The sequence below is a fragment of the Pseudomonas sp. NPDC077649 genome (assembly GCF_044542855.1).
Taxonomy (GTDB): domain Bacteria; phylum Pseudomonadota; class Gammaproteobacteria; order Pseudomonadales; family Pseudomonadaceae; genus Aquipseudomonas.
In genome coordinates this window covers 824335-936982 of record NZ_JBITVF010000001.1, presented here as the reverse complement: position 1 = coordinate 936982, position 112648 = coordinate 824335, and the positions used below count along the sequence as shown (strand labels likewise).

100 protein-coding genes, 1 other RNA gene and 3 pseudogenes (1 of these 104 cut by a window edge) are annotated in these 112648 nt (G+C 64.8%); 55 read left to right on the top strand and 49 right to left on the bottom strand.

What is annotated here, in order from left to right; genetic code table 11:
• Positions 1-1185 carry the 5' portion of an ATP-binding protein gene (locus tag ACIGFL_RS04190; protein WP_397496240.1) on the bottom strand. The gene continues 1731 nt to the left of window position 1, outside the view, so the window shows 1185 of its 2916 coding nt (coding positions 1-1185); the start codon lies at positions 1183-1185; its stop codon lies off the left edge, out of view.
• Between the two features lie 131 nt (positions 1186-1316).
• Here ACIGFL_RS04190 and ssrA point away from each other — a divergent pair.
• Positions 1317-1673: a transfer-messenger RNA gene (gene ssrA / locus ACIGFL_RS04185) on the top strand.
• 184 nt (positions 1674-1857) lie between these two features.
• A complete protein-coding gene (locus ACIGFL_RS04180) occupies positions 1858-3141 on the top strand; it encodes an integrase domain-containing protein (protein WP_397496239.1) in 1284 nt (427 codons plus the stop codon).
• A gap of 156 nt (positions 3142-3297) precedes the next feature.
• On the opposite strand, the gene ACIGFL_RS04175 is transcribed toward ACIGFL_RS04180, so the two are convergent.
• Complete coding sequence (locus ACIGFL_RS04175; RefSeq protein ID WP_397496238.1) at positions 3298-6606, bottom strand: DEAD/DEAH box helicase; 3309 nt, start codon at positions 6604-6606, stop codon at positions 3298-3300.
• On the bottom strand, positions 6599-7399 hold the full coding sequence (locus ACIGFL_RS04170) for a hypothetical protein (protein WP_397496237.1): 801 nt from the start codon (positions 7397-7399) through the stop codon (positions 6599-6601). The genes ACIGFL_RS04175 and ACIGFL_RS04170 overlap by 8 nt, the downstream gene beginning before the upstream one ends.
• Before the next feature lie 189 nt (positions 7400-7588).
• On the opposite strand from ACIGFL_RS04170, the gene ACIGFL_RS04165 reads away from it, so the two are divergent.
• The 5 genes from ACIGFL_RS04165 (at position 7589) to ACIGFL_RS04145 (ending at position 11272) form a co-directional block, all read left to right on the top strand.
• Complete coding sequence (locus tag ACIGFL_RS04165; RefSeq protein ID WP_397496623.1) at positions 7589-7918, top strand: hypothetical protein; 330 nt, start codon at positions 7589-7591, stop codon at positions 7916-7918.
• A gap of 86 nt (positions 7919-8004) precedes the next feature.
• Entirely contained in the window at positions 8005-8973 is a 969-nt protein-coding gene (locus tag ACIGFL_RS04160; protein WP_397496236.1) for a DUF932 domain-containing protein, read from the top strand.
• A gap of 75 nt (positions 8974-9048) precedes the next feature.
• The gene (locus tag ACIGFL_RS04155; protein WP_397496235.1) at positions 9049-10053 is read left to right on the top strand and encodes a YqaJ viral recombinase family protein; all 1005 of its coding nucleotides are present in this window, start codon (positions 9049-9051) and stop codon (positions 10051-10053) included.
• Positions 10054-10144: 91 nt separating this feature from the next.
• Positions 10145-11038: a hydrolase or metal-binding protein gene (locus ACIGFL_RS04150; RefSeq protein WP_397496234.1), complete on the top strand. Its 894-nt coding sequence runs from the start codon at positions 10145-10147 to the stop codon at positions 11036-11038.
• A 54-nt stretch (positions 11039-11092) separates the two neighbouring features.
• The gene (locus tag ACIGFL_RS04145; protein ID WP_397496233.1) at positions 11093-11272 is read left to right on the top strand and encodes a hypothetical protein; all 180 of its coding nucleotides are present in this window, start codon (positions 11093-11095) and stop codon (positions 11270-11272) included.
• A gap of 112 nt (positions 11273-11384) precedes the next feature.
• Here ACIGFL_RS04145 and ACIGFL_RS04140 read toward each other — a convergent pair whose 3' ends face one another.
• The 19 genes and pseudogenes from ACIGFL_RS04140 to ACIGFL_RS04050 form a co-directional block, all read right to left on the bottom strand.
• The gene (locus ACIGFL_RS04140; protein ID WP_397496232.1) at positions 11385-14678 is read right to left on the bottom strand and encodes a type I restriction endonuclease subunit R; all 3294 of its coding nucleotides are present in this window, start codon (positions 14676-14678) and stop codon (positions 11385-11387) included.
• A gap of 148 nt (positions 14679-14826) precedes the next feature.
• Positions 14827-15093 (bottom strand): helix-turn-helix domain-containing protein, encoded by a 267-nt coding sequence (locus tag ACIGFL_RS04135; RefSeq protein WP_397496231.1) that lies wholly within the window; start codon positions 15091-15093, stop codon positions 14827-14829.
• Positions 15090-16277: a restriction endonuclease subunit S gene (locus ACIGFL_RS04130; RefSeq protein ID WP_397496230.1), complete on the bottom strand. Its 1188-nt coding sequence runs from the start codon at positions 16275-16277 to the stop codon at positions 15090-15092. Before ACIGFL_RS04130 ends, ACIGFL_RS04135 begins: the two co-directional genes overlap by 4 nt.
• The gene (locus ACIGFL_RS04125) at positions 16274-18475 is read right to left on the bottom strand and encodes an N-6 DNA methylase (RefSeq protein WP_397496229.1); all 2202 of its coding nucleotides are present in this window, start codon (positions 18473-18475) and stop codon (positions 16274-16276) included. Before ACIGFL_RS04125 ends, ACIGFL_RS04130 begins: the two co-directional genes overlap by 4 nt.
• Complete coding sequence (locus ACIGFL_RS04120; protein WP_397496228.1) at positions 18475-18699, bottom strand: helix-turn-helix domain-containing protein; 225 nt, start codon at positions 18697-18699, stop codon at positions 18475-18477. The genes ACIGFL_RS04125 and ACIGFL_RS04120 overlap by 1 nt, the downstream gene beginning before the upstream one ends.
• 192 nt (positions 18700-18891) lie before the next feature.
• The gene (locus ACIGFL_RS04115) at positions 18892-20484 is read right to left on the bottom strand and encodes a hypothetical protein (RefSeq protein WP_397496227.1); all 1593 of its coding nucleotides are present in this window, start codon (positions 20482-20484) and stop codon (positions 18892-18894) included.
• Between the two features lie 48 nt (positions 20485-20532).
• A complete protein-coding gene (locus ACIGFL_RS04110) occupies positions 20533-20688 on the bottom strand; it encodes a hypothetical protein (protein ID WP_397496226.1) in 156 nt (51 codons plus the stop codon).
• A gap of 133 nt (positions 20689-20821) precedes the next feature.
• Positions 20822-22972, bottom strand: a complete 2151-nt coding sequence (locus tag ACIGFL_RS04105; RefSeq protein ID WP_397496225.1) for an NERD domain-containing protein — start codon at positions 22970-22972, stop codon at positions 20822-20824.
• A gap of 102 nt (positions 22973-23074) precedes the next feature.
• Positions 23075-23350 carry a hypothetical protein gene (locus ACIGFL_RS04100; RefSeq protein ID WP_397496224.1) on the bottom strand — a complete coding sequence of 92 codons (276 nt, stop codon included), beginning with the start codon at positions 23348-23350 and terminating at the stop codon, positions 23075-23077.
• Between the two features lie 165 nt (positions 23351-23515).
• A complete protein-coding gene (locus ACIGFL_RS04095; RefSeq protein ID WP_397496223.1) occupies positions 23516-24562 on the bottom strand; it encodes a glycosaminoglycan attachment site in 1047 nt (348 codons plus the stop codon).
• Positions 24563-24770: 208 nt separating this feature from the next.
• Complete coding sequence (locus tag ACIGFL_RS04090) at positions 24771-25301, bottom strand: hypothetical protein (RefSeq protein WP_397496222.1); 531 nt, start codon at positions 25299-25301, stop codon at positions 24771-24773.
• Positions 25302-25561: 260 nt separating this feature from the next.
• Complete coding sequence (locus ACIGFL_RS04085; protein WP_397496221.1) at positions 25562-25888, bottom strand: hypothetical protein; 327 nt, start codon at positions 25886-25888, stop codon at positions 25562-25564.
• Between the two features lie 32 nt (positions 25889-25920).
• Positions 25921-26346: pseudogene (locus ACIGFL_RS04080) on the bottom strand (hypothetical protein); the annotation flags it as partial.
• A 143-nt stretch (positions 26347-26489) separates the two neighbouring features.
• Positions 26490-27476 (bottom strand): hypothetical protein, encoded by a 987-nt coding sequence (locus tag ACIGFL_RS04075; RefSeq protein ID WP_397496220.1) that lies wholly within the window; start codon positions 27474-27476, stop codon positions 26490-26492.
• The gene (locus ACIGFL_RS04070) at positions 27473-30244 is read right to left on the bottom strand and encodes a hypothetical protein (protein ID WP_397496219.1); all 2772 of its coding nucleotides are present in this window, start codon (positions 30242-30244) and stop codon (positions 27473-27475) included. The genes ACIGFL_RS04075 and ACIGFL_RS04070 overlap by 4 nt, the downstream gene beginning before the upstream one ends.
• Positions 30244-30843 (bottom strand): condensin complex protein MksE, encoded by a 600-nt coding sequence (locus tag ACIGFL_RS04065; protein ID WP_397496218.1) that lies wholly within the window; start codon positions 30841-30843, stop codon positions 30244-30246. Before ACIGFL_RS04065 ends, ACIGFL_RS04070 begins: the two co-directional genes overlap by 1 nt.
• Positions 30840-32084, bottom strand: coding sequence for a hypothetical protein (locus ACIGFL_RS04060; protein WP_397496217.1), 1245 nt, complete (start codon positions 32082-32084; stop codon positions 30840-30842). The genes ACIGFL_RS04065 and ACIGFL_RS04060 overlap by 4 nt, the downstream gene beginning before the upstream one ends.
• A gap of 382 nt (positions 32085-32466) precedes the next feature.
• The gene (locus tag ACIGFL_RS04055; RefSeq protein ID WP_397496216.1) at positions 32467-33141 is read right to left on the bottom strand and encodes an inovirus Gp2 family protein; all 675 of its coding nucleotides are present in this window, start codon (positions 33139-33141) and stop codon (positions 32467-32469) included.
• 480 nt (positions 33142-33621) lie between these two features.
• Positions 33622-33843 (bottom strand): helix-turn-helix transcriptional regulator, encoded by a 222-nt coding sequence (locus ACIGFL_RS04050; RefSeq protein WP_397496215.1) that lies wholly within the window; start codon positions 33841-33843, stop codon positions 33622-33624.
• Positions 33844-34488: 645 nt separating this feature from the next.
• On the opposite strand from ACIGFL_RS04050, the gene ACIGFL_RS04045 reads away from it, so the two are divergent.
• From ACIGFL_RS04045 to hhe, 4 genes and pseudogenes are all read left to right on the top strand, one after another.
• A complete protein-coding gene (locus tag ACIGFL_RS04045) occupies positions 34489-35031 on the top strand; it encodes a ribbon-helix-helix protein, CopG family (RefSeq protein ID WP_397496214.1) in 543 nt (180 codons plus the stop codon).
• Between the two features lie 415 nt (positions 35032-35446).
• Positions 35447-35521, top strand: a pseudogene (locus ACIGFL_RS04040) (hypothetical protein); the annotation flags it as partial.
• A 69-nt stretch (positions 35522-35590) separates the two neighbouring features.
• Complete coding sequence (locus tag ACIGFL_RS04035) at positions 35591-35956, top strand: hypothetical protein (protein WP_397496638.1); 366 nt, start codon at positions 35591-35593, stop codon at positions 35954-35956.
• 403 nt (positions 35957-36359) lie between these two features.
• A complete protein-coding gene (gene hhe, locus ACIGFL_RS04030; RefSeq protein WP_397496213.1) occupies positions 36360-42089 on the top strand; it encodes a DUF4011 domain-containing anti-phage protein Hhe in 5730 nt (1909 codons plus the stop codon).
• A 283-nt stretch (positions 42090-42372) separates the two neighbouring features.
• On the opposite strand, the gene ACIGFL_RS04025 is transcribed toward hhe, so the two are convergent.
• The 3 genes from ACIGFL_RS04025 to ACIGFL_RS04015 all read right to left on the bottom strand — a co-directional run bounded on the left by ACIGFL_RS04025 (position 42373) and on the right by ACIGFL_RS04015 (position 45054).
• The gene (locus ACIGFL_RS04025) at positions 42373-42927 is read right to left on the bottom strand and encodes a cysteine hydrolase family protein (protein ID WP_397496212.1); all 555 of its coding nucleotides are present in this window, start codon (positions 42925-42927) and stop codon (positions 42373-42375) included.
• Positions 42928-42965: 38 nt separating this feature from the next.
• A complete protein-coding gene (locus ACIGFL_RS04020; protein ID WP_397496622.1) occupies positions 42966-43790 on the bottom strand; it encodes an alpha/beta fold hydrolase in 825 nt (274 codons plus the stop codon).
• Between the two features lie 145 nt (positions 43791-43935).
• A complete protein-coding gene (locus tag ACIGFL_RS04015; RefSeq protein WP_397496211.1) occupies positions 43936-45054 on the bottom strand; it encodes an SMP-30/gluconolactonase/LRE family protein in 1119 nt (372 codons plus the stop codon).
• 229 nt (positions 45055-45283) lie between these two features.
• Between ACIGFL_RS04015 and ACIGFL_RS04010 the strand changes: the two genes are divergently transcribed.
• A complete protein-coding gene (locus ACIGFL_RS04010) occupies positions 45284-45667 on the top strand; it encodes a helix-turn-helix domain-containing protein (RefSeq protein ID WP_021442926.1) in 384 nt (127 codons plus the stop codon).
• On the opposite strand, the gene ACIGFL_RS04005 is transcribed toward ACIGFL_RS04010, so the two are convergent.
• Both ACIGFL_RS04005 and ACIGFL_RS04000 read right to left on the bottom strand, forming a co-directional pair.
• On the bottom strand, positions 45654-46616 hold the full coding sequence (locus tag ACIGFL_RS04005) for a helix-turn-helix domain-containing protein (protein ID WP_397496210.1): 963 nt from the start codon (positions 46614-46616) through the stop codon (positions 45654-45656). The genes ACIGFL_RS04010 and ACIGFL_RS04005 overlap by 14 nt on opposite strands.
• Before the next feature lie 117 nt (positions 46617-46733).
• Positions 46734-47050 (bottom strand): annotated as a pseudogene (locus ACIGFL_RS04000) (3-alpha domain-containing protein); the annotation flags it as partial.
• A 189-nt stretch (positions 47051-47239) separates the two neighbouring features.
• Here ACIGFL_RS04000 and ACIGFL_RS03995 point away from each other — a divergent pair.
• Together ACIGFL_RS03995 and ACIGFL_RS03990 are read left to right on the top strand one after the other, a co-directional pair.
• Entirely contained in the window at positions 47240-47479 is a 240-nt protein-coding gene (locus ACIGFL_RS03995) for a hypothetical protein (RefSeq protein ID WP_031302844.1), read from the top strand.
• Between the two features lie 111 nt (positions 47480-47590).
• Entirely contained in the window at positions 47591-48184 is a 594-nt protein-coding gene (locus tag ACIGFL_RS03990) for an NTP transferase domain-containing protein (protein WP_397496209.1), read from the top strand.
• Here the strand turns inward: ACIGFL_RS03990 and ACIGFL_RS03985 are convergent.
• Positions 48181-49071, bottom strand: coding sequence for a LysR family transcriptional regulator (locus tag ACIGFL_RS03985; RefSeq protein ID WP_021443593.1), 891 nt, complete (start codon positions 49069-49071; stop codon positions 48181-48183). The two genes, ACIGFL_RS03990 and ACIGFL_RS03985, sit on opposite strands and share 4 nt — an antisense overlap.
• 104 nt (positions 49072-49175) lie before the next feature.
• Between ACIGFL_RS03985 and ACIGFL_RS03980 the strand changes: the two genes are divergently transcribed.
• The 4 genes from ACIGFL_RS03980 to ACIGFL_RS03965 all read left to right on the top strand — a co-directional run bounded on the left by ACIGFL_RS03980 (position 49176) and on the right by ACIGFL_RS03965 (position 53421).
• The gene (locus ACIGFL_RS03980) at positions 49176-49874 is read left to right on the top strand and encodes a CoA transferase subunit A (RefSeq protein ID WP_021443594.1); all 699 of its coding nucleotides are present in this window, start codon (positions 49176-49178) and stop codon (positions 49872-49874) included.
• A gap of 12 nt (positions 49875-49886) precedes the next feature.
• Positions 49887-50543 (top strand): CoA transferase subunit B, encoded by a 657-nt coding sequence (locus ACIGFL_RS03975; RefSeq protein WP_397496208.1) that lies wholly within the window; start codon positions 49887-49889, stop codon positions 50541-50543.
• A gap of 180 nt (positions 50544-50723) precedes the next feature.
• Complete coding sequence (locus ACIGFL_RS03970; protein ID WP_397496207.1) at positions 50724-51902, top strand: acetyl-CoA C-acetyltransferase; 1179 nt, start codon at positions 50724-50726, stop codon at positions 51900-51902.
• 175 nt (positions 51903-52077) lie between these two features.
• Positions 52078-53421, top strand: a complete 1344-nt coding sequence (locus ACIGFL_RS03965; protein WP_397496206.1) for a short-chain fatty acid transporter — start codon at positions 52078-52080, stop codon at positions 53419-53421.
• A 35-nt stretch (positions 53422-53456) separates the two neighbouring features.
• On the opposite strand, the gene ACIGFL_RS03960 is transcribed toward ACIGFL_RS03965, so the two are convergent.
• The 9 genes from ACIGFL_RS03960 to ACIGFL_RS03920 all read right to left on the bottom strand — a co-directional run bounded on the left by ACIGFL_RS03960 (position 53457) and on the right by ACIGFL_RS03920 (position 64731).
• Entirely contained in the window at positions 53457-55979 is a 2523-nt protein-coding gene (locus ACIGFL_RS03960) for a LuxR C-terminal-related transcriptional regulator (RefSeq protein ID WP_397496205.1), read from the bottom strand.
• Between the two features lie 152 nt (positions 55980-56131).
• Positions 56132-57502, bottom strand: a complete 1371-nt coding sequence (locus ACIGFL_RS03955) for a DUF1329 domain-containing protein (protein ID WP_397496204.1) — start codon at positions 57500-57502, stop codon at positions 56132-56134.
• Between the two features lie 28 nt (positions 57503-57530).
• Positions 57531-59297 (bottom strand): DUF1302 domain-containing protein, encoded by a 1767-nt coding sequence (locus ACIGFL_RS03950; RefSeq protein WP_397496203.1) that lies wholly within the window; start codon positions 59295-59297, stop codon positions 57531-57533.
• Positions 59298-59509: 212 nt separating this feature from the next.
• On the bottom strand, positions 59510-60667 hold the full coding sequence (locus tag ACIGFL_RS03945) for a phosphatidylserine/phosphatidylglycerophosphate/cardiolipin synthase family protein (RefSeq protein ID WP_397496202.1): 1158 nt from the start codon (positions 60665-60667) through the stop codon (positions 59510-59512).
• A complete protein-coding gene (locus ACIGFL_RS03940; protein ID WP_397496201.1) occupies positions 60667-61239 on the bottom strand; it encodes a YceI family protein in 573 nt (190 codons plus the stop codon). The genes ACIGFL_RS03945 and ACIGFL_RS03940 overlap by 1 nt, the downstream gene beginning before the upstream one ends.
• 142 nt (positions 61240-61381) lie before the next feature.
• Positions 61382-61702 (bottom strand): amidase, encoded by a 321-nt coding sequence (locus ACIGFL_RS03935; protein WP_397496200.1) that lies wholly within the window; start codon positions 61700-61702, stop codon positions 61382-61384.
• Positions 61699-62817 (bottom strand): serine hydrolase domain-containing protein, encoded by a 1119-nt coding sequence (locus ACIGFL_RS03930; RefSeq protein ID WP_397496199.1) that lies wholly within the window; start codon positions 62815-62817, stop codon positions 61699-61701. Before ACIGFL_RS03930 ends, ACIGFL_RS03935 begins: the two co-directional genes overlap by 4 nt.
• A gap of 174 nt (positions 62818-62991) precedes the next feature.
• The gene (locus ACIGFL_RS03925) at positions 62992-63777 is read right to left on the bottom strand and encodes an MBL fold metallo-hydrolase (RefSeq protein WP_021445675.1); all 786 of its coding nucleotides are present in this window, start codon (positions 63775-63777) and stop codon (positions 62992-62994) included.
• 66 nt (positions 63778-63843) lie between these two features.
• Positions 63844-64731, bottom strand: a complete 888-nt coding sequence (locus ACIGFL_RS03920) for an acyl-CoA dehydrogenase (RefSeq protein WP_397496198.1) — start codon at positions 64729-64731, stop codon at positions 63844-63846.
• 149 nt (positions 64732-64880) lie between these two features.
• Between ACIGFL_RS03920 and olsB the strand changes: the two genes are divergently transcribed.
• From olsB to ACIGFL_RS03905, 3 genes are all read left to right on the top strand, one after another.
• Complete coding sequence (gene olsB, locus ACIGFL_RS03915; RefSeq protein WP_397496197.1) at positions 64881-65624, top strand: L-ornithine N(alpha)-acyltransferase; 744 nt, start codon at positions 64881-64883, stop codon at positions 65622-65624.
• A 175-nt stretch (positions 65625-65799) separates the two neighbouring features.
• The gene (locus ACIGFL_RS03910; RefSeq protein ID WP_397496196.1) at positions 65800-66570 is read left to right on the top strand and encodes a lysophospholipid acyltransferase family protein; all 771 of its coding nucleotides are present in this window, start codon (positions 65800-65802) and stop codon (positions 66568-66570) included.
• 81 nt (positions 66571-66651) lie between these two features.
• Positions 66652-69366: a cation-transporting P-type ATPase gene (locus tag ACIGFL_RS03905; RefSeq protein ID WP_397496195.1), complete on the top strand. Its 2715-nt coding sequence runs from the start codon at positions 66652-66654 to the stop codon at positions 69364-69366.
• Positions 69367-69399: 33 nt separating this feature from the next.
• On the opposite strand, the gene ACIGFL_RS03900 is transcribed toward ACIGFL_RS03905, so the two are convergent.
• Positions 69400-69975, bottom strand: coding sequence for an ACP phosphodiesterase (locus ACIGFL_RS03900; protein WP_122108334.1), 576 nt, complete (start codon positions 69973-69975; stop codon positions 69400-69402).
• Between the two features lie 102 nt (positions 69976-70077).
• On the opposite strand from ACIGFL_RS03900, the gene ACIGFL_RS03895 reads away from it, so the two are divergent.
• Positions 70078-70398, top strand: coding sequence for a helix-turn-helix transcriptional regulator (locus tag ACIGFL_RS03895; RefSeq protein ID WP_031303395.1), 321 nt, complete (start codon positions 70078-70080; stop codon positions 70396-70398).
• A gap of 38 nt (positions 70399-70436) precedes the next feature.
• On the top strand, positions 70437-71486 hold the full coding sequence (locus ACIGFL_RS03890; RefSeq protein WP_021444903.1) for an alkene reductase: 1050 nt from the start codon (positions 70437-70439) through the stop codon (positions 71484-71486).
• Between the two features lie 122 nt (positions 71487-71608).
• Here ACIGFL_RS03890 and ACIGFL_RS03885 read toward each other — a convergent pair whose 3' ends face one another.
• Positions 71609-72454, bottom strand: a complete 846-nt coding sequence (locus ACIGFL_RS03885) for an ATPase (protein WP_397496194.1) — start codon at positions 72452-72454, stop codon at positions 71609-71611.
• Positions 72455-72798: 344 nt separating this feature from the next.
• Here ACIGFL_RS03885 and ACIGFL_RS03880 point away from each other — a divergent pair, with 344 nt between their 5' ends.
• Entirely contained in the window at positions 72799-73089 is a 291-nt protein-coding gene (locus tag ACIGFL_RS03880) for a hypothetical protein (RefSeq protein ID WP_021445244.1), read from the top strand.
• A 103-nt stretch (positions 73090-73192) separates the two neighbouring features.
• On the opposite strand, the gene ACIGFL_RS03875 is transcribed toward ACIGFL_RS03880, so the two are convergent.
• The gene (locus ACIGFL_RS03875; protein WP_397496193.1) at positions 73193-74185 is read right to left on the bottom strand and encodes an NAD-dependent epimerase/dehydratase family protein; all 993 of its coding nucleotides are present in this window, start codon (positions 74183-74185) and stop codon (positions 73193-73195) included.
• Positions 74186-74362: 177 nt separating this feature from the next.
• On the opposite strand from ACIGFL_RS03875, the gene ACIGFL_RS03870 reads away from it, so the two are divergent.
• Positions 74363-75424: a saccharopine dehydrogenase family protein gene (locus ACIGFL_RS03870; protein ID WP_397496192.1), complete on the top strand. Its 1062-nt coding sequence runs from the start codon at positions 74363-74365 to the stop codon at positions 75422-75424.
• A 63-nt stretch (positions 75425-75487) separates the two neighbouring features.
• Here ACIGFL_RS03870 and ACIGFL_RS03865 read toward each other — a convergent pair whose 3' ends face one another.
• Positions 75488-76381: a LysR family transcriptional regulator ArgP gene (locus ACIGFL_RS03865; RefSeq protein ID WP_397496191.1), complete on the bottom strand. Its 894-nt coding sequence runs from the start codon at positions 76379-76381 to the stop codon at positions 75488-75490.
• 95 nt (positions 76382-76476) lie between these two features.
• Between ACIGFL_RS03865 and ACIGFL_RS03860 the strand changes: the two genes are divergently transcribed.
• From ACIGFL_RS03860 to ACIGFL_RS03805, 12 genes are all read left to right on the top strand, one after another.
• The gene (locus tag ACIGFL_RS03860; protein ID WP_397496190.1) at positions 76477-76890 is read left to right on the top strand and encodes an ACT domain-containing protein; all 414 of its coding nucleotides are present in this window, start codon (positions 76477-76479) and stop codon (positions 76888-76890) included.
• Positions 76890-77492 carry a LysE/ArgO family amino acid transporter gene (locus ACIGFL_RS03855; protein WP_397496189.1) on the top strand — a complete coding sequence of 201 codons (603 nt, stop codon included), beginning with the start codon at positions 76890-76892 and terminating at the stop codon, positions 77490-77492. Before ACIGFL_RS03860 ends, ACIGFL_RS03855 begins: the two co-directional genes overlap by 1 nt.
• 39 nt (positions 77493-77531) lie before the next feature.
• Entirely contained in the window at positions 77532-78488 is a 957-nt protein-coding gene (locus tag ACIGFL_RS03850; RefSeq protein ID WP_021444120.1) for a LysR family transcriptional regulator, read from the top strand.
• A 90-nt stretch (positions 78489-78578) separates the two neighbouring features.
• Positions 78579-78755, top strand: coding sequence for a hypothetical protein (locus tag ACIGFL_RS03845; RefSeq protein WP_021444121.1), 177 nt, complete (start codon positions 78579-78581; stop codon positions 78753-78755).
• Positions 78756-78869: 114 nt separating this feature from the next.
• Positions 78870-79097 carry a DUF2790 domain-containing protein gene (locus tag ACIGFL_RS03840; RefSeq protein WP_122108323.1) on the top strand — a complete coding sequence of 76 codons (228 nt, stop codon included), beginning with the start codon at positions 78870-78872 and terminating at the stop codon, positions 79095-79097.
• 375 nt (positions 79098-79472) lie between these two features.
• Positions 79473-83408 carry a trifunctional transcriptional regulator/proline dehydrogenase/L-glutamate gamma-semialdehyde dehydrogenase gene (putA, locus tag ACIGFL_RS03835; protein ID WP_397496188.1) on the top strand — a complete coding sequence of 1312 codons (3936 nt, stop codon included), beginning with the start codon at positions 79473-79475 and terminating at the stop codon, positions 83406-83408.
• Between the two features lie 115 nt (positions 83409-83523).
• Positions 83524-84315, top strand: coding sequence for a pyrroline-5-carboxylate reductase (gene proC, locus ACIGFL_RS03830; protein WP_397496187.1), 792 nt, complete (start codon positions 83524-83526; stop codon positions 84313-84315).
• 424 nt (positions 84316-84739) lie between these two features.
• Positions 84740-86167, top strand: a complete 1428-nt coding sequence (gene arcD / locus ACIGFL_RS03825; protein ID WP_397496186.1) for an arginine-ornithine antiporter — start codon at positions 84740-84742, stop codon at positions 86165-86167.
• 16 nt (positions 86168-86183) lie between these two features.
• Complete coding sequence (gene arcA / locus ACIGFL_RS03820; protein ID WP_397496185.1) at positions 86184-87434, top strand: arginine deiminase; 1251 nt, start codon at positions 86184-86186, stop codon at positions 87432-87434.
• A 67-nt stretch (positions 87435-87501) separates the two neighbouring features.
• Positions 87502-88512, top strand: coding sequence for an ornithine carbamoyltransferase (locus ACIGFL_RS03815; protein ID WP_021443087.1), 1011 nt, complete (start codon positions 87502-87504; stop codon positions 88510-88512).
• A 59-nt stretch (positions 88513-88571) separates the two neighbouring features.
• Positions 88572-89498, top strand: coding sequence for a carbamate kinase (gene arcC, locus ACIGFL_RS03810; protein ID WP_122108318.1), 927 nt, complete (start codon positions 88572-88574; stop codon positions 89496-89498).
• Between the two features lie 50 nt (positions 89499-89548).
• On the top strand, positions 89549-89914 hold the full coding sequence (locus tag ACIGFL_RS03805) for a DUF5064 family protein (RefSeq protein WP_021443085.1): 366 nt from the start codon (positions 89549-89551) through the stop codon (positions 89912-89914).
• A 94-nt stretch (positions 89915-90008) separates the two neighbouring features.
• Here ACIGFL_RS03805 and lpdA read toward each other — a convergent pair whose 3' ends face one another.
• Both lpdA and ACIGFL_RS03795 read right to left on the bottom strand, forming a co-directional pair.
• Positions 90009-91409, bottom strand: a complete 1401-nt coding sequence (lpdA, locus tag ACIGFL_RS03800; protein WP_397496184.1) for a dihydrolipoyl dehydrogenase — start codon at positions 91407-91409, stop codon at positions 90009-90011.
• Entirely contained in the window at positions 91406-92611 is a 1206-nt protein-coding gene (locus ACIGFL_RS03795) for an MFS transporter (protein ID WP_397496183.1), read from the bottom strand. Before ACIGFL_RS03795 ends, lpdA begins: the two co-directional genes overlap by 4 nt.
• 84 nt (positions 92612-92695) lie before the next feature.
• On the opposite strand from ACIGFL_RS03795, the gene ACIGFL_RS03790 reads away from it, so the two are divergent.
• Both ACIGFL_RS03790 and ACIGFL_RS03785 read left to right on the top strand, forming a co-directional pair.
• Positions 92696-93244 (top strand): PaaI family thioesterase, encoded by a 549-nt coding sequence (locus ACIGFL_RS03790; protein ID WP_122108315.1) that lies wholly within the window; start codon positions 92696-92698, stop codon positions 93242-93244.
• 77 nt (positions 93245-93321) lie between these two features.
• Entirely contained in the window at positions 93322-93897 is a 576-nt protein-coding gene (locus ACIGFL_RS03785; protein WP_397496182.1) for a TetR/AcrR family transcriptional regulator, read from the top strand.
• 26 nt (positions 93898-93923) lie between these two features.
• Here ACIGFL_RS03785 and ACIGFL_RS03780 read toward each other — a convergent pair whose 3' ends face one another.
• The gene (locus ACIGFL_RS03780; RefSeq protein WP_397496181.1) at positions 93924-94718 is read right to left on the bottom strand and encodes an SDR family NAD(P)-dependent oxidoreductase; all 795 of its coding nucleotides are present in this window, start codon (positions 94716-94718) and stop codon (positions 93924-93926) included.
• Positions 94719-95058: 340 nt separating this feature from the next.
• On the opposite strand from ACIGFL_RS03780, the gene ACIGFL_RS03775 reads away from it, so the two are divergent.
• The 4 genes from ACIGFL_RS03775 to ACIGFL_RS03760 all read left to right on the top strand — a co-directional run bounded on the left by ACIGFL_RS03775 (position 95059) and on the right by ACIGFL_RS03760 (position 98305).
• The gene (locus ACIGFL_RS03775; RefSeq protein WP_397496180.1) at positions 95059-95865 is read left to right on the top strand and encodes an outer membrane protein OmpK; all 807 of its coding nucleotides are present in this window, start codon (positions 95059-95061) and stop codon (positions 95863-95865) included.
• Positions 95866-95935: 70 nt separating this feature from the next.
• Entirely contained in the window at positions 95936-96700 is a 765-nt protein-coding gene (locus ACIGFL_RS03770; protein ID WP_122108311.1) for a phytanoyl-CoA dioxygenase family protein, read from the top strand.
• A 228-nt stretch (positions 96701-96928) separates the two neighbouring features.
• Positions 96929-97777: an EamA family transporter gene (locus ACIGFL_RS03765; protein WP_397496179.1), complete on the top strand. Its 849-nt coding sequence runs from the start codon at positions 96929-96931 to the stop codon at positions 97775-97777.
• Between the two features lie 54 nt (positions 97778-97831).
• Positions 97832-98305, top strand: a complete 474-nt coding sequence (locus ACIGFL_RS03760; RefSeq protein WP_397496178.1) for an LEA type 2 family protein — start codon at positions 97832-97834, stop codon at positions 98303-98305.
• A 70-nt stretch (positions 98306-98375) separates the two neighbouring features.
• On the opposite strand, the gene ACIGFL_RS03755 is transcribed toward ACIGFL_RS03760, so the two are convergent.
• Entirely contained in the window at positions 98376-98792 is a 417-nt protein-coding gene (locus ACIGFL_RS03755) for a CBS domain-containing protein (protein ID WP_021443489.1), read from the bottom strand.
• Between the two features lie 128 nt (positions 98793-98920).
• A complete protein-coding gene (locus tag ACIGFL_RS03750) occupies positions 98921-99700 on the bottom strand; it encodes a gamma-glutamyl-gamma-aminobutyrate hydrolase family protein (protein ID WP_397496177.1) in 780 nt (259 codons plus the stop codon).
• Positions 99701-100156: 456 nt separating this feature from the next.
• Between ACIGFL_RS03750 and ACIGFL_RS03745 the strand changes: the two genes are divergently transcribed.
• The 4 genes from ACIGFL_RS03745 (at position 100157) to ACIGFL_RS03730 (ending at position 102666) form a co-directional block, all read left to right on the top strand.
• Complete coding sequence (locus ACIGFL_RS03745; RefSeq protein WP_122108308.1) at positions 100157-100498, top strand: zinc ribbon domain-containing protein YjdM; 342 nt, start codon at positions 100157-100159, stop codon at positions 100496-100498.
• Positions 100499-100563: 65 nt separating this feature from the next.
• Positions 100564-101286, top strand: a complete 723-nt coding sequence (locus ACIGFL_RS03740) for a substrate-binding periplasmic protein (RefSeq protein ID WP_397496176.1) — start codon at positions 100564-100566, stop codon at positions 101284-101286.
• Between the two features lie 166 nt (positions 101287-101452).
• Positions 101453-102193: a hypothetical protein gene (locus ACIGFL_RS03735; protein ID WP_397496175.1), complete on the top strand. Its 741-nt coding sequence runs from the start codon at positions 101453-101455 to the stop codon at positions 102191-102193.
• A 116-nt stretch (positions 102194-102309) separates the two neighbouring features.
• Entirely contained in the window at positions 102310-102666 is a 357-nt protein-coding gene (locus tag ACIGFL_RS03730; protein WP_397496174.1) for a hypothetical protein, read from the top strand.
• Between the two features lie 74 nt (positions 102667-102740).
• Here the strand turns inward: ACIGFL_RS03730 and ACIGFL_RS03725 are convergent, their stop codons facing one another.
• From ACIGFL_RS03725 to ACIGFL_RS03715, 3 genes are all read right to left on the bottom strand, one after another.
• Positions 102741-104072 (bottom strand): spinster family MFS transporter, encoded by a 1332-nt coding sequence (locus ACIGFL_RS03725; RefSeq protein ID WP_397496173.1) that lies wholly within the window; start codon positions 104070-104072, stop codon positions 102741-102743.
• Positions 104073-104223: 151 nt separating this feature from the next.
• A complete protein-coding gene (gene hemH, locus ACIGFL_RS03720; protein ID WP_397496172.1) occupies positions 104224-105246 on the bottom strand; it encodes a ferrochelatase in 1023 nt (340 codons plus the stop codon).
• A gap of 12 nt (positions 105247-105258) precedes the next feature.
• Entirely contained in the window at positions 105259-106161 is a 903-nt protein-coding gene (locus tag ACIGFL_RS03715) for a TIGR01777 family oxidoreductase (RefSeq protein WP_397496171.1), read from the bottom strand.
• Between the two features lie 203 nt (positions 106162-106364).
• Between ACIGFL_RS03715 and ACIGFL_RS03710 the strand changes: the two genes are divergently transcribed.
• The 8 genes from ACIGFL_RS03710 to ACIGFL_RS03675 form a co-directional block, all read left to right on the top strand.
• Positions 106365-107351: an NAD(P)/FAD-dependent oxidoreductase gene (locus ACIGFL_RS03710; RefSeq protein WP_122108304.1), complete on the top strand. Its 987-nt coding sequence runs from the start codon at positions 106365-106367 to the stop codon at positions 107349-107351.
• Positions 107348-107572: a TIGR02450 family Trp-rich protein gene (locus ACIGFL_RS03705; RefSeq protein WP_021444930.1), complete on the top strand. Its 225-nt coding sequence runs from the start codon at positions 107348-107350 to the stop codon at positions 107570-107572. Before ACIGFL_RS03710 ends, ACIGFL_RS03705 begins: the two co-directional genes overlap by 4 nt.
• 173 nt (positions 107573-107745) lie before the next feature.
• Positions 107746-108696, top strand: a complete 951-nt coding sequence (locus ACIGFL_RS03700; RefSeq protein WP_122108303.1) for a DUF523 and DUF1722 domain-containing protein — start codon at positions 107746-107748, stop codon at positions 108694-108696.
• On the top strand, positions 108686-109651 hold the full coding sequence (locus ACIGFL_RS03695) for a MerR family transcriptional regulator (protein ID WP_397496170.1): 966 nt from the start codon (positions 108686-108688) through the stop codon (positions 109649-109651). The genes ACIGFL_RS03700 and ACIGFL_RS03695 overlap by 11 nt, the downstream gene beginning before the upstream one ends.
• Positions 109639-111075 (top strand): deoxyribodipyrimidine photo-lyase, encoded by a 1437-nt coding sequence (gene phrB, locus ACIGFL_RS03690; RefSeq protein ID WP_397496169.1) that lies wholly within the window; start codon positions 109639-109641, stop codon positions 111073-111075. The genes ACIGFL_RS03695 and phrB overlap by 13 nt, the downstream gene beginning before the upstream one ends.
• Positions 111072-111494, top strand: coding sequence for a nuclear transport factor 2 family protein (locus ACIGFL_RS03685; protein WP_397496168.1), 423 nt, complete (start codon positions 111072-111074; stop codon positions 111492-111494). The genes phrB and ACIGFL_RS03685 overlap by 4 nt, the downstream gene beginning before the upstream one ends.
• Positions 111491-112258 (top strand): SDR family NAD(P)-dependent oxidoreductase, encoded by a 768-nt coding sequence (locus ACIGFL_RS03680; protein ID WP_397496167.1) that lies wholly within the window; start codon positions 111491-111493, stop codon positions 112256-112258. Before ACIGFL_RS03685 ends, ACIGFL_RS03680 begins: the two co-directional genes overlap by 4 nt.
• Positions 112255-112648, top strand: a 394-nt coding sequence (locus ACIGFL_RS03675) for an NAD(P)-binding protein (RefSeq protein WP_397496166.1), incomplete at its 3' end; no start/stop codon positions are given. The genes ACIGFL_RS03680 and ACIGFL_RS03675, both read left to right, overlap by 4 nt.

Below are 112648 nucleotides of genomic sequence, written 5' to 3'. Positions count from 1 at the left end.
GAACAGCAGATAGAAGGCCAGCAGGCCGGCGATCAGCAGGTAGCCGATCTGCTGGTAGCGCTCGGCCAGCTGATTGGTGTCGTGGAAGATCTGCTCCTCGTCCACCACCAGCAACAGGCGCCAGCCGGTCTGCGGAATCTCGCTCCAGGCCACCAGTTGCTTGCGCCCGCCGAGCAGCACCTCCTGGACGTTGCCGCGGCCTTCGTTCATCGCCTGCAGCAACGGCTCCATACCCTCGCGCTTGGCCAGATTGAAGTCCTCGGGCTTGAGCACCTCGCGGCGTACCGCCTCGTCGTAGGAGTAATGAGTCAGCTCGCGCAGGCCAAAATCCAGCTCGCCGGCGGCGGGCAGCGCCATGATGTTGTGGTCGTGACTGACCAGCATGGCGTAGCCCTGCCAGGGCACGTTGAGCTCGGCGATCTCGCCGAGTACCTGGCCGACGGTGATGTCCAGGCCCACCACGCCCTCGAGGAAATCGCCGCGGTAGACCGGAGCGATGGCCGACATCATCCAGCCGAGGCCGGCCGGATCGAGGTAGACCTCGGTCCACACGGTCTTGCGCTCGGGGTTGTGCTGGGCGTCGGCGAGGTAATAGAAGTTGTAATCCGGGATCACCATGTCATGGGGATACTGCGCCGGCGTGTCGAACCAGGGATAGATGCGGTTGTAGCTGTCCCAGCTGTTGAAATACAGCGCCGCCACCAGCGGGTTGGCCTGCTGGATCGAGCGCATCAGCGGGTCGACCTGCGACAGGCGCATGACCTTGGCATGATCCTGCTGCACCGGCGGCGTACTGTTGGCGTAGAAGGAGGCGGCGCGACCGTCGTCGCTACGGGTATAGAACACCCCGCTGTCGGTGCTGGCATGGCGCTGACGCTCCAGCTCGTCGGCCTGATAGCCGGTATCGAGCAGCGCGCGCTGAGTCGCGTCGCGGTACACCTGGACCAAGGACTCGATCGAACGCAGGCGGCCGTCGACGATCTGCCCCTCGCGCAGCGCGGCACTGGCCAGGTCCTTCACCGCTGCCTCCTGCAGATGGCCGACCTGGGCGTCGCGAATCGCCTGGTTGCTCAGCAGGTACACCGCGATCAGCACCGACTCCACCAGAATCAACGGGATCAGCGCGCTCTGCACGAAGGCCCGCCAGATCCACTGACGCAGGGGGTAGCGGCTAGAACTCGGCATGACGACTCCTTTCCTTAGGGCGCGCAGAGGGACGCAAGGCGCCATCATAGCCTCCCGCGCTGGAATCCGCAGTCGACGTTGTGGAACCTTTGCCGTACACTCCGCGTCCTAGCTGTAACCACGAAGGTTTTGGGGCCGATTAGGATTCGACGCCGGTAACGAAACTTGAGGGGCATGCCGAGTAGGTGACAGTTCTCGTAAATCCGCTGCCACAACTTCATAGTTGCCAACGACGACAACTACGCTCTGGCCGCCTAAGGGCGCCAGCTGACCCTAGGGGATGCCTGTAAACCCGAAGATTTGGTCAGTCATATAGAACAGGATCGCCGCCAAGTTCGCTGTAGACGTAACGGCTAAAACTCATACAGCTCGCTCCAAGCGCCCTGCCACTCGGGCCGCGCGGAGTTAACTCAGTAGAGATGGCTAAGCATGTAGAACCGATAGCGGAGAGCTGGCGGACGGGGGTTCAAATCCCCCCGGCTCCACCATTACAACATCTAAAGACGTCCACGGACGTCTTTTTTTGTGCCTGAAATTCAGTAAATACGGGGCTTTCAGCGTCATCACGATCCGATAGCGTCCAGCAACATCTACGTTTTCGTGTATTCCACGTGGTATTCCAAGCACTCTGCTGATATTTTTTGGAATACACAAACAGCTCTGGAATACATCATGGGTGCCCAAGCCACGCGCCTTTCAGACCTCAAAGTCAAAGCTGCCAAGCCTAAGGAAAAGGACTACACGCTGACTGATGGTAACGGCCTTCAGATGCGAGTGAGAATCAATGGCTCTAAGCTGTGGAACTTCAACTATATCCATCCCGTAACGAAGAAACGGATCAACATGGGGCTAGGTACCTTCCCAGAGGTGAGCCTGGCTCAGGCACGCAAGCGAACCGTGGAAGCAAGGGAGCTTGTCGCTCAAGGGATAGATCCGAAGGAGCGGCGCAACGCAGATCGGCAAGCGAGAAAAGCGGCCACCGAACACACTTTCCAGAATGTCGCGACGTCTTGGTATGAGTTAAAAAAGGACTCAGTGACACAGGCCTACGCCGAGGACATTTGGCGCTCCCTTACGCTGCACATCTTCCCTGACTTGGGTACCACTCCGATCTCGGCCATCACCGCCCCTCAGGTCATCAACCTGCTTCGGCCGCTCGAAACCAAGGGAAGCCTTGAAACCGTTAAACGGCTGACGCAGCGACTCAACGAGATCATGACCTACGGGGTCAACTCAGGGCTGATTCATGCAAACCCGCTCAGCGGGATCCGTTCCGTCTTCAAGAAACCTAAGAAGAAGAACATGGCAGCACTGCCCCCTGATGAGCTGAAAGAGCTCATGGTTGCAATAGCCAATGCCAGCATAAAAAGAACGACCCGCTGTCTGATCGAGTGGCAGCTTCACACCATGACCCGGCCAGCCGAGGCAGCGACCACCCGCTGGGCGGACATCGACATCGAGAAGAAGATCTGGACGATCCCTGCGGAGCGTATGAAGAAGCGCCGCACGCACATTGTCCCGCTCACGGAGCAAGCGCTGGCACTGCTGGAGGCGATCAAGCCCTACAGTGGACATCGTGAGTACGTCTTCCCCGCGGACCGGAACCCTCGCACCCACTGTAACAGCCAGACCGCCAACATGGCCCTGAAGCGAATGGGCTTCGAAGGCCGCCTAGTCAGCCATGGCATGCGATCGATGGCCAGCACCACCCTCAACGAACATGGCTGGGATCGTGAATTGGTTGAGGTAGCACTTGCCCACGTCGACAAGGACGAGGTCCGCAGCGCTTACAACCGGGCGGACTATATCGAACGCAGGCGTCCGATGATGGCTTGGTGGAGCGAACACATCCAGGAAGCAGCAACCGGCAACCTGTCGATGTCAGCATCCTGTCACAATCATGACCGAAAGGTCATTCGATACGCTGACCCAAGCACGGCTGTTGAGCAAGCATAGGACCTAACCAGCGGGTGATTATTGAACAGAGATCCATCAGATGCTGAATCTCTGTTAACTACAGACTATCCGCTGCTCACCGATGCCTATGAAATCAGGGGGGGCTCAAAAGTCCGAGAAAGCTTGCCGACGAGTATTTTAGACGTAGTACTGGGCCTATTGCTCATTGAACAGTGCCATGATGTGCGCCTGCCGCACCCGCGCCAGCAAGCCTTCGAAACTCTCGTATGCGTTCCCCGGCTGGATATAAGGCTGAATCTGCACGAACACATCTCGAGCAGCTGGGCGAGAGATGCCCTTGAGATGAACCGCATTCGCGAGCAGCTCAGGGCTTGAACATCCTTTGCGAACAACACCGCTCAAGGTGAGTAGGGTAATCGGAATCTGTGGCTCATCCCCAATTGCAATTGTTTTTGCCGCCAAGATACGAGCAGGGAGACCTGCAACGAAGGCAAGATCAGGTACTAAGCGCACTGCAAAATGACGTGCCGTCTCGCAGGTTTTGATCGCATTAGCCTTCGTCCCGATAGCGCGCTCCAGATCGCAGAGTGGCTTTCCCTCCATCCATGCGTAAAGGAGCGTTTTGATTACAGGGAGGGCTTTCTTCGCCTTTTCCTCATCGCGTTGAAGAGCGCGATAGTCGCCCCCGAAAAGACCTTCGAGATCGGTTGGCCTGATCAATTGAAGGAGCCATTTAGGGTTCTTCTCGATCCAATTGAATAGCACCTGCAAGCAATCCGAAGAACCTCCCACAAATGCCCCGCTTTCCAAGAGGGCAGCCAGGCTCGCCACAATCTCATAAGGAAGACCGGACGACGAAGCCACGCGCTCCAGCCAGGTGAGTTCCTGCTTCGGAGAAAGTTTTGCTCGCCGCTCGAGTGCTGACTGGATGCGACTTTCGACCCAGTCGATTTTATTCTCTTGGCGCATGCGATATGCAGCGAAGGATCTACTGATCATCGACTTGGCAGGCTCGTCCGAGGCGTCCACCTCACCTACGGGCAACCGGGAAAGGAAGTAGTCTTCATTACCGTCGTAAATACCAGCGTGAATGTGATCGAGCAGGGCTGTTAGCGGATCATCAATTTTCAGGCATTGGTCTGATTGCGAGAAGATTGCCTGCAGGGTCATCCAGTGCTGGCCAATGTTGTTCTTCTTATCATCGAAGCTGATGATCTTGCTAGGCACGACTAGTACGAAACCCTGCCCCCCCTCACCCGCGCGCCCCGCCCTCCCTGCAGCGTTTAGTAGTTCATGAGCATCAAGTTGCTTCATCTTATCGCCGTCTACGTCCCACCGGCTGTCGCCCGCGATGAGGACGATGTCACTCGGAAGATTCATCCCTTGGGCGAGCGTCGAAGTAGCGAAGAGCGCATTGATACCGTCGCGGCGCTTGAACAACGACTCATGTAAGAGACGCTCATTCTTGATGAGTTGCGAGTGATGACTGGCGGCACCGCCTTCAACGCATCCATTGTCGTCAAGTTGCAGATAGCAATATTCTGGACCGCCAAGCTCTTCCTCAACTAGCTTGCGCCAAACTCGCTCTTCATCGCTGAGTTGAACTCGGTGATTGGGGAGCAATCCTCGAAAATGTCGGGCAGAGGACTCAGCCATGATGGTGCTTTGCACGAACGTCAGCGTCTTCAAGCCAACTTCGGCGGCTGCAACGGCGATGGTCCCTGCGACCTGGTTACCATTTGGTGTGAGATACCACCTCTTGGTCTGCTTATGTTTTCCGGTTGCGAATAAGACTGGCTTGTCGAGTAACGCCATTAGCGCATAGTCACTGCGATTTCGGGTGGCCCAGGTCTGCTTCAGACAGAAGAAAGCAAGCGGATACGCATCAAGCTTGGATTTCAGTTTTACTGGAACGTTCTGAGTGGTGGCGGTCGCTTGCTCAGTGCGAAGTAGCGCTTCAAGCTCTGTAATTCGGTCAGCGCTGAAGGCAACACACCCACGAGCTTGTCGAGTCGGCTTCCACGCGAGATCCAGTGCCAAGCAAGGCCTACCGGTCAGATCTGTAACCCACCCTGCAATCTCTTCTGCGTTCTGCATCATTGCAGATATCAGCAAAAGATCGGCATCTGGTGCCGACTGAGTAAGGTTTAGAATGCATAGCATCGAGTCGATGCTGCGACGGCTCCGCTCTGCATCTCTTGGATGCAATAGGTGACATTCGTCAAACATTACCAGCCCAACATCACTGAATGCATCCGGCTGCAAAGATTGCAGCATGAGACATCGCTCCGGCGTGGTCACGACGATTTCCGGCAACTCGACCACATCAGAGAAAGTAATCTCCTCGTCGAGATCGCCGAAGACGCTGAAGTCACTGAACGCGTTCTGAAGTGTTGATGCGGTTTGATCGACAAGCGCCAGAGTCGGCGCCAGAACAACTACCTTACCGCCGCGAAGTAGCGCGGCAGCGATTTTGAGCTCCGCGAGGGTAGACTTTCCACCACCGGTTGGAAAACTAACCGCTGCGGAGAGCCCCTTGTCGAGATAACCTTCGTCTAGCGCCGCACGATGATTACGCCACAAATATGGGCGCCTGCTAGCGGCTCGACGAATAACACTCCACCATTGACTTTCATCAACACCTAGAGGCGCACGAACGCGACAAAGGCTGGTAGCTACTAGGCTCCCTGAAACGGTTAATAGCAACTTTGCAACATGTAGGGGACCAGGAAAAACGCTGACAGCGCTTGGCCCATCAGCATCAAAGACGTCATCGATGGGTGCCACGCACAAATCTATGACCTCTTTAAAAATCATCTGAGCGCGAGAGGGCTCGACCGCTTCCAGATCATTTTTCGGCCGGGAGAGCAACTCGTGCATGAGCTCGAGTACACCTTCGTGCAACCGCCTAAGTAAAGCATCTACAGCACGATCCGGTCCGTTTTCCTCAGCAGGAAGGTCACACACCTGCTCCGCTTCTCGGTTAATCAGCGCCTCAAAACGACCAACAGCCAGATCACCGATGGCCTTAATCAGTTGGGCCTCAGCTGATTGATCACCTTCCAGCGGGCTCAGTCGCTTCGCCATCTCGGCGGCATCACTTTGTGAGTCCGCGATCAAAAAAAGCAGGGTGCTACAGATCTCAGGCGCCACACGAATAGCATCGATGAAAGAGCTGCGCTTATCGCCGACCTCGGATAGTACTTCGGCCATAAGACAAAGCTGGTGCGCTGTTCCTGCTACAAAAGCTGCTGCAGCGCGATCGGCACGCTCTGGCGAGGTAGTAACCAGCAGCTCCTGCGTGGCAGCCAAGCGGCTCATCTGGTCGAGGAGTTCGCCGAGGACGTTACTATGACCCGCAGTATCGACAGCGCCACGCAGCCGGACACGCGCGGCGACGATCTCCGCAAACGCATTGGTGAACTGTCGAGGTAGCTCCTCGAGGTCAAGCGAGCTAAGTGGTGGCGCAGCGTTTATAAGATCAATCGTAACGGGATCAAACATTGTCTCTCCATGCTTCGACGTGCTTGATTGCCTTGGCCGCAAACTGGCTCATCCACTCCCGCAGATCCGGGATGGAAATAGTTTCAGCCTGACGCCGCGAAAGATCACCGGGGGCCACCTTATCAAACCCTTTGAATAGCGCCTCACGCCGAGGGTCCTTATCGTGTTCTGCATCAGCAGTGATAGCAACGCGATAGTGTCGAGCTTGTTCCCAGATAATGGTTTCGACTGCTGAATCTATGTCCAACTCAGGGAAGCGATTTTGATATGCCTCCAAGATCCCGCCGGTTTCCTGGATCAGCTCAGGCATCCTCTCGCCATTCTCCAATGCCCTGATGCCTGGCCATACATCCTCTCTAACCGTCTTCCGCTGAAGAGTCGTAGCCTTGTCCTCGAAGATTACGACGGCGGTCACTCTCTCGTTTTCTGCATCCAATTTGAGCTGCATGCCGTCGAAGCCTTTGTGGGCAACGATGTTGTGGGGAGCGCGAACAACAGCTCCAGCTTCGTTTCGATGAGCTGCGATCCAGGAGATCGCCTGGAAGACCCATCCATCACGGTGATAAGGATCTGCCCCACTCGGTACGGTTAGCAATTTAATTGCACCCTCAGCTGTATCTGCTCGGGTGCCAGGAGCTTTTTTATCAATGTGAGCGAGGATTGCTGCCACATGACGTGACTGCCCGAGCGCAAGGCGTCCCACCATACGAGCGAGGTCATTCTCATCTGCTATAACCCAACGGGAACCATGACAAAGCTTGCCATGCGTCACGGGTGTCAATGTCAATGGCATCCGTTCCTACCTCCATCCCGTTCAGACACGCATCCAATTCGATAAAAATGCTAACCCAGATTGTCACTTGCAAGCAGCACTTTAAATAAGCAGGCGCTCGGGCAAATTGTTCACGACAATGCCGCTCGATTCAAAAAAATCTCAGCCACACATTACCGCAATGACATCACCACCAAGGAGGTTCGCCCCATGTCATTGCAATGCCCTCGCTGTCACTCCCCCAAAGTCGCTTCCTTCCATCACGCCATGAAAGTCGGCGCCGCCATCGGCACCGTGGGCGGTGTTGCGCGTGGCGTTAGCGCCGCCCTGGCGGGCGGTCAGGCTGGCGCGGCGCTTGGTGCTCTCGCCGGGCCGGTCGGTATCACCCTCGGCTCCGTGTCAGGTGCCATCCTCGGTGGTCTGGCCGGTGGAGTTAGCGGTTGCGCGCTCGGCGCTCAGCTCGGTGAAACGCTCGACCGCCACGTTCTGGCCCACAACCTCTGCCTGCTCTGCGGTCATCGCTTCAACCTGCCGGCCTGATCCGGCACTACTACCCTTCACTCATCCAGTCGGTGCTGCGCAGTGTGCAGCGCTTTATGCCGGCTCGCATCTAAAGGAATCTTCAGATGGCTCATCTCGTGGAAACAATGGCCTATGCCGGAGCCGCTCCCTGGCACGGTCTCGGCAATCAGCTTACCCAGAAGCAACCTATCGAAGTCTGGCAACGCGAAGCCGGCATGGACTGGCAGATCCTCGAAAGCCCCGTGCATTTCAAGTCGGATGCCGTCGGCCACCTGGGCACCATCCACTCCTTCCCCGAACAGAAGGTGCTCTACCGTTCGGACACCAAGGCCCCGCTGTCAGTGGTCTCCCAGCGCTATCACACCGTGCAACCTCGGGAAGTGCTGGAGTTCTACCGCGACCTGACCGAGGTCTCTGGCTACGAGCTGGAAACGGCCGGCGTGCTCAAGGGCGGGCGCAAGTTCTGGGCGCTGGCGCGTACCGGGCAGGGGGCTGCACTGAAGGGCAACGACCAGGTCAATGGCTATCTGCTGCTGGCCACCTCCTGCGACGGCACCCTGGCCACCACAGCAACACCCACCACTGTGCGCGTGGTGTGCAACAACACCCTGACCATCGCCCTGGACGGCACCAGCCGGGCGATCAAGGTGCCGCACAACACCCGCTTCGATCCGAAGGCGGTGAAGAAGCAGCTCGGTATCGCCGTTTCGCAGTGGGAGGACTTCATGTACGGCATGCGCGTGCTGGCTGAGCGCAAAGTGCAATGGCATGAAGCACTGGGCTTCTTCATGAACGTGCTGTGTGAAACCACGCCCACTGCAGCCTTGCCGGAAGTACTGCCCAACGAGCGAGCGCTGCGCAAGGTCCAGGAGCTGTACGAAGGCCGCGGCCGCGGTAGCCAGCTGGACTCGGCACGCGGTACCGCCTGGGGCCTGCTCAATGCCGTGACCGAGTACGTCGATCACGAGCGCCGTGCCCGCAGCAACGAATACCGCATGGACTCGGCCTGGTTCGGCCAGGGCGCACAGATCAAGCAACGCGCCCTGGATGCCGCGCTGCAACTCGCCGCTTAATCCTCAATTACATCAACCCTCGCGCCCGGTCAGCCTTGTGCTGGTCGGGCGTTTTTCTGTCTGCAGGTGAATACCATGAAAGCAACGTCATTGAACGGCAGCACCCGCAAGAAACGCCCTGCCCTGCGCCTGGTCAGCACCAAGGAGCTGCCACGCGAGGACTGGCTGCAGATCCGTAAACAAGGCATCGGCAGTTCGGATGCCGCCGCTGCGGTTGGCCTCAATCCCTACAAGTCGCAGCTGGAGTTGTGGCTGGAGAAGACCGGTCGCGACGCTGGGCTGCCGAAGGTCGATCCCCACGATGAGGAAAGCCCGATGTACTGGGGCAATGTCCTAGAGCCCATCGTGGCCTGGCACTACAGCAAGCGTACGAAGAACAAGGTACGTCGCATCAACGCCGTGCTGCAGCATCCGGATCCAGAGTTGCCCTGGATGCTGGCCAACATCGACCGCGAGGTGATCGGGGCCGACGATGTGCAGATCTTGGAGTGCAAGACCGCCGGCATAAACGGGGCACGCCTCTGGAAAGAAGGCGTCCCCGAGTATGTACAGCTGCAGGTGATGCACCAGCTCGCCGTGACCGGCAAGCAGGCTGCGGATGTGGCGGTCCTGCTCGGTGGCCAGACGCTTGAGATCCATCGCATCGAACGCGACGAGCAAATGATCGCGCGACTGATCGAGCTGGAGCACAAGTTCTGGCAGTACGTAGAAACCGACACACCACCGCCGGCCGATGGCACCGCTTCCGCCGAAGCGGCCCTGCGCTGCCTCTACCCGGAGGACAACGGTCAGGTCGTCGACTTCAGCAGCCATGCCGGACTGGCCGCTGCCTTCATCGAGCTCAAGGCGGTACGGCAGTCGATTGCCGACAAGGAAAAACGCGAGGCCGAGCTCAAGCAGATGCTGCAACAGGCCATGGGCGATGCCAGCCGGGCGGAGTTCTCCAGCGGCTACGTCAGCTGGCGCAAGGCCAAGGACAGCATCGGCCTCGATGTCGCTCAATTGCTCCAGGACAAGCCCTACCTGCAGGTCAAGTACCCGCTGCTGAAACCCGGTGCGCGGCGTTTCCTGGTCGGCTGATTTCCGTATCCATCAACGCTTCCCTCCCCTTGGCCAGTCCATGCAGTTCGCGCTGCATGGCTGGCCTTTTTTCATTTCCAGGAGAACCACCATGCTCAAAGGTCTGGCTATCACCCCGCCGGTGCTCGGACGCATCTCCATCGGCAAGGTCGTCGAGAAGAACGGCAAGCGCCTACCGGAGAAGGATGACCAATTCACCATCACCTCCCAGGTACAAGGCAAGGATGGCTGGCTGCTGCATCCGCTCAATGACGAGCTGCGCCAGGGCAAGGACGACAAGCTTCGCAGCATCCCGGTGCACCTGCTGTTCAACGAACCGGAGCTGAATTTCCGCGCCGACTACACGCTGTTCGACCGCCAGTCCGGACGCCCGCTGTGCGTGGGCAATGGCGAGACCTGCAAGCGTGTCACTCAGGACGGCATGCAGTCGCTGCCCTGCCCTTCGCCGGACGCCTGCTCGTTGGCCAAAGGCAATGCCTGCAAGCCTTACGGCCGACTGAACGTGGTCATTGGCGACGACGACCCGTTGGGCAGCTTCGTGTTCCGTACCACCGGCTTCAACAGCATCCGCACCCTCGCCGCCCGGCTGCACTACTTCCAGGCCATTTCCGGCAACCGCCTGGCGTGCCTGCCGCTGGAGCTGCGCCTGCGCGGAAAGTCCACCCGGCAAAGCCATGGGACGCCGATCTTCTATGTCGACCTCACAGTCCGCAGCGGTATGGACATGACGGAGGCGGTGCTGGCCGCCAATGAACTCGATGCGCAGCGGCAAGCAGCTGGCTTCGATCAGGCCGCCCTGGATGAAGCGGCGCAGCGTGGTTTCGGCAATGGCGCCTTCGAGGACAGCGAGGAGGACGCCGGCGCCATCGCCGAGGAGTTCTTCACTTCCCCAGAACCTGCCAGCTCGGCGGACCCGATTGATTCACCGCCGGCGCCCAAATCCCTCGCGGGCAAGCTGGAAGCCCTCGCCTCGCAGCCCCACTGAATCCCCTGCCTGCGCTGCAGGCATCAGCCAGACCGGAATCCCCGGAGACACACCATGCCCCTACTTCGATTCCTACTCCACCTGCTCCTCTTTATTGGCGCACTCGCCGCTGCTGGAGCGCTGGTCATCAGCGTTCTGCTGATGCTGCGATTCCCACCGCTGCTGGTCGCCGTGGTCCTGGCCTGCTGGATCTTCTGCCGATTGATAAAGACCACAAAGGGGGAACATCCATAACTGAACGGCAGACGCAGAGAGAGCAGCATTCAGCTGCTCTCTCTGGCCAAGCCTGCAGTTTATTTTTTACTCGGACCGATTTCGCCGGGTCTTCAAGTCAGCAAATGAGCCCTCAGTGATACACCGGAGCAGCGCCCCCGATACCCGCAGTGTAGATATGCGTAAACACCACATCCGCCTTAAGGTTGATCTCGTCCGGGGCATAGAGGCCGGAAGGCAGGTGGGTGTAAAGGTGCTTGATGATCTCGGCCTTAACCTGCGCCTGGGCGGTGGCTTTCTCGCGCCAGTGATCGATCTGCAACTTGCCGCTGATCAGTTTTTCCAGCAGTTCCTTGGCGACCTGTTTGATGGCGTCGCGATCCTTCTTGGCCAGGCTGTCCTTCTGCAAGAGATCGAACACCGCCAGTTGGTCCTCACTTTCTAGCCCTTCACGCACATAGCGCTTTTCTTCCGCATTGAGGCTGTCGTTGAAGGCGAACAGATCGTCCATCACCTTCTGGATCTCGCTGGCGTCCTTGTCCTTGTTGTACTCCTGCACGATCTGCTGATAACGCTCGTAGAGATCCACTCGTGTCGGATTGCGCGCCACCATCATCGCCAGGCGCTGCTCGATCCTCTCCTTGAGGTTCAACGTAGCGATGCTTTTGAGCGGCGTTTTCTCGAACTCAGCCCGCAAGCGCGTGAAGTCGATCTTCGACAGGTTGTAGAGGGCTGGCTTCTCCTTAGTGCCAACCGGAGCGCCGCCGTCCGCAGCCAGTGCGGTATCAACAACCTCATAGAAGGATTGCAGCAAGGCCGTGATATCCGGGGTCGAGCGCGCGTCCTGCAGCTTGTTGTAGATCGCGACTACGGCGCTTTCTTCGGCGTCGTAGTCGAACAGTCCTGGATGCGGAAAAAGTCCACGATGGCGAGCCTCTACGTCCTCGACGATCACCTCATAGGTCTTGCGCCGCTCATCGCTTTCGCACAGCTGATTCACCGCCGAGAGGATCAGCCCCTGCTTGTCAAAGCCCTGAGCCGCGATCAGAGCATCCAGATTCACACCCAGCCCAGTCAGATAGTCGCGCGCCTGCTGCAGGCTCTGCGCATACTCGGCAAGCGCCTCGACATCGTCACGCACCGTGTCCTGCTCGCCTTCACCCTTGCCGGTGCCCTCTCGGTCGCCTTGGGCGAAAGTGGCCAAGGCACGGCGCAGGCTTTTCAGCATGCCGTTGTAGTCGATGATCAAGCCATGCTTCTTGCCACCACCCACTCGATTGACGCGAGCGATGGCCTGCATCAGCGTGTGCCCCTGCATCGGTTTGTCGAGGTACAGAGTGGCCAGGCACTTCACGTCGAAACCGGTCAGCCACATCGCACAGACAATGGCGATGCGGAACGGGTGCTCGGCCTTCTTGAATTCCTTCTCCAGATCACGCTTGACCATCTTTTCCCGATGCGGGGTGATGTCCAGCTCTTCATCAAGGAAGTTTTTCCATTTCTTGAACTCGGCAACCTCGCCCTGCTCCTGGGAGACCACCACACAGGTTTCGGTGGCCTTCATCCACTCGACCTGCTCACGGCGCTGCTTGAGTAGGGACGTCGGCGCCTTGCCCTTGGCGGCGAACAGCGCCTCCTCGGCAGTCACCTCGGCATTCAGCTGCGCGGCCTTCTCCTGCCACTTGGCGACGATCAGATCATGCATCTTCACGCAGGTGATCTTGTCCAGGCAGACCATCATCGCCTTGCCGCCACCGTTTTCAACCACCCGCCAACGCTGATGGAAGTGCTCGACGAAGTCTTGCGCAACGCGCTCCAGACGCGTAGGGGAGGTCAGCACTGCGTAATCGCTCTTCAAGTGCCTATACAGCTTCTCTTCTTTTTCGTCAGTCCAGGGGTCATCCAGCGTCGCAGCCTGGCGTGCAGCCTCGATATGCTTGGCAACACGGTCATTGATCGTAGCGTCAACGACCTTGAGCTTTTCCCCGCGGTTCTCGTAGAACAGCGGCAAGGTGGCGCCATCGGCCACGGCGCGCTGGAAGTCATAGATCGAGACGTAGTCGCCGAACACCTCTCGGGTCAGCTGCTTCTCGCCACCATCGATCAGTGGCGTGCCAGTGAAGCCCAGGAATTTCGCACGCGGCAAGCCCTTGCGCATGTTCAATGCCAGCCGGCCGTACTGGGAGCGGTGAGCCTCGTCGGAAATGACGATGATGTCGTCGCGCTCGGAGTACGCCTCGACAACTCGCTCGCGGTACTTCTGGATTAGCCCGAACACGTAGCGACGGTTCTGATCGCGCAGCATACGCCGCAAGGCCTCGCCACTACTGGCCTGGTCAGTCTTGCTATTGGCCCGGCCACAGTTGCTGTAGGTTCCGGCAATCTGATCATCCAGCTCAGAGCGATCGGTGATCACCACAAAGGAATAGCTGGCCGACAGCTTGCGGTGGATCTTCTCGGTGAGAAACACCATCGAGTACGACTTACCCGAGCCCTGGGTATGCCAGAACACCCCCAACTGACCTGCCGCGACCTCGGCACGCACCTGCGAATCCTCAGAGGTCAGCCGCTCAATAACCCGGTTGACGCCCAGATACTGGTGGTTGCGCGCGACGATTTTGTGCGTGGTGCCATCGCTGGAGTCGAACAGCACGAAGTTTTCCACGATATCCAGCAGGCGCCGACGATCCAGCATGCCCTCCAGAAGAATGGGCAGGAGCGGCTGATCCTTGCTGGGCTCAGGGTCATCCTCATCCAAGCGCTTCCAGCGATAGAAGTGATCCTTGCTGGAGGTGATGGAGCCGTACTGGGCGTCATGGCCATTGGAAATGACCACCAGTGCGTTCCAGTGGAACAGATGCGGAATGGTATCCAGGTAGTCGCTGTAGTTCTGCTTGTAGGCGCTGTCGACATGCACCTCGAAGCGCTTCAGCTCAATGAACACCAGCGGCAGGCCGTTCACATAGCCGATCACATCGGGCCGCCGCAGCCAGAACTTGCCGCGCACCCAAAGCTCGCGCACCGCCAGGTAACGGTTCTGTTTCGGGTCATCGAAATGAATCAAGCGCAACCGCCGGTCGACCAGGCGGCCACTTGCGTCCCGGTACTGCACCGGGACGCCATCGCGCAGCAGCCGGTACTTTTCCTCGTTCAGTTGCAGAAGCGTCTTGGTGATGTCGTCCTGCACCACCTGCGCCAGCGCCTGGCTGTAGGCGTCTTCGGGCAAGCCAGGATTCAGGCGCCTGAGCGCGGCCAGCACCTCGCGGGTGAGTACGACCTCGCCGTCGTCCTTCCGCCCCAGCAGTCCCGAGTCGCCGAAGTCCTCTTCGTCCTGGGCGAAAAGGCTCGTCCAGCCCAGCTTCGATTCCAGAAAGTCGACGGTGGGCTCCTGGATCAGCCGATCCTCGGAATAATCCTTTTTGGCCATTGCTCCCCCTGCATTTGGCCGCTGCTGCAGAGCCCGGCCAATAAATCCTTCGTCTTAGCGCCTTTTCAGACGCCTTATGGACGACTATTTGGACGCAATGGTCAAATAACCGGCCAGTCCGTCCAAAAACCTAGCTCTCCAGGAAATATCACTTACCGTCCATTCGCACGGCATTTTCTTCAACCAGATGCCCCTGCATCGATCTCAGCCCACAGCACAAGACACCAGGAAAATTCGCTGGGACGCGCTGTTCGGCCGGTGGCAATACATCGCCATCTACAATGCCGATTAGCAACCGTCCACCCAATGCATTGGCGAAGGCCACGCAGTCCTTAGCTAGCTCGGGCCAGTCGGCCGTCTTGCCGGTAACGCTGCGCAGCGACTTGCGATCCAGCAGCTGGCCTTCCAGGCTCATGCAGCCACCTCATCAGGCAGTGGAATACCGGAGACATCCAGCTGGCCGGACATCAGCTTGGGGAGAAGTAGGTCGCGGGCGCGAGCTGTACTTTCATTGCTCTTTCGCAAGATGTGAACCTGATCGAAAAGCGGCTGGACTCTTTCATCGAACGCAGAAACCACATTGCGCTCAGGAATCAGAACTGGGATCTGGTGAGCAACCTTTCGATCAAGCGTGGGCACAGATGCGCCTGAGTTGAACTGTTCCAAACCAAGCTCGGCCATCAGGAAGTAAGCGACAAGCGGGGAAACTGCTCGGAACTCCTTAACCCACAACGAAGTGTTCAGAGGCCAGAAATCTTGCGCAACGTAGTGCACTGCTCCCAATGTCCCGCTTCGGCCAGTAACCACACCCGGACCATCTACCTTAGCCTCGTTGTGGTACCCATTAACGCCGGTAGAGGCATACACCGGCACGTCCCCGGGCACTCTATTACCGTTTGGCAAGTCAAAGCCACGCTGAAGGAACAGCGCTTGGTCTAATGTGTCTCGCCGCCACCCCTCCGGCACCCCATCTCGTAACAGCACAGACTCATGGCCGGGAAAGCGCAACTGCACGAACCATTCGCGGTATAGGCGGCGAGCGGCGTCTTCGAGCAGGGTGATACGTCGCTGATTGGTAGCGATCAGGTCGTCGTAGGCCGACACAAGCTGACGAATCGCGACCTGCTCATTAATAGGTGGCAGGTGCACCTTAATCAGTTTCAGATCGCTGCCGCGAATACCCTTGACTGTTGCGCCACCGACAATGGCTCTAACTCTCGATCTTCCGATTGGGGATCGGAAGTAATTAAAGAAAAACTCAGGGTCTGCTACAGACTGATCGAGACGAACCCGGATGATTGACGACTCAAAAGTCATAGGCCTACTCGGTCTGTACACCATCGAGCACTTACCCGCCCCAGCCTCTATAAGTGAACGGCGGCCGAAAAGTAGATCGCCATCAATCAATCCACTTTTGACCAGTTCAGCATCGCTCATCTGTAACAGGGACGCTGGCTGCTCTCCAATTCGATCAAATGCAAACAGCTCTCCCATATTGACAATAGGTACGCCACTGCCGTGATGCTCTTTACTTTTGTAAACGCCGTTTCGACTCGGCTCAGCGAAAATCGACTCGAACACAACTTCAGGCCAACTCATCCCAACAACTCCGCAAAGTTGCCAGCAATCCGCTCCGCCAATTGCACCGCCTTGTCGTTCAGCTCGGCCAGCTCATCATGGATCTCACGCAGCTTCTCGGCGAAATCCTCTTCGTCATCGGCATCAGCCGGTGCCACACCCACATAGCGCCCTGGTGTTAGTGACCAGTCGTTGGCGACAATGCTGCCTTCGGGTCGGGTTTCCTCGTCACCAACCGGCACAGCGCGACACAGCCCGGGCACATCGACGAATCGTCCCTCGGGGAAGCGGCTTTGCAGCCAATGCACCTGGTGGGTGAAGTAAACCGCCTGTTTGAGGGCTTCCAGCACCGCATCGCGCACGGTCGGCGCTTCGTCTTTTTTGCTGTCTGCCGCCAGCAGCGCGCGCTTGGCCTCGCGCGCCGCCTTGCCATCGAAGGACTTGGACTGGCGCGCTCGCAGGCTTTTCTCTGCGGTCTCCAGCAATTTGAGCCACTGCTTGTGGCGGGCCTCCAGCAGCTTGCCGACGGCCTTGAGCTGCGGAGCCAGGGCATCTAGAGTCGCCTGCAGAGCCACCTGACCAGCATGACTGCTCAGGTCAGCTTCAGCGATAGCTGCGCGAGCGGCGGCACTAGCCTTCGGAATATCGCTGATGGCCTGACTTGCCTGCTGATCGTCCAGTGCCGCAGCCAGCTCGGCGCGGAAGCTGTCCAGCGCAGCCTGCTCGACCCAGACCTCTTCCGGCTGCTCATGATTCAGCTGATCCACTGTCGCACCTGCGGCAAAGGCCTGGAGCGGAGCAGCCAACGCTTCAATAGCCGCCGAATCGGCAGCCATGCGCTCGGGCAACGCGGCCAGCCAGTTATCCACCTGTCGCTGATAGCGGGCGACCAGTTCGACGAACTTTTCCTGCTCGCCCCGGTACAGCCAGACGATGGCGGTGAGGTTGGCCAGTTGCTCGTCGGTGAACACATGGGAGCGCGCGGATATCACGTGGTAGACGTTGCGTGCATCGATCATCAGCACCGTGTCGCGCAGAGCGGCGGGCTTGCCCTTGTCGAAGAACCACAGGGTGCACGGCAGGCTGCGGGTGTAGAAAAACTTGTTGCCGATGGCGATCATCGCGTCGACATGGCCGGTCTTGACGAGTTGCTTGCGAATCTCGGCATCCTTGTTGCCGGCGTCCGAGGCACTGGAGGCCATGACGAAACCGGCACGACCGGTCTCGTTCAGGTAGGCGTAGAAATACTGGATCCACAGGCTGTTAGCGTTGGAAATCGCCCCGGTCTTGGCATTGGTGCCGGGCAGCCCGAAGGGCAGACGACCGGCCGGATCTTCCTGCGGCTTGATCTTCTTGGTTTCCACACCATCGACATTGAACGGCGGGTTGGCCATGACGAAATCGCACTGACCGATCAGGTGGTCGATCTGGTCGTAAAATGTGTTGCCCTGGTGGATATTGGAAGCATCCAGGCCATGCACCACCAGGTTCATCCGCGCCAGCTTGGTGTTGCTGTCGGACTTTTCCTGGCCGTGGAAGGTGACTCGGTCATTGGTGGCGGCGTGGCGTACATCTTCGATGAAGTGACCGGTCTGCACGAACATGCCCGCCGAGCCGCAAGCAGGGTCGAGCACCAGGCCGTGATCCGGCTCGATGACGTTAACGATCATCCGCACCAGAGACGGCGGAGTGAAGAACTCGCCGCCCTCTTGTGCGCCACTCATGGCGAACTTGTTGAGGAAGTATTCGTAGATGCGGCCGAACACGTCGCCGGTGGCGGTTTTGATGGCCGGGCGGTCAAACAGCTTGACCAGTTCGGCCAGAAACTCCGGATCAAAAGCGGTGTAACTGCGCGGCAGGGCCCCCTTGAGCACATCGTACTCGGCCTCGATCAGATCCATCGCCGCGTCGATGGCTTCGCCCACATGCAGGCCCTGCGGCAGGCTGGCGATATAGTCAAAGCGTGCCTTGGGCGGCAGGTAGATGGCGGCCTTGCCCTGGTACTCCAGCTTCAGCAGCACCTCGCGCACGGTTTCGGGTGCATTCTCGGGAATATTGGCCTCAATGGCCGGCAGGTAGGCCTTGAAGCGATTCTCGGCGTGTCGCAGGAAGATCAGCCCCAGCACCGGCATAGCGTATTCGGCTGCAGTGAGCTTGGAGTTGGCGCGCAGCTGGTCGGCCAGCTCCCAGAGTTCATTTTCGAGTTGCTGGACGTTCATCAATCATTCTCTTGCGAAGCGTGCGGGTGATCGTGCTGGTGCGCCGAATCATCGGCGCCTCCAGCACGCACCCAGTCGTCGACTTCCGACAGCTTGAATTTCCACAGCCGGCCGATGCGATGCGCGGGCATGCCGCGCCGCTCGCGCCAGCGGTAGACGGTGTCTTTGGCGACGCCCAGGTGCTGGGCGACTTGTTCGGCAGTGACCCACGATTCGGTGCTCATGATGCCGGCGCTCGCCCTCAAGCCTTCAGAGTCGTTTAAAGTCGACTGGAGTCTAGCAAGAGCAAGCACTGCGGGGCACCGGGAAAACACATGGTCTGCACACTGAGGCTATGCAGCAAAGCCTTCGGCGGAGCCGAAAATCAATCGATGGCGACCTCAGCCTCAATGGAATGATCAGCGCATCCACCCTCGCTAAATTTGGTGGTCGTACCGTGCCTTTTGCAGCATGAAGTAGACGAATTCCAGCCTCTCTTCGGTCGGCTCATCATCACGCAGCCAGCGCACCTTAATGTCCAGGTACTGCGCCCATTCAATACCCTTCTTGAAGCCTCGTCGGTCACCATTTTTTGCCGCGACCTCGACGTATTGGTTCACCAACTTGTATTGGTTTTTACCTGCCCGGTACTTGGCATTTTCAAAGGCCGCCTGGAAGTACGGCATTGCAACCGCAAACTCCTCCTTACGGTAGTGGTAGACCCCACGTAGCCAGGGCGCCATCCAGCACAGTTGCTCATCCAGCCCGTAGGCCGCTACCTGGGAGGCATACTCGTCAATTTGATCCAATCGAGTTGCTGCATTCTTCTTGAGCCAAAACCCGTGATTCAGCAGCTCAACAAAACCGTGGGGCGGAAGAAAAGCTGACTGCCGCTGGATCCGATCTAAAAGTGAGCACACGGCAAAAAGGCCATACTTACTCTTGAGCGCCGCGAGCACGTCATCTCGTATTGGCGCCCCCGGACGAGCGTTCTTGAGCCGCTGCACAGTGTCGGCGACGGCAGCCAATTTGCTGTCGAAGAATGCCCAGTAGTGGCTACAGGCGTTAAGCCACATAAACAGAGCCGACTCAGGGGATTCTTGCCGCTGCATCACCGGCGCAAGCTCGGCCTTGAACTCGTTGACGTCATCGGCGATCCACAGGGCGTACTCGCGAAATTGTTGGCAGACATCGGCGAGGTACTGATGATCGTAGGCTTCAGTAATTTCCCTGGCGAGGTAGCTCGACACCCGAGCAACCATCAATGCCACGAGGATGCTGGCCTGAAGCTCTTTGGGTATCTCTCGCCTGCTTTGAGCCTGCGCGGCGAAGGATTCTTCGAAATTTCTAAACAGGGCAGGAAGCGCCGGAAGTCTTTCGCCTCGCGTCCACTTGATGGCGTTGTCGAGGTTCTGCTGAAGTGTGCTGTTGTCGCTTCGCGGGTTCTTGCCTGGGTAGTGGAACTGCGTCTGCGAGAGTTCACAGCGCGCGTAGACCCAACGCATGACCTTTTCCAGAGGCAGTACCAGGCAGCCATCTTCAGCGAGTGTCGGCAGGTACCAGAATGTGTCGTCCGGCGTCTCGAGCGCTAGGTCTACAAGTCTGTGTTTGAGCAAGCTCTGATTCAGCGACACGACAAGCAATGGGATTGCCTTGGTCGAAATGAAGTATCGGAGGGTTTCCGCTTTGCTGAGGTAGGTACCCTCTTCGCGAACCAACCGGCTGTATGCCTCCAGCAGATCGTCGAGCGGATCCCCTATGGCGCTCATGACCTGGATACTGGGTAAGTACGCTGTCAGGATGCTGCTGAGCGTTTGAATCACCTGTCCGAAGTTCGACAGCAGCCCGCCTTCTTCTTCGACAAGTCTCGCCAACTGCTTTTGAATGGCCTTCTTTTGCGTCTCCTCAATACCATCACGACTGGCTTCCTTGCTCGCACGGCGGGCTCCCTTGCGGGGAAGCACGCCGAATGCATCGTAGGCCAGCTTGACCAGCTCGCCCTGGGTGGCAAAGCAAGTATCTCTATTCATCTGAAATCCTTGATACCCCCGGCCAGTGACGACCGGGGGAACGCACTCCTAGCGCTGGTTGGGGTTGAGCTGTTTGCCGCGATTGCCATGAACGTGAGCATTGGTCGGATTGGTACCCGACGTGCCGCAATTATTGTTCAGTGCATCCGATCTGTGGTTCTGCTGCTGGCGCTGCTGGCTGGTGGTGTTGGGTTGCTTGGACATGATTGTCTCCTGCTGGGTGGTTAGGAAGTCACATCCTAGCCACCTGGCTTAACGCGGTATCTAGGCTTTTTGGAGACGAACTTTCAGAGGCTCTTTACCACCAAAGGGATGCCAAGCCATTGCCGCCCGAGCTCTAGCAGATGCCGCGCCACAGCTCATCTGACTCAACAACGGCGATCAATCGGCGAGCAGAAAACCCGTCAGGAAACAATGAATCCCGACTTTCCTCGTCAAGCTGATCTATGGGCCTGAGGAGCTGCTTCTCATCACGCAGAATTACCTCCAGCGCCTCACGCGATACCACCCTGAACCCATCGACTGACTGCCCATCGAGCTCAATGGAGGTATCGACGATCCAGGCACGCATATCCGCCTCAGGCTCCTGGCCGTGATAGCCCAACCTGGCGCGCAGCTCTTGATCAGCCATCAGCGCACTAAGCACCGCTACCTGCTTGCGGCGTAACTGCCAGGCAGCCTTGCGCAACGTGTTGGTGCGATGGAGCCAGACCTCATGGGTGGTCGAACGGATATACCCCGACTTGACCTCCAAGAGCAGCATTACGCCATCCAGGTGGCAGATCAGATCCACCTCGCCGGCATCATCCTCTTCTGATACCGGCGGTCGATATCCCACCTCAACGGTAAAGCCTCGTTGCCGAAAGCTCTCGGCCAACGCCAGCTCCACTCGCTGGGTTTCTGCCTGCACATCGGCTCTGCGAGCATTCACGCGCCGCAGGTTATTGATGGCTGCCGTCAGGTTGTTTTGCTGCGCACCGACCCAAGGAAACTGAAAGCTATATCGGCCGATTTTGTAGAAGGGCTGCTCGTACAGGCGTGGAGCCGGCATCCCTGGCTGATGCTTCAATTGCTGCGATAGCGCTTTGAGGTCGCTGGTCCAGAACTTGAGAATGGCCCTAGCTGAATCGGCGCTTCCTCGCGGATGTTCCTCGCTGACCGTCCAACCTTTAATCCTGCGGATCTTCTCTTCCTCTTCGGACCAGGTCATGGGGAACCTGTTCTCCCCCGACAGCAAGCCATCCATGGCCAGACGGCCAAGCGCATGGGCAAGTACGCCCGACTCGTGGAGGTAGCCCTGGAATGGCTGGATGTACTGACTCTGAAAAAAAACCGAGGTCAGCTCGCTCGCCAGCAATACATAGTGAAGCTGAACCTGAGCACCATCACTGAGAGAGAGCCGGTCACCCAGGCCATAAATCTGCTGCAATTGCAGCTCGCTGCGCATCGCCTTGATAAAGGCCAACTGATTCAGCTCATGGCTCTCAGGCGAGCCGATAATTTGTTCGGCCAGGCCGGAGTCGACAAATGCCTGCACGGCCCGGTTCATCCAGTAGTGCCAAAGCAGATCACTTTTGCGCCCGGTTCGCTGCCACCGCTCTGTTCCCGCCTCCGACTGGTTATAGATCACCGGCTCGCCCGGTTTGAGCTGGTACCGACATTCAGGATCGAAGCAGAACCAGTCAATCGAACCCTCGTAGTCGATCCGCTCTTGGGTTGCTGCAATCAAAACAGCCAGCCATTCGAGGTTTTCACGACACCTGACTGCATCCGCGGTGGACGAATCAGGGAAAATAATCGGCGACAGATGACGCTTCAGCGACTGCCCGAGCCGTGACTCGTTCAGACGAAAATCCTCTTCCGAGCAGGCCTGGAGTTTCCTCAAGATGATGCGGTTATAGACCTGCCATTGCTGACCGGAACGATCATCCGTGACATGTTCGGCAAATGCCTCATAGGCCAGCACGCTGAGGTAGGAAAACAGCTCCAGCAGGGATAAGTGCTCAAGCTGCTTTTCAGCGTTGGTAATCAGCTCATCAAAGGGCTTGAGTTGATCAAGCAAACGGTCACAGACCCCGAAGAATACTTGCCACTCTTTACCTGTAAGCGCTTCACGAAGCGCAAGCCATAGCGACGAAGCAGTACGCTCAAACAGCTTCGAGTAGCGGATCGCCCATCTGAGCGTGTCTGGGGCATGGCTGGCCAGTTTCAGCAGCAGGTCGACACTGACAGCAGTGTCGAAGTGCAGCACCCGACTGAGGGCAAGGCTTGCCAGCTCGGATCGAGCAACCGCCTCCACATCGCGCCAAAATGGTGCTGAAGCCAGGCCTCTAGCTCGGTCAAGTGCAGAGAGATTTTTACCTGCAGGCCGTTGATCCAGGAAATGATGCAGGCTTTCATCAAGAGCACGACCCTTGCTGAGTGCAAGCTGATTGCTTTCATATACCGACTGGTAATGCTGCCGGCAGCGCTCCCCTTTCTCTGTCATCCCACAGCACTCACACCAGCCTTAGATTCCTGACCAGAGCCTAAACCATCGGCCAACCAGGACTCCACAAGCACCGTGCTAGTGAAGAAGTGGGCGTGCCGATTAGCTGAAGTGCATCTTCGTGCCCAGCCAGGCGACGAACTCTTCTGCCGCATGCCGTACGCTTTCGGAACCGGCCGGGCCCTCGAAGGTGACGGCGTAGCGGCCTTCCCCTTTGGGGTCGTAATCGGCGATGACGTGGTGCTTGGTGCCGACCCGCTCGATGGTGTCGATCATCTCGTGCTTGCGGCTCATCTCGCCCAGCGAGCACTTGGCCGGCAGGATGCGCACGCGCAATGCGGCGACGTGGCGGGTTGCGTATTCAATCGGGAATGCCATGGGGAATGCTCCGGTCGTGGCTCCCTGGTGTTGTCCAGGTGAGACCAGTCTCCATGGCCTAGAGCTGTGTCATCGGTGGCGGCGCGTTGCCGCAGAAGGATTCTGAGAAAGCAGGATGGGGAGCGGGAAGAGGGCGCACGAGCGGCGCCCTTGAAGGAGGTCGAGTCAGGCAGGGGTAGCGTCATCGTCTTCCGTGAAGAGAATGACTTGAACCTGGCGCAGCATCAGGAAATCGTCAGGGCATTCAACATCGAATTCGCCTGTGTCCTTAAGCCTGAACTGAGCAACACGTTGGTGCCGAAACACCTCTGGCGCCAGCGGCCGTTTAGCAAGGGGGTTGTGGAATACGTAGAGCCCATCAAGTAGGTGCTCTTCATACTCACCGGGTTTGTGCACACGCATCTCCGGGATAATGTTCCTCTCCCGTGGATGAAATGTGCGGAAGAGGGCCGGCACATCAGGATTTTTCGCTAACGCCCTGACCTTTCCCCAGGTGGCCACTGGAGAGAAAATGACGGCGCTCACGTCCTCATAGGCCTTGTCCAGGAACACCCCCATCGGTACTTCGCTACCGTTCAACTTGATCGCAGCGCTGACACTGTCGGACCCGACGTGAAGTCGACCGTCTTCCTCGAAAATGTCGCTCTCGTCCACCAGGTAGCCGTAGAGCGCGGCCATGATCGGTCGGTTCACCGCCATGTGCGAATAAGGCCGATCAAACGACGTTACGGCAATCACGAACGGCAAGTCTTTGGACTGGGGCAGAGTCGAGTACCGCGTCTGGTACTTCTTGTGCTTGGCCGAGATACTGTTGCATAGCCGGAGCGCTGACTCATGGTTCAGTTTCGCCATGTCCTCTGGAATCGCGCCCAATGGGTCGTAGCCGAATGCTTGCGCACCGCCCTCCGCCGGTAGAGCTACCGTGGCTTCAACCCCCATGGCGGTCAGCCCAGTCACCACAAAGTCTGGCGCATCGAACGTCATGTCGATGGTGAACCCGTACTCTTTCAGTACCGCGTGTATATAAAGTTCCCACATCGCAGTCTGGAAGGTGAGCTGAAACTCGTCGACAAACTTGCCATCCCGGTCTTCGAATCCCTCAGCCCATCTCTCCAAGACCTGGCGCTCTGGGCCATTAACGGGCGTCATCGCCATCTTGAAAATGGGATGCAGCTTTCTCTCGTCGAATCTTGGTTCAAATAGCTTGAGCATCTGTCCCTGATCTCCTGCGTGGGCTGATTGACCCACTCATCATGCCTCAGTGGCACAGATCGGCGAAGCGGCTCAGAGACCCTCAACGGGTCAGGTGCATGCCGATTCGCAGGAGCGGAATCGGCGACGCGGAACGTGGCGGGGTGCCCGAGGTCGACTTTGACCGCAGTGATGAAGGGAGGCCAGGTGGTAGGCCCTGGAGATGGGGCTACAGGCTCTTAACCGGATACGGTTTAAGTTGGATATCCCGCACGTTTCGAAGGTTTTCCATCAGCACTTCGTACGTCACTTCGCCTTCAAAGCGCGACGGTAGAGACGGGAGCGTGTCAGTGAACATTCTGGAGAGCGAATTTGCGCGAAAGATGGTCGGGTGTTCCTGAAGACTATCTACGAACCGGGTCTCATGCCGCCCGACAACTTCGAACTGCCTTGAGAAGGTCATCGACTGGCCGCCGGCATACGCGGTAGCTGCGTACAGGGTGGCAAGTTTTGGACCGCTGGCTTTCGAGGGTGCGGAGGTAAAGATCGAGTACGCCAACGGCTTCAAGTGTTGAATTATGTGGTGGACCAGGACGTAGTAGTCCTGAGTGCTCGGCTCCCAGTTCTCGAACATCCAGAACCCATCCCGAAAGAAGAAGTAGCAGGTCGGTCTCAGCTCGTAGCTGTTGGAAATCATCGAGGCCAGGGTGAAAAACTCGGAAGAGATGACTGGCTTGAATCTGCTGTTCTGGAGATGCATGTGACGACTCGTGCGGGAGAGTGAGCGCTACTGTGCCACATCCTCATCACGTGTGCCGGTAGGGCGTGGGCTTACGTCGTGCCCCACCGGCTGGCTGCGCGTGTCGAAAAGCCTGCCCGTCAGTGCCGCACGCAACTCAGGGATTGGGGCTCAATCTGCGGCTGAAGCACCTCACCACTCCCCCAAGTTCGCCGAGTTTGCTGCCGGTGACGGTAGAGCCTCCCTTGTTGCGCGGAAGTAGGGCAGCCACACACAGATTCCTATTCGGTGGCGGCGTCCGAGAAAGCGCTGAGACGGCCACCGAAGACAACGTCCCACTTGCGGCCATGGTTCACCAGCTGCGTGACGGTTGCAGCGGCTGCGAACTCTTGCAGGGTCAACTCGTGTGGATCGCGTTGCTGCACGCCAGCTGCGTTGTTCTCCTCGGCAGAGGTGGAAGCGACCTTCTGCTCGGTGAGGGGATGGCCGCACAGACGTTCGGAGCGGATGCCGGTTCGCAGCTTCACCTTGCAGGTGGTGGGCTTGGTTGCCTGCTTGATCTCGACGTTGCCGCAGGTGGCGCAGCACCGGGCACGCTGGCAACCCATCGGATCACCAGCGCGAGCTTGAGCTACCAGCCCTACCTGCATGATGAATTACGCTCGCCGGGGAATGGACGATTAGTCGTCCCGGAAACCGCCTTTGCCTGCCCCTTGCGCAAGCAGCGAGCACCTACCGGCTTGAGCCGCAGATGTTGATCATCCTTGACCAGGTAGCGCATGGCGTAATGCACGTTACCCCGCGCATTCAGGTCCCGCCGGTGAATGAGGCCAAGCCCCAGCCTGTCTTGGTATTTATCCTTTTCGAGGTTGCAGTTGTTGAAGCAGCCCTGACCATGGGTAATGCGCTCCCACAGCTCACCGATCCGCTGCGCCCTGTAGATATCGGCGCTCACTTCAGCGCCGTTGAAGAAGAAAGCAGCATGGATGTGATACCCCCGATCCTCGCCTTGTTCAACGCAGCAGATGTAGCCAGTCGCATGGTCGAAAATCAGGTCGCGTTCACGACTGAAGAAGTCATCACAGAAAGCACGTCAGTAAGAAACTTGGACCAGCATGGGTAGCCACGAGGCTTCTCATGCTGCAATAGTTGGACCCACTTTCTTTCTTTTGGCATAACCTCCATAAACGTGTAGCGCATAGGACATCCCTATAAGTCATCCAGATTTACGGGGATGGCCTTCTCACCCAAACGAGCCTTGGCAATTTCGATCAGATCGTGGTCATCCGACGGCTGCGTGGTCGCAGGACGCTGAGATTGCTCTGGCAGTAGGTACACACTTTCCTGCTCCAACGCCAAGCCCATTCTCTGCATAGCGCTACAAAGCTCGGCCAGTTCGGAGGGCACTCCTAAAACCTGCAGCCGTCCTAACGCATCCTGGAAATTGACAAAGTTGTCCTGCCAGATCTGCCGATTGCCATAAAGTCTCAGGCGCCCCAGCCAGTCGGGCATCAGCCAGAAGATGCAGGTATCTCCAAGAAGCTCGTAAAGGCGGGCGAAGTTCTGCAAACCGATGCCATCGTAATCCGGGAACAGGATCACCCTTGATGCTCGCGGCTGCTCGGTCAACCAATCGAGCATCAGGCTGCTCAGCTGGCCGGAGTAGTAGCACAAGGTGCCGCTCGCACCTGCGGGCAGCCAGCTCGTATCGTCAAACAGAGCCTGATTTTCAATCAGCCACAATGGCTCACCAGTATGCCAACCATCCCCGACCCTCACCGCCAAGCCTGCGACGCCGCATGTCTGAGTCAGCATCGACAACTCAAGGACACTACCCTTCCCATCTTGCCAACACTGCCCCTCGCTGACTGCTTTTAGAAGCAGATACTGCAAAGCATGCTTGGTTCCCCCCATTTTGCTATCTCGGTAACGAGCCACATTTAGGGCTCGTTGAGGCAGGTCAGCCGACAGTTGCTCCCGTTGCTCTGGACGCAGCTGGGACAGGTGGGCCACAACCTGCTCGTAGCCGATGATCTGATAAAGACTGCCGCGACCACTGGTGGTCAAGCGGACCGACTGAGTCTTATGTGCGAACTCTTCCAGCACACGACGTTGAGCTGTTGTGAGCTGACTGGAAGCCAGCTTCCCACCCGCAACCAGCAGCTTCTCCAGTGCATCGGCGAGGCTACGGCTCACGCTACAACCTCCGGCTCTTTCGGCTCGAGCAACTGCCAACTCCTGCGACTGATCTGGTTGTGACCGTTATGGCGGCTGATCGGCACGCAATAGCGCGCGGTCGCCAGAGGCGCCGGAGAAGCGAAGATCAGCGAGAAGCCAAATTCAGCGGCAGTGTCGATCAAACTCGTCTGGTTAGGACCGTCGAGCGCCAAGGCCTCATCCAGATAACAAGCTGCACGCACCGCGTGGCGCTTGTCTTGCATCTGATGCAGCAGCGCCAAACCAGTCACCAGTTTGGCCATCAGCACGGTGCCGTTGGATGCAGCGCCATCGATATCGGCAAAGGCCTCGGGACTCCGCCCTTCCTTGCCCACAATGAAGTTCAAGCGGAACAGATGTTCGACGGCCAGGCGGCCTCGAGCCTCACCCTCGCGAATCAACAGCATCTTCGCGCGGTTGAGAGTCTCATCGTCGAGCACGCTACCGTGATCGAACAGCTCGAAAGTCTGCCCGGAGTCCACCTGTTCCGCGGTACTGATTAGCGCCTCGATGGCCTCGACGAGCTCGCGCTCGTCTTCCGGCTCGATCTTGAATACATCCAGGTCGGACAGCCGACGCCGACCGATCAACTGATTGAACTGACGCATCCTGCCCTTGAAAGCATGCAGGCCATCGCGCAGTTGGCGCAGGCAGGCAGTGACGTTGACTACCGCCGTACGCGCTTTACGTTCGATAGCCTCGAACTCCTGGGGCAGATGCTGAGCGAACTCGATGATCCGGCCAATCTCACTGTCCGGGTCGTCGGCCGACTGATACTTGGTCAGGCCACCGCCGTGCAGCTCGGCGCGCAGAGTTCGGACATCGCCCTCGATGCGCACTAGTCGATTGCAGTCCTGCAGGTACTCACGCAGATGCTCCGCCAATTGCTCGAGCGCCAGCTCGGAACTCCCCACCCAGGGATGCTGCGGCAGCTCGGAGAGATAGCCGAACAGCGGGTCGCTGTCATTGCGCCGCTCGCGGCTGGTGCAGATTTCCCGATGCTGCCGATCGAGCTCCTCCTGCCGCTGATTCACTGCCTTTAATTGCTCACGCAAACGACGGGTTTCGCCCTGCGTCCCGACCAGGCGTTCCTCTAGCCGTTGCAAGGCCGCTCGGCAGTCTTGCAGAGACTGCGCCCGCTCGCCTGCAACCTCGCGCAAGGCCACCAATTGATCGAACGCTTCGAGATCACGCTGTGTTTGCTGATAGTCGTGTTCCAGCTGCTGCTTAAGCAACTGGGCCTCACGCATCGCCTCAGCAGCCCGCAGTTGCTCGTTAAGCTGGGCCAGGCTCTGCCTCAACTCGGCCTGCTCCTCGCGGATTTCATCTGCGCTTCGTTGCCTGTGCTGTACAGGCAGACTTGCCAATTGCACACAAAGGCCAGGTAGCTCGATGTACTCCGGATTACGCAACCAATGCTCCAGACTACGACGCAACAGCGCACCATCGAGACTGAACTCATCCTCCGCCAGCATCATCGTCTCACGTGCCAACAACCGGTTGACGGCAGCCAGCTGCAATTCGTCCAGCTCCCGCTGCAAGTGCTGGTAAAGATTGCTGGCAAGACTGGCCAGTTCGCGATCCGTGCGATCCAGATCCTGCTGCACCCGGCGGCACTCACGGCGAATCTGATCCAGACTGCTGTCTTGCGCCTGCGTCACCAGCGCCACCTGCCTTTCATATTCAGATCTGGCAACCGTCACCGCCTGCACCAGCTGCTGACGCCGGTCGATCAACACGAAGCGCTGCTCAAGCTCAGCCTGGCGCTGATCTTCAGCTTGTAGCGACGCCTCGCGCTGCCTACCCCGCTCCTGCTCGGCAGCCCAATCTAGTAACTCGCGCTGCAGACGCTCTTCGGCCAGCTCGACGGCCTCGCGTGCCCGTCGCAGTTCGGCAGACTGCGACTGGTAGTAGGCTTGCCAATCGAGCAATGCCTGATCGATTAGCGGACGGAAGTAACTCAACTTGCCACGCAGCTGCAGACGCTCCTCGTGCAGCTTTTCGAGTTGGCTAATACGCTCGCGCTGACTTAGAGCAGCCAGATACTGCGAGCGATCGGCGTTGACGTCGGCGAAGGCCTTGTCCCACTCTTGCTTGAAGTCAATCCCGGCGTCCGGCAGATCACGGCTAAAGATCTGCAACAGGTAATCCTTGACCTCTTTCGACTGCAGCCGGTCCAGGCGTAAGGTACGGGTCAGCACGCGCTGGAAGACCTCGGCCTGGCTGGCCTGCTCCAGACGGAATACCGTGAAATCACTCTGATCGCCACGCTGGCGTCGGCCACTACCGTAAACCATGCTGGTGAACTCGCTGCCGCTGTAGCGCTCGGCGAGACGCCCGCGCCCGGCTAAGTGAGCGAGCAGTTGCGGCTGGGTGACCAGGCTGCCGTCAGCCACTCGGAAATCATCCAGATCCAGGGGACCACGGTAGGCGAAATATTCGTAATCGTGGCTCACCCCCTTGCCGACGCATCCTAGTACCACGCTACCCGATTCGGGCAACAGCACCTCAAGCAGAATGTATGCGCTATTGTGCGGAAAATAGAAGCGCCGACTGCGCTCCACATCGTAAGCACCGAAATCCATTCGGCGCCGGTCAATGATCAAAAGGAACTGCAGCGCATTGATCAGGCTAGTCTTGCCGGTATTGTTCGGCGCCACTAACGACACCGACGCATCCAGAGGCAGCTCTGCGCGCTGGTAGCCCGCACTATTGAGCAGTACCAGACGCTGGAATCCATAGCTCATCACGGCGCCTCATCCTCCACGGCCACCTCGCCAAATTCGTCCACCTCACCACTCTCGTCCAAATCCCCGACCTGTTGGCTGGCCAGCGTCTCGAAATGGTCCAAGTAGCGCCAGACCGCAGGTAACAGGCGCCAACCACCGGTCACCGATTCAGCAAAGCCGTAAGTGCAGGCCCGATCGAGTAGACCGGCTAAAGACTCCTCATTCAGCGCTTCGGCTTGGAGTAGGTCATGACCGCGCTCCATGAGCATGGCCAGTAGGTCACGATCGATACGCCAGTCGCTGAAGCGGGCCAGGTGCATTCCCTCGTCGGCCTTCAGTTCGAAAAGCAGCATGAACAACAGTGCTAGTTGGCGGGTCGTCCGGCTGACGTTGCTGCTGGCGTTGTCAAAGTGAAACCAGGCAAAACCTCGTCCATCCACGCGCAGGCTAAAGCCCAGGCTGCTGAACAACGCCTGATACTGCTCCTGCTCCTTTTCCAGCTCAGCCCAAAGCGTCGGCTCAGCCACGCGGTTGAGGTGTTTCCCGGCATTGAACAGATCAAACAGTTCGCCAAGGTGCGGTAATCGCCCGAGATAAAGGGTGGCGGCTTGAGTCATCGCGCGAAGATTCCGTGGGGATAGTGAGTGACGCGCAGCCTGTCCAACTCCGAGGTTCGCTGCTCGTCGGCCTGCTCGAAGAGCCAATCCGGCTCATTAATCAGCTCGTGGTAAAGGCGTAACAAGGTGGCATCATTGAGATGTACGTAGTGCGTACGTAACCAGTCGAGCAAGCTGGGCACCGGCACGCTATCCGCCAGACGATCACGCAGCTCAACGCCATCGACCAACTGCAGCTCGGCCACCGACAGGACCGGCGCCTCCTGTGGAAAAGGTAGGCTCACAGCCTTAAAGTCGCGCGCCTCGGCCATGATGGTACGTACCTCATCAGCCACCGAAACTCGGCGCGGTCGCTCAGCACGCCAGAGCGGCAAGTCAGCATGACGGAATGCGCGCGTCAGGCCTCGTTTGCGAACCTGCCCCAGCAACTGACTGACGGCCGCCGACAGGCTGTTGTGCCGGCGCAGCTCCTCACGCAATGGCAACAGCGTGTCGCTGCATTGCTTGAGCACCTCGCGCCCCAACCTACGAAGCTCCTTGGCCTGGAAACCAGCTTGACGCACCAGCAAGCGCAGGGTGTACAACGCACCTTGTGCGGTGAGCACCTCCAGACTGAAATCCAGACGCCGTTCGGACTCCTCCAGCAAACGATAGAAGCTGCCCCCCGGGCCGCTGTCCATCATCGCCGCCATCGGCTCCACATAGTCGTCATAGGCCTGCAACACTTGGCGATAGCGGCGCTCGGCCGGCATCTGCACGTCTGCGCCCTTGGCCTTCTCGGCAATCTCGAGAATGGCATGACGGTCCTGATCCAACTGCTGGGAAATCTGACGGAACAACTCAGCCAGTTGCACGGCAGACTGACGCAAGAGATCGAGATCGCGGCGTTCCACCGCATCACTCAGTCGCCCCGTGGCCTCGCGAATACCCTGTACCCGGGCCTGAAGTACGGCGGAAAGCCCCAGCTCATGCTCACGGGTAAGGCCGCGTACGAACTCGAGCACATGAGCATCGAGCTGGAGCAGCTCATCGCGCGGTAGCACCCGAAGAATTTCAGTGTTGATCAGCGCCCGCAAGACGCCTTCACGCGCATCCAGCGTCATGCTCGGGTCTACCTTGCCGATCAATGCCAGCACCTGATCCGCCTCGAAAGCAGGCTGCTCTCGAGAGCGTTGTACCAACCACTCAACCACTGGCCAATGGGTGTAGAGGGCAAATACCAAAGAGCGTGGGTTGGCCAAGGGCAACACTCCTCAATTCTTGATGAACCGGCCACATCCACGTACCAAGGTGCTTCAGCGGAAAGGGGTAACGGGACCCGCAATGCACCAGCTCCTTGCCATGAATACCCGTTGCCCTGATGGCACCAGACGCAAGTGCCCATAAGCGGTTCGTAGCCGTAGCTTTCTTTTTTCTTCTCACGATACTTCGGCTGGCGCGACGGCATCTGTTGCGCGCCGCGTCCCTGCGAGATGTCTTGATCGATGCCGAACCTTAACCGCTCGACCGACGTCGAACCAGTAGCCGACGGTTGAGTCGCTGATTTTCCTGCACCCTACAGATGAGAGGAGTGAGAACAGCTGGCTTGCTCCATCTGCTCGACACTGCAGATATAGCTAGGCGTCATCCCTTGCTGGTATCGAAGCCTCGTTGGCGGTCCCCATACGACTTTGTAGCCGCCTTGCACAGGTAGCTGGCACGACGGAACAGCGCTGGCAACTGATCCACATCGCCAGGACAGACATACCGGTCTATTCGATACTCTGCGTTGACAGGAATATGCACGAGCCCTTCGACCTCATCGACTGACAACCCCAGCGCACTGGCCCAGGCCTCTTCGATGCGGCTGATATTGTTGGCCCTCTCAGAACGTAACCGACCTAGTGTGTAGTAGGCATCCCGATTGAGCAGGATCAGCAGGTGGTAATGCGGTCGCTGCCCCCATCCCACTTCCCTGGCCCAGACGTAGCGGACCTTGCAGTCATGGGCGTACTGGTTCCGCTCACGCGCCTTGTCACGGTTGCACTCGATCTTTGCATTGAAGGAAGCGAAGAACCTGCTGATGACTTCATTCGTGTAGACGTAGTCAGGTAACTCGATACCCCGTGGCAGATGGAGGTCCACTCTGAAGGCCAGCACCCTGGGATATTGGTCAAGTGCTCGGTATATGGTGCATTTCAGACGAGCCAGGCATTGGCTAATGAAGGGGCCCTTCTCGACCATCACTGGTAGGCCTTCGAAGGTATCGTCGTAGTGCAGGTGGAGGTTGGGGTTCTGTGGATGTCGACGCAGACGCATGGTTACTACTCCTCAGTTGAGTTTCATAACCTGTGTCCATTCAGTATCTTTTAACCGTTACCGGACACTGAACTACCTGCCTGATAGTCCCTCTACTGGAGACACCGGTAGGTACATGCCATGTTGGAGAGGTCCCAACCCTACGGGTAGTAGGTAATAGTAAAAGCATATTACCCACACCGAGAAAACCTTCCTCGACAGGCTTGGGAATGTAGCCTCGCATGCTCCAACCACACTGGTGTTTTTGGCTCTACCCTCACTCCGGCAAAAAACTATCGAACGCATGCCTTGGCGTAGCCATATGCCTGATTTCCTGGAGCCCCGAGAGGCTTGGCAATGGGGAGCAACATTGCCAAGCCATCCAGAGAATTGCCGAGCGGTGTGCCGAGAGAGTTAGCTGAGAGCACCTACTGTCTCCTGCCGGCATAAACGCCATGATCGGCTCACTGCCGACCATGGCGCTTACAGTAATCGTCAGAGCTACTCCTCCAGGAGTCCCGGGCCACTCTGTGCCTCCTTGTCCAGATCGCGCTCTTCGACCCTGGCCAGGATCCAATCTTGCACCTCACTTTCCAGCCAACCGACGCAACGGTCCCCTAAGGAAATCGGGCAGGGGAAAGTCCCTTCTTTGACGTACTTGTAGATGGTTGACCGGGCCAGACCGGTCGAGTCGATGACTTCTTTCAGGCGGATGATCCTCATGAACGTGGCTCCTCGTATTCGTTCATGGGATTGGCGGGTTTTGTAAGAAAATACGTACGCAGAAGCCTCGCTCACCCTTGCCCAATGTTTCAGCAGTCACCCGCGCCCAGGAGCATCGCCAATCTAGCCCTCAACCCCGCAGTGCCTATTCAGCAGCCTACTGGCCCGGCCCGCTCTTAGTCGTTTGAGCACCGCATCACAAGGGATTGTCCACATACCGTATCGGTACTACCTAGCGGCCTGGCCTGCGGATTTCAGCAAGCCAGTAGTCCTCTCACCCCCTCCCCCATCACAACCAACAGCATCCGTTGCCGGTTGGCCACCTTGGTGTCCAACTCTTCAGCGCTTCTATAGAAATTCGTACCAGAACGATAGGCAGAAGGTTCTTCCACATTGCAAACCCTTAATTCTACTGTGTAATTTACAATGCAAATAACGCGTAAGTAATTGTATTTATTGACTTTAAATTTTTACTTAATAATGAAATAGCCTGCCTGGCCAAATTTCGATTACTCATGTTTTTTACTGTGTATACGACGGCTAAAATACTTAGTAGAATTCATGAAGAATACTAAGAAAATTACATGAAGCAATCGTTATATCATTACACTAATCCCCCAAGAAAACCGGCACCCGAGAAATTGAATGGAATGCAGAATCGATATCAGCCAGGAAATGTTCGCTTGGCTTGAGGACAGCAAGGACCTGCGGGACTGGGCATCTAGTTATCTCCTGAAGAAAGAGCTGAAAGCTCCAGGAAGCACCGGCCGCAATGCAAGGACCAACATATTGGAGTGGGCGCGGCAGCTGCCGAGTACTCCAGAAACAACCCGACTGCTTGACGACATGAAGCAGGCATGGGCCATGAGGGAGCGGAGAAGAAACAACACAGACAAAATATCGTGCAGTTTCGAGCTATCTACCGAAGCCAAGGCCCAACTTGACCACCTCTCCGCACGAGAAGGAAAAACCAAAACCGCCATGCTCGAACAACTGATCAAGCAGGCGGCAGATAAAGCCAAGAAAGATGAAGTGAAATCAGAAAAAAAACGCCCCCACCAGAGAGCCAGCACGAATCATATCGACACCAGCAATATGACCATAGGGGACCTTGAGCGACCGCTGCAGCGAGAGCCTACTGGAATGACAGTAGGAGAATTTAGGAGAGGTTTTCTCGGTCACGACTAGTAAGAAGACCACACTGACACCAACCGACGCATTCGAACTCAGCCCCGGTTTTTTTTAGCTACCGTACCTCACGCCTGGAGCAATGGAGCAATGGAGCAACCTAGATAAATCGCCCTAAGCGTCCCGAGTTCAAATCCATCTACCGGTATTCCAAATGGTATTCCATGGAAAACCTTAACCGGATTTAAACGTTATTTTTCAATAGGATGCAATTTCGTTTCAGACTACCCCGGCCCACCATCAACCACACAAGAGCTTGATTTCATAGGCTTTTGTGCTCAGTCTACCGGCCGCTCCAGGCCGGTGTGACACTGAGGTGTGACACTCATGTGGGGCATCGCTTCGGTGCCCACCATGAAACCCTCCCCCCTCCTACCTCACACGCAACCGACACGGAACCTTCTACTTCCGCATCGTGATTCCACGACCATTGCGAGCCTTGCTCCATGGCCAGCGAGAAGTCAGACGCACCCTGAAAACAAAGAGCGAAAGGCTGGCGCGTAAGCGAGCCCGGCAATACGTCGCACGCTACGAAGCCGTCTTTGACAAGGTAGTGAACATGGTTGAGCGTGATGAACTCGGCCTAACCGAGGCCGACTACAAAGAGCTAATGGAGCTTGTCCCAGACTTCTCCAGCCCCCAGGACGAAAGCAAGCTGGCAGAGCCCATCCTTTCAGACAAGGAAATCGAGGCTCGCCAGCGCCGCCGAGAGGTCGAGCGCTTACTTACTGGCGCCTATGGCCGTCCTATTCCAACCGAACTTGAGCAGACGGCACAGCCACTGCTCGAACTGTCACACACCTACCAACCGACAGAGCTTCGGGCCATCCTGCCAAAGCTTCGAGACGAACTGGCACTGGGTAGGCTCACGGGGACTAGTGCAGCATCAGCCCGGGACAGACCAGTGGCGATAGGAAGCCACTAAGCGCTTACGTTGCCTAGCGGCCCGAATCGAACAGCATCCTGCAGATGATCCGGCGCCAGGTGCGCATAGCGCATGGTCATGGCCAGGCTGGAGTGACCCAGGATTTTCTGCAGGGTGAGGATGTTCCGCTTGATAAATCAGTGCCCTGAGCGCAATACCGGAAATCTGCAAAACCCGCGCATTCGGCAGCCTGGGGCTACTAAGACGCCATTACGCTTTACCACATCCAGTCAGCCCGCTACTGTGACGCGAACGCAGTCACAGTTTTGCCGCACGACACCAGGGACGGCTTCAGCAAGTGCAGTAGCGCCTCAGGCGCCTCCTAAGCCCCCGCCATCCCAGCTGTCCTGACTCGACAAGCTCGGCCTGCATCTGCCTCTACGTTTCCCGATGGATGAATTACATGACGGCGCAATCTCCAGCCAACCGGCCTTTGACAGCCAATGAAAGGAAGCTCGTGCAGGACTGGATACTGGATCTGGTCCCTGGAGACGGCGCCGCAGTAGGCAATAAGACACTGAAGCAGCGCCTTGAACAGAAGGCAGAGCTTCACGACTTCGCCGTTACCGACGAAGACTATTGGTCAATTCGGGAAGACTTGATCGCGTTAGGCAAATTGCAGAAAGGAAGCGGCCGAGGCGGCTCGGTGTTTCGCCTCGATAAAAACTGGAAGGCCAGCAATCAAGAGAGCGAAATCGACAGCCAATCCAGCTGGGAGGATCTTGATGACCCTACCAGCGAAAGCCCGGAAAGCCTGGAAAAGCTGCGTAGCCGCCTTCTTGATCTCAGTGCGAGAAACAGGCTGCTGAACTTCTCTCATGCTCGCTCCAAGCGTTTTGCGCGAATTATCGACGAGCTTCCTGATCAGCTTTTCGAATCGCTGACGAGCGATCAGACTATGCGTTTCGCTCCGGTTCCCGAACCGACAGAGCGCCAGCTGATCGAGCAGGGCTACCTCAAGTACGACGAACAAACAGGTAGTGTCAGTGAGCTCAAGAAACCGCCAACTGCGGAGACTTGGGCACAGATCCTCGGCATGGAAACCAGCTACGAGCTGCCTTCATGCTCAGAGGAGCCTAGCGACAAGCACGCTGACGACGCCATCCAAACCCTGTATTACCCCACAGAGCTTGAGTCACGACTGCAGATCCTGCATGCGCAGTCGCGCCTCTCTCTGGATGAAACCGGCGCCAACATCCTCTACCTGGCACTCGGCTTCCTCGAATGGGACGAGTCAATAGTCGGGAAGAACAGCGCGCGCCTCGCCCCTCTCATGTTGCTACCCGTCCGCCTGGAGAAAGGGAAGCTCAACCCCAAAACAGCAACCTTCGACTACGAGGTTCTGTATACCGGCGAAGACATCCTCACCAATCTCTCGCTACGGGAAAAACTACGCCGCGACTTCGGCATTGCACTGCCACGCATCACTGAAGATCTGCTGCCCGAAGAGTATTTCGCTCGTGTACGGGAGACCGTTCTCGAAGTGAAGCCTGACTGGAAGCTGCACCGCTTTGCCTCCTTGGGCTTGTTCGAGTTTGGCAAGCTGATGATGTATCTGGACCTTGAGCCTGGCAAAAATCAGGTGCTACTCCAGAGCAACCTGGTGCAGAGGCTGATTGGCCTAGCAGATAGCGAACGCCCCGAATCTGCTGCCAATGGATTCAGCAGCGAGCACGCCATCGACGAACTCCAAGATGTACACCAGAACTACCCGCTGATTGATGACGCGGATAGCTCACAACACAGCGCACTGGTCGATGTAATGCTTGGCGAAGACTTGGTGATCGAGGGGCCGCCCGGCACTGGCAAATCGCAGACCATCACCAACATGATCTCCGCGGCCATGGCACAGGGCAAAAAAGTGCTCTTCGTAGCGGAAAAACGCGCTGCGTTGGAGGTTGTTAAAAACCGGCTAACGCGCGCCGGACTGGGAGAGTTCTGCCTGGAACTACACAGCCACAAAAGCCAGAAGAGCGCAGTGGCCGCCAGCATTGGGCAGCGTATCAGTAACCGAGGCAGCTACCGCCAGCCAGGTCAGCTGAACGACTTGATCAACAACTACGAGCGACTGAAGCAGCAACTCAACGATCATGTCCGACAGCTGCACACTATCCATTCCAATACCGGGCTGACTGCTCACCAGGTTCTGATGCAAGCCACACGCTTGCGTGAAAGCCTGGCCATCCGCCCTGCCGACTTCCACCCTGCTAGCACAGCCAACCTGGATAGAAACCAAGTTCATGAGCAGGCAGGTTACTTTGCTCACATCTACACCAAAACGGCTGAGGAAGCAGGCCAGAGCGGCCAACTTGAAACTCACCCATGGTTTGGCTGCACCAAGACGCAAATAAGCGGGCTAGAGCGATCCGACCTCCTGCTCCAGCTGAAAAACGCAATAACAGCACTTGATGAGCTAGGCGCGGCGCGAACCACAGCCTCGACCAGCCTTAAAGCAGCTGAGGTTGCCTCGCTCTCCCCCAAAGCCACCCAGCAGTTGGCAAGCGCCCTCACGGCCATGCCAATGCCCAAAGGCGACGAGGATTGGGACTTAATCAGCCGGCTCGATGCCTCCAGCTGTGAGGCGCTCCAGGCCTGGCTAGAAGGCATGGACCAGTTGATGGAGCAACAAGTAAACCTGCGCCAGGCCTTGCACCCCAGCGTCATCGGATCTCCTCAAGCCCTCGAAACGATCAAGAAATCCTGCGCACAGATACGGCAGCACAACGACAGTAACGGCCTGAAACTGGATGACCTTCTGGAGCTGATCCAAGAAGCCCAAGAGCTCATTGATGAAGCCCCCAAAGCTCAACTGCTGATTCAAACCATCGCGAAAGCACCAGCCATCCAGTCGCTCAAAACTGACAAGCAGGGCATCGAGCAGCTGGGTCTGTTGCTTGAGCTCTTGCTACAGATGCCTATTGCCCTGGCGGAGTGGCGCCACAAACGTTTCGAAGATGCCTCGCTGGACAGAATACTTCCCGAGCTCAGTGAGCTTTTAGCCGACATCAAACAGCTCGAAGCGCAATCCGCCAGCGTCTTCACCCTCGACCGCCTAACCAATCACACACGGCTTGAAGACCTGCAGCGCGTGCTCGCTGACAGCTCATTGTTCCGCTGGTTCAAAAGTGGCTGGCGAGCAGCCAAGGCCGAAGTTCTTGCCATGGTACGGCCAGGCATCAAACTGAAGGCGGCTCTTCAGGCACTGCCAGACGGCATAGCCTACAAGCGTCAGCAAAACCGCCTGGCAACCGAGCCCACCTTCCGCGAGGCGCTCGGCGAGCACTTCAGAGATGAAGGAACCAAAACCGCCGAGCTGATTGCCCTGCGCAATTGGTACCGCACACTGAGGGACAAGTGTGGGCGCGGCTTCGGTGGCAGCGTCTGGATTGCAGAGTATCTGCTCAAAGAAAGTGCCCAGGTGCTGGAGCACTTTCTGGGCGATGCCAGCGAATTGAAAGAGTACCTCTCGGACGTACTATCCCATCGCAGTGAGCTGGAAAACACTCTCCTCTTGGATGGCCACCAACTCAAGTCAGAAGACTTGTTAGCTCCCCATGGCCTGTATATGCGGCTCATCAAGGAGCTGGGTGGCGCACTCGATGCGCTACTGCCGCTGATTAGCGAGCAGGCCCCGACAACCGGCCGCGTACTGGCACTCGCACAAGCGGTTGAGAGCTGGCAGGAGCGCGCCGCAGCCCTGCAGAACAATGCCGAGCTGCTCGCGTGCTTGGCGGGAGAAGAGCTGCCCCGCTTCGATAACCTGGCCGAGGCGCGTGGCCGCCTGATTGCCTGGCGCCACACCGTGTCCTTCGTTCGCCCGATCATGGCGCTATCGATACGCCACCTGCTGGTGCCCCAACTTGCAGCCTGCAATACCAAGCAGGCCGAACAACTGGTTAGTGACTGGAACACCCTAGGCCAGCAACTGGCGGAGGCTCTGCGGGCCTGGGAGCAAGCCTTTGCGGGCTTTATCGAAAAAGCCGAAGTAGAACCGGCGCATTGGTGGAAGCGCGTCGATCTGGACGACCTCACAGCCCTCAAACAACGCCTGCAGTGGGCAGCGCAAAATGAAGAGCTGCTCGAACACTGGCTGGAGTACCGCCGCCTGCGCAAGCGACTTGCGGACTTGGGCTTTGAAGCGGTGATCTTCGCCACCGAGAACCAAACACTTGCGGCGGATAGAGTCAAAGATGCTTGCCTGCTGGGCCTTATGGATCTCTGGGCCAAACAGATACTCGAAAACAATCCAGCGCTGGGACAATTCTCAGGAAAGGATCAGGAGGCCATCCGCGCTCGCTTTGCCGAGATAGACAGCCAGCTCACCAAACTGCAACGCGAGCAGTTGGCGGCAAAGATCGATCAACACAAGGTTCCGGAAGGCAACAACTCCGGCAAGGTAAAGGATCGCACTCAGCTCGCCCTGCTCAAACACGAGGCGGGCAAGAAGACTCGCCACGAATCCATTCGCTCGCTCATGCTGCGCGCCCCCGAGGCGCTGCAAGGGCTGAAGCCCTGTTTTATGATGTCGCCCATGGCCGTTGCTCAGTACCTACCGGCCGGCAAAGTGCACTTCGACATCATCGTCATGGACGAAGCCTCGCAGATGCGGCCGGAAGAAGCCCTCGGTGCCATCTCTCGTGGCAGCCAGCTAGTTGTCGTCGGCGACCCCAAACAGCTGCCGCCCACCAGTTTCTTCTCCCGCCAAGGTGGCGATGATGACGAAGAAAGCGACGAGCTCTCTCTGGCGCAGGATTCGGAAAGCATCCTCGAAGCGGCCATGCCGCTGTTCAAGCTGCGCCGTCTGCGTTGGCACTATCGTTCGCGCCACGAAAGCCTGATCGCCTTCTCCAACAAAGCCTTCTACGACAGCAACCTGGTGGTCTACCCATCACCTCACCGCGAATCGAACGAATTCGGCGTGAAGTTTGTACGTGTGTCTCGCGGCCGCTTCGTCGAACAACGCAATGTTGAAGAAGCCGATATCGTCGCCAAGGCCATCGAACACCATTTGCTACACCGCCCCGAAGAGTCGCTCGGCGTCGTAGCCATGAACGTCAAGCAAGCCGAACAAATCGACCGCGCTCTGGAGCAACTCGCCAAGCAGAACCCAGCACTGCAGGAAGCCTTCAGTCGTAACGAAGAAAGCGACGAGCCTCTATTCATTAAGAACCTGGAGAACGTCCAGGGTGATGAGCGCGACGTCATCTACATCTCCACCACCTACGGCCCAATGGAGATCGGCGGCAGCGTGCCCCAGCGCTTTGGCCCCATTAACGGCGCTGACGGCTGGCGTCGCCTCAACGTGCTGTATACCCGTTCCAAGAAGCGCATGCAGGTGTTCGCCTCCTTCACTGCCAGCGACGTGGTTGCGACAGGCACATCCAGTCGTGGCGTACTGGCCCTGCGCGACTTCCTGCAGTTCGCCGAATCCGGGCATATGCCACATATCCGCGAGACAGGCAGAGCCTCAGACAGCGACTTCGAAGTTGCTGTCATCGAAGCCCTGGAGCGCCATGGCTATCAGTGCGAGCCGCAAGTAGGTGTCGCCGGCTTCTTCATCGATCTCGCAGTGCGCGATCCCGGCCAGCCTGGTCGCTACCTGATGGGCATCGAGTGCGATGGCGCGGCCTATCATTCGGCCAAGTCAGCCCGCGACCGCGACCGCCTGCGCCAAAGCGTGCTGGAACAGCTAGGCTGGCGCATTCGTCGCATCTGGTCGGTGGACTGGTTTCGCAATGCCAAGCTGCAACTCGAACCTATCCTCCAGGAGCTAGCCGCCCTGCGCACCGAGCCTGTCATAGAGGCAGAGCCAGAACAGCCCGAAGAACAGATCATCCAGCAAGTCGCCGAGGAGCAGAGCCAGCACGCCAAGTGCATCGCCCAGGAAGGCGGCACCAGCCTGCGCGAGAAACTGCTCTACCTGGATCAGCAGATCATCCGCCCTGCCCTGCCAGACACCCCGGACAATCGCCGCCTGCTGCGCCCCGCCATGCTCGAAGCCTTGCTGGAGTTCACGCCGGCCGACCGCAGCGAGTTCCAGCAAATGCTACCGGGCTACCTGCGTGACGGGACTGACCCCGCCGAGGGCCGTTTCATCGACGACGTGCTCTCTTTGATCAGTGATTACGCCTAAGGCATTTCCACAACACGCTGTACGGCGTGGATAATCCGCGCCTACGCACCACCTCATAACTCAGGCAGTCATACACAGTGATCACAGGCGCCATTAGATCCCAAGTCGATCAGATCTGGAACGCATTCTGGAGCGGCGGCATCTCCAACCCCATGGAGGTCATCGAGCAGATGACCTACTGATTCGCCCGCCAGGGCGCCGTGGCCACCTCGCCCCCGCTCGGCGCCCAGCGGCATTGCCCCCGGCATCGCGACCAACGTCATGCTCTGTTTCATGGGGCCTCCTAGAGCGCCTGCAGGTACTCGGCCGTGGAGATCACCGGCGCGTAGCCGAAGCGGAGCGCCGCCATAAAGGCCGCATGTACCTGCTCGGCGGGCACCTTCACGCCGTTGAACTCCAGATCGAGGGTGGCGCAGGCATCGTGCAGCACGGTGGTGGCGTAACCGAAATCCACGGCGGCGCGGGTGATGCCGTCCACGCACATATGGCTCATGTTGCCCACCACCACCACGGCCTCGATGGCGTGCCGATCCAGCACGGCCTTGAGCTCGGTTTCCCGGAAGGAGTTGATGTAGTGCTTGAGCACCACCGGCTCGTCAGGCTGATTGATCACGCTGGGGTGCAGCTGCGCGCCTTCGCTGCCGGGGCGGAAGAACGGCGCGTCGGCGCTGGTGAACTCATGGCGGATATGCACGACCAGATCGCCGCGCTCGCGGAACACGGCGATCACCTGCGCCGCCTTGGCCGCGGCGGCCTCGACCTTGCTCAGGGTCCACAGGCCGCCGGGAAAGTAATCGTTCTGGATATCCACCACGATCAGGGCTGTCTTGCTGCTCATGTGAATGACCTCTCAATGGGGGCGAACAACGCTGCCGCCTAGCTGCGCAGGAAGGCCAGCATGTCGGCGCCCAGCTGTTCCTTGTGGGTGTCGGTGATGCCGTGCGGGGCGCCGGGGTAGATCACCAGCTTGGCGTGCGACACCAGCCTGGCCGATGCGCGTGCGGCGGCGTCCACCGGGACGATCTGGTCGTCGTCGCCGTGCAGGATCAGCGTGGGGATGGAGAACTTCTTCAGGTCTTCGGTGAAATCGGTCTCGGAGAAGGCCTTGATGCAGTCGTAGGCGTTCTTGTGCCCGGCCATCATGCCCTGCATCCAGAAGGCGTCGATCACCCCCTGGGAGGCCTTGGCGCCGGGGCGGTTGTAGCCGAAGAAGGGGCCGCTGGCGACGTCGCGGTACAGCTGCGAGCGGTCGGCCAGGGAAGCGGCGCGGATGCCGTCGAACACCGAAAGTGGCAGGCCGCCGGGATTGGCCTCGGTCTGCACCATCAGCGGCGGCACCGCCGCGATCAGCCCGGCCTTGGCCACCCGCGCCGTGCCGTGGCGGCCGATGTAGCGCGCCACCTCGCCGCCGCCGGTGGAGAAGCCGAACAGCGCGGCGCCGCGCACGTCCAGCTGATCGAGCAACTGGGCCAGGTCGTCGGCATAGGTGTCCATCTCGTTGCCGCTCCAGGGCTGGCTGGAGCGGCCATGGCCGCGACGGTCATGGGCGATCACCCGGTAGCCGTTGCTGGCGAGAAACATCATCTGCGCCTCCCAGCTGTCGGCGTTGAGCGGCCAGCCGTGGCTGAGCACCACAACCGGGCCAGTGCCCCAGTCCTTGTAATAGATCTCGGTGCCGTCGCGAGTGGTGATAGTGCCCATGGTCTTGCGCTCTCCATTCTCTGGTTGCGGGCGGCTTGCCGCGGGGCCACTGCCGCGCGTGCAACCGCCCAGGGGTAACAGCAGCGCCGTGGCCAGCGCGGCGGAGCCGAGCAGCAGGTGGCGACGGCCGTGGTTCAGCGGTGGTTCAGGGTATTGCGGCATTGGCAGACGCTCCTCTGCTAAGCGACGGCGGCAGGCGCACGCGCATCAGGTTCCAGGTGCTTACCCGCTCCTCCCACTCGTCGCCCTCGGCGGGCGTCAGCGGCAGGGCCAGGTTGCTGACCAGCATCCACTCGCCCTGCACCACGCTGCTGGCGGGAAACAGCAGGCCGCGCGGCGCGCCGTTGCCGGCGATGCCCTGAAAGCCGCCCGCGCGCACGCGGATCAGGCCGCGTTCGTCGAGGCCGAGCAGCTGGTCGACCTGATTGGCCAGCAGCCACAGCAGGCCGTCGTGAAACAGCAAGCCGTCGGCTCCCGGCAGGCTCTCGGCCAGCACCCGCAACTCGCCGCTCGCCAGGTTCAGGCGCAGCAGGCGACCGTCGCCGGCGTTGTTGATATAGAGCCGGCTTTCGTCGGCATTGAAGGCCAGGCCATTGGCGCCGAACGGCAGAAAGCCCGCGGTGGCCAGCAGCGGATCGCGCGACAGCACTTCCAGCATGCAGGGCGCGCAGCGCGTGGCATTGGCGATGCGATACAGCGCGCCCTGGAAGGAGTCGGAGACATAGAGATCGCCATTGCCGGCGAACACCAGGCCGTTGGGCGCCGGCATGCCGCTGGCGCCGAAGTGGATCCGGTCCTGGCTGCCGTCCGGGTTGGCCACGTTGCGCGGGGCGGGCACGGCCGGGCTGAGCCGGGGGAAGTCGAGCAGGTCCTCGACCGGGCTGTCCGCGGTGAAATCGGCCGCGATGCGTTGCAGCTTGCCGGCGCCGAAGTTGAGGATATAAATCTGGCCATCGGCATAACCCACGCCGGTCAGCGGCGTCGCGGCAAAGGCGCGTTGCGCCAGCAGCCGGCCATCGGCGGCATAGCGCAGCAGCTGGTTGTTGCGCACGCTGGCAGGTTCGCGCGCATCGAAGGTGCCGACGTAGATTTCACCGTTGCCCGGGTTGGCGGCGAGCCCTTCCGGGTAGCGCACCCCGGCGGGCAGCTCGACGAACGGCTCGACCTCGAGCACCTGCGGGCCCAGCGCCTCAGCCCGCACAGCAGCGGGCGCGGCGGCCAGCAGCAGGCTCAGGATGCCCATTCGACACTGCGACAGACTCATATCGCCTCCACTCGCGTCGACCACGCTCGAACGCTTCAGGGGGGCTCGTCAGGGCGCCGAATGCCGGGGCAGCGGATGGCGAGCGATGCATCGATGGTCGCTGCGCGCGGCAGCAGGCAGCTACGTAAAATCGGCAAAGTTGCCAGGCGCCGTGGATTTGCCTGTTTTACGTAGTCGCAGCGCCCGTCTCGGCCCAGTCTGGAGGCGTCGCCCTCGCCAGGACACTGCCATGCCACCGCGCATCACGCCGCGCCAACGCGCCCGGCAGGCCTCTCACGAGCGCTTGCTGCAGCGGGTGCTGGAGTCGTTGCCGCTCGGCTGCGGGCGCCCGCCGCGCCTGGCCGAGCTGTGCCGCAGCGTCGGGGTCAGCGAACGCACCCTGCGCAGCGCCTTCGTCGCCACCCTGGGCATGGCGCCGGCACGTTATCTGCGCCTGCGCCGCCTGCACCTGCTGCGCGCCGCCCTGGCGGTCGCCGATCAGCATCAGAGCAGCGTCACGGAGATCGCCCGGCGCTTCGGCTACACCGATTGCGGGCGCATGGCGGCGGACTACCACGCATTGTTCGGCGAGTACCCCAGCGTCACCCTGCTGCGCGGCGTCAACCCTGGCTGAGCGACGGCGGCCGCGAACGGCGGCTGCGCAGCGACTGCGACGGCAGCTCGCCGAAGTAGCGCCGGTAGAGGCCGGCGAAACGGCCGAAGTCCCACACGCCGAAGCGCGCGCAGATCTCGGTGATGGTCTCCCCCGCCGCCGCGTGCAGGATGGCGCGGCGAATCGCGTGCAGGCGGTGCTGCATCAGGTAGCGGTGCGGGCTCATGCCCAGGTAGCGGGTGAACAGGTTGCGCAGCGTGCGCTCCGAGGTGTGGCAGGCCTGGCACAGGTCGGCCATGTGCAGCGGGGTATCCGGCATGGCGTCGAGCAGTTCCAGGGCCCGGCGCAGTATCGACTGGTGGTTGTGCCGGCCAGCGGCGGCGGATGGCGCCGGCGTCACCGGCAACAGGCTGCGGAACACCCGGTCCAGCAGTTCGCCGCGCGCCGCGCACTCGGCCGCCGGGGCATGCAGCTCCTGCGGTGCACAGTGGTCGATGCGCAGCAGGCGCAGCGCCAGCCAGACCAGCGGCGCCAGGTCCTGCTGGGCCAGGCAGACCAGATTGCGCGCAAGCATCGAGGCGTCGAACTCGTCCTCGTGCTGCTGCGCCCAGCGCAGCACCAGTTCGCAGGACATGGCCACGGTCATCCAGCTCGCCGGCTGGCTGGCGTCGATATGGAACATCGCCTCGGGTACCATCCAGCCGATCAGCCGCCGATCCAGGCGCTGGCCGCCCAGCACGGTGCACTCGTGCCGGCTCAGGGGCAGGAAGATATTGAAGAAACCGGGCAGGCCGACGCCGCTGTAGACGGTACCGGCGCCCTCGCGGCCGAACATCAGGGCCACGCCGTCCAGCTCGACCACGCGCAAACGCCAGTCGCGCTGCTGCCGCGAACGCAGCACGTAATGCCCCTCGACCCCGTACAAGGCCTCTTCGAACTCGTCGAAGTCGGCGCAGATCAGCCGGCTCATGCTGCCCCCAGGAAAGCGCCCTGCGCCGGTACTGGACAGCCGCAGATCAACGCGCGAGTCCAGTGTAGAAGCATTCGTATCCGCTTGCCGCGCCGGCGATCGGTGGCCGGTGCGGCGTTATTCGGCCGCGTCCCGGCCCTGCAGGCGAGGTGCCCAGTCCTCGACCTGCCCTGCTCCAGCCGCCGCTCCAGGGTGCGCCGCCACGACGGCACCAGCGGCAGGGTCAGGCATTCGCGCAGCAGTTCGCTCTCCACCCGCTTGTCGAACAGCACCGCCGAGAGACGGCTCAGTGGCCAGTCGGCATGGGCGCGCTCGACCAGTTGCAGGTGCTCGCCGGCGCCGACCACCCCCTCTTGCAGCACCCGGTAGTACCAGCCGGTGCGCCCGGACTGCTGCACGCGCAGGGCCAGCGTGGCGACGCCGAAGCGGTCGCTTGTCGATGGCGCTGCGCGAACCCGGTCGACTGAACGGCTGTGCGCGGCCGGTGAGCAGCGCGTCGAGACGAATACCGGGCAGGCTCATGTCGCCACCTCAGCGGCTTGATGTTCGCGACAGATCAGCGCCGCATCGGCGGCCGCCAGTCACTGCGCGTTCTGAGCGCCCCATCGTCGAGCGAGAACTACATGAACAGATACCGACTCATGGTGCGCAAGGGCGCCAGGCTGTTGGGCCATTTCGAATCCGCTACCCCCTGGGTGCGGGAGGCCGTGCAGGACATCTCGCGCTGCCTGGCCGGCGCCGGCCACGACCTCGAACTGCTGGTGGCCGACGGCGAGCGGCGCCTGCTGGACTGCGCTCCGGATGGCATCCGCCTGCTCGCCAGCGAACCTCTGTTCAAGCGCGCCGAGCTGCAGCCGTGGTGACCGGGCGAGGCGCTCGCGGCGCCCGTGGCGGGTTATGCTGAGCCGTCTTCGCCCGCGCTTGCCGGCGGGCAAGCCCCTTCGACCTCGCCACCCATGCAGTGGAAACCGCCCATGGCCATGCCCACCCCGCCCCTCGCCGTCGCCGCCCTGATGCTGGCCGCCGGCTACAGCCGCCGTTTCGGCGCCGACAAGCGCCGCGCGGCCCTGGCCGACGGCCGCTCGCTGCTGACCGCCAGCCTGGCGCTGCCCTGTGCGGCGCTGAACGAGGTGTGGCTGGTGCTGCGCCCGGACGAGACGCCCGCCGAGCTGGGGCTGCCGGCAGCCGTGCGCATCGTCCAGGACCCGGCCAGCGCCCAGGGCATGGGCCATAGCCTGGCCGCCGGGGCGCGGCGCCTGCTGGCCGAATCGTCGGCGCAGGCCGTGGCGATCTTTCTCGCCGATATGCCGCGGATTCGCCGCGACAGCCTCGACGCCCTGCTGGCGCAAGCCGACGCCGAGTGCATCCTGCTGCCGAGCTATGGCGGCAGCCGCGGCCATCCGGTGCTGTTCGGCCGCCGCTTCTGGCCGCAGCTCGCCGCCCTGAGCGGCGACACGGGCGCCAAGTCGGTCATCCAGCAGCACCCGGGCGCGGTGCGGATCGTCGAGCTGGACGATCCGGGTCTGGTGCTGGATGTCGACACCGCCGAGGACTGGCGCCGCCTCTAAGCCTCGGCCCCCGCCTGGCGCATCAGCGTCTCGCTCAGCGCCTGGGCGGCGCGGGACAGCTGGTGCCCTGCCAGGTGCAGCAGGCCGACGCGGCGGGCGACCTGCGGCTCGCGCAGCGGCAGGCAGCGCGCGCCCAACTCCTCCATCTGCCGCCGGCACAGGCTGGGCACCGCGCTGACGCCCAGGCCCTCGGCGACCATGCGCCCCACCGTCACCAACTGATGGCTCTCGAAGGCCACCGGCAGCTTGCCGTGCGTGGCGATGACGCTGTCCTCCAGCAGCAGGCGCACCGCCGAGGGCCGCTGCAGGGTGATGAAGGGCTGTTCCAGCAGCTGCGCCCAGCTCAGCTCGGCGCAGGCGGCCAGGGCGCTGGCGGCCGGCACCACGGCGACGAAGCGGTCGTCGTACAGCGCGGTGAATTGCAGGCCGTCGAGGGTCGCCGGCTCGAAGGCGATGCCCAGCTCGACGCGGCGATCGCGCACCATCTCCAGCACCTGCTCGTTGATCACGTCGTGCACCGTCACCCCCACCCGCGGATGGGCGTCGCGGAAGGCGCGCAGCGCCGCCGGCAGGCGGTTGCCGGCGAACGAGGGCATGGCCGCCACCGCCACCCTGCCCAGCTGCAGGCTGAAGTGCTGGCGCAGCAGGTCCTCGGCGTTGTCCCAGTCGGCCAGCAGGCGCACGGCGATCGGCAGCAGGGTCTCGCCCTCGGGGGTCAGCGCCACGCTGCGGGTGGTGCGCACCAGCAACTGGCCGCCGAGCGACTCCTCCAGGTTCTTGATCGCCAGGCTCAGCGCCGGTTGCGACAGGTGCAGGCGTTCGCAGGCCTGGGCGAAGCTCAGGTTCTGCGCCACGGCGAGGAAGGCGCGCAGCTGCTTGACGGTCATTGATTTGCTTACCTGATTAATTCAGAGGAAAAACAAACTTAACAAATCACTCCCCAGAGCTGAAGCTTGGCCTCACCCCGGATAACAACAAGAGGCACCCCGAGATGAGCGGACTCGACAAGCGCGTCGGCAGCTATGAAGAAGCCCTGGACGGCCTGCAGGACGGCATGACCGTGCTGGCCGGCGGCTTCGGCCTGTGCGGTATCCCCGAAAACCTGATCAAAGAGATCCGCCGCCGCGGCGTGCGCGACCTCACCGTGGTGTCCAACAACTGCGGCGTCGACGGTTTCGGTCTCGGCGTGCTGCTGGAAGACCGGCAGATCCGCAAGATGGTCGCCTCCTACGTCGGCGAGAACGCGCTGTTCGAGCAGCAGCTGCTGTCCGGCGAGCTGGAAGTCGAACTGACCCCGCAGGGCAGCCTGGCCGAGAAGCTGCGCGCCGGCGGCGCCGGCATCCCCGCCTTCTTCACCGCCACCGGCTACGGTACCCCGGTCGCCGAGGGCAAGGAGGCGCGCGAGATCAACGGCCGCCACTACATCCTCGAGCCGGCCATCACCGGCGACTTCGCCATCGTCAAGGGCTGGAAGGCCGACCACTTCGGCAACGTGGTCTATCGCCACACCGCGCAGAACTTCAACCCGGTGGTGGCCACCGCCGGACGCATCACCGTGGTCGAGGTGGAGGAGATAGTCGAGCCCGGCGAGCTGGACCCGACGCAGATCCACACCCCCGGCATCTACGTCGACCGGCTGATCTGCGGCAGCTTCGAAAAGCGCATCGAAAAACGCACCCTGCGCGCCTGAGGAGAGACGACCATGGCTTTGACCCGTGAACAGATGGCCCAGCGCGTCGCCCGCGAATTGCAGGACGGCTACTACGTCAACCTCGGCATCGGCATCCCCACCCTGGTGGCCAACTACGTGCCCGAGGGTATGCAGGTGATGCTGCAGTCGGAGAACGGCCTGCTCGGCATGGGCGCCTTCCCGACGGAAGCCGAGATCGACGCCGATATGATCAACGCCGGCAAGCAGACCGTCACCGCGGTCAAGGGCGCATCGATCTTCAGCTCGGCCGAGTCCTTCGCCATGATCCGCGGCGGCCACGTCGACCTGACCGTGCTCGGCGCCTTCGAGGTGGACGTGCGCGGCAACATCGCCTCGTGGATGATCCCCGGCAAGCTGGTCAAGGGCATGGGCGGCGCCATGGACCTGGTGGCCGGCGCCGACAACATCATCGTCACCATGACCCACGCCTCCAAGGACGGCGAGTCCAAGCTGCTGGAGCACTGCAGCCTGCCGCTGACCGGCTGCGGCTGCATCCGCAAGGTGCTGACCGACCTGGCCTACCTGGAAATCGAGAACAACGCCTTCGTCCTGCGCGAACGCGCGCCGGGGGTGAGCGTCGAGGAAATCGTCGCCAAGACCGCCGGCAAGCTGATCGTCCCCGACCACGTGCCGGAAATGAGCTTCTAAGTTGTCTACCGTCTCGAAGGCGCCACCACGCACGGCGTCTTCGGGGCGTTTTTAGTTCGGCCAGATGGGGCTTGTGGCAGAGGCTTTAGCCGCGACTGGAAACTCGCCGCTAAAGCGCCTCCCACGGCTCTGGTATCGCACTGCAGCGTGGAGCGATTCGCGCTCGCCTAGGAGTCAAGCATGCAAGACGTCGTCATAGTCGCCGCCACCCGCACTGCCATCGGCAGCTTCCAGGGCAGCCTGGCGGAGATTCCCGCGCCCGAGCTCGGCGCCATCGTGATCAAGCGCCTGCTGGAGCAGACCGGCCTCGACGCCGCCCAGGTCGATGAAGTCATCCTCGGCCAGGTGCTCACCGCAGGCTCCGGCCAGAACCCCGCACGCCAGGCGGCGATCCGCGCCGGCCTGCCGCATGCCGTACCGGCCATGACCCTGAACAAGGTCTGCGGCTCGGGTCTGAAGGCCCTGCACCTGGCCGCCCAGGCCATTCGCTGCGGCGACGCCGAGGTGATCATCGCCGGCGGCATGGAGAACATGAGCCTGGCCCCCTACGTGCTGCCGAAAGCCCGTACCGGCCTGCGCATGGGCCACGCCCAGCTGCAGGACAGCATGATCCTGGACGGCCTGTGGGATGCCTTCAACGACTACCATATGGGCATCACCGCGGAGAACCTGGTGGAGAAATACGGGATTTCCCGCGACGCCCAGGACGCCTTCGCCGCCGCCTCGCAATTGAAGGCCTGCACGGCCATCGAGACCGGTCGCTTCGATGCCGAGATCGTTCCGGTGCTGATCCCGCAGCGCAAGGGCGACCCCGTCGCCTTCGCCCGTGACGAGCAGCCGCGCGCCGGCACCACCGCCGAAGCCCTGGCCAAGCTCAAGCCGGCGTTCAAGAAGGACGGCAGCGTCACCGCCGGTAACGCTTCCAGCCTTAACGACGGCGCCGCTGCCGTGCTGCTGATGAGCGCCGAAAAAGCTCAGACCCTCGGCCTGCCGGTGCTGGCCAGGATCAAGGCCTACGCCAATGCCGGCGTCGACCCGGCGATCATGGGCATCGCCCCGGTCTCGGCCACCCGCCGTTGCCTGGACAAGGCCGGCTGGAACCTCGCCGAGCTGGACCTGATCGAAGCCAACGAAGCCTTCGCCGCCCAGGCCCTGGCGGTCGGCCAGGAGCTGGGCTGGGACGCGGCCAAGGTCAACGTCAACGGCGGCGCCATCGCCCTCGGCCATCCCATCGGCGCCTCGGGCTGCCGTGTGCTGGTGACCCTGCTGCACGAGATGATCCGCCGCGACGCGAAGAAGGGCCTGGCCACCCTGTGCATCGGCGGCGGCCAGGGCGTGGCGCTGGCCATCGAGCGCTAAGCCAAAGCCGTAGCTTGGGTCGAGGGGCGCAGCCCCGAAGCCCAACCAGGCAACGACGATAACCAGCTCGGCCTCGTGCCGGGCTTTGTCATTTCCACCCCAACCCCAGGCTCAGCCAACCTCGCATGCCTGGTCGCCAGCCCCACTTCACAACCATAAAAAAGAGGCGTCATCCATGTTCAACACTCTCACCCGCCTGAGCGTGAGTCTGGTACAGCGCTACCTACCCTCACCCTTCGTGTTCTCCGCGCTGCTGACCCTGGCCGTGCTGGTCGCCGGCATTTCCTCCACCGGCCAGTCGCTGCCGGCCATGGTGCAGCACTGGAGCAGCGGTTTCTGGACCCTGCTCGGTTTCGCCATGCAGATGGCGCTGATCTTCGTCACCGGCCACGCCCTGGCCAGCGCCCCGGTGGTCAACCGCCAGCTCGACCGCCTGGCCAGCCTGGCGCGCACGCCGGGCCAGGCCATCATCATGGTCACCCTGGTGGCGCTGCTCGGCTGCTGGATCAACTGGGGCTTCGGCCTGGTGATCGGCGCCGTGTTCGCCCGCGCCCTGGCGCGCCAGGTGCAAGGCGTGGACTACCCGCTGCTGGTGGCCTCGGCCTATTCCGGCTTCCTGGTCTGGCACGGCGGCCTGGCCGGCTCCATCCCGCTGTCCATGGCCACCGGCGGCCCGGATCTGGCGCGCATCACCGCCGGCGTGCTGAGCGAGCCGGTGGGCATCAGCGAGACCCTGTTCAGCCCGCTGAACCTGACCATCGTCATCCTGCTGTTCATCGGCCTGCCGCTGCTCAACCGCGCCATGCACCCGCGCCAGGACGCCAAGGTGGCCGATGCCGCCAAGCTGGTGGAATCCCACGCCCAACTGCCGGCGCGCGAAACCCCGGCGCAGCGCCTGGACGACAGCCGCATCCTCGGCCTGGCGTTGGTGGCCATGGCGGCGATCTACCTGTTCAACCACTTCGCCAGCAAGGGCTTCGTCCTCGGCCTCGACGTGGTGATCGCCATCTTCCTGTTCTGCGGCCTGCTGCTGCACGGCACCCCGGAGCGCTACATGCGCGCGGTGGACGAGAGCGTGCGCGGCATCGGCGGCATCGTCCTGCTGTTTCCCTTCTACGCCGGGATCATGGGCATGATGATGGGCGCCAACGCCGACGGCATCTCCCTCGGCCGGCAGATCACCGAGGCCTTCATCTCCTGGTCGTCGGCCGACACCTTCCCGCTACTGGCCTTCCTCAGCGCCGGCGTGGTCAACGTCTTCGTGCCGTCCGGCGGCGGCCAGTGGGCGGTGCAGGGGCCGATCATGCTGCCGGCGGCGCAGGCCCTCGGCGTGTCGCCCACCGTCACCGCCATGGCGATCGCTTGGGGCGACGCCTGGACCAACATGATCCAGCCGTTCTGGGCCCTGCCGCTGCTCGGCATCGTCGGCCTCGGCGCGCGCGACATCATGGGCTACTGCCTGATCATGCTGCTGTATTCGGGCGTGGTGATCTGCGGCGCCTTCTACTTCCTCGGCTGACCGCCCTGCCCGCTCGCCGACGCGAGCGGGCCCGCTCAATCGCCCATCAAGCCCCAGGCCTTGGCCATCGCCACCGCCTGGGTGCGGCGCTGTACGCCGAGCTTGACGTTGATCCGCCGTGCATGGGTCTTGACCGTGTGCAGGGAGATGAACAGGCGGTCGGCGATCTCCTGGTTGGAACAACCCTGGGCGATCAGCTGCAGCACCGCCAGCTCGCGGCCGCTCAAGGGGGCCTCCGCGGCGGCCGCCTCGCCCTCACTCGCGGCCGGCAACGGCAACTCGTCGGCGACGAACCACAGGCCCTGGTAGTTCAGACGCTGACGCAGGGCCTGCCCGGCCTGCCTGGCGCGAGTCGCCGTCGGGGCATCCGTACAGGCCTCGGCATAGCTCAGCCAGAACTCGCAGGCCAGGGCCTGACGCCCCTCGGCCAGCGCCCGCTCGAGCAGCCGCTGCAGCGCCTCGCCAATGTCGCGGCCCTGGTCTCGATCGAGCAGCAGCAAGAGGTGATGCAGGCGCGGCAACAGGTCGGGAAAGTTGGGCGGCGGTAGCATGACCTGATGCCTGCGCCAGTGTTCGAGCACCCGGGTGAGCGCCTCGCGGGCGCGCTCGTGATGGCCCTGCCACGACCACAGACGGCTGCTGACGAGCAACAGCACGCCCCGATAGAGCGAATCCGCCACCCCCTGGCGCTGCATCAGACGCTCGGCCTCGGCCAGGCGGGCGAAGGCCGCCGCCAGGTCGCGCTGGCGCGCCGCCAGCTCGGCCAAGCCGAGGTAGCCATGGAAGGCGCCGGGATCGCCATGTTCCAGGGCAACCGCGAGGCCGGCGTGAAATTGTTCGCGGGCCTCCTCCGCACGGCCCAGGCGCAAGGCCAGACGCCCCAGGCGCAGAACAATCCGCCCGCACACCGGGGTGTTGCACAACACCCGGCCGTCCGGCTGCTCGAGCACCCGCCGCAGCAGCGCCTGGGCGCGGCCGAACTCGCCGCGGGCCTCCAGTAACAACGCATGATCGAGCTCCAGCAACGCCTCGAACACCAGGCTGCCGCAGCGCCGCGCCTGCTTCAGCGCCTCGTAGCCCAGCAGCTGGGCATCCTCCAGGCGGCCCTCGCCGATGGCCATCTGGGTCAACACCGAACGGCACAGCAACGCCTGCGCCCAGGCCCCCTCCGGCAGCATGGCCAGCGCCTCGAGGACATGAGCGCGGGCCTCCTCGGCGCAGCCGCGGCCATAGGCGGCGATACCGCGTATGGCCTGCCACTGGGCGAACAGCTCACGCAGCCGCTCGCCATCGGCACGCGGCTGAAAGCGCGCCAGCTGGTCGGCGCAGTCCTGCGCCTCGTCCAGGCGTCCCACCAGCAACAACGCCCAGGCATTGAGCAGGATCAGCCGCGGCGTACTGGCCAGCAGGTCCTCCGGCAGTTCGCCGCGCCAGCGCAGGATCAGCGCCAGCTCCTGCCCCTGCAGCAACTGTTCCTCGGTGAAGCGCTCGAGAAAGCTCGCCGCCACCTCCGGCTGTCCGCCGAGCAGCGCGTGCTCCACCGCCGGTCGCACCTCGCCGCGGGCGGCGAACCACTGGCTGGCGTGCAGGTGCAGGCTCTGGCTGCCGCCGCCGACGCGTCGCTGCAGCACCTGGGCCAGCGGCGGGAACAGCACGAACCAGTCGGCGGCGCCCTCCAGCGCCTCGATGAACAGGCCGCGGGCGCGCAATGCCTGCAACCAGGCGGCGCCCTCGCCCACCCCCAGCAGGTGCTCGCACAGCTCGGTGCAGAAGCGCGGCAGCTGCGCCAGTTGCAGCAGCGCCTGCAGCAGTTCGTCCGGCAGGCCGCGCAGCACCTCGTGCTCGACGTAGTCGCGCAGCAGTGCGCAGCCGGGCGCGGCAGCCCCCTCGCGCTCGCCCTGGACGGCGAGCAGGCGCAAGGCCGCCGGCCATCCCCAGGTCTGCGCCCGCAGCACTTCGGCGCCGGCCACGCGGCGACCATCGAACTGCGCCAGCCAGGCATCGACCTCGGCCAGGCTGAACGCCAGGTCGGCGCTGCCCAGCTCGAACAGCTCGCCCTCGAGCAGCAGCCGGGGCAGGTTGCAGGCCGGGCGCCGGCGGCTGCCGAGCCACCAGTTCAGCCCCGGCGCGGCGGCCGCGAGCAGGCGGTCGAAACAGGCATCGAGTTCGGCGTCGGGCTCGCGCGGGTAATCGTCGAGCATGATCCACAGCGCGCGTGGCTCTTGCGCCAGCGCCGCCAGCAGCTGGGCCTCGGTGAAATCGGGCGGGTAGCCGAGGGCCACGGCCAGCTGTCGGCAGAATTCGCCCGCCGACCAGGCCTGGCCGGCGCAACCGAGCCACACCGGCAGGCGCCCGGCGGGACAGGCACGGGCGCAATCGGCGAGCAGCACCGACTTGCCGAAGCCGGCCGGCGCGATCAGCAGACGCAGGCGGCAATCCTGCTCGAGCAGGCGCTGGATCAACGGCTCGCGGCGAATGTGCCCCGGCGGCTGGCGCAGCGGCACGCCCTTGCCGCAGGACGGCACGACCAGGGGCGTGGAGGGAGCGTAAGCGGTCATAGCGGCTCTGAATTGTTCTTATGCGGGGACCGGCTGATTGCAGGCTAGTGCGCAATCCCCGCGGCCGACAGCTGTATCACCGGCCCTGATGAGGACCAATAAAAAAGGCGGCCCGCAGGCCGCCCGAACATGGAGAGACGCTTGCCCCGGACTCAACGCACCCCGGCGGTACGCAGCGCGGCGGGCGTGTAGTCGGCGCCGGTGGCCTTGAAGCCGAAGGCGTAGGCGGACTTCTCCTCGTTCTTCATACCCAGCGCCAGATAGCGACCGGCGATCAGGTCGTACAGGGCTTCCAGGGTGTAGCCCGGCACCTTGTGGTTGTAGTAGCTCTGCGCATGCCCCTCGGCTACCCGCCACAGCTGGCCGCGACCGTCGTAGTGGTCGACCAGCGCCAGCTGCCAGCTGTCCTCGTCGAAGTACATGTGGCGCTTGGCGTAGATGTGGCGCTCGCCGGACTTCAGCGTGGCCTCCACTTCCCAGACCCGGTGCAGCTCGTAGCGGGTCAGGTCCTGGTTGATATGCCCGGCCTTGAGCACGTCGTCGTACTTCAGCGTGGGCGAATCGAGCTTGTAGCTGTTGTAGGGGATGTACATCTCCTTCTTGCCCACCAGCTTCCAGTCGTAGCGATCCGGGGCGCCGGAGAACAGGTCGAAGTTGTCGGCGGTGCGCATCCCGTCGGCGGCGGTACCCGGGCCGTCGTAGGCGACCTGCGGGGCGCGGCGCACGCGGCGCTGACCGGCGTTGTAGAGCCAGGCCAGGCGCGGCTCCTTGACCTGGTCGATGGTCTCGTGGACCAGCAGCACGTTGCCCGCCAGGCGCGCCGGCGCGGTCACCCGCTGCTTGAAGTAGAGCAGAACGTTGCTCGCCTTGTCCGCATCGATGTCGGGCATGTCGGCGGGAAACGCCACCTCGTCCTCGAACCGCACCAGGCTGTAGGAACCGCCGGTCTGCGGAGTGGCCTGGGTGATCCAGCGCCGCACGTTGCCGCCGCGGTAGCGGGTGATGTGGTTCCACACCACCTCGATGCCATTCTTGGGGATCGGGAAAGCGTAGTAGCGGCTGTCGGCGAAGTTCTGCAGGCCGTTGCCGCCGTCCACCGCCGTGGTATGGAGAGCGCTGCGCTTGGCTGCGGCGTAGATCTCGTCGGGCACCGCGGCGCTGCGATGAGTGGAGTAGACCGGGATCTTGTAGCTGTCGGCGTAGCGCTTGAGCATCGCCAGCTGGCCGGCGGACAGCTTGTCGCGGTACTGCTCGGCATTGGCCGCGGTGATGGTGAACAGCGGTTGCTCGGCGGCGAACGGGTCGGCGAGGAAGCCCTTGGCGTCGACCGCACCGGCGTTGCTCGGCAGGCCGCCGGTCCAGGCGGGGATGCTGCCGTCGGCGTTGCCGGCCATCTCCGCGCCGAGCGGGGTCAGGCTGGTGCCCAGTTGCGCAGCCTCCTGTTCGGAGACGGCGGCCATCACACCGGTCGCCAGCAGGGTCAGGGCCAGCGCTCCGCTTTGCAGGATTCTTGTAGTTTTCATCGGGTACGGATCCTTTGCGCGTGGTTGATCAGAAGTTCACACCGAAGCTCAGGGCCACGAAGTCGCGATCGGTGATGGTGTTGTACTCACCGCCGAAGAAATCGGTGTAGCTGAGGCTGGCGTTGTAGGTGTTCTGGTAGTCGGCATTCAGGGCGATGCTGATGGCCTTGCTGCCCTCGTTGAAATTGGGCCCGTAGCCGTCGACGTCATGCGACCAGGCCACGCTTGGCGTCAGGTTGACCCCGGCGAAGACGTTGCTGTAGTCGGCGCTGGCGCGCAGGCGGTAGCCCCAGGAGGTGTCAGTGTGGAAGCCGTCGCCCTGGCATTCGTCCGGGTTGGCGGCGTTGAACGCGGCGCACACCCCCGGCGCGCTGAACTCGCCGGCACCGTAGATCGGGTCGCGGCCGAAGCGCAGCTCGCTGGGGTCGTCCTTGATCCCGCCGATATGGTTCCAGCCCACCTCGCCGAGCAGGGTCAGGCGGCTGGCGCCGAGCACCCGATCGATGAACTGCACCGCGGTGAGCTGTGCCTGGGTGAAGGGCTTGCGCTCGTAGCCGTGGAGATCGGCGCTGGCGACGTTCTGCGCATGACCGCTCTCGAACACCGGGTTGAACGGCAGGCCGAGGGCGGCGAAGGACAGGTCGGTGGAGTTGATCTGCATCGGCATGTTCGGCCGGTAGCTGATCTCGCCGGACAGCGCGGTGCCGCCGACGTTGGTCTGGAAGCTCAGGCCGTAGAGGCGGATGTCCTCCGGGTACTCGATGAAGTAGCGCGCGTTCGGCGCACCGGGAATGAAGCTGACGAAGTTCGGCGTGGTGGTGCGGATGGTGCTGAACACCGGGTTGCGGCTGTGGTAATTCAGTGCGTAGAGGCCGAACTCGGTGTCGTTGAGCTGTTCGGCGAACCAGCGCAGGGCCAGGCCGTACTGGCCGCTGTCGCGCGCGTCGCGGTCCCCGGCGCGGGGAATGTAGGCGTTGTCGACGAAGGAGTTGGTCGACTCGCCCGGCGGCAGGTCCGGGCCGAACACCACGAGACGATCCTCGCAGCCGTCGGCGACCACGTCGGAGGTGGAGAAGAAGGTGCCGCAGTTGTCGACCACGGTCTGGTCCCACTCCAGCTGATAGAACACCTCGGCCGAGAAGTTGTCGCTCAGGCTCTGCGAGACGTAAATCATGTTGACCGGAATCAGACCTTCCTTGATCTCGGCGCCGGGGCGGCGGAAGGCGGCGACGTCGATGGGGTTGATCGAGTTGATGCTGTTGCCGATAAAGGTGCTCTCGCCCCAGCTGACCACCTGCTTGCCGACCCGCACGCTGCCCGGCAGATCGCCGAGGCTGTAGTTGTGGTAGATGAAGGCGTCGAGGATTTCCGCACCTGCACTTTGCGCGGCGGTCTTGCGGTTGTGATCCTCGATGTCGTAGAACAGCCGGCTCTCGTCCTTGGTCTCGAAGTCGTACCAGTACTTGCCGCGGACGAACACACCGGTGTCGCCGTACTTCAGCTCGAGGTCGTGAATGCCCTTGAAGATCTTCGAGAAGGTCTCGCCCTTCTTGAAGTTCAGCCGGCCGTCGTCCGAGGTGCGCGAGGAGGCCTTGCCGCCACTGGCGACGGAGACGAAATCCGGGTCCGCGCCACGTACCGACCAGCTGGCGCCGACCGACAGCGAGCTGTCGAACTGGCCCTCGATCTCGCCGATATTGAAGGTGATGGCCTGCGCGGGGGCGGCGAATCCGACGGCGATGGCCAAGGCCAAGGTGTGCGGCTGGAAGATTCCGGGCCCTGTTGTTCTTGTCATGCGGGTCTCCTGAGGTTGGGGTGCGACTGCCCTGCACCCTACGCAGCGACCGACGCCCGGATAAGCGCACCAAGGAGGGATTTCATCTGTCGCCCGAAAGTATGAATGGCGCCCTGGCGCGGGCGGCGCGCGACCACCCTCAGGCTGCTGAATGACGAAACATCAGGCCAACGGGGAACTTTCCCAGGGGGCGGGCCGGTATTGCGTGGCGTTCAGCGCCAGCGATCGAGCAGGTTGACCGCCAGGCGATCCAGCCAGCCCCACAGGCGCTGCTGCAGGCGCCCCCACCAGGGCCGCGCGCGCCACTCGTCGAGGGTGATCTCGGCGCTGGCGGCAAAGTCGGCGACGAAGCTGGCCGTCACCGCGGCGGTCAGTTCGGGGTCGAGCGCCTCGAGGTTGGCATCGAGGTTGAAGCGCAGGTTCCAGTGGTCGAAGTTGCACGAGCCGACGCTGACCCAGTCGTCCACCAGCACCATCTTCAGGTGCAGGAAGCGCGGCTGATACTCGAAGATGCGCACCCCGGCCTTGAGCAGGCGCGGGTAGTAGCGCTGGCCGGCGAAACGCACCGGCGGGTGGTCGGTGTGCCGGCCGGTCAGCAGCAGGCGCACCTCGACGCCGCTGGCCGCGGCCCGGCGCAACGCCCGGCGCACCTTCCAGGTCGGCAGGAAATAGGGCGTGGCCAGCCACACCCGATGCTTGGCCACGCGCAGCGCGCGCACCAGCGACTGCAGGATGTCGCGGTGCTGCGCCGCATCGGCGTAGGCCACCCTGCCCAGGCCCTGCCCCGCCGGCGGATTGCCCGGCAGCTTGCGCAGCCCCGGCAGCCGCGGCGGCTGCCAGGCGAAGCGCGCCAGGCAGGCCTGCCACTGGTACTCGAACAACTGCTGCCAGTCGTGCACCAGCGGCCCTTCGATCTCCACCATGACCTCGTGCCAGGCGCTGTCGGCCTGCTCCGGCAGCCAGAACCGGTCGGTCGCGCCGGTGCCGCCGACATAGGCCAGGCGCCGGTCGACCAGCAGCAGCTTGCGGTGGTCGCGCTGGAAATTGCGCAGGCCGCGGCGCCAGCGCAGCGGGTTGTACCAGCGCAGCTGCACCCCGGCCGCCTGCAGGCGCTGGCGCAGCGCCTGGCCCAGGCCGGCGGAGCCGAAGGCGTCGAACAGGCCGCGCACCGCCACGCCGCGCGCCGCCGCCCGGCACAGCGCGGCGACCAGGCGCTCGCTGCACTGGCCGTCCTCGACCAGGTACAGCTCCAATTCGACCTGGCGCTCGGCGGCGTCGATGGCGGCGAGCATGCGCGGGAAGAACTGCGGGCCGTCGAGCAGCAGGGCGAAGCGGTTGCCGCCGCGCCAGGGGAAGATCGCGCCGCGCATCAGCGAGCGGTGAAGATCAGCACCGCACCCACCGGCACCGACAGGCTGATGGCGGACAGGTCGGCCACCTTGCGCAGCGCCTCGATGCCGCTGGCCAGGCCGAAGTCCTCGGCGTGCAGCACCAGCGGCGCCAGGCTGACCACCTGGAAGCGGCGGTCGTCCAGGCGGGTGACCAGCAGCTCGGCCTCCAGCTGGCGCGCGCGCTCGTTGAGGGTCAGGGTCAGCGGCAGGCGCAGTTCCAGCTGCGCACCCGGCGCCAGGTCGGTGAGCTGCGCCAGGTTCACCTGCGCGGCGACCCGCGCCTCGGGCAGGCGCTCGGTGTCGAACAGCATGGCGCGCAGGCGCTCGTCGCGCAGCGGGATGCCGGTGCTCAGCGAGTCCAGCTCGATGCGCAGGCGGGCGCGGCCGTCGGCGGTGATCTGGCCGTGCAGGGTGAGGAAGCGGTGCACCTCCGACAGGTTGCCGGAATGGGTGGAGATAAAGGACAGCCGCGAGGACTCGTTGTCCAGGTACCAATCGGCCTGGACGGGCAAGGCGGCAGCCAGCAGCAGGGCAAACAGCGAACGACGCATGGGGACTCGGCAAACGGCATGACCAGGCGCAACGATAGTCGCCGCAGCCGGGCTTGCAAAGCCCGGCGCCCTGCTCCGGTGCCATTGGCTCAAGATCGTGGGGTTAGGCTCCCCTCTCCCATTGCGGGGAGAGGGTTGGTCGCTAGTCGTTCGGCAACAGCTGGCAGCCCTGGCGCGCGCCCAGCCAGGCGGCACTGTGGGTGCGGCCCAGGCCGCTGGCGGTCACCCGCTTGCCGGCCGTATCGTCGCGCAGGCTGCCGATCGGCACGTACTGGGCGACGTAACCTTCGCAATAGGCCGCCGGATGGCCGCTGACGTAACGGCAGGAGCAGTACTCCTTGGCGGTGTAGGCGCCGATGATGTCGGGGAACGCCGCCAGGTGCGCGCGATTGGGCCAGGCCAGGGCGATCAGCACGATGACCAGCAACAGCAGCAGGGTAAGCCAGGGACGACGACGGATCATGGCTGCACCTCCTCTGCGAAGGCCGCACGCACGCGCTTGAGCAGTTCGTTATGACTGTAGCTGCCGTCGCGGTCGTCGGCGTAGCGCACCACCACCAGTTTCTCCTCGGGCAGCACGTACAGGCCCTGGCCCCAGTGGCCGAGGGCGGCCAGGGTATCGGCCGGCGCATCCGGCCAGGGCCGCGCGGCGCCGGGCAGTTCGGCGTTGAGCCACCAATGGGCGCCGGGTACCGCGTCGCCGGGCTTGGCCGTCTGCGGCTGGTAGCCGGCGAACGGCGTGGCGACGAACTCGACCCAGGCCGGCGGCAGCAGCTGGCGCTCGCCCCAGCGGCCGCCGCGCTGCAGCAGCAGGCCGACGCGGGCCAGGTCGCGGGCGCTCATGTAGGCGTAGGACGAGGCGACGAAGGTGCCGGCGCCGTCGCGTTCCCAGGTCGCGCTGGCGATGCCCAGCGGCTCGAACAGCGCGGTCCAGGGGTAGTCGGGGTAGGCCTCGGCGCCGACCATGCCCTTGAGCGCGGCGGCCAGCAGGTTGCTGTCGCCGCTGGAGTAGCGAAAGCGCACCCCCGGCGCGGCGTCGGCGGCATGCGCCGCAGCGAAGCCGGCCATGTCGGCGCGACCGCGGGTGTAGAGCATGGCGATCACCGAGGACTTCAGCGGCGCGTACTCGTAGTCCTCCTGCCAGGCCAGGCCCGAGGCCCAGTTGAGCAGGTGACCGACCTTGACCTGCGGGTGCTCGGCCATCGCCGGGTAGTACTTGGCCACCGGCGCGTCCAGCTTGAAGCGGCCCTCGCCGTAGGCCACGCCGAGGGTGGTGGCGAGCAGACTCTTGGCCATCGACCAGGTCAGGTGCGCGGTGTCGGCGCGGGTCGGCGCGGCGTAGCGTTCGTAGACGATCCGGCCGTCGCGCACCACCAGCAGCGCATCGCTGCGCACGCCCAGGCGCGTGGCGTCGTCGCGCGGCGGAAAGGCGTAGGCCTCCAGCGCGGCCAGCGCCGGGCTGTCGCTGTGGGGGGCGGTTTGCCAGTCCGGCTGCGGCCAGGACTCGGCCCGGGCGATGCCGGCCAACAGGCTGAGGCCGAGCAGCAGGCTCATACGGCGAAGGGAAAAGGGGCTCATGGGCGGCCTCGCTAGGAAATCGAGGCGCACCCTAGCACGGAGCCGGTGACCGCTTGAAGCGCCGCGCCGCCCCTGCACGCGGGCAAAGGTAGGTTGGCGCCGAGCGCAGCGCAGCCCAACGGGGAGCGCGCCGCGCTCCCCCCGCCCCATCGCAGCCAAGCCACCGAGCGCGCCTCAGCTCGGCAGGCGATAGTCCTCCGGCCCCATCAGGTCGAGGCCGCATTCAAGGTTCTCGATCCAGTAGAGGAAGGCGCTGATCATCTCCGCACCGACGAAGGGCCGGCCGTGCTGCGGCACTATCATCGCCACGTCCATCTCGCGGACCATCGCCGCCCACAGCCGGCAGGCCTTGTTGCCAGCCATGTAGCGGCGGTGGAAGCCCTCCATGTTGGGTAGGTGATTGACGAAGTCGCGCACCGGGTTGGCGTCGTCCACCAGCGAGGCGCCCATGTCGCCGGAGAAGAGGATCTTGCTCACCGGGTCATACAGCTGGAAGTTGCCCACCGAATGGAGGAAATGCGCCGGCACCGCCTTCAGCGTGCACTGGCCCAGCGCGATGCTCTGGCCGCGGTCGGGCAGCGCGATGATGCGATCGAAGGTGTTGATGCCGCGGCTCAGCGCCAGGTAGTTGGCGGTCAGGTGCGGCAGAAAGCGCGCCCACAGCTTGGAGCAGATCACCCGCGCCCGGGTGTGCAGCAGCCACTTGTCCAGCGAGGCGATGATGTCCGGGTCCTGGTGCGAGGCGAAGATGTAGGTCAGGTCCTGCACCGGGATGTGCTTGGACAGCTCCAGCGACAGCGGCGTGTAGGTCAGGTCGCCGCCCGGATCGAGCAGCAGGTACTGCTCGTGGTCGGTGATCAGGAACTGGTTGGACTGCACGCCCTCGCCGCTGACCAGGTCATCGAACATCAGGCATTGGTGGCTGCCGTTATCGAACAGCACGATGGGCTCGCGGCGCATGGAAACCTCGTAGACGAAACGCGAGGCAACCTTAGGACCGCGCCCTGTGCGGCGTACTGATATGGATCAAGCCTGGGCGACAATCTGCCGCGCCTTCTCCAGGCGCTTGGCCCGCGCGCCTTCGGCGATCTGCAGCAGGCCCTGGTCGCGCTGCCACAGCGCCGCCCAGGGCGCCGGGCCGGCGGCGAAGGCGGCGTCCAGCTCGGCCGCCAGCGCTCGCTGCTGGGCGAACAGGCCGGCCAGCAGCAGGTGCGTGGGCGCCGCGCTCGGGCACTGCCGGGCCACCTCGGCGCAGCCGGCCAGCTGCGCCAGCAGGCGCAGCTGCAGGGCCTCGGGCCAGGCGCATTCCTGGCCGACGCCATGCAGCCAGGCGCACAGCGCGGCGAGCACGTGGACGTCCTCAATGCTGCGAAAGGGTTTCACGTAGTCGGCCCAGCCGTCGCCGGCCAGACGCTCGCACTGCGCCTGCTGCAGATGCAGGCGGGCGTGGCCGATATCCGGCATCAGCGGCAGTGCCGGTAGCGCCTCGATGCGCACCCCGGGCGCGCCCTGGCGCACCACGCCGAGCACCAGGCGCGGCGCCTCGCCCGGGCCGTCCTCGCGCGCCGCCACCAGCAGCCAGTCGGCGCACTCGGCGGCGGTGACGAAGTCCTTGTGCCCGTCGATATGCAGGCCGTCGATGCGTGTGTGCATCTCCGCCGGCCGCGTGCTGCGCCCTTCGGTGACGCATAGCGCGCCGGCCGACCAGGGCGCCGCCGGCCACAGCACGCGCAGCGCCGCCTGGTAGCCGGCGAGAAAGGCCAGCCCCGGCGTCGCCGCCAGGCGCCCGCCGAGGGCCAGCTCGAACGGCTGCGGCGCCCCGCCCAGGCGTTGCAGCAGCCGGCCGTACCAGTCCTCCAGGCCCTGTTCGGCGCTCAGGCAGACAGCGGGTTGCAGCAGGGTTGACCAGGGCATCGCGTATTCCCTCCAGGCAACGGCCGGCGGCCGTCACACAAGCATCAAAAAAGCTTCACGGTGGTGACACCGCGGCTACCTAGCCTGACTTTGCCCAACAAGATCGACCGGCTGCAAGTCCCGAAAGCCGGCGTTAAGGAGGCTCAGGCATGACCCAGACTGCACCCAACACCGCCCGCCGCCTGCAGGCCGAACGCCTGGTGGGTCCCGCCGCCCTGCGCGAGGCCCAGGCCCTGCGCTACCGGGTGTTCAGCGCCGAATTCGACGCCAAGCTCAACGGCGCCGAACTGGGCCTGGACATGGACGACTACGACATTCACTGCCGGCATATCGGTGTGCGCGACCTCAGCAGCGGCGAGCTGGTGGCCACTACCCGCCTGCTCGACCACCAGGCCGCCGCCGGCCTCGGCCGCTACTACAGCGAAGAGGAATTCAGCCTGCACGGCCTGGCCGGGCTGCAGGGCCCGGTGCTGGAGATCGGCCGCACCTGCGTCGATGGCGCCTACCGCAACGGCGCCACCATCGCCGTGCTCTGGGGCGAACTGGCCGAGGTGCTCAACGAGGGCGGCTACCGCTACCTGATGGGCTGCGCCAGCATCTCCATGCAGGACGGCGGCATCCAGGCCCAGGCGATCATGCAGCGCCTGCGCGAACGCTACCTGTGCACCGAACACCTGCGCGCCGAACCCAGGCACCCGCTGCCGCAACTGGACGTACCGGGCAACGTCATCGCCGAGATGCCGCCGCTGCTCAAGGCCTACATGCGCCTGGGCGCGAAGATCTGCGGCGAGCCCTGCTGGGACCGCGACTTCCAGGTCGCCGACGTGTTCATCCTGCTCAAGCGCGACGAGCTGTGCCCGCGCTATGCCCGCCACTTCAAGGCGGCCGTGTAGGTTGGGTCGAGCAGCGATGCCCAACGGGCGATGTGCGGCCACACTTCGGCGTTGCACCGCCCGCTCTCGTTGGGCTCCGTCGCTGCTCGACCCAACCTACAGCCAGACAGCCAGGCATCGCCAAACGCTCCTGTGCATGGATAATGCCGCCACTCATCCTTAAGCGGAGGCCCCGATGGCCCAACTGCGTCTATCCCTGCGCCTGGCCCACCTGCTGCTGGTGATCGCCTGCGGCGCCCTGCTGGCCGGCGTGGTCAGCCTGTGCGAGCGCCTGGTACGCCACGACCTGATGGCCCTGCGCCAACGCCTGACCCGCTGGTTCCTCGCCCGCCTCAGCGGCGCCCTGCCGTTTCGCGTGCGCATCGAAGGCGAGCTGCCGGCCCAGCCCATGCTGTGGGTCGCCAACCACGTGTCCTGGACCGACATCCCGCTGCTCGGCGCGCTGCAGCCGATCTCCTTCCTGTCCAAGGCTGAGGTGCGCACCTGGCCGCTGGCCGGCTGGCTGGCGCACAAGGCCGGTACCCTGTTCATCCGCCGCGGCTCGGGCGACAGCAACCTGGTCGGCCAGCAGCTGGGTCGCCATCTGCAACGCGGCCGCCACCTGCTGATCTTCCCCGAGGGCACCACCACCGACGGCCTGGGCCTGCGCACCTTCCACGGCCGCCTGCTGGCGAGCGCGATCGACAGCGGCGTGCCGCTGCAACCGGTGGCCATCCGCTACCTGCGCGGCGGCCAGCCGTGCCCGGTGGCGCCCTTCGTCGGCGACGACGACATGCTCAGCCACCTGCTGCGCTTGCTGCGCAGCCAGGCCGGCGAGGTGCAGATCCAGCTGCTGGCGCCGATCGCCAGCAACAGCGCCAGCCGCAACGAACTGGCGCGCCAGGCACAGAGCCGCATCGCCGCCGCCCTGTATGGCGAATCGGCCGAGCTGCACCAAGCCGCCTGATCCCGGGTCTTGATCCATATCAGCGGCGCAGGCGCCAGGGCGGTCTAGAGTTCGTTAGGCCACTAACGGAGGACCGCCCGCATGGACAGTCGCACTCGCGCCCTTGAGCAACAGGCCTGGCACAGCCTCGACGGCCATCAGGCCCTGGATGCCCTCGACGCCAGCGTCCACGGCCTGAGCGCCGCCGAAGCCGCCGCCCGCCTGCAGCTGCACGGCCCCAACCGGCTGCCGCCGCCCAAGCGGCGCGGCCCGCTGCTGCGCCTGCTGTACCAGTTCCACAACGTGCTGCTGTACATGATGATGGCCGCTGCCCTGATCACCGCCCTGCTCGGCCACTGGGTCGACACCGGGGTGATCCTCGCCGCGGTGCTGATCAACGTGGTGATCGGCTTTATCCAGGAAGGCAAGGCGGAAAACGCCCTCGACGCCATCCGCAACCTGCTGTCGCCGCATGCCCTGGTGCTGCGCGGCGGCGAGCGCCTGGAGATCGACGCCGAGCAGCTGGTGCCCGGCGATATCGTCCTGCTCGCCTCCGGCGACAAGGTGCCGGCCGACCTGCGCCTGCTCAGCGTGAAGAACCTGTTGGTGGAGGAAGCGGCGCTGACCGGCGAATCGCTGCCGGTGGAGAAATCCCTGGCCCGTTGCCAGGCCGATGCCGCCCTCGGCGACCGCCGCTGCATGGCCTATTCCGGCACCCTGGTGGCCAGCGGTCAGGCCAGCGGCGTGGTGGTGGCCACCGGCGCCGCCACCGAACTGGGCCGCATCGGCGCCATGTTGCAGCAGGTGCAGGCGATGACCACCCCGCTGCTGCGGCAGATCGAGCAGTTCAGCCGCTGGCTGGCGCTGGCCATCCTGATCTTCGCCCTGGCCACCTTCGCCCTCGGCACCTTCTGGCACGGCCAGGACCCGGCCGAGATGTTCATGATGGTGGTGGCGCTGACCGCCGCGGCCATCCCCGAGGGGCTGCCGGCGCTGATGACGGTGATCCTCGCCCTCGGCGTGCAACGCATGGCCGGGCGCAACGCCATCGTCCGCCGCCTGCCGGCGGTGGAGACCCTGGGTTCGGTGACGCTGATCTGCTCGGACAAGACCGGCACCCTGACGCGCAACGAGATGACCGTGCAGCGCCTGGTCAGCGCCAGCCGCATCCTCGACGTCAGCGGCGTCGGCTACGCCCCGCAAGGCGCCTTCCACCTGGACGGCGCGTTGATGGAACCGGATGCCGCGCTGCTGGAAATCGCCCGCGCCGCCGCGCTGTGCAACGACGCCCAGCTGCAGCAGGACGCCGGCGGCACCTGGCGCCTGCAGGGCGACCCCACCGAGGGTGCGCTGCACACCCTGGCGCTCAAAGCCGGCCTGGACGCCGCCACCCTGCACGCCCAGTTGCCGCGCAGCGACGCCATTCCCTTCGAGTCCGAACACCGCTTTATGGCCAGCCTGCACCATGACCACCAGGGCCACGGCCTGATCTACCTCAAGGGCGCGCCGGAGCGGGTGCTGGAGATGTGCCGCGAGCAGCGCGGCGCCGACGGCGGCAGCCAGCCGCTGGACGCCGACTACTGGCGGCGCCAGGCCACCGACCTGGCCGCCCGCGGCCTGCGCCTGCTGGCCATCGCCAGCCGCCCGGCCGACGCCTCCCAGCGCAGCCTGAGTTTCGCCGACGTGGAAGGCGGCATGTGCCTGCTGGCGCTGGTCGGCATCATCGACCCGCCGCGCGAGGAAGCCATCGCCGCCGTCGCCGAATGCCAGCGCGCCGGCATCCGGGTCAAGATGATCACCGGCGACCATGCCGAGACCGCCCGCGCCATCGGCGCCCAGCTGGGCATCGGCGTCGGCCTGCCGGCGCTGACCGGCGCCGAACTGGAGCTGCTCGACGAGCGCCAGCTGCGCCAGGTGCTGCCCGGCGTCGAGGTGTTCGCCCGCGCCAGCCCCGAGCACAAGCTGCGCCTGGTGCAGGCCATGCAGGCCAGCGGCGAGGTGGTGGCGATGACCGGCGACGGGGTCAACGACGCCCCGGCGCTGAAACGCGCCGACGTCGGCGTGGCCATGGGCGACAAGGGCACCGAGGCGGCCAAGGAGGCGGCCGAGGTGGTGCTGGCCGACGACAACTTCGCCACCATCGCCGGTGCCGTGCGCGAGGGTCGGGCGATCTACGACAACCTGAAGAAGTTCATCCTCTTCGCCCTGCCCACCAACGGCGGCCAGGCGCTGATCGTGATCGCCGCCATCCTGTTCCAGCTGACCCTGCCGCTGACCCCGGCGCAGGTGCTGTGGATCAACATGGTCACCTCGGTGACCCTGGGCCTGGCGCTGGCCTTCGAGCCGGCCGAGACCGGGCTGATGGACCGCCCGCCACGGGCGCCGAACGAGCCGCTGCTGTCGGGCTTCTTCGTCTGGCGCGTGCTGCTGGTGTCGCTGCTGATGGCCGGCGCCGGCATCGGCCTGTTCCTCTGGGAGCTGGACAACGGCACCGGGCTGGACAGCGCGCGGACCATGGCGCTGAACGCGGTGGTGATGTGCGAGGTGTTCTACCTGATCAACAGCCGGCGCATCTTCGCCTCGGTGCTCAGCCTCGACGGCCTGTTCGGCAGCCGCGCCGTGCTGCTGGCCATCGCCGCCTGCCTGCTGCTGCAGGCGCTGTACACCTATGCCCCGCCGCTGCAGCGGCTGTTCCACTCCACCGCGCTGGATGCGGCGCAGTGGGCGCGGGTGGTGCTGGCCGGGCTGGCGCTGTTCGTCGTCGCCGAGCTGGAGAAATGGCTGATCCGCCGTTTGCGCCTGCAGCCGACGGGGTAACCTCGGTGCGCGCGGCGCACCGGGGCAATCGCCTCAACCCCGCTCGCCGCGGGCGAACGCCATCAGCTCGGGGTAGAAGGCGCGGAAATCCTCGCTCAGCGGCTGGTACAGGCGCTCCAGCTCGCCCAGGCTGCCGTCGAGCAGCTGCGGTCGCGACAGCCGCCGCTGCATGCCGGCGATCACCTGCTCCAGCACCGCGAACTCGCGGTAGCTGCCGAGCCAGTCCTGCGCCGCCATGCGCGGCGCGATCAGCGCCAGGCGCCCGGGCAGCTGGGGCTCATCGGCCAGCACCCGGTACACCCGCGCGGTAAAGGCCTCCAGCGGCTGCTCGGCGTAGTCGGCCCAGTCGCGCGCCAGGCAGTGGTCGAAGAACAGGTCCAGCAGCATGCCGGCCGTGCGCCGCCGCGCGGCGGGGAAGCGCGCCCGCGCACGCGCCTGCAGCGGGTGGCTGTCGGTGAAGGCGTCGATGCGCCGGTGCAGGCGGATGGCCGCCTCGATTTCCGCCGGCCACTGCCCGCCCAGCGGCCCCTTGACGAAATCGCCGTAGAGGCTGCCGAGCAGTTGCGGCGGGGCAGCGCCGCCGAGGTGCAGGTGGGCCAGGTAGTTCATGCGCCGAGCTTAACCGGCCGCCTCGCAGAATCGAAGCCGTCGATAACGGCTATCGGCACAAACGATCTGTATATCGCCACAGACCGATATAAGGTTCGTCCCATGCCGATACAGCGAACCCACACCATGGACCTCGACGCCATCATCAAAGCCCTCGCCCACCCGGTGCGGCGCGACATCCTGCACTGGCTGAAGGAGCCCGAGCGCCACTTCGCCGACCAGGAGCATCCGCTCGAGATCGGCGTGTGCGCCGGCAAGATCAACCAGCGCTGCGGGCTGTCGCAGTCCACCGTGTCGGCGCACCTGGCCACCCTGCAGCGCGCCGGTCTGGTGAGCAGCCGCAAGGTTGGCCAGTGGCACTTCTTCAAGCGCAACGAGGCGACCATCCAGGCCTTCGTCGAACGCCTCGGCCAGCAACTCTGAACATCCTTTTCCCAATCGCTCCCCACGGAGGATTCACCATGCCCACGCTCTTCGACCCGATCCAGATCGGCGACCTCGCCCTGAACAACCGCATCATCATGGCGCCACTGACCCGCACCCGCGCCGACGAAGGCCGCGTGCCCAACGCGCTGATGGCCGAGTACTACGTGCAGCGCGCCTCGGCCGGGCTGATCATCAGCGAGGCCACCGCGGTCACGCCGATGGGCGTCGGCTACCCGGACACGCCCGGCATCTGGTCGGAGGCGCAGATCCGCGGCTGGAGCAACGTGACCAAGGCGGTGCACGCCAACGGCGGCAAGATCGTCCTGCAGCTGTGGCACGTCGGGCGCATCTCCGACCCGATCTACCTGAACGGCGAACTGCCGGTGGCGCCGAGCGCGATCAAGCCGGCCGGCCACGTCAGCCTGGTGCGCCCGATCAAGGAGTTCGTCACCCCGCGCGCGCTGGAAACCGAGGAAATCGCCGATATCGTCGAGGCCTACCGCCAGGGCGCGGAGAACGCCAAGGCCGCCGGTTTCGACGGCGTGGAGATCCACGGCGCCAACGGCTACCTGCTCGACCAGTTCCTGCAGAGCAGCACCAACCAGCGCACCGACCGCTACGGCGGCAGCCTGGAGAACCGCGCGCGTCTGCTGCTGGAAGTCACCGATGCCGCCATCGAGGTGTGGGGTGCCGGCCGCGTCGGCGTGCACCTGGCGCCGCGTGCCGACGCCCACGACATGGGCGATGCCAACCGCGCCGAGACCTTCACCTACGTCGCCCGCGAGCTGGGCAAGCGCGGCATCGCCTTTATCTGCGCACGCGAGCAGGAAGCCGACGACAGCCTGTCGCCGAGCCTGAAGGAAGCCTTCGGCGGCGTCTTCATCGCCAACGAGCGTTTCACCAAGGATCAGGCCAATGCCTGGCTGGCCGAGGGCAAGGCCGATGCGGTGGCCTTCGGCATCCCCTTTATTGCCAACCCGGACCTGCCGGCCCGCCTGCTGCAGGACGCGCCGCTCAACGAACCGCAGCCGCAGACCTTCTACAGCGCCGGCCCGGTGGGTTACATCGACTATCCGCGGCTGTAAGCCCGGCAACGAAACGCACCGCTGAAGCGCCTCCCACCCACAGCGCCTGTGGAAGGGGCTTCAGCCGCGAGCGTAAACGCACAAGCCCCGCATTGCGGGGCTTGTGCGTTTACCGCGGCGCCTCAGCGCGCGTCGAGCTGCTGCTGCAGGTTGATCACCTGGCTCTGCAGGGTGTTGATGTTGCGCGTCATCTGCGCGCGGAAGGCGTCGAACTCGGCGGTGTTGGGGCCGGCGCTGGCGGCAGGGCGGCTGTCCAGCTCGCTGCGCAGCACCAGCAGGTCCTGTTCCAGGCGCTGGATGGCCTGGGCCGGGTTGCCCTGCTGCTTCAGCGTGTCGATCTCGCCGCTCAGGCTCTTGATCCGGCCATCGAGCTTGGCCAGTTCGGCCTGCGCCGCCTTGGCCTCGCCCTGCGCGTTCTTCAGCGCGGCCTGCTCGCTGCTCAGCGCCTGCAGGCGCTTGTCGAAGGCGGCGCTGGCGCCGAGGCCGCTTTTCAGCTCGCTGCCCAGCTGCTCGAGGCGCTTGTCCAGCGCGGCCTGCGCGCTGGCGGCCTGTTGCTGCTGCTTGCCCAGCTCGGCGAGGCGATTCTCCAGCTGCTTGACCTGCAGCTTGAGCGCCTCGCTGCCGCTGGTGACGTTCGACTCGGTGGCCACCACCTTGCCGGAGATGTCCTGGATGCGCCCGGCAGCCTCCTCGCTGATGCGCGCGAAGCTTTCCTGGGTCGCCACCAGGCGCTGCTCCATCAGGCCGATCTGCTGCAGGCTCCACCAGCCGAGGCCGCCCAGGGCGATGCTCAGCGCGCCGACCAGCGCCCACAGCGGGCCGGTGCTGGCGCCTTTGCCCGCCGCCGGGCCGGCCGGCGCGCGCTGCGGGCGCGGGGCCGGCTCGTCCTGGGGCTCGGCGAATTCCTCGCGGCGCCCGGGCGTCAGGCTGGGCAGGTGATCGAGCTCGTCGTGGGCATCGTTGCGCATGGTCGGACCTTTGTCTGGAACGGGGTAAACGAAAGTGCCGCGCAGTATACCGATTCGCCGATGGCCGATCAGCGCCGCGCCAAGCAGGTGCGCGGCGCACCGACGAAGGGCGCGACAGCCTCATCGACCCGCCGCCAGCCCCGTGGTTCCGCGTTTTTTTGAACTGGTACGCAGTTTGCTGAGGATCACTCGAGTTCAGCGACGGGCGGCCTTGGAGCCGCTCGTGCTCCGCGGCGCGGCGCCGCGGGCGATGGGCAGCCAGGCGAGGGAATACGCCGGGCCCGGTCACACAGGCGTCAGGACGAGGCCAGGGGTGACCCTTCAACCAACCTGGGGGAAGCGGCATGGAACTGAACAAAGCGCTATTGGACTGCATGCAAGCCTTGCGTCGCCGGCTGCGCGACGAACTGGCCCTGGATATCCGCCTGAGCCAGAGCGATGCGGTGATCGCCATGCTCGGCGGCTGCCTGCAGTCGAGCGACGAAGAAACCCGTCGGCTCGGCCAGCGCCTGGCCGAACTCGCCGATCAACGCCCGCCGACGCCCGCCGCCAAGCCGGTGGCCAGCGTGGCGCTGCCACAGGCGGCGCCCAGCGGCTCGGTGCGCATCTATCGCGGCCAGCGCGTCTATGCCTGAGTGGCTGGCAGGCGACACTCCGCTTGGCCGCGCCGCATCGGCCCTGCTCCAGGCCGTTCGCGGCCGAAGCCGCTGCTGCAGGACGACCTGCGCCCGTGTTTTATCAGGCGCGCGACTGCACCTGCCACCAGGTGCAGAACTCGTCCAGCGCATCCCACAGGCTGGCCCTGGGCTCATAGTCGAGGTACTGCCGCGCGCGGTCGATATTCAGCGAGAAATCCCTGGCCATCACCGCCACGCCGAGGCGGAACAGGCTCGGCTCCGGGCGCCCCGGCAGCAGCTTGCACACGCCCTCGTTGAGGCAGGCGGCGGCGTAGGCCAGCGGGTAAGGCACATGGCGGGTCACCGGCGGCAGCTCCAGGCGGCGCAGCACGTAATTGACCACGTCCCACAGCGGCACCGGCGCGCCGTTGCTGATGTTGTACACCTGGCCCAGCGCCGGGCCGGCGGCCAGCAGGGCGCTGAGCAGGGCGTCGTTGAGGTTGTGCACATTGGTGAAGTCGACCTTGTTCAGGCCGTTGCCGATGATCGCCAGGCGGCCCTTGCGCTGCATGCCGATCAGCCGCGGGAAGATGCTGGTGTCGCCGGCGCCGGTGACGAAGCGCGGGCGCAGGGCGATCACCTCGAGGCCGAACTCCTGGGCGGCGAACACCTGCTGCTCGGCCAGGTACTTGGTCTTGCCGTAGTGATCGGAGATGCGCTTGGGCACCTGCTCCTCGCGAATATCGACATGAGATTTTCCATCGAAATAGATCGACGGCGACGACAGGTGCACCAGGCGCCGCACCTTCTGCTTCAGGCAGGCCTCGATGACGTTCTCGGTGACCGTCACGTTGGCCTGGTGGAAATGCGCGTAGTCGCCCCACACCCCCACCGCGCCGGCGCAGTGCACCACCGCCTCGACGTCGCGGCACAGCGCCAGGGCCAGATCGGCGTCGCCGAGATCGCCCTGGACGAACTCCGCGCCGCGCTTGATCAGGTGCTGCACGCCCTCGGCGCGGCGGCCGGTGACCCGCACCGCCAGGCCCTGTTCGAGCGCGAAGCGGGCGAAACGCCCGCCGATGAATCCGCTCGCGCCGGTGACCAGAATCTTCATCGCCACTCCCCCGTGGTGCTGCCGTTTGCCGCACTCTAGCAGCGCCACGCCGCCTGCGCGCTGTCGGCGGCGGCCAGAACAGCGACCGCGCAGGCCGATGGATGGGCGCTGCGCCGCCGCGACGCGGGTATAACGGCTACCCTGCACGACACCCCATCGACGCAACAGGACGCTCCCATGGCCAAGCAACACTGGATGATCTACGGCGCCAACGGCTACACCGGTCACCTGCTCGCCGCCGAGGCGCAGCGCCAGGGCCTGCGGCCCATTCTCGCCGGCCGCAACCCGGCGGCGGTGCACGCCCTCGGCAGCCTGCTGGGGCTCGACTGCCGCATCTTCGACATCCAGCAGCCGCAACGGGCACGCGAGGCCCTGGCCGACGTCGCGGTGGTGGCCCACTGTGCCGGGCCCTTCTCCGCCACCAGCGCGCCGATGCTCGACGCCTGCCTGGCCAGCGCCAGCCATTATGTCGACATCACCGGCGAAATCTCGGTGTTCGAGGCGGCGTTCGCCCGCGACGCGCAATTCCGGGAGCGCGGCATCGTGGCCTGTCCGGGCGTCGGCTTCGACGTGATTCCCAGCGACTGCCTGGCCGCCTGCCTGCACCAGGCGCTGCCCGATGCGACGCACCTGGCGCTGGGCTTCGACACCGCCAGCGGGCTGTCGCCGGGCACCGCCAAGACCACCGTGGAAGGCCTGCACCTGGGCGGCAAGGTGCGCCGCGCGGGGATCGTCACCGACGTGCCGCTGGGCTATCGGCGCCGCACCATCGACTTCGGCCGCGGCGCCAAGGACGCCGTGACCATTCCCTGGGGCGACGTCGCCACCGCCTACCACTCCACCGGCATCGGCAATATCGAGGTCTACCTGCCGGCGCCCAAGGCGCTGGCCATCGGCATGCGCCTGCTCGATCCGCTGCGCCCGCTGTTCGGCCTGGCCAGCGTGCAGGCCTGGCTCAAGCGCCAGGTGGACAGGCGCGTGCAAGGCCCCGACGCGGCCAGCCGCGAGCGCCTGCGCACCTGGCTGTGGGGCGAGGTGCGCAATGCCGCCGGCGTCGTGCGCACGGCCCACCTGCAAACCGCCAACGGCTACGAGGTGACGGTGCACGGCAGCTTGCTGGCGGTGCGCCACCTGCTCGACTACCAGGGCCGCGGCGGCTACTTCACCCCGTCGCAGCTGTTCGGCGCGCGCTGCGTGGAACAGCTGCCGGGCTGCGGGCCGATTCGTCTCGATAGCTAGCACGGCGTACCGCCGCCGTGGACAGGCCGCCGGCTTGTCCCGGGCCGCCCGCCTGGTTCGCGCCTAGCCCTGTTGCACCAGGGCGCCGGCGGCGGCGCGGCGCAGCTGCTCGGTGAGCCCTGCCAGCAGCTCGCCGCCGTTGCGCCAGTGATGCCAGTAAAGCGGCACGTCGATAGAACGCCCGGGCACCAGTTCCACCAGCGCGCCGCGCGCCAGCTCGCCGCGCACCTGCAGCTCCGGCACCAAGCCCCAGCCCAGGCCGCCTTCGGTCAGGCGCACGAAGCCTTCCGAGGACGGGCACAGGTGGTAGGCGAAGCCGCCCGCCACGCCGAGCTCGGCCAGGTAGCGGTGCTGCAGTTGATCGTCCGGACCGAAGACGATGGCCGGCGCCCGCGCCAGCGCCGCGGCCGTGACCCCGTCGGCAAAATGCCGGGCGACGAAGGCCGGGCTGGCCAGCGCGCGATAACGCATCGCCCCCAGCGCCAGGCTGCGCGCGCCGGCCACCGGGCGCTCGGCGGCGCACACGCAGCCGGCCACCTCGCCGGCGCGCATGCGCTTGAGGCCGACCTCCTGGTCCTCCACCACCAGCTCCAGCAGTAGCCGCTGGCGCGCGCAGAAGCCACCCACCGCCGCCGCCCACCAGGTCGCCAGGCTGTCGGCGTTGAGGGCGATACGCAGGCGCTCCGGGGTCGCCGCCTCGTCCAGCGCCGGCACCTGGCCCTGCAGGTCGCGTTCGAGCAGGCGCACCTGCTGCACATGGTTGAGCAGGCGACGGCCGATCTCGGTGGGCGTCGGCGGCGTGGCGCGCACCAGCACCGGCTGGCCGACCCGCGCCTCGAGCAGCTTGATCCGTTGCGACACGGCCGACTGCGACAGGCCCAGCACCTGCGCCGCACGGTCGAAGCCGGCCTGCTCCACCACCGCCGCCAGGGCGGCGAGCAACTTATAGTCGAACAATCGATTTACCTAATGAGAGATCAGCAATATTGGTTTCTCTTATACCGCCACAGCCGCCAGACTCGCCAGCACTCAGCCCATTTCAGGAGCCTGCCATGTCCGGCGAAACCAACCTCGCGCGCCTGCTGCAGAGCATGACGCCGCACCTCAACCCGGGGCAGTACGTGTTCTGCTGCGTCGCCGCCGATCGCGACTGCAGCGCCCTACAGCCGCTGGCCAGCATGCGCGAAGGCGAAGGCCTGAGCCTGGTGCTGCCGCGCGAAGTCGCCGATGCCCATGGCCTGAGCTACGACTACGTCGCCGCCTGGATCACCCTCGAGGTGCACTCCTCGCTGGCGGCGGTGGGCCTGACCGCGTCCTTCTCCGCCGCCCTGGCCCAGGCCGGGATCAGCTGCAACGTGATCGCCGGCGTTCATCACGACCACCTGTTCGTGCCCCTCGAACGGGCCGAGAAGGCGCTGTCGACCCTGCACGCCCTGGCGGCGGCGTCCATGCCGGAGCCCCGGTGATGTGGCAGAGCTACAGCAACGGCCTGCTGGTGGCCATCGGCCTGATCATGGCCATCGGCGCGCAGAACGCCTTCGTCCTGGCGCAGAGCCTGCGCCGCGAGCATCACCTGCCGGTGGCGGCGCTGTGCATCCTCTGCGACGCCGTGCTGGTGGCCGCCGGGGTGTTCGGCCTGGCCGCGCTGCTGGCGCAGAGCCCGACGCTGCTGGCCATCGCCCGCTGGGGCGGCGCCGCGTTTCTGATCTGGTACGGCAGCCAGGCCCTGCTGCGCGCCGCGCGCCCGCAGTCGCTGCAGGCCGTCGACAGCCAGCCGCGCTCGCTGCGCGCGGTGCTGCTCGCCGCCCTGGCGGTGACCCTGCTCAACCCGCACGTGTACCTGGACACCGTGCTGCTGATCGGCTCGCTCGGCGCCCAGCAGCCGGTGCCCGGCGCCTATGCCGCCGGCGCCGCCAGCGCGTCCCTGCTGTGGTTCGCCAGCCTGGCCCTCGGCGCCGCCTGGCTCTCGCCCTGGCTGGCGCGACCGCTGACCTGGCGGCTGATCGACCTGGGCGTGGCGGCGATGATGTTCGCGGTGGCCGCGCAGCTGATGCTGGGGGCTCTGTAGTCGCGCATAATCCCCTGGCCTCTTACGCCAGGAGCAACAATGGATACCTTGCACAGCATGCGCGTGTTCGTCCGGGTGATCGACGACGGCAGCTTCACCGCCGCCGCCCAGGCGCTGGATTTGTCCACCGCGCAGGTGTCGCGGCTGGTCGCCGATCTGGAGCAGCAGCTGCAGGCACGCCTGCTGCATCGCACCACCCGGCGCCTGGCGCTGACCGAGACCGGCGAGCGCTACCTGGAGCGCTGCCGGCAGATTCTCGCCCAGGTCGACGAGGCCGCCGCCGAGGCGCGTGGCGCCCACCTCACCCCCAGCGGCCGGCTGCGCGTGCACACCATGACCGGCCTCGGCCTGCAGCACCTGACGCCGCTGATCGCGCGCTACGCCGAACGGCATCCGCAGGTGGTGGTGGAACTGACCCTGGCGCAGCGCACCCCGGACCTGCTGGAAGACGGCCACGACGTGACCATCGCCTTCGCCCGCGACCTGCCCGACTCGCAACTGGTGGCGCAGCGCCTGGGCCCGGTGTACAGCGTGCTGTGCGCCGCGCCCAGCTACCTGGCCGAGCACGGCGTACCGCAGCAGCCGGGCGATCTGCAGCGGCACCGTTACCTGCGCCTGACCGACCCGCTGTACCGCGGCCAGTGGGATTTCGGCGACGAGCAGCTGGACGCCCTGCCGGCCGAGAGCTTCCAGGTCAACGTCGCCGAGGCGCTGGTCAAGGCGGCGCAGGCGGGCATGGGCTTCTGCCTGCTGCCCTCGTTCGTCGCCAGCCAGCCGCTACGCGAGGGGCGCCTGCTGCGCATCCTGCCGCAGCACCGCCTGCGCGCCCTGAGCATCTACGCGCTGTACCCGTCGCGGCGCTTTCTCGACGCCAAGACGCGCACCTGGGTGGATTTCCTCAAGGCCGAACTGCCGCCGCTGCTGGCCGCCGACGAAGCGGTGCTGGACGACCCGGCCTGCTGGGCGGAGGCCGGGCAATTGTTACGTCACAGGTAAAGGTCATTCACCTGTCGCTGTCTGTTTCATGGTCCTGCGCGCCACTAGCATGGCTTCGAACCCACGAAGAATCCGCCAGAGGATCGTCCCATGAAACAGCTTCTCACTGCCGCCAGCCTGACCCTCGCCACCCTGCTCGCCGCCCAGGCCTGCCTGGCCGAGGAATCCTCCGCCTTCGTCGAGCACCACGCAAAGCTGCAGCAAAACGCCGGCTCGGCGCAGCAGCAGGCGCAACGCACCGCCGACGCCTCCCAGCAACAGGGCTGAGCCCTTCCTCCCGGCGTCGACCTGCCAGCTCCTCGTCGACGTCCCTGGGCCGCCTGCGCGGCCCCTTTTATTCACTCGCGGCGGCGTGCCAGCCGCTACCGATTCGAGGTCACGATGAAGCATCTCGCCTGGTTATTCCCCCTGTCCTTCGCCGCTGCCCTGGCCCACGCCGACGAACCGCAGCACTACCACTACGGCATGCACCTGGACGTGGCCAAGGTCATCAGCCAGAGCCTGCCGCACGGCTGCGAGGTGGGCGAGGCACGCATGGTCTACCTGGACTCGCAAGGCCGGCAGCACACCCTTATCTACCAGCGCCAGGGCGAGGACTGCCATTACTGAGCGCGTCACACGCCCACTGATCGGAGACCGGCTCCGCCCTGCTACAAAGTTCTCTGACAAGGCTACCCTGAGTGGGTAGCACCCATCCCTCCCTGCCCCTCCAGGCGAGCGAATTCGGTTGCACCCAAGCAACGTGAGGCCAGTCAGATCGCAGCAGGCGCAGCCATGTCGAGCCCTACCCGCCCATCGCGACAGCATCCCCCTCGAATCCCGCGCCCCCTGAAAACCTGGCTTAGGCCAAATTTCAAACACCCGAATCAACGTCCGTCGCACCGAGCGAAATCAAAGGTTGCACCTGGTTGCACCCAAGATGGATGCAGGTTTAATCTCCCGCAGCTTTTTTTGCCGTGCATCACCTGACAAGTAGGACTCCCCATGGCCACCACCACCCTTGGCGTAAAACTCGACGATGCCACCCGCGACCGCCTGAAGCAGGCCGCCCAGTCCATCGACCGCACCCCGCACTGGCTGATCAAGCAGGCGATCTTCAATTATCTGGAGCAGGTCGAGGGTGGCCTGACCCCGGCCGAGCATGCCGGCCTGGCCGCCGCAGCCGGCGAGGAGGCGGTGGAGCACCTGAACGAGGCGGGCCTGCAGGTATTCCTCGACTTCGCCGAAAGCATCCTGCCGCAGTCGGTACTGCGCGCCGCCATCACCGCCGCCTACCGCCGCCCGGAAACCGAGGCGCTGCCGATGCTGCTGGAACAGGCGCGCCTGCCCAAGGAGCTGGCCGAGGCCGCCAACGGCATGGCCCTGGGCATTGCCGAGAAACTGCGCAACCAGAAGAGCGCCGGCGGCCGCCAGGGCCTGGTGCAGGGCCTGCTGCAGGAGTTCTCGCTGTCGTCCCAGGAAGGCGTGGCGCTGATGTGCCTGGCCGAGGCGCTGCTGCGCATCCCGGACAAGGCCACCCGTGACGCCCTGATCCGCGACAAGATCGCCAACGGCAACTGGAGCCAGCACCTCGGCCAGAGCCCGTCGATGTTCGTCAACGCCGCCAGCTGGGGCCTGCTGATCACCGGCAAGCTGGTGTCCACCCACAACGAGGCCGGCCTCACCTCCTCGCTCAACCGCCTGATCGGCAAGAGCGGCGAGCCGGTGATCCGCAAGGGCGTGGACATGGCCATGCGCCTGATGGGCGAGCAGTTCGTCACCGGCGAGACCATCGGCGAGGCCCTGGCCAACGCCAGCAACATGGAAGCCCGCGGCTTCCGCTACTCCTACGACATGCTCGGCGAAGCCGCGCTGACCGAGGAAGACGCCAAGCGCTACCTGGCCTCCTACGAGCAGGCCATCCACGCCATCGGCAAGGCCTCCCACGGCCGCGGCATCTACGAAGGCCCGGGCATCTCGATCAAGCTCTCGGCGCTGCACCCGCGTTACAGCCGCGCCCAGTACGACCGGGTGATGGACGAACTGTTCCCGATCCTGCTCGGCCTGACCAAGCTGGCCAAGCAGTACGACATCGGCCTGAACATCGACGCCGAGGAAGCCGACCGCCTGGAAATCTCCCTCGACCTGCTCGAGCGCCTGTGCTTCGCCCCCGAGCTGGCCGGCTGGAACGGCATCGGTTTCGTCATCCAGGCCTACCAGAAGCGCTGCCCCTACGTGATCGACTACGTCATCGACCTGGCCAAGCGCAGCCGCCATCGCCTGATGATCCGCCTGGTCAAGGGCGCCTACTGGGACAGCGAGATCAAGCTGGCCCAGGTGGGCGGTCTGGAAGGCTACCCGGTGTACACCCGCAAGCCCTACACCGACGTGTCCTACATCGCCTGCGCGCGCAAGCTGCTGGCCGTGCCGGAAGCCATCTACCCGCAGTTCGCCACCCACAACGCCCACTCGCTGTCGGCCATCTACCAGCTGGCCGGGCAGAACTACTACCCGGGCCAGTACGAGTTCCAGTGCCTGCACGGCATGGGCGAGCCGCTCTACGAGCAGGTGGTCGGCTCGCTCAAGGACGGCAAGTACGCCCGTCCGTGCCGCATCTACGCCCCGGTCGGCAGCCACGAGACGCTGCTGGCCTACCTGGTGCGTCGCCTGCTGGAAAACGGCGCCAACACCAGCTTCGTCAACCGCATCGCCGACCACAGCATCTCGCTCAAGGACCTGGTGCTCGACCCGGTGCAGCAGGTCGAGCAGATGGCCGCCCAGGAAGGCACCCTCGGCCTGCCGCACCCGCGCATCCCGCTGCCGCGCGATCTGTACGGCGAGGCCCGGCTGAACTCCGAAGGCATCGACCTGGCCAACGAACACCGCCTGGGCTCGCTGTCCTCGGCGCTGCTGTCGTCGACCAACAATAGCTATGTCGCCGGCCCGATCCTTGGTTGCGACACGCCCAATCCGGGCCCGGCCGAGCCGGTGCGCAACCCGGCCGATCAGCGCGACCTGGTCGGCCATGTGCACGAGGCCAGCGAGGCCGACGTCAAGAGTGCGATCCTCTGCGCCCAGTCCAGCGGGCAGATCTGGCAGTCGACCCAGCCGGCCGAACGCGCTGCCGTGCTGGAGCGCGCCGCCGACCAGATGGAAGGCGAGATGCAGCAGCTGATGGGCCTGCTGGTACGCGAATCCGGCAAGACCTTTGCCAACGCCATCGCCGAAGTGCGCGAGGCGGTGGACTTCCTCCGCTACTACGCGGCCCAGGCGCGCAGCTTCAGCAACGACAGCTACCGCCCGCTGGGCCCGGTGGTGTGCATCAGCCCGTGGAACTTCCCCCTGGCGATCTTCACCGGCCAGGTGGCCGCTGCCCTGGCCGCCGGCAACACCGTGCTGGCCAAGCCGGCCGAACAGACCCCGCTGATCGCCGCCCAGGCCGTGCGCATCCTGCTCGAAGCCGGCGTGCCCGGCGGTGCCGTGCAGCTGCTGCCGGGCCGCGGCGAGACCGTCGGCGCGCGCCTGGTGGGCGACGAGCGGGTGCGCGGGGTGATGTTCACCGGCTCCACCGAAGTGGCCGGCATCCTTGCGCGCAACATCGCCGGGCGCCTGGACGCCCAGGGCCGCAGCATTCCGCTGATCGCCGAGACCGGCGGCCTCAACGCCATGATCGTCGACTCCTCGGCGCTGGCCGAGCAGGTGGTGGTCGACGTGGTCAACTCCGCCTTCGACAGCGCCGGCCAGCGTTGCTCGGCGCTGCGCGTGCTGTGCGTGCAGGCCGACGTGGCCGACCGCGTGGTGGCAATGCTCAAGGGCGCCATGGCCGAATACCGCGTCGGCTCGCCGGAGCGCCTGCACACCGACATCGGCCCGGTGATCGACCACGAGGCCAAGGACAATATCGACAACCATATCGCCAAGCTGCGCGAGAAGGGCCGCAAAGTGTTCCAGTGCGCCCGCTTTGAGGCCGAGGAGCTCAAGCGCGGCACCTTCGTGGTACCGACCCTGATCGAGCTGGACAGCTTCGACGAGCTCAAGCGCGAGATCTTCGGCCCGGTGCTGCATGTGGTGCGCTACCAGCGCGCCGACCTGGCCAAGCTGCTGCAGCAGATCAACGACAGCGGCTACGGCCTGACCCTGGGCGTACACACCCGCATCGACGAGACCATCAACCAGGTGGTCAGCAGCGCCAAGGTGGGCAACCTGTACGTCAACCGCAACGTGGTCGGCGCCGTGGTCGGCGTGCAGCCGTTCGGCGGCGAAGGCCTGTCCGGCACCGGCCCCAAGGCCGGCGGCCCGCTGTACCTGTACCGCCTGCTGTCGACCCGTCCGCAGGAAGCCGTGGCCCAGCAGCTGGCCGGCGACAACGTGCAGGCGCTGGACGTGCCGGCCGAGCTGGCCAAGGCACGCACCGCCTTCGCCGAGTGGGCGGCCAAGCAGGAGCCGGCCGTTGCCGCCCTGTTCGAGCAGTACCTGGGCCTGAGCCAGAGCTACAGCAGCCACCTGCTGAGCGGCCCGACCGGCGAGCGCAACAGCTACACCCTGCTGCCGCGCGAGCGCGTGCTGAATCTCGCCGACGAGCGCGGCGACCTGCTGGCGCAACTGGCCGCCACCCTGGCCGTGGGCAGCCGCGCGCTGTGGCTGGAAAGCCAGCGCGGCCTGTACGCCGAGCTGCCCAAGGAGGTGCAGAAGTGCATCGCGCTGGTCGCCGACTGGAGCACGGTCGACGCCGAGTTCGACGCCATCCTCCATCACGGCGACTCCGACCAGCTGCGCGAGGTCTGCCAGCAGGCGGCGCAGCGCAAGGGCGCCATCGTCAGCGTGCACGGCCTGAACAAGGGCGAAACCGATATCCCGCTGGAACGCCTGCTGATCGAGCACGCCCTGAGCGTCAACACCGCGGCAGCCGGCGGCAACGCCAGCCTGATGACCATCGGCTGATGGCCCGTGCCCGGTCGCCGCGAGGCGGCCGGGGTTTGCCGAAACCTTGCCCGGGAAAGCGGCCTGAAAGCTTTCCCGGGCATGCTGCGCCCGCCAAAGGGCTTCAAGGAACAGCATGAACGCACTCTTTATCGGCTACGGCCGCATGGGCAGCGCCATCGGTGCGGCCTGGCTCGAGGCCGGCCTGGCCCAGCGCCTGGTCGCGGTCGACCCGCACGCGCCGGCCGACGCCGCCGTCGCCCATTACCCGGTGCTGGCCCAGGTGCCGGCCCAGCCCTTCGATCTGATCCTGGTCGCTACCAAACCCGGCCATGCCTGTCAGGTGCTCGGCGAGTTGCCCGACGCCCTGTGCCAGCACGCCGTGGTGGTGTCGGTGGCCGCCGGCGTCACCTGCGCCAGCCTCACCGCCGCCCTGCGCGGACGCTGCCCGGTGGTACGCGCCATGCCCAACACCCCGGTGCTGGTCGGCGCCGGCTGCACCGGCCTGTATGGCGACGCCGAGCTGGATAGCGGCAAGCGCGAGCTGATCGGCCGCCTGTTCGGCGCCGTCGGCAGCGCCAGCTGGGTCGAGCGCGAGGAACTGCTGGACGCGGTCACCGCCATCTCCGGCAGTGGCCCGGCCTACTACCACCTGTTCAGCGAGGCGCTGGCCGATGCCGGCATCGCCCTCGGTCTTTCCCCCGAACTGGCCAGGACCCTGGCGGCGCAGACCGCCTTCGGCGCGGCCTCGCTGCAGACCCAGGCCGGTGCGGATTTCGTCGAACTGCGCACGGCAGTGACTTCGCCCAACGGCACCACCGCCGCCGCCATCGCCGTCTTCGAACAGGATCAGGCCCTGCGCCGCCTGGTCGCAGCGGCGGCGCAAGCGGCCCAGCGCCGCTCCCAGGAGCTTTCCCAAGGCGCCTGACCGGCCGCGCCAATTGGCGCGGCCAAGCGCGACACGGCTGCCTGCAGTGGGCTACCCGCCCGGTGTCGCGTTTCCTCCTCTCCGGGCTCGTTTCGAGTCCAGGCACCAGCCTACCCGGCCAGTGCAGCAGCGGGGCCATCCGCCCCGCTCACCCCTCTCCCCGGCCGGCCCTGGCCGGGAGAAATTTTCATTTTGCCGTCCTTGCATTGCCATAAAAGCTGACTAGCGTTTCAACAGTCGGGCGTCGCACAACGCCCGGCGCAGAGCTGCCTTCCTGCCCCCCAGGTGCTCTTCAAAAACGGCTGATCGCTTTCGCGCAAGTGCGTTTGCACAGTTGCCAGCAGCCCGATTGACGCAGATCAGCACGGCTGCCCATCCAAACGCGCTCAATACCCTAGTCGCTCCCCGACATGGAGGTAACGAGATGTCCGATTCGACCCAGAAACTGCGCCTGGCCGCCTTGATCGCCCTGGTGGTCGGCTCCATGGTCGGCGGCGGGATCTTCTCCCTGCCGCAGAACATCGCCGCCAGCGCCGGTGCCGGCGCCACCCTGATCGGCTGGCTGATCACCGGGGTGGGCATGCTGATGCTGGCCTTCGTGTTCCAGACCCTGGCCAACCGCAAGCCCGAGCTCGACGGCGGGGTGTACGCCTACGCCAAGGCCGGCTTCGGCGACTACATGGGCTTCTCCTCGGCCTGGGGCTACTGGATCAGCGCCTGGATCGGCAACGTCAGCTACATGGTGTTGCTGTTCTCCACCCTCGGCTACTTCTTCCCGGTGTTCGGCGAAGGCAACACCCTGCCGGCGGTGATCTGCGCCTCGGTACTGCTCTGGCTGCTGCACTTCCTGGTGCTGCGCGGGATCAAGGAAGCGGCCTTCATCAACACCATCACCACCATCGCCAAGATGCTGCCACTGGCGCTGTTCATCGTCATCGCCGCGGTGGCGTTCAAGCTCGACGTGTTCACCAACGACTTCTGGGGCCACGGCAACCCCGAGCTGGGCAGCGTGATGGACCAGGTGCGCAACATGATGCTGGTCACCGTCTGGGTGTTCATCGGCATCGAGGGCGCGAGCATCTTCTCGGCCCGCGCCGAAAAGCGCAGCGACGTCGGCAAGGCCACGGTGATCGGCTTCATCGGCGTGCTGCTGCTGCTGGTGCTGGTCAACGTGTTGAGCCAGGGCATCATGGCCCAGGCCCAACTGGCCGGGCTGAAGAACCCCTCGATGGCCGGCGTGCTGGAGCAGGTGGTCGGCCCCTGGGGCGCCCAGTTGATCAGCATCGGCTTGCTCGTATCCCTGGCCGGAGCCCTGCTGTCCTGGACCCTGCTGTGTGCCGAGATAATCTACTCCTCGGCCAAAGATCACACGATGCCGGAGTTCCTGCGCAAGGAGAACGCCAACCACGTCCCGGCCAACGCCCTGTGGCTGACCAATGGGCTGATCCAGCTGTTCCTCATCGTCACCCTGTTCAACGCCTCCACCTACCTCAGCCTGCTGTACCTGGCCACCTCGATGATCCTGGTGCCCTACTTCTGGTCCAGCGCCTATGCGCTGCTGCTGGCCTGGCGCGGCGAGACCTACGAGACCGCCGGCGGCGAGCGCAACAAGGACCTGCTGATCGCCCTGATCTCCACCCTCTACGCCGTGTGGCTGGTGTATGCCGCCGGCGTCCAGTACCTGCTGCTCTCCGCCCTGCTCTATGCCCCAGGCGCGATCCTGTTCGCCAAGGCCAAGCGCGAGCTGGGGCAGCCCATCTTCACCGGCGTCGAAAAACTGATCTTCGTCGTCGTGCTGATCGGTGCCGCCATCGCCGCCTACGGGCTGTACGACGGTTTCCTGAGTCTCTAGCGAGAAGGAGTTCGATATGTCCAAGAAAGCCCTCGGCGTCCATTCGGAAGCCGGCAAACTGCACAAGGTGATGGTCTGCTCGCCGGGCCTGGCCCACCTGCGCCTGACCCCGAACAACTGCGACGAGCTGCTGTTCGACGACGTGATCTGGGTGTCCCAGGCCAAACGCGACCACTTCGACTTCATGACCAAGATGCGCGAGCGCGGCATCGAGGTGGTGGAGATGCACAACCTGCTGGAAGAGACGGTGAGAAATCCCCAAGCGCTGCAGTGGATTCTCGACCGCAAGATCACCCCCAACAGCGTCGGCCTCGGCCTGCAGGGCGAGGTGCGCTCCTTTATCGAGGGCCTGGAGGCGCGCAAGATCGCCGAGTTCCTCATTGGCGGCGTATCCGGCGCCGACCTGGTCAGGCACAAGGACTCCGACGCGGCGAAGATGTTCAACGCCTACCTGGGCGAGTCCAGCTTCGTCTTCCCGCCGCTGCCCAACACCCAGTTCACCCGCGACACCACCTGCTGGATCTACGGCGGCGTCACCCTCAACCCCATGTACTGGCCGGCGCGCCGCCAGGAAACCCTGCTGACTACCGCCATCTACAAGTTCCACCCGGACTTCGTCGGCGAGCAGTTCGAAATCTGGTACGGCGACCCGGATCAGGATCACGGCGCCGCCACCCTGGAGGGCGGCGACGTGATGCCGATCGGCAACGGCACCGTGCTGATCGGCATGGGCGAGCGCACCTCGCACCAGGCCATCGGCCAGGTCGCCCAGGCGCTGTTCGCCAAGGGCGCAGCCGAGCGGGTGGTGGTGGCCGGGCTCGGCAAGTCGCGTGCGGCCATGCACCTGGACACCGTGTTCAGCTTCTGCGACCGCGACCTGGTGACCGTCTTCCCGGAAGTGGCCAACTCCATCGTGCCCTTCGTCCTGCGCCCGGACGAGAGCCGCCCCGGCGGCATCGACCTGCGCCGCGAGGACAAGTCCTTCCTCGACGTGGTCGCCGAATCGCTCAACCTGAAGAAACTGCGCGTGGTGGAAACCGGCGGCGACGCCTACGAGGCCGAGCGCGAGCAGTGGGACGACGGCAACAACGTGGTCTGCCTGGAGCCGGGCGTGGTGGTCGGCTACGACCGCAACACCTACACCAACACCCTGCTGCGCAAGGCCGGCGTCGAGGTGGTGACCATCAGCGCCAGCGAACTGGGGCGCGGCCGCGGCGGCGGCCACTGCATGACCTGCCCGATCATCCGCGACCCGATCGATTACTGAACAAGCCAGCCCCGGCGGTCATCCGCCGCCGGGCGCCGTTTTCAGCTGCCCACAAGGAGAAAGAATCATGGCTTTCAACATGCACAACCGTAACCTGCTCAGCCTGATGCACCACAGCACGCGCGAGCTGCGCTACCTGCTCGACCTGTCGCGCGACCTCAAGCGCGCCAAGTACACCGGCACCGAGCAGCAGCACCTCAAGCGCAAGAACATCGCGCTGATCTTCGAGAAGACCTCCACCCGCACCCGCTGCGCCTTCGAGGTGGCCGCCTACGACCAGGGCGCCAACGTCACCTATATCGACCCGGGCTCCTCGCAGATCGGCCACAAGGAATCGATGAAGGACACCGCCCGCGTGCTCGGGCGCATGTACGACGCCATCGAATACCGCGGCTTCAAGCAGGAAATAGTCGAGGAACTGGCCAGCTACGCCGGCGTACCGGTGTTCAACGGCCTGACCGACGAATACCACCCGACGCAGATGCTCGCCGACGTGCTGACCATGCGCGAGCACAGCGACAAGGCCCTGCACGAGATCAGCTACGCCTACCTGGGCGATGCGCGCAACAACATGGGCAACTCGCTGCTGCTGATCGGCGCCAAACTGGGCATGGACGTGCGCATCGCCGCGCCCAAGGCGCTGTGGCCGAGCGACGAACATGTTGCCGCCTGCAAGCAGTTCGCCGAGGAGAGCGGCGCGCGCATCACTCTCACCGAAGACGCCAAGGCAGCGGTCAAGGGCGTGGACTTCGTCCACACCGACGTCTGGGTGTCGATGGGCGAGCCGGTCGAGGCCTGGGGCGAACGCATCCAGGAGCTGCTGCCCTACCAGGTCAACATGGCCATCATGAAGGCCACCGGCAACCCGCGGGCCAAGTTCATGCACTGCCTGCCGGCCTTCCACAACAGCGAGACCAAGGTCGGCAAGCAGATCGCCGAGCAGTACCCGCACCTGAAGAACGGCATCGAGGTCACCGAGGACGTGTTCGAGTCGCCCTACAACATCGCCTTCGAGCAGGCGGAAAACCGCATGCACACCATCAAGGCGATTCTGGTCTCGACCCTGGCCGACATCTGACGCCCTAGAACCGTAGCCCGGATGAAAGCCGGGCTACGGCCTCGAACAAGGAGAACACCATGCGACTCGTCATCGCCCTGGGCGGCAACGCCCTGCTTCGCCGCGGCGAAGCCATGACCGCGGAAAACCAACGGGAAAACGTGCGTATCGCCTGCGAGCAGATCGCCAAGGTGGCGCCCGGCAACGAACTGGTGATCGCCCACGGCAACGGCCCCCAGGTCGGCCTGCTGGCCCTGCAGGGCGCCGCCTACGACGCCAGCAACCCCTACCCGCTGGACGTGCTCGGCGCCGAGACCGAAGGCATGATCGGCTACATGATCGAACAGGAGCTGGGCAACCTGCTGCCGTTCGAGGTGCCCTTCGCCACCATCCTCACCCAGGTCGAGGTGGACAGCGCCGACCCGGCCTTCAGGAAGCCGACCAAGCCGATCGGTCCGGTCTATGACAAGGCGGAGGCCGAGCGCCTGGCCGCCGAGAAAGGCTGGAGCATCGCCCCGGACGGCGACAAGTTCCGCCGCGTGGTGGCCAGCCCACGGCCACAGCGCATCTTCGAGATCCGCCCGATCAAGTGGCTGCTGGAGAAAGGCAGCGTGGTGATCTGCGCCGGCGGCGGCGGCATCCCGACCATGTACGACGGCAACAAGCTGCGCGGCGTCGAGGCGGTGATCGACAAGGACCTGTGCTCGGCGCTGCTGGCCGAACAACTGGCCTGCGAGCTGCTGGTGATCGCCACCGACGTCGACGCCGCCTATGTCGACTGGGGCAAGCCGACGCAGAAATCCATCGCCGCCGCCCACCCCGACGAGATCGACAAGCTCGGCTTCGCCGCCGGCTCCATGGGGCCCAAGGTGCAGGCCGCCTGCGAGTTCGCCCGCAACACCGGCAGCACCGCGGTGATCGGCTCGCTGGAAAACATCGAGGCCATCGTCCAGGGCACCTCGGGCACCCGCATCAGCCTGGACTGCGACGGCATCCGCTACTACTGACCCCGGCGCGGGGCCATGACCCCGCTCGCCACGTTGCAGGGACGTTCAGCATGTTCACCCCAGGCCATCTGCACCGCGACAACCTCGACCGCCCGGAAAGCCTGCGTCTGGCGCCGCCCTTCTCCGTCGACTTCTACTACCAGGTGCGCCAGGACCCGGCGCAGGGCCCGATGCTGCATATGCGCCTGGTCGGCGAGGTGCAGGGCCGGCATTTCGACGAGGAGTTCGAGCTGCACCGCGACGTTGCCTTCAACTTCGCCAGCGCCGCCACTCGCGTCGCCGCCCGTCACGGCCTGCCGATCAACGCCAGCCCGGTGATGCGCGGCCACGACGAGTACGACAAGGTGTTCGCCGATATCCGCGCCAAGCTGCATGCCAAGCCGGGCGAAACGGTGAATCTCGATCACGTGCTGTGAGCGCCGTAGCCCGGATGAAATCCGGGCTGGCTGATCGACGCACAACGCGCGCAGCGCCTGCCGGGCACTCGGCGCTGTGGCGCGCAGGGCGCCCCTATGCCTGCATGGTCCAGCCGTGCACGCCCATCGCCGCCTGGCGCCCGGCCTCCGAGCGGGTCGGGTGCGGGTGGCAGGTCAGGGCGATGTCCTCGGCCGAAGCGGAGAACTCCATGGCCACGCAGTATTCGCCGATCAGCTCGCCGACGCTCGGGCCGATCATGTGCACGCCGAGAATCTGATCGGTAGTGGCGTCGGCGAGAATCTTCACGAAGCCTTCGGTCTCGTGGTTGATCTTCGCCCGGCTGTTGGCGCTGAAGGGGAACTTGCCGACCTTGTAGGCGCGGCCTTCGGCCTGCAGCTCCTCCTCGCCCTTGCCGACGCTGGCCACCTCCGGGCGGGTGTAGATCACCCCGGGGATCACCCCGTAGTTGACCTCGGCCGCATGCCCGGCGATGCGCTCGATGCAGGCCACCGCCTCGTCCTCGGCCTTGTGCGCCAGCATCGGCCCGGAGGTGACGTCGCCGATCACCCACACGCCGGGCACGCCGCTCTGATGTTTGTCGTTAGCGAGCATGCCGCGCCGGTCGGTGCTCAGGCCGACGCTCTCCAGCCCGAGCCCTTTGGTGTAGGGGCGGCGGCCGATGGCCACCAGCACGTAGTCGGCTTCCAGGCTTTCCGCCGCGCCGCCGGCGGCCGGCTCCAGGCTCAGGGTCACTCCCGACTTGCCGGTCTTGGCAGCGGTGACCTTGGTGCCGAGCTTGAAACTCATGCCCTGCTTGCCCAGGGTGCGCTGCAGGGTCTTGGCGGTCTCGCCATCCAGCCCGGGGCAGATGCGCTCGAGGTATTCCACCACGGTGACCCGGCTGCCCAGGCGACGCCATACCGAGCCCAGCTCCAGGCCGATCACCCCGGCGCCGATCACCACCAGGTGCCCTGGCACCTCCGGCAGCGACAGCGCGCCGGTGGAATCGAGGATGCGCTGGTTGTCGATCTCCACGCCCGGTAAAGGCGTCGGTTCGGAGCCGCTGGCGATGACGATGTTCTGCGTCTCGAGCAGGCGTTCGCCGCCCTCGTGCAGCTTGACCTGCACCCGCCCCGGGCCGTCGATGCGCGCCCAGCCCTTGACCCACTCCACCTTGTTCTTGCGAAACAGGAATTCCACGCCCTTGGTCAGGGCTTCGACGCTGCCTTCCTTCTGTTTCATCATCTGCGGCAGGTTCAACTGCGGCGTCACCTCCACCCCCAGCGCACTCAGTTCGCCGCCGGCCGCCGCCTCGTACAGCTCGGAGGCATGCAGCAGGGCCTTGGATGGCATGCAGCCGACGTTCAGGCAGGTGCCGCCGAGGGTCTCGCGACCCTCCACGCAGGCCACCTTGAGCCCCAGTTGGCCGGCGCGGATGGCGGCGTTGTAGCCGCCGGGGCCGGCGCCGATGATGACCACGTCGTAGCTGCTCATGGCGAAACTCTCCTTGCCTCAGAAAATGCGCTCGGGCGGGCGCGCAACAGATGGAAGCCGGTGAACGCCAGCGCGGCGAACAGGGCTTGCAAGGCAACCATAGGCCAGGCCGAGCCATCCTGCAGCCAGGCCAGCAACAGGCCGCTCACCGTCGCCCCGCTCATCTGCGCGAAGCCCATCAGCCCGGCCGCCAGCCCGGCGCGCTGCGGGTTGGGAATCACCGCGCCGGCCACCGCCGCCGGCAGCAGCATGCCGCCGCCCAGGGTCACCAGCACCTGCGGCAGGGACAGGCCGAGCAGTGACAGGCCAAACAGCACATAGATCGCCAGGGACAGGGCGGCGCCGGCCAACACCAGCGCCACGCCGATGGCCACCACTCGCTGCGGTCCCAGGCGCTGCACGTTGCGCAGGGTGAACAGGGCGCCGCCGAGCAGGCCCGAGACGATGGCCGCGAAGGTCATGCCGTACTGCGCCGCGCTCAGCCCGAGCAGGCCGATATAGACCGCCGAGGAGCCGGCCACCACGACGAACATGGCGCCGTAGGTCATGGCGATGGTCAGCGCCAGCGCGCGGCAGCTGCCCAGCAGATCCCAATAGTCGCCCGCCAGACGACTCAAGCGCCCGGCCTGCGGGTCGCGCTGCAAATGGCTCTCGCGGTAGCTGCCGAGCACCGCCAAGAGCGCCACGCCGCCCAGCACCAGGCTGGCAACCAGCGGCGCCCGCCAGCCGCCGTACTGGGTCAGCAGACCGCCGAGCAGCGGCGACAGGACGATGGCGACGAACATGCCCAGTACCGTCAGCGCCAGGGCCGGCCCCGCCTCGGCCTGCCACACGTCGCGCACTATGGCGCGCGCCAGCACCAGCGCGGCGCAGGCGCCGAAGCCCTGCAGCACACGGGCGGCGATCAGCGTCTGGATGTTCTCCGCCAGCAGCATGCCCAGGCTCGCCAGCAGGTACAGCGAGAGCCCGGCCAGCAGCACCGGGCGCCGGCCGAGACGGTCGGACAGCGGGCCGAGCAGCAGCTGGCCGAGACCGAAGGCGGCGACGAACAGCGACAGCGCCAGCAGGCTGCTGCCCGGCGCGGCGTGCAGGCCGCGCTCCAGGGCGCCGAGCGCGGGAATCAGCAACTGGGTGGAGATTTCCCCCAGGGCGGTGAGCAGCATCAGGAGCAGCAGCAACAGACGGGAGGGGGACGGACGCATGGCGAATCTCCGGCTCGGGGTATTTATATTTCAACCATAATATGAAAGATTAGATGTCGTCCATCATGAAATTGGGAGACCCGCATGAACCCGCAAGACCGCGATACCCGTCTGGCCGCCTGGCACGCCGAAGAACAGGCGCTGCGCGCCAATCTCGCCGCCCCCGGCACCCTGGCCCTGGCCGAGGTGGCCAGCATGGCGCCCATGGACTTCTTCGACCGCATCGGCCGCGGCGAGCTGCCCAGCCCGCCCTTCGGTCAGCTGCTGGATTTCGTGCCGCTGCAGTGGGCCAGCGGTCGTTTCGTCTTCCAGGGCACGCCCGATGCGCGTCACTACAACCCACTGGGCAGCGTGCACGGCGGTTATATCGCCACCCTGCTCGACTCCTGCATGGGCTGCGCGGTGCACACCCTGCTCAAGCGGGGCCAGGGCTACACCACCAGCGACCTGCGCGTCAGCTACATCCGCGCCCTGCGCAGCGGCGCCGGCCCGGTACGCGCCGAGGGCCGCATCATCCACCTCGGCCGCTCCACCGCGCTGGCCGAAGGACGCCTGTACGACGTCGACGAGCGCCTCTACGCCATGGCCTCCACTACCTGCCTGATTCTCGATATGGCGCCGCCGGCGCCCTGAGTGCACAACGCGGTCGCGCCAAGGCGCGGCCGCGGGTGTAAGATGACAGCCAACATCTGAATCATCCGGAGCACCCCATGCGCTATTCGGAAGACCACAAGGCCAAGACCCACCAACGCATCATCGACGAGGCCGCGCTGCGCTTTCGCCGCGACGGCATCGGCGCCACCGGCCTGCAGCCGCTGATGAAGGCCCTGGGCCTGACCCACGGCGGCTTCTACGCCCACTTCAAGTCCAAGGACGAGCTGGTGGAGACCGCCCTGCGCCATGCCGTGCAGGACCTTGCCAGCAACACCGAACAGCAGGCCGAGAAGTCCGAGGCGCCGCTGCCGCGCTTTATCGCCAGCTACCTGTCCAGCGCGCACCGCGCCAACCCCGGCGCCGGCTGCCCGCTGCCGACCATGTCGGCCGAGCTGGGCCAGCGCGGCGAGGCCAGCGAGATCACCGACGCGCTGATCCGCAATCGCCTGGCGCTGATCGAAGAAAACCTCAAGGGCGACGACGCCGCCGAACAGAGCGTACTGCTGCTCTCGGCCATGGTCGGCGCCCTGATGCTGTCGCGCAGCGTCAAGGACCCCGAGCTGTCCGACCGCCTGCTGAAGACCACCCGCCGCCTGCTGATCGAGCAGGCGCAGGACGCCCAGCAACAATAGGGGCGCCTGACCGGCGCCCCGCGCGCTTATTTGTAGCGCGCCGCCGCCTGGCTGTGCGACAGGTTCGGCCCCAGCGCCGCGCGGGCGGCGACGAAGGCGTCCCAGTCGGCGGCATCCGGCAGCGAGGGGATGGTCACCAGCTCGCCCTGATCGAAACCGGCCAGCGCCGCGTCGACCATCTCGCCCACCTCCATGATCATCGACGGCGGCAGCGCCGAGGCATCGGTGCCGCTGCGCTCCCAGATCTCGGTGCGGGTCACCCCCGGCAGCACCGCCTGCAGCTGCACGCCCGAGCCGCGCAGTTCGCCGGCCAGGGTCTGGGTCAGGCTCAGCACATAGGCCTTGGTGGCGCTGTACACGGCGTTGAACATCTCCGGCGCCAGCGCCACCACCGAGCCGATATTGACGATGGCGCCACGCCCGGCCTGGCCGAAGCTGGCTGCCGCGGCGGCGGCCAGATGGGTCAGGGCCACCACGTTGAGCTGGATCATCGCGTCCACCTGTTCCAGGTCGGCGCCGGACAGCGGCCCGTTCATCGCCACCCCGGCATTGTTCACCAGCAGGCCGATGCGCGCGTCCTCGCGCAGGCGCTGCGCCACCTTGCGCACGTCGGCCGGCACGGTCAGGTCAGCCGGCATCACCTCGACGGCGACGCCGTACTCGCCGCCCAGGCGCTCGGCCAGGGCCTGCAGGCGCTGGGCGTCGCGCGCCACCAGCAGCAGGTCGTGACCACGCCGAGCCAGACGCTCGGCATAGGTGGCACCGATGCCGGAAGAGGCGCCGGTGATCAGGGCGGTGGCGGGTTTGCTTGCAGCGTTCATAGCGTTCTCCATGAAGAGGTTTGAGCGGGCCAGTTAGATTACAACCATAATCTTAATCGCCTATATGAACCTCGTCATACTGCTCGTCAATGGCCTTTCCACTCCAGCCGACCAATGACCGCCACGGCCGTGCGCACCAACTTATGGCCGTTTCTGTCCCAGCGGTCAGCAAAAGGTGCACGAACGGCCGCCATCATGCGCCGAAATGCAAGCCATCCGATTGATTTGCAAGGTCTATCGCCAATCACGAGAATTGGCGCCGTTTTTGCTCTAGCTGCACCAGCCTGACCAAGCAGACAGGTTTACAACCATAACGACACGCTACACACCAGGAGCCTTCATGAACCGCACCCTTTCTTCGCTGATCCTCGCCGGCGGCCTGCTGGCGGGCGTCCAGGCCGTCGCCGGCGACCTGCTGCACTGGCAGAACAACAGCCTGACCTACCTCTACGGCCAGGACTTCAAGATCGACCCGGAGATCCAGCAGACCGTCACCTTCGAGCACGCCAGCGGCTGGAACTTCGGCGACCTGTTCTTCTTCGTCGACGCGATCAAGTACAACACCGACGCCCGCAACGGCGCCGGCGACGGCCATACCTTCTACGGCGAGTTCAGCCCGCGCTTCTCCCTGGGCAAGCTCAGCGGCGCCGACCTGTCGTTCGGCCCGCTCAAGGACGTGCTGATCGCCACCACCTACGAGTTCGGCGAGGACGACGTCGAGTCCTACCTGATCGGCCCGGGCTTCGACCTGGCCATCCCCGGCTTCGACTACTTCCAGCTCAACACCTACCTGCGCACCACCGATGGCAGCCGTCCCGGCGACAACGTCTGGCAGATCACCCCGGTGTGGAGCTACACCATCCCGGTCGGCGAGTCCGACATCCTCATCGACGGTTTCATGGACTGGGTGGTGGACAACGACGAGAACAGCCGCGGCGACTACCACGCCAACCTGCACTTCAACCCGCAGATCAAGTACGACCTGGGCAAGGCGCTGAAGTGGGGCGAGAAGCAGCTGTACGTCGGCATCGAGTACGACTACTGGAAGAACAAGTACGGCATCAAGGACGGCGGCTTCGTCAGCGCCAACTTCGTCGGCCCGACCGACCAGAACACCGCCAGCCTGCTGGTCAAGGCGCACTTCTAAGCACCACCGAGGACTGGGCAACGCCGCTTGCGAGTGCCAGCATGCTCTGGTCACCTTCGGGAGCGGCGCCATGTCCGAGCTCATCGCCAGCCACACCGCCGAACGGCTGCAGGCCCTGCACCAGCAGGGCTTCGTCCTGCTGCCCGGGGTGCTGGAGGCGCCGCGCATCGCCGCGCTGCGCACCGCCATCGATGCCCTGCGTCCCATCCACTGGGACTACCAGGGCAGCCTCGACCACTACAAGTGCCTGTTCAACCGCGACCCGTTCTGGCTGCCCTACCTCGACCTGCCGCAGGTGATCGAGCTGGCCGAAGCGGCGCTGGGCGAGGATTGCCACGTGATCGGCCAGACCGCCTGGCGCTGCCACCCCGGCTTCGTCGGCAGCGAGCTGCACCTGGATCATCTGCCGATGGCGCTGCCGCCGAGCCTGCTGGACGATCCCGCCTTCGAGCTGCCGATGCAGATCTGCACCGCCCAGCTCTATCTCGACGACATCGACGCCGAGCTGGCCCCGACCCGGGTCATCCCCGGCAGCCACCGCGCCGGCCGGCCGCCCGCTGCCGGCGAGCGTCACTGGCGTGGCCGCGAGCCCGAGCCGATCTTCTGCCGCGCCGGCGATCTGTTGTTCTTTCGCAGCGAGCTGTGGCACGCCGGCAGTCCCAACCTGAGCCGCACGCGCAGCCGCTATCTGCTGCAGATCCATTACGGCCGGCGCATGGTGGCGCAGAAGTTCTCGCCCTACCTGCACTTTCGCTTCGACCCGGCGGTGCTGGCCGCCTGTACCCCGCGCCAACGGCGCCTGCTCGGCGATCACGCCGAGGCCGAGTACGACTGAGCGCCGACGCAGTTGCGACCTTCGGCCAATCCCATCCATCGCTGCGCTGTGCTTAGCTGGCGGTCACGCCCTTAGAGCCTGCTCAAAGCCTCGCGAGCTAGAGCAATGCAAGGCAAAAACAGGCGAGGAAGCGGAGTGTACTTTTGTACATGAGCATTCCGAGCCTGTTTTTAACGCAGCAGTGCCGACGCGCAGCAGGCTTTGAACAGACTCTCACAAGGATGGCCGATGCCCCCGCGTATCCTGCTGCTCACCGCCCTGGCCATGCTGGCCTTCGCCGGCAACTCGCTGCTGTGCCGCCTGGCCCTGCGCGAGACGGCCATCGACGCCGCCAGTTTCACCGCCATTCGTCTCGTTTCCGGGGCGCTGACGCTCTGGCTGCTGCTGCGCCTGCGCACGGCGCGCCAGCCCATGGCCGGCAACTGGCCGGGGGCGCTGGCGCTGTTCGCCTACGCCGCGGCCTTCTCCTTCGCCTACCTGCAGCTGGACACCGGCGTCGGCGCCCTGCTGCTGTTCGGCGCGGTGCAACTGAGCATGCTGCTCTGGGGCCTGTGGCGCGGCGAACGCCTGGGCCTGGCGGCCAGCCTCGGCACCGCCCTGGCGGCCGGCGGCCTGCTCGCGCTGCTGCTGCCCGGCACCAGCGCGCCGCCGCTGGCGGCCGCCCTGCTGATGCTACTGGCCGGTATCGCCTGGGGCGGCTACTCGCTGCTCGGCCGCGGCCAGGGCGACCCGTTGGCGGTGACCGCCGGCAACTTCCTGCGCGCCGCGCCGCTGGCCCTACTCCTGGCCCTGACGCTGCTGCCGCGGTTGAGCTGGGACGGCGCGGGGCTGGGCTACGCCCTGCTATCCGGCGCGCTGACCTCGGGCGTCGGCTACGCCATCTGGTACAGCGCCCTGCCCGGCCTGCGCGCCAGCCAGGCCGCCACCGTGCAGCTCAGCGTGCCGATCCTCGCCGCCCTCGGCGGCGCCCTGCTGCTCGGCGAGGCGCTGAGCCTGCGTCTGCTGCTCAGCGCCGGCGCGGTGCTCGGCGGCATCGCCCTGGTGCTCGGCAGTCGGCAGCGCAGAGCCGGGAGCTAAAGCGGCTGGCGACGGTCTTCTATGCTGTAGCCAATGCTCATCCGGAAGATCGCCATGCCCCGTCTGTTTCGCCTCTGTTTTATCCTGCTGCTCGCCCTGGGCCTGGGCGCCTGCGCCAGCCTGGGCCAGCGCGACCCGCTGCGCATCGACCTGGCCGGGCTGGAACCCTTGCCCGGCCAGGGCCTGGAGATGCGCTTCGCGGTCAAGCTGCGGGTGCAGAATCCCAACGACAGCGCGGTGGACTTCGATGGCGTGGCGCTGGAGCTGGAGGTCAACGGCCAGCCGCTGGCCAGCGGCATGAGCGACCAGCGCGGCAGCGTGCCGCGCTTCGGCGAGACCCTGATCAGCGTGCCGGTGAGCATTTCCGCCTTCTCCGCCATGCGCCAGGCCTGGGGCGCCACCGACTACCGCCCGGGCCAGGGCCTGCCCTACGTGCTGCGCGGCAAGCTGGCCGGCGGCCTGTTCGGCACCCGCCGGTTCAACGACAGCGGCACCCTGGACTGGCCGGAGCCGCCGCGCGTCTACTGACAGGCCGCGCACGCCAACCCTTTTGGTGCACCCGCTCGGCGCCGCCGCACCAGGACGGCTCGCCTGTGCCTCAGGCCGCCTGAGCCCGGCCCTGCAGCAGCTTGTCCAGCTGCTGCAGCAGATGGCGACGGCTGATCACCCCGAGCACCCGGCCACCGGCGTCGACCACCGGGTAGTTCTTCGGCTTGTCGCCGAGCATCTGCTGCACCAGTGCCATGGGGTCCATGTCGGCGCGCACGCTGAGCACGTCGCGGCGCATGATGTCGCCGACCGTGGCCACCCGCTGGTTGTAGTAGGCCACCTGGATCGCCACCTTCAGGCATTCCTGCTCGGACAGCCAGCCGAGCAGGCGGCCGTCGCCGTCGGTCACCGGGCCGCCGAGCAGCTCGTGGCGCATCAGTTTGGCGACCGCCTTGACCACGGGCATATCGGGATGGATGCGGGCGAAATCCCGGCTCATGCAGTCGGCGATGGAGGCAGTGATCATCGAGGTGGTCCTTGTGCGATTGGAGGAAGCGCCCGGGGACATGGCCCGGACGCTCAGCCGCTAGCAAGTTCCACGCCCTTTCCTGACAGATCGACGCAGGACGCGCCGGGAACCGCCTCTTGGAGGGCTCAGCTCTGTTCGGCGACGCGACGCCGGCAGGCTTCGCCGAAGGCCTGGAAGATCTTCACCGAGTCGGGGTTGGCGGCGGCGCGCCATTCCGGGTGCCACTGCACCGCCAGCAGGAAGGGCGACAGGCTGGGGGCGTGAATGGCCTCGATCAGGCCGTCCTCGGCGCTGGCCAGCACTTCCAGGCCCTGGCCCAGGTTGCGGATGGCCTGGCCATGCAGGGAGTTGACGCGGATCTCCGGCTGCCCCAGCAGCTCGGCGAACCAGCTCCCGGGCACCGGGTACACCGCATGGCGCGGCGCGTACTGCACCTCCACCGGGTCATCGGGGTTCTCCCGGTGGTCGTGGTAGCCGGGCTCGGCATAGACCTTCTGGAAGATGTCGCCGCCCAGGGCCACGTTGATCTCCTGCATGCCGCGGCAGATGCCGAAGATCGGCAGGCCGCGCGCGAGGGCGGCGCGGATCAGCGGCAGGTCGAACAGATCGCGGTCGCGATCCTGGGTCTTGTTCGGCGTCTCGTTTTCCTGGCCGTAGAGCGCCGGGTCGATATTGCTGCCGGCGCCGGTCAGGTACACGCCGTCGGCCATGTCCAGGTACTGCTCGAGGTCAGCCGTGCCGCAGCAGGTCGGCACCAGCAGTGGCACGCAGCCGGAAAGCTCGACCAGCGGCTGGATGTATTTGTGGGTCATCACTTGATAGTCGTGGCCCTTGCGCTCCTGAGCGCCCATGGACATCAACACGACGGGTTTGCGCGGGGTACTGCGGATTTTCTTGTCGGACATACGTCACCTTGGGACAGGCCGGGCCTGTCGTTGCTGTGCAGGCCGGTGGCTGTCGCCGACTGCGGCCTGTTTGGCTAACTCCGTGCACCCGGGCTCGTCCTGAGCCGGGGTGCCGCCTTCCGACGGCGGCGCGAAACCGGGCCTTGGCGACTCTGCGCAAAGGGGCGCCACAGGAGCGCCCGCCACCCGGTTCGGCAGCGGAATCTATCGCCAGTCTGCCCGAACCGTAAATTATGTCAAACAAACAAGCGCGACATTGTCGAACAAAATGCACTCGCAGATTCCGCAGAAATGGCTTAAGCCGGCATGATTCAAGCAAAAAGCGGTGAAACCTGCCCACCCGGAAAGTCCAATATTTTTGACATCACCGGCGAGCCGAGCGGCGTCCTAGAGCGGCGCCCGCGGGCAAAACCCTATACAATTCAGGGTCTATCAACCCACAGTCGAGGACGTCCCTTGAGCAGCCTGCCACCTTGCCCCCAGTGCAACTCCGCATACACCTACGCTGACGGCGAGCAGCTGATCTGCCCCGAATGCGCCCATGAATGGCGGGCCGGCGACGCCGCCGGGGGCGACGAGGCGGCGCGGGCGATCAAGGATTCGGTGGGCAACCTGCTGCAGGACGGCGACAGCGTCACCGTGATCAAGGACCTCAAGGTCAAGGGCTCGTCGCTGGTGGTCAAGGTCGGCACCAAGGTGAAGAACATCCGCCTGGTCGACGGCGACCACGACATCGACTGCAAGATCGACGGTATCGGCGCGATGAAGCTCAAGTCGGAGTTCGTGCGCAAGGTCTGATCTGCCGCACGCCCTCGGGGAAAATTGGCTAGCCTGAACACAAGCCCGCCCCGAGGAGACCCGCCATGCGCCTTCTGCTGCTCGTCCTGCTGGCCCTGGCCAATCCCCTGGCCGCGGAGCCCTGGCGGGTGGTCGGCGACGAGCAGTTCGCCCCCTACAGCTTCGTCACCGGCGAGGACGACACGCCTCGCGGGCTCGACGTCGAGCTGGTCGAGGCGGTGCTGCGCGAGGCCAGGGTCGCGCACCAGATCCGCCTCTACCCCTGGGAGCGGGTCAAGCGCATGCTCGAGCGCGGCGAGGCGCAGATGGCCTTCCAGTTCGCCGGCACGCCGCAGCGCCAGGAGCAGTACGAACTGGTCGGCCCGCTGCGCAGCGGCGCCACGGTGTTCATGACCACCGCCAAGACCGCGATCGCCGACTGGCGCACGCTGGACGACTTCGCCCCCTACGTGATCGGCCAGGTGCGCGGCTACGCCTACGAGGAGCACTTCGACCGCGCCGACCTGGCCCGCGACAGCAGCGCGCAGAACCCGCGCCAGCTGGTGTCGATGCTGCTGGCCGGGCGCATCGACATCATCGTCGGCGACCGCGTGCAACTGCAGTACTTCGTCCGCGAACAGCGCGCCCAGCAACAGGTGCGCATCCTGCCCCGCCCGCTGGTGCAGATGCCGCGCTTCGTCGCCTTCGCCAAGGGCGATATCCAGCGTGCCCGGCAGTTCTCCGAGGCGCTGGTACGACTGCGCAAGGCCGGCACGCTGGAGCGCATCCAGCAGCGCTGGGCACAGTGACGCCCAGGCCAGCGGCTTGCGGAAAAATACTAGCGTTTAGCCATTTCAATTCGCCGGCGGGCAACTACGCTAAGCCTGTTGATCATTCATCGGCCGACCGTGGGCGAACCTGTAGTGCGTTGGATTCGAATCACCCAGTCAGATGGACCCGCACTGGAGCTCACGGATGCAACAACCGATCCCCCTCACCTCGCGACTGGATGCCCTGGCCCAGGCCGAGCCCGCCCTGCTGCTGGCCCTGTCGGGACTCGCCGCGCTATGCATCGCGCTGATGCTGTGGCGCCTGTGGAAAAGTGTCCGCGATTCGCAGCGCAGCCTGGGCAAGACACCCGAGCCGCTGCTGCCCCACCAGCAGTTGCACCGCCTGTTCGAGCAGAAGGACAGCCTCGAAGCCGAATTCGTGCAGTTGAAGGCCAAGTGGCTCGGCCTCAAGCTTGGCCAGCAGCCGCGCGACCTCGCCGGCCATCGCCTGCCCCATGCCGGACTCAACTACCAGCGGCGCGCCAGCGATAGCCTGGCCATCGTCCACTACGGCATCAAGAGCACGCAGCTGATCGGCCTGCTGCGCGAGGCCGGCCTGCTGCTGATCCGCCTGTGCGACGCCACCCGCCTGCCGGTGCAGGGCGAGCTGCTGGACATGCTGGTTCAGCTCAACGAGATGGAGAAAGACATCCTCCTGCACCTAGGCGAGATCGAGCACAGTCTCGGCAACCCACAACTGCCCTTCCTGCTCGACACCCCCTCGGACAGCCTGCGCCAACTGCCCATGGTCATCGAGCGCCATGCCGACGCCATCGAACGCCACGAGCGCTTGATCCACCGGCTGTTCGCCGGCCTCCACCTGGAAGTCGATGGCCCGCGCTCGAGCCGGCGGCTGAGCGGTCGAGGCACCAAGCGCAGTTCCTAGCCAGCAGGCAGCGCCCCCTGGTTTACATAGCTTTTACACAGCGCCATGCAATGCGCCGCCCGAGTATCGGTCGAAACCAGTAACCGGATCGCTCCGGCCCTACAGGAGGCACGCTCATGCATACGCGTATTTCCCTCGTCACCGGCCTGCTCGCCAGCCTGGCACTGGCCGGCGTGGAACCGGTTCAGGCCTCGGATCGTCGCGACGCCGCCATCGCCGGAGCGGTAGTCGGCGCCGTGGTCGGTGGCGTGATCGGCGCCAACAGCCGGATCTACTACGCCCCACCACCGCACGTGGTGTACTACCCGCCACCGCCGGTGTACTACGAGCCGCCGGTCTACTACCGCCCCTATACCGTGGTGGTGGGCCCGCGCTACTACGAACCCCGGCCGTATCACTACAAATCGCGCCACTATCACCACCCGCACAAGCACTGGCGCGGCCACAAGCACCATCATCGTTATCGTCGTTAAACCCGCTCGCTCTGTGAAAAAGCCGCGACTATCGCGGCTTTTTCATCATTGGTGCGCGGCGCCCCCTACGGGGCTCAGGCCGGGCTGGCCGCCCACTGCTCCAGGCGCACCACGCTCTCGCGGTAGGGCTTGAGGCTCTTGCCCAGCAGCACGATGGACATCAGCACCGCCAGGGTGGTGACGATCAGCAGCGAGTAGCGCAGCGCGTTGTCGTCGGCGAAGACGAAGTCGGTCACCAGCGCCACCGCGGTCGGGCCTATCCCCAGACCGATCAGGGTGATGACGAACAGGTAGATGGCCGAGGCCTGGCCGCGCATCGAGTTGGGCATGATCTCCTGGATCGCCGCCGGCGCCACGCCGAACGGCATGCTCAGGCAGAACACCGTCGGCGCCAGCAGCACGCTGGCCCAGAAGGCGGTGTCCATCAGCGGGAACAGCAGCACCAGCGGCAGCGCGCCGAGCGCGGCGTACAGGCCGACGCGCATGTTGGCGTCGCTGCGCCCGCGCTTGGCCATCCAGTCGGCCAGGCGCCCGCCGAAGACGATGCCCAGGCAGCCGAACACCGCCACTATGCAGCCGTAGACGATGCCGACCTGACCGGCGTCCCAGCCGTAGGTGCGGATATAGAAGGTCGGCACCCAGGCCGCGCTGCCGTAGCCGGCGAAGGCCAGGCCGGCGAAGCCGAAGTTGTGCAGCAGCACGGTGCGACGGTTGGCACGGATATAGCGGCCGACATCCGCCAGCGGCACCGCCACGCCGGCGCCGGCGCCACGCCGGGCCGGCTCCTTGACCGCCAGCATGAGCAGGGTGAACAGCACCCCGGCGCCGCCGAGGATCAGGAAGATCAACTGCCAGGGGCGCACTTCGCCCAGCACCGGCAGCAACACGTTGCCCTGCGCCGAGGCGAACTGGATGACCAGCCCGCCGACCAGGAAGGCCAGCCCCGAGCCTAAGTAGACGCCCATGGAGTAGACGCTGATGGCGGTGGCGCGGCGCTCGGCGGGAAAGCTGTCGGCGATCAGCGAATAGGCCGCCGGCGACAACGCCGCCTCGCCCACGCCGACGCCGATGCGGCACAGCAGGAACTGCCAGTACAGCTTGGCCATGCCGCAGGCCGCGGTGGCGGCACTCCAGAACAGCACGCCGATGGCGATCAGCCCGCGCCGGCTGCGGGTGTCGGCGACGCGCCCGAGGGGAATGCCGCAGATGGTGTAGAACAGGGCGAAGGACAGGCCCATCAGCAGGCTCATCTGCGTGTCGTTGATCAGCAGGTCGCGGCGGATCGGTTCGACCAGCAGGTTGAGAATCTGCCGGTCGACGAAGGACAGCACGTAGGCCACCATCAGGATGGCGACAGTGACCCAGGCACGGGCACTGGAGGGATAGCCGTTATTGTTGTTATGCACGGACGCTCTCCTCGGCACCGCTGAACGCGGCGCGCGGCGGTTGAAAGTGCGTCAGCTTAGGGCGATATAAACGGCGCTGAGTATCGCTCGAAGGTGTTATCAGGCGGGCGAATGCTTCATACCCGCCGGGGCGAATGGCGCGGCGGCCGTTTCAGATGGCCAGCGGCGCACGCTCGCACAGGGTCTTCAGCGCCGCCGCCCAGTCCGGGTGGTCGTTGAGGCAGGGCACCAGCTGCAGGCTCTCGCCGCCGGCCGCGACGAACTGCTCGCGGCCGCGGTCGCCGATTTCCTCCAGGGTCTCGATGCAGTCGGCGACGAAGGCCGGGCACATCACCAGCAGCTTCTTCACCCCCTGCGCAGCCAGCTCGTCGAGGCGCGTCTCGGTGTAGGGCTCGATCCACTTGGCCCGGCCCAGGCGCGACTGGAAGCTCACCGACCACTGCTGCGGCTGCAGACCCAGGCGCGCGGCGAACAGCTCGGCGCTGCGCAGGCACTGCGCGCGGTAACAACCGGCGAGCACCTCGGCCGAGGCCGTGCGGCAGCAGTCGGCGCCCTTGAGGCAATGACCGCTGGGATCGAGCTTGTGCAGATGGCGCTCGGGCAGGCCGTGAAAACTCAGCAGCAAGTGATCGAACGGCTGCTCCAGGTAGGGCTTGGCGCTGGCCGCCAGGGCGTCGAGGTATTCGGCTTGCTCGAAGAACGGCGGCAGGATCGACAGGCGCAGCTTCAGCCCGCGCTCGCGCAGCACCCGCTTGGTCTCCTCGATCACCGTGGTGGTGGTACTGTCGGCGAACTGCGGGTAGAGCGGCGCCAGGGTCACCTCGCGAACGCCCTGCTCGGCCAGACGCTGCAGGCTGGTTTCGATGGACGGCTCGCCATAGCGCATCGCCAGTTCCACCGGGCCGCGCGTCCAGTGCGCCTGCATCGCCTGCTGCAGGCGGCGGCTGAGCACGATCAGCGGCGAGCCCTCGTCCCACCAGATCGAGGCATAGGCATGCGCCGAGGCTGCCGGGCGCTTGATCAGGATCAGCGACACCAGCAGGCGGCGCAGCGGCCAGGGCAGGTCGATGACATAGGGGTCCATCAGGAACTGATTGAGGTAACGGCGGACATCGGCTACTTCGGTGGACGCGGGCGAACCCAGGTTAACCAGCAACAATGCGTGATCGGTCATGCGAAATCCTAGTCAGTGATGGCCCAGCAGATCGGCCAGGGCCACGTCCAGATGGGTGAAGCGAAAACTGAAACCCGCCTCCAGCAGGCGCGTCGGCACCGCGCGCTGGCCGCCGAGCAGCAGCTCGGACAGCTCGCCGAGGCCGGCGCGCAGGGCGAAGGCCGGCGCCGGCAGGATCGCCGGGCGATGCAGGGCCTGGCCCAGCGCCCTGGCGAACTCGGCGTTGCGCACCGGCTGCGGCGCGCACGCATTATAGGGACCCCGGGCAGCGTCTCGCTGCAAGAGAAAGTCCATCAGGGCGATTTGATCGGCGATATGCACCCAGGGCATCCACTGCCGGCCGTCGCCGAGGCGTCCGCCCAGGCCCAGCCTGAACGGCAGCAGGAGGCGTTTGAGCATGCCGCCATCGGCGCTGAGCACCAGGCCGGTGCGCACCAGCACCACGCGCAGGCCCAGTTCCTCGGCGCGCAGGGCGGTCTCCTCCCAGGCGCCGCACAGCTGCGCGGCGAAATCGTCGGTGACCTGCGGCGTGTCCTCGTGCAACTCGCGCTCGCCGCCGTCGCCGTACCAGCCCACCGCCGAGCCGGACAGCAACAGCGCCGGGCGCTGGCTGCGGCCCTGCAGCCAGGCCAGCAGCTGCTCGGTCAAGCCGATGCGGCTGGCCCACAGCAGCGCCTTGCGCTTGCTGCTCCAGGGCCGGTCGGCGATGGGCGCGCCGGCCAGGTTGACCACGGCGTCGAGCGGCTCCTCGGCCAGCTCCTCGAGCCGGCCGATGCCGCGCACGGTCGCGCCGCACAGGCGCTTCACCTTGTCCGGCTCGCGGCTCCAGACGGTCAGGCGGTGGCCCTGCTCGGCCCAGTAGGCGCAGAGCCCGCGGCCGATCAGGCCGGTACCGCCGGTCAGCAGGATATGCATGGCATCGTCCTCGCATGGAAATTGATGAGCTTTCACCCCTAGTCTGGTTTATGACGCACACACGTGCCTTTATTGATGGCCGCGTTTGTCCTAAACCTAAAGTAAGGAGCGACACCCGAGGCAACAGCTGTACATGAAAGCATTCTTGTATAGCTTTTGTCCAAAGCGTAGCCTGTAAAGCATTCAGAGCTGACGAGGTCACCATGAACGCACCCATCGCCATCATCGGCACCGGCATCGCGGGATTGTCCGCCGCCCAGGCCCTGCACGCCGCCGGCCAGGAGGTCCAGCTGTTCGACAAGAGTCGCGGCAGCGGCGGGCGCATGGCCAGCAAGCGCAGCGATGTCGGCAGCCTCGACCTGGGCACCCAGTACTTCACCGCGCGTGACCGCCGCTTCGTCGAGGTGGTGCAGCAGTGGCTGACCCGCGGCTGGGTCGCCGAATGGACGCCCGGCATGTACCACGCCAAGGACGGTCAGCTCAGCGCCTCGCCGGACGAACAGGTGCGCTGGGTCGGCACGCCGCGCATGAGCGCCATCACCCGCGCCCTGCTCGGCGCCCTGCCGGTGCACTTCGCCTGCCGCATCACCGAGGTATTCCGCGGCGGCAGCCACTGGAGCCTGCAGGATGCCGAAGGCTGCAGCCACGGCCCGTTCAGCCACGTCGTCATCGCCACCCCGGCGCCGCAGGCCAGCGCCCTGCTGGCAGCCGCGCCCAAGCTGGCCGGCGCCGCCGCCAGCGTGATCATGGAGCCGACCTGGGCGGTGGCGCTGGGCTTCGACACGCCGCTGGAGACCAAGGTCGAGGGCTGCTTCGTACAGGACAGCCCGCTCGACTGGCTGGCGCGCAACCGCAGCAAGCCCGGCCGCGACAACCGCCTGGACACCTGGGTGCTGCACGCCAGCAGCGCCTGGAGCAAGCAGCACCTGGACCTGCCCAAGGACACCGTGATCGAGCAGCTGCACGGTGCCTTCGCCGAGCTGATCGGCTGCGCCGTGCCGCCGCCCAGCTTCACCCTGGCCCACCGCTGGCTCTACGCCCGTCCGGCGCAGGCCCACCAGTGGGGCGCGTTGGCCGACGCCGACCTGGGCCTGTACGCCTGCGGCGACTGGTGCCTGTCCGGCCGCGTCGAGGGTGCCTGGCTCAGCGGCCAGGACGCCGCCCGCCGCCTGCTCGAACACCTGGCATGACGCCCGCGCGGCGGCTCAATCCGCGCAAGCTGCTGCTGTCGAAATGGACCGCGGCGCAGCCGCAGAACCGCGAACGCCACTTCCTGGTCACCGAACTGATCCGCGACGAGGCCGACACCATTCTCGCCGTGGAGCTGCAGGCTGTGCTGACCCGGCGCAGCCAGCGGCTCGACTGGCGCCAGCTGCAGGACACCCAGCGCTGGCTGCAAGGCTGGCGCTGAAGCCCCTCTCTTCCCCTCCCCGCCCTGACGCCGCGCTCGCGCGGCGCTTGTCGTCACACACAAAAAGCCATACACAAGCTGTACAAAGCATTTGACTTGTACAACAGCAGACCTATGATGGACAAAAGTTGTACATGGCTAAGCCCATGTACAAGACAGTCGGAGGTCGAGTCATGCAACCGAGCAAAGCCAAACTAGGCATCAGCGCCTGCCTGCTGGGCGCCGAGGTGCGCTACAACGGCGGTCACAAGCTGTCGCGCCTGTGCAGCCGCAGCCTCGCCGAGCATTTCGAGTTCGTCCCGGTGTGCCCGGAAGTCGGCATCGGCATGCCGGTGCCGCGCCAGCCGATTCGCCTGGTGGGCGACCCGCAGGCGCCGCGCGCAGTCGGCACGGTGGAACGCTCGCACGACGTCACCGACGCCCTGGCCGCCTATGCCGAACGCATGGCCGGCGAGCTGCAGGGCATCTGCGGCTTCATCTTCATGCAGCAGTCGCCGTCCTGCGGCCTGGAGCGGGTCAAGGTCTACCAGGACGGCGGCCGCCCCAGCGAGCCGGGCCGTGGCATCTTCGCCGCGGCCTTCTGCGCCCGTCATCCCGACCTGCCGGTGGAGGAAGACGGCCGCCTCAACGACCCGGTGCTGCGCGAGAACTTCCTCACCCGCGTGTTCGCCTACGCCGAGTGGCAACGTCTGCTGCAGGAGGGCCTGACACGCCGCGCGCTGATCGCCTTCCACTCGCGCTACAAGTACCTGCTGCTGGCCACCGACCCGCTGCAGTACAAGGCCCTCGGCCGTCTGCTCGGCGATCTCGCCCGGCACGACCTGGCCAGCCTGGCGCCGCACTATTTCAGCCAGCTGATGGCGGCGCTGAAGCGCTGCGCCACCCGCGGCACCCACAGCAACGTGCTGCAGCACCTGGCCGGCTATCTCAAGCGCGCCCTCAGCCCCGACGAGAAACAGGAGATGCAACAGCTGATCGGCCAGTACCGCGACGGCGTGGTGCCGCTGGTGGTGCCGCTGACCCTGCTCAAACATCATTTCCGCCGCCACCCGGATCGCTACATCGCCGAGCAGGTCTACCTGCAGCCGCATCCAGAACGTCTGAGTCTGCGCAATGCCCTCTGAGCCGAACGACCAACTGCAGCGCAGCGAGGCCGCCGATCAGCTGCGCAGCGCCCTCGCCCAGGGCTACCTGCCGATTCGCGACGTGGCGCGCAGCACCGGGGTCAACGCCGTCACCCTGCGCGCCTGGGAGCGCCGCTACGGGCTGATCGTGCCGCAGCGCACGGCCAAGGGTCACCGCCTCTACTCGCCGCAACATGTGGCGCGCATCCAGGCCATCCTCGGCTGGCTCGGACGCGGCGTCGCGGTGAGCCAGGTCAAGGAACTGCTGGACAGCCGCCAACCGCTGCAGCTGCCGGCCGACGGCGGCTGGCGACAATTGCGCGGCGAGCTGCTCGGGCACATCGCCCAGCTCGCCGAACGGCGCCTGGACGAAAGCTTCAACGCCGCCCTGGCGCTCTACCCGCTGCGCACCCTGGTCGAACGCCTGCTCTGGCCGCTGCTCGGCGAACTGCAGCAGCGCTGGCAGGGCCAGTTCGGCGCGCGCCTGGAGCAGGTGTTCTTCTTCTCCTGGCTGCGCAGCAAGTTCGCCACGCGCATCTACCACAACAACCGTCAGGCCGGCGGTGCGCCGCTGCTGCTGGTCAACCTCGGCGACGCGCCGATGGAGCCCGGCCTGTGGCTGTGCGCCTGGCTGGTCAGCGACAGCGACTGCCCGGTGGAGGTGTTCGACTGGCCGCTGCCGCCCGCCGAACTGGCCCTGGCCCTGGAGCAGATCGCCCCGCGCGCGCTGCTGCTGTACGCCGACCAGGCGCTCGACGGCGCCCTGCTGCGCCGCCAACTGCCGCGCCTGCACCGGCAGTGCCGGATCCCGCTGCTGCTGGCCGGCCCCGCCGCCCATATCCACCGCGACGTGCTGGCCGAGCTGGCGCTGGCCGCCGACCCGCTCGCCGCCCATGCCTGGCTGCAGCGCCAGGGCCTGCTCGGCCCCCTCGAGGATTCACCATGCGTCAACTGATCTGGCTGCGCAGCGACCTGCGCGTGCACGACAACAGCGCCCTGGCCAGCGCCATGGCCGCCGGCCCGACCCTGGCGCTGTACCTGCTCAGCCCCAAGCAGTGGCTGGCCCACGACGACGCGCCGTGCAAGGTCGACTTCTGGCTGCGCAACCTGGTCGAACTGCAGCGTGCCTTGCAGCGGCTGAACGTGCCGCTGCTGGTGCGCCAGTGCGACGACTGGGAGCAGGCACCCGCCATCGTCGCCGAAGTCTGTCACCAGCACGCCATAGGCACGGTGCAGGTCAACGAGGAGTACGGCGTCCACGAGAGCCTGCGCGACCGCACCACCGCGGCCTACCTGGCGCAGCAGGACGTCGCCTGGCACAGCCATCTGGACCAGCTGTTGTTCAAGCCCGGCAGCGTGCTGACCCAGTCCGGCGGCTACTTCCAGGTCTACAGCCAGTTCCGCAAGGTCTGCTACCAGCGCCTGCACACAGCCCTGCCGGCGCTGCGCGCACAACCAAAGGCGCAGGCGCCGCTGGACGTGGCCAGCGACCCGCTGCCCGCCGCGGTCGCCGGTTTCTCCGCTCCGAGCGAGGCGCTGCGGGCGCTCTGGCCGGCCGGCGAAGAGCAGGCGCACAGCCGCCTGGCGCGCTTCGCCGAGGAGCGCATCGAGTTCTACCAAGAGGCGCGCGACTTTCCCGCCACGCCCGGCACCAGCCAGCTGTCGCCCTACCTGGCCGCCGGCGTGCTGTCGCCGCGCCAGTGCCTGCATGCGGCGCTGCGCGCCAACCGCGGCGAGTTCGACAGCGGCAACCCCGGCGCCGTCACCTGGATCAACGAACTGCTCTGGCGCGAGTTCTACAAGCACATCCTGGTGGGCTACCCGCGGGTCTCGATGCACCGCGCCTTCCGCCAGGAAACCGAGGCGCTGCCCTGGCGTGACGCGCCGGATGAGCTGGCCGCCTGGCAGCAGGGCCGCACCGGCCTGCCCATAGTCGATGCCGCCATGCGCCAGCTGCGCGAGACCGGCTGGATGCACAACCGCCTGCGCATGATCGTCGCCATGTTCCTGACCAAGAACCTGCTGATCGACTGGCGCGAGGGCGAGCGCTTCTTTATGCGTCAGCTGATCGACGGCGACCTGGCGGCGAACAACGGCGGCTGGCAGTGGAGCGCCTCCACCGGCACCGACGCGGCCCCCTATTTCCGCATCTTCAACCCCATCAGCCAGTCGCAGAAGTTCGATCCCGACGGCCACTTCATCCGTCACTGGGTGCCGGAGCTGGCCGGGCTGAACAAGCGCGACATCCATGATCCGGCCGCGCTCGGCGGACTGCTCGCCCCGGCCGGCTACCCGCGGCCGATCGTCGATCTGGCGCGCTCGCGCGAACGCGCCCTGGCCGCGTTCAAGCATCTCGGCAACCGGGAGGTGCCCGCATGAGCGATTTCCTGTCCACCTTCGGCGAACGCTTCGCCGCGCTGAACAAAGACAACCTCGAGCGGCTCGGCGAGCTGTACAGCGACGACGTGCTGTTTCGCGACCCGTTGCACGAGGTGCACGGCCTGGACGCGCTGCGCCGCTACTTCGCCGAGCTGTACGCCAATGTCGACGCGCTGCGCTTCGAGTTCCACGGCCGCGACCGGGTCGACGAGGGCCAAGGCTACCTGCGCTGGACCCTGAGCTACCGCCACCCGCGCCTGGCCCGCGGCGCACCGATCCAGGTCGACGGCTGCACGCACCTGCAGTGGCGCGACAAGGCCTATCTGCACCGCGACTACTTCGACGCCGGCGCCCTGCTCTACGAGCATCTGCCCGTGCTCGGCCAGAGCATCGGCTGGCTGAAGCGGAGGCTGGCATGAAGCGTATCTGGCTGACCGGCGCCAGCAGCGGCATCGGCATCGCCCTGGCCGAGGAACTGCTGCGCGGCGGCCACCGCCTGGCCCTCAGCGCGCGCCGCAGCGGCCCGCTGCAGGAGCTGGCGATGCGCTTCCCCGAGCAGGTGCTGGTGGTGCCGGGCGATCTTTGCGAGCCCGAGCAGGTGCGCGCCATCGCCCAGCGCATCGAGCAGGCCTGGGGCGCGCTGGATTGCGCCATCCTCAACGCCGGCACCTGCGAGTACCTCGACGCCCAGGCGTACGAGTCCGCCCTCATCGAGCGGGTGATACGCGCCAACCTGCTGTCGGCCAGCCACTGCATCGAGGCGGCCCTGCCCCAGCTGCGCCGGGGCGAGCGGCCGCACCTGGTCGGCGTCGGCAGCTCGGTGACCTTCCTCGCCCTGCCGCGCGCCGAGGCCTACGGCGCCTCCAAGGCGGCCATGCGCTACCTGCTGGAGGCGCTGCGCATCGACCTGGCCGGCGAAGGCATCGACGTCACCCTGGTCAGCCCCGGCTTCGTCGACACCCCGCTGACGCAAAAGAACGACTTCCCCATGCCCATGCGCTGGCCGGCGGCAAGGGCCGCCCGGCACATCGCCGCACGGCTGGACAAGCACCCGCTGGAAATCGCCTTTCCCGCGCCCTTTATCGTCACCCTGAAACTCCTCGGCCTGCTGCCCAAACGCCTGCGCCTGGCCATCGGCCGCCGCCTGGCGCGCAGCGAGCCCACCACCCAGGACGCCCCATGAAAATCGCCATCATCGGCAGCGGCATCGCCGGCCTGACCAGCGCCTACCTACTCAATCGCCAGCACGAGATTCAGGTGTTCGAGGCCAGCGACTGGGTCGGCGGCCACACCCATACGGTGGACGTCGAGGTGGACGGCCGCGCGTACGCCATCGACACCGGCTTCATCGTCTTCAACGACTGGACCTACCCCAACTTCATCCGCCTGCTGGAACAGCTCGGCGTGGCCTACCAGCCCACCGAGATGAGCTTTTCGGTCAGCGATCCGGCCAGCGGCCTGGAGTACAACGGTCACGACCTCAACAGCCTGTTCGCCCAACGCCGCAACCTGGTCTCGCCGGGATTCTGGGGCATGCTGCGCGACATCCTGCGCTTCAACCGCCAGACCCAGG

Excerpts from the sequence above, each read along its gene's own strand:
- ACIGFL_RS03965 (WP_397496206.1), top strand. The coding sequence starts at position 52,078 with ATGTTCAACACTCTCACCCGCCTGAGCGTGAGTCTGGTACAGCGCTAC.
- ACIGFL_RS04130 (WP_397496230.1), bottom strand. The coding sequence starts at position 16,277 with ATGAGTTGGCCTGAAGTTGTGTTCGAGTCGATTTTCGCTGAGCCGAGT.
- ACIGFL_RS04105 (WP_397496225.1), bottom strand. The coding sequence starts at position 22,972 with ATGACAGAGAAAGGGGAGCGCTGCCGGCAGCATTACCAGTCGGTATAT.
- ACIGFL_RS04120 (WP_397496228.1), bottom strand. The coding sequence starts at position 18,699 with ATGAGCACCGAATCGTGGGTCACTGCCGAACAAGTCGCCCAGCACCTG.
- phrB (WP_397496169.1), top strand. The coding sequence starts at position 109,639 with ATGCGTCAACTGATCTGGCTGCGCAGCGACCTGCGCGTGCACGACAAC.
- ACIGFL_RS03955 (WP_397496204.1), bottom strand. The coding sequence starts at position 57,502 with ATGAAAACTACAAGAATCCTGCAAAGCGGAGCGCTGGCCCTGACCCTG.
- ACIGFL_RS03700 (WP_122108303.1), top strand. The coding sequence starts at position 107,746 with ATGCAACCGAGCAAAGCCAAACTAGGCATCAGCGCCTGCCTGCTGGGC.
- ACIGFL_RS03905 (WP_397496195.1), top strand. The coding sequence starts at position 66,652 with ATGGACAGTCGCACTCGCGCCCTTGAGCAACAGGCCTGGCACAGCCTC.
- ACIGFL_RS04055 (WP_397496216.1), bottom strand. The coding sequence starts at position 33,141 with ATGCGTCTGCGTCGACATCCACAGAACCCCAACCTCCACCTGCACTAC.
- ACIGFL_RS03990 (WP_397496209.1), top strand. The coding sequence starts at position 47,591 with ATGGCCATGCCCACCCCGCCCCTCGCCGTCGCCGCCCTGATGCTGGCC.
- ACIGFL_RS03755 (WP_021443489.1), bottom strand. The coding sequence starts at position 98,792 with ATGATCACTGCCTCCATCGCCGACTGCATGAGCCGGGATTTCGCCCGC.
- ACIGFL_RS04140 (WP_397496232.1), bottom strand. The coding sequence starts at position 14,678 with ATGGCCAAAAAGGATTATTCCGAGGATCGGCTGATCCAGGAGCCCACC.
- ACIGFL_RS03920 (WP_397496198.1), bottom strand. The coding sequence starts at position 64,731 with ATGCCCTGGTCAACCCTGCTGCAACCCGCTGTCTGCCTGAGCGCCGAA.
- ACIGFL_RS04095 (WP_397496223.1), bottom strand. The coding sequence starts at position 24,562 with ATGCTCAAGCTATTTGAACCAAGATTCGACGAGAGAAAGCTGCATCCC.
- putA (WP_397496188.1), top strand. The coding sequence starts at position 79,473 with ATGGCCACCACCACCCTTGGCGTAAAACTCGACGATGCCACCCGCGAC.
- ACIGFL_RS03805 (WP_021443085.1), top strand. The coding sequence starts at position 89,549 with ATGTTCACCCCAGGCCATCTGCACCGCGACAACCTCGACCGCCCGGAA.
- arcC (WP_122108318.1), top strand. The coding sequence starts at position 88,572 with ATGCGACTCGTCATCGCCCTGGGCGGCAACGCCCTGCTTCGCCGCGGC.
- ACIGFL_RS03695 (WP_397496170.1), top strand. The coding sequence starts at position 108,686 with ATGCCCTCTGAGCCGAACGACCAACTGCAGCGCAGCGAGGCCGCCGAT.
- ACIGFL_RS04085 (WP_397496221.1), bottom strand. The coding sequence starts at position 25,888 with ATGGGTTGCCAGCGTGCCCGGTGCTGCGCCACCTGCGGCAACGTCGAG.
- ACIGFL_RS03680 (WP_397496167.1), top strand. The coding sequence starts at position 111,491 with ATGAAGCGTATCTGGCTGACCGGCGCCAGCAGCGGCATCGGCATCGCC.
- ACIGFL_RS04020 (WP_397496622.1), bottom strand. The coding sequence starts at position 43,790 with ATGGGCACTATCACCACTCGCGACGGCACCGAGATCTATTACAAGGAC.
- ACIGFL_RS04090 (WP_397496222.1), bottom strand. The coding sequence starts at position 25,301 with ATGCATCTCCAGAACAGCAGATTCAAGCCAGTCATCTCTTCCGAGTTT.
- ACIGFL_RS03880 (WP_021445244.1), top strand. The coding sequence starts at position 72,799 with ATGGAACTGAACAAAGCGCTATTGGACTGCATGCAAGCCTTGCGTCGC.
- ACIGFL_RS04010 (WP_021442926.1), top strand. The coding sequence starts at position 45,284 with ATGCCACCGCGCATCACGCCGCGCCAACGCGCCCGGCAGGCCTCTCAC.
- ACIGFL_RS03910 (WP_397496196.1), top strand. The coding sequence starts at position 65,800 with ATGGCCCAACTGCGTCTATCCCTGCGCCTGGCCCACCTGCTGCTGGTG.
- lpdA (WP_397496184.1), bottom strand. The coding sequence starts at position 91,409 with ATGAGCAGCTACGACGTGGTCATCATCGGCGCCGGCCCCGGCGGCTAC.
- ACIGFL_RS03875 (WP_397496193.1), bottom strand. The coding sequence starts at position 74,185 with ATGAAGATTCTGGTCACCGGCGCGAGCGGATTCATCGGCGGGCGTTTC.
- ACIGFL_RS04110 (WP_397496226.1), bottom strand. The coding sequence starts at position 20,688 with ATGTCCAAGCAACCCAACACCACCAGCCAGCAGCGCCAGCAGCAGAAC.
- ACIGFL_RS03940 (WP_397496201.1), bottom strand. The coding sequence starts at position 61,239 with ATGCGTCGTTCGCTGTTTGCCCTGCTGCTGGCTGCCGCCTTGCCCGTC.
- olsB (WP_397496197.1), top strand. The coding sequence starts at position 64,881 with ATGACCCAGACTGCACCCAACACCGCCCGCCGCCTGCAGGCCGAACGC.
- ACIGFL_RS04115 (WP_397496227.1), bottom strand. The coding sequence starts at position 20,484 with ATGAATAGAGATACTTGCTTTGCCACCCAGGGCGAGCTGGTCAAGCTG.
- ACIGFL_RS04180 (WP_397496239.1), top strand. The coding sequence starts at position 1,858 with ATGGGTGCCCAAGCCACGCGCCTTTCAGACCTCAAAGTCAAAGCTGCC.
- ACIGFL_RS03995 (WP_031302844.1), top strand. The coding sequence starts at position 47,240 with ATGAACAGATACCGACTCATGGTGCGCAAGGGCGCCAGGCTGTTGGGC.
- ACIGFL_RS03850 (WP_021444120.1), top strand. The coding sequence starts at position 77,532 with ATGGATACCTTGCACAGCATGCGCGTGTTCGTCCGGGTGATCGACGAC.
- ACIGFL_RS03885 (WP_397496194.1), bottom strand. The coding sequence starts at position 72,454 with ATGCGCAACGATGCCCACGACGAGCTCGATCACCTGCCCAGCCTGACG.
- ACIGFL_RS03815 (WP_021443087.1), top strand. The coding sequence starts at position 87,502 with ATGGCTTTCAACATGCACAACCGTAACCTGCTCAGCCTGATGCACCAC.
- ACIGFL_RS04165 (WP_397496623.1), top strand. The coding sequence starts at position 7,589 with ATGTCATTGCAATGCCCTCGCTGTCACTCCCCCAAAGTCGCTTCCTTC.
- ACIGFL_RS03855 (WP_397496189.1), top strand. The coding sequence starts at position 76,890 with ATGTGGCAGAGCTACAGCAACGGCCTGCTGGTGGCCATCGGCCTGATC.
- ACIGFL_RS03790 (WP_122108315.1), top strand. The coding sequence starts at position 92,696 with ATGAACCCGCAAGACCGCGATACCCGTCTGGCCGCCTGGCACGCCGAA.
- ACIGFL_RS04160 (WP_397496236.1), top strand. The coding sequence starts at position 8,005 with ATGGCTCATCTCGTGGAAACAATGGCCTATGCCGGAGCCGCTCCCTGG.
- ACIGFL_RS04005 (WP_397496210.1), bottom strand. The coding sequence starts at position 46,616 with ATGAGCCGGCTGATCTGCGCCGACTTCGACGAGTTCGAAGAGGCCTTG.
- ACIGFL_RS03925 (WP_021445675.1), bottom strand. The coding sequence starts at position 63,777 with ATGCGCCGCGAGCCCATCGTGCTGTTCGATAACGGCAGCCACCAATGC.
- ACIGFL_RS04145 (WP_397496233.1), top strand. The coding sequence starts at position 11,093 with ATGCCCCTACTTCGATTCCTACTCCACCTGCTCCTCTTTATTGGCGCA.
- ACIGFL_RS03860 (WP_397496190.1), top strand. The coding sequence starts at position 76,477 with ATGTCCGGCGAAACCAACCTCGCGCGCCTGCTGCAGAGCATGACGCCG.
- arcD (WP_397496186.1), top strand. The coding sequence starts at position 84,740 with ATGTCCGATTCGACCCAGAAACTGCGCCTGGCCGCCTTGATCGCCCTG.
- ACIGFL_RS03890 (WP_021444903.1), top strand. The coding sequence starts at position 70,437 with ATGCCCACGCTCTTCGACCCGATCCAGATCGGCGACCTCGCCCTGAAC.
- hemH (WP_397496172.1), bottom strand. The coding sequence starts at position 105,246 with ATGACCGATCACGCATTGTTGCTGGTTAACCTGGGTTCGCCCGCGTCC.
- ACIGFL_RS03895 (WP_031303395.1), top strand. The coding sequence starts at position 70,078 with ATGCCGATACAGCGAACCCACACCATGGACCTCGACGCCATCATCAAA.
- ACIGFL_RS03730 (WP_397496174.1), top strand. The coding sequence starts at position 102,310 with ATGCATACGCGTATTTCCCTCGTCACCGGCCTGCTCGCCAGCCTGGCA.
- ACIGFL_RS04135 (WP_397496231.1), bottom strand. The coding sequence starts at position 15,093 with ATGAGCCTGGAAGGCCAGCTGCTGGATCGCAAGTCGCTGCGCAGCGTT.
- ACIGFL_RS03845 (WP_021444121.1), top strand. The coding sequence starts at position 78,579 with ATGAAACAGCTTCTCACTGCCGCCAGCCTGACCCTCGCCACCCTGCTC.
- proC (WP_397496187.1), top strand. The coding sequence starts at position 83,524 with ATGAACGCACTCTTTATCGGCTACGGCCGCATGGGCAGCGCCATCGGT.
- ACIGFL_RS03710 (WP_122108304.1), top strand. The coding sequence starts at position 106,365 with ATGAACGCACCCATCGCCATCATCGGCACCGGCATCGCGGGATTGTCC.
- ACIGFL_RS03960 (WP_397496205.1), bottom strand. The coding sequence starts at position 55,979 with ATGACCGCTTACGCTCCCTCCACGCCCCTGGTCGTGCCGTCCTGCGGC.
- ACIGFL_RS04050 (WP_397496215.1), bottom strand. The coding sequence starts at position 33,843 with ATGAGGATCATCCGCCTGAAAGAAGTCATCGACTCGACCGGTCTGGCC.
- ACIGFL_RS03785 (WP_397496182.1), top strand. The coding sequence starts at position 93,322 with ATGCGCTATTCGGAAGACCACAAGGCCAAGACCCACCAACGCATCATC.
- ACIGFL_RS03705 (WP_021444930.1), top strand. The coding sequence starts at position 107,348 with ATGACGCCCGCGCGGCGGCTCAATCCGCGCAAGCTGCTGCTGTCGAAA.
- ACIGFL_RS04045 (WP_397496214.1), top strand. The coding sequence starts at position 34,489 with ATGGAATGCAGAATCGATATCAGCCAGGAAATGTTCGCTTGGCTTGAG.
- ACIGFL_RS03735 (WP_397496175.1), top strand. The coding sequence starts at position 101,453 with ATGCAACAACCGATCCCCCTCACCTCGCGACTGGATGCCCTGGCCCAG.
- ACIGFL_RS03935 (WP_397496200.1), bottom strand. The coding sequence starts at position 61,702 with ATGATCCGTCGTCGTCCCTGGCTTACCCTGCTGCTGTTGCTGGTCATC.
- ACIGFL_RS04070 (WP_397496219.1), bottom strand. The coding sequence starts at position 30,244 with ATGAGCTATGGATTCCAGCGTCTGGTACTGCTCAATAGTGCGGGCTAC.
- ACIGFL_RS03980 (WP_021443594.1), top strand. The coding sequence starts at position 49,176 with ATGAGCGGACTCGACAAGCGCGTCGGCAGCTATGAAGAAGCCCTGGAC.
- ACIGFL_RS04155 (WP_397496235.1), top strand. The coding sequence starts at position 9,049 with ATGAAAGCAACGTCATTGAACGGCAGCACCCGCAAGAAACGCCCTGCC.
- hhe (WP_397496213.1), top strand. The coding sequence starts at position 36,360 with ATGACGGCGCAATCTCCAGCCAACCGGCCTTTGACAGCCAATGAAAGG.
- ACIGFL_RS03780 (WP_397496181.1), bottom strand. The coding sequence starts at position 94,718 with ATGAACGCTGCAAGCAAACCCGCCACCGCCCTGATCACCGGCGCCTCT.
- ACIGFL_RS04150 (WP_397496234.1), top strand. The coding sequence starts at position 10,145 with ATGCTCAAAGGTCTGGCTATCACCCCGCCGGTGCTCGGACGCATCTCC.
- ACIGFL_RS03760 (WP_397496178.1), top strand. The coding sequence starts at position 97,832 with ATGCCCCGTCTGTTTCGCCTCTGTTTTATCCTGCTGCTCGCCCTGGGC.
- ACIGFL_RS03840 (WP_122108323.1), top strand. The coding sequence starts at position 78,870 with ATGAAGCATCTCGCCTGGTTATTCCCCCTGTCCTTCGCCGCTGCCCTG.
- ACIGFL_RS04015 (WP_397496211.1), bottom strand. The coding sequence starts at position 45,054 with ATGAGTCTGTCGCAGTGTCGAATGGGCATCCTGAGCCTGCTGCTGGCC.
- ACIGFL_RS04035 (WP_397496638.1), top strand. The coding sequence starts at position 35,591 with ATGGTTGAGCGTGATGAACTCGGCCTAACCGAGGCCGACTACAAAGAG.
- ACIGFL_RS03685 (WP_397496168.1), top strand. The coding sequence starts at position 111,072 with ATGAGCGATTTCCTGTCCACCTTCGGCGAACGCTTCGCCGCGCTGAAC.
- ACIGFL_RS03900 (WP_122108334.1), bottom strand. The coding sequence starts at position 69,975 with ATGAACTACCTGGCCCACCTGCACCTCGGCGGCGCTGCCCCGCCGCAA.
- arcA (WP_397496185.1), top strand. The coding sequence starts at position 86,184 with ATGTCCAAGAAAGCCCTCGGCGTCCATTCGGAAGCCGGCAAACTGCAC.
- ACIGFL_RS04175 (WP_397496238.1), bottom strand. The coding sequence starts at position 6,606 with ATGTTTGATCCCGTTACGATTGATCTTATAAACGCTGCGCCACCACTT.
- ACIGFL_RS04100 (WP_397496224.1), bottom strand. The coding sequence starts at position 23,350 with ATGGCATTCCCGATTGAATACGCAACCCGCCACGTCGCCGCATTGCGC.
- ACIGFL_RS03795 (WP_397496183.1), bottom strand. The coding sequence starts at position 92,611 with ATGCGTCCGTCCCCCTCCCGTCTGTTGCTGCTGCTCCTGATGCTGCTC.
- ACIGFL_RS03970 (WP_397496207.1), top strand. The coding sequence starts at position 50,724 with ATGCAAGACGTCGTCATAGTCGCCGCCACCCGCACTGCCATCGGCAGC.
- ACIGFL_RS03950 (WP_397496203.1), bottom strand. The coding sequence starts at position 59,297 with ATGACAAGAACAACAGGGCCCGGAATCTTCCAGCCGCACACCTTGGCC.
- ACIGFL_RS03740 (WP_397496176.1), top strand. The coding sequence starts at position 100,564 with ATGCGCCTTCTGCTGCTCGTCCTGCTGGCCCTGGCCAATCCCCTGGCC.
- ACIGFL_RS04065 (WP_397496218.1), bottom strand. The coding sequence starts at position 30,843 with ATGACTCAAGCCGCCACCCTTTATCTCGGGCGATTACCGCACCTTGGC.
- ACIGFL_RS04025 (WP_397496212.1), bottom strand. The coding sequence starts at position 42,927 with ATGAGCAGCAAGACAGCCCTGATCGTGGTGGATATCCAGAACGATTAC.
- ACIGFL_RS03770 (WP_122108311.1), top strand. The coding sequence starts at position 95,936 with ATGTCCGAGCTCATCGCCAGCCACACCGCCGAACGGCTGCAGGCCCTG.
- ACIGFL_RS03930 (WP_397496199.1), bottom strand. The coding sequence starts at position 62,817 with ATGAGCCCCTTTTCCCTTCGCCGTATGAGCCTGCTGCTCGGCCTCAGC.
- ACIGFL_RS03775 (WP_397496180.1), top strand. The coding sequence starts at position 95,059 with ATGAACCGCACCCTTTCTTCGCTGATCCTCGCCGGCGGCCTGCTGGCG.
- ACIGFL_RS03715 (WP_397496171.1), bottom strand. The coding sequence starts at position 106,161 with ATGCATATCCTGCTGACCGGCGGTACCGGCCTGATCGGCCGCGGGCTC.
- ACIGFL_RS03975 (WP_397496208.1), top strand. The coding sequence starts at position 49,887 with ATGGCTTTGACCCGTGAACAGATGGCCCAGCGCGTCGCCCGCGAATTG.
- ACIGFL_RS03870 (WP_397496192.1), top strand. The coding sequence starts at position 74,363 with ATGGCCAAGCAACACTGGATGATCTACGGCGCCAACGGCTACACCGGT.
- ACIGFL_RS03750 (WP_397496177.1), bottom strand. The coding sequence starts at position 99,700 with ATGTCCGACAAGAAAATCCGCAGTACCCCGCGCAAACCCGTCGTGTTG.
- ACIGFL_RS03765 (WP_397496179.1), top strand. The coding sequence starts at position 96,929 with ATGCCCCCGCGTATCCTGCTGCTCACCGCCCTGGCCATGCTGGCCTTC.
- ACIGFL_RS04125 (WP_397496229.1), bottom strand. The coding sequence starts at position 18,475 with ATGAACGTCCAGCAACTCGAAAATGAACTCTGGGAGCTGGCCGACCAG.
- ACIGFL_RS03945 (WP_397496202.1), bottom strand. The coding sequence starts at position 60,667 with ATGCGCGGCGCGATCTTCCCCTGGCGCGGCGGCAACCGCTTCGCCCTG.
- ACIGFL_RS04170 (WP_397496237.1), bottom strand. The coding sequence starts at position 7,399 with ATGCCATTGACATTGACACCCGTGACGCATGGCAAGCTTTGTCATGGT.
- ACIGFL_RS03985 (WP_021443593.1), bottom strand. The coding sequence starts at position 49,071 with ATGACCGTCAAGCAGCTGCGCGCCTTCCTCGCCGTGGCGCAGAACCTG.